We start from the raw sequence: 113,044 nt of genomic DNA, 5'->3' as shown, positions 1-113,044 counted from the left end.
TCTGGCCGTTCTTCGGTTATGAAGGCGAGAGCGCCTCGAAGGGCGGCTATATTAATCGCGGCTTCAACGATCTGGCTTGGCTCTAGGCGGCGGCATCAGGGAGGGCGCATTCATGACTAAATTCGATCTCAATGATGATTCTGTTGTCGTGATCATCGGTTCCGGCGCGGGTGGGGGAACGCTCGGCACGGAGCTCGCCTTGAAAGGTATCAAGGTTGTGATGCTCGAGGCTGGACCCCGTTTCGAAATCGAGGATTTCATCAACGACGAATGGGAGAGCTTCACGCAATTGTCCTGGAGCGATATGCGTACGACGTCAGGCTCCTGGCGCGTTCATAAGGACTTCCCGAATCTGCCGGCCTGGATCGTCAAAGCGGTTGGTGGCACCTCCATCCATTGGGCGGGGGCCTCGCTGCGGTTCCAGGACCATGAATTCAAGACCCGCACGCATTACGGAGAGGTCCAGGGCGCAAACCTCCTCGATTGGCCGATTACACTCAAGGATCTCGAGCCCTATTATGACAAGGCCGAGTCCAAAATGGGTGTCACACGGACCAATGGGATCCCCGGCCTACCAGGCAATAATAATTACAAGATCCTGGAAGCCGGTGCGAAGGCCCTCGGCTATAAGGAGGTTCATACGGGACGCATGGCGATCAATTCGCAGCCGCGTGACGGCCGTGGCAGTTGCCAGCAGATCGGTTTCTGTTTCCAAGGCTGTAAATCCGGCGCGAAATGGTCGACGCTTTACGCCGAAATCCCGAAAGGCGAGGAAACCGGCAAGCTTGAGGTTCGGCCGGAAAGCCACGTTCTGCGCATCGAACACGATGCCAATGGCAAAGTCACCGGTGTCGTTTACGCCGATAGTCAGGGCAATCGGCAAAGACAGAAGGCGCGTATCGTCTGCATTGCCGGCAATTCGATCGAAAGTCCGCGTATTCTGCTCAATTCGGCCTCAAATCTGTTCCCGGATGGTCTCGCCAATTCCTCGGGTCAGGTCGGACGCAATTACATGCGGCATACGACCGGTGCTGTCTTCGGAATTTTCGATCGGCCGATCCATATGTATCGTGGCACGACCATGGCCGGTATCGTCCGCGATGAAAGTGGTCACAAACCGGAACGCGGTTTCGTCGGTGGCTATGAACTGGAGACGATTTCGGTCGGCCTGCCCTTCATGGCGGCCTTCCTCAACCCTGGTTCCTGGGGCAGGAGTATCACGTCGGCGCTCGATTCCTATCAGAATATGGCAGGTCTCTGGATCGTCGGTGAGGATATGCCGCAGGAGACGAATCGCGTCACTTTGGACAATGCGGCCAAGGACAAATATGGTCTGCCGGTCGCTAATGTTCATTATGATGATCACGCCAATGACATTGCCATGCGCAATCATGCCTATGAGCGCTCGACTGCGCTTTATGAGGCCGTAGGCGCCAGGCGCGTCTTCCCGCAGACACCTTATCCATCGACGCATAATCTCGGCACCAATCGCATGTCCGAAAAGCCTCGTGATGGCGTCGTGAACAAATATGGCCAGACCCATGACATCAAGAATCTCTTTGTGTCGGATGGGTCACAATTCACGACGGGGGCCGGCGAAAATCCGACGCTGACCATTGTCGCGCTTGCTATCCGGCAAGCTGACTACATTGCTGCGGAAATGGGCAAGCGTACAATCTGACCAATTCCGTTCGAAGGAGAAGATGATGTTCTCCTTCGAATCCTCGCTGAGGGTGAGCACTTCGAGACGGCATCGCCGATACATTTTCAAGTGATGCAATTCACTTTGCGTCAAGCAAATCCGTGTTTGCTCTAAAGGGCCGTAGCGAGCATCCTGTAACGGCCTTCATGGTCAAAGGCTGCATCGAAACATGGAAGTGAAGCCGGTTCACGCTCGCCGATCATTGTAGGATTTCTCCTCGATGATCGGCGAGTTGAAAATGATATTGATCTCTCGTTTTAATGCAGCGCGCTGATCATTGGTTTTGTAGACTTGGCGTGCCAGGTGAATGAAATTCGCCCCAAAATTCCCTTCCGCCTCATGTTGACGTAAAGCGTCCTCGGCCTCCCACAATATGAGATTGGCGGCCTTGAGTTTTGTTTCCAGAGGGGCGAGACTCACCGTGTCGAAACCATTCTCCATTCGCAATTGCCGCAACAGGGCAAGCTCATGTTCGACATGAGCGCGTTTATCGGTATCGCCGATCCGGCTTGCCTTGATTTCCAGAATGGTGATCTTGTCGATCAGCTCTCCAATGCCACTGGGAATGGCGAGGGGATGTCGCAATGAGGATGAGCTTGGGCCAAGGCTATCATGGCCCGTGGCAGGCGTCGGCTCCTGACGGAGCTTTTCCGCGACGGCGCGCGTCATGGCGTCGAAAACCTCTCGCCACTCGCCATTTTGCTTTTGCCGGAAAAGACGCATGGTTGGATACCAGGGGCAGTCTTCACGCTCCATCAGCCAGCGCCAATCCGGAATCTGTTTCAAGGCAAGAAAAACCGGTCGGGCGAGAGCGCCCGCGAGATGCGCGATTGATGTATCCGAGGTGATGATGAGATCGAGATTGTCCATCACGGCCGCGCAATCGAGAAAGGCATCATCGCCAGCATCGAAATCCGGGCCGAGTGTCTCGATAAAATCCGGGATGCGAGATCCCTCTGCTTCAGTGAGAGAAGATTCGCGCATCAGGCTGAACAGCCGCACATTCGGCAGGGCCGCGAGGGGAGCGAAATGATCCGGTGACATGCCGCGCCGCAGATTGATATGCGGGTTGCCCTTCCAGCAGATGCCGATGCGGAATGATGGCCCTCCGATCCTTTCCGCCCATTGGGTGATACGATCGACTTCAGCTTTGAGATAGGGCACGGCTGCAGGGATCGTCTCCAAACGTGTCCCGAACGCACGGGGAAGACCCATGAGAGGGATTTGATAGGTGAAGTCTTCTTCGGGATCGACGGAAGCGATCAGTCGAATGGGTCCTTGGAGGGAAGAGAGCAGCCGATGCATGGATCGGCGGGCAAGGAAAGTTACCTCGGCCCCCGCATCGACGAGGCACGGCAGATAACGGGCAAATTGAATGAGGTCCCCCAGGCCTTGTTCATCGAAGACGATGAGTTTCTGGCCCTGCAACGGCGCGCCTTCCCAATATGGCAGCTTCGATTCGAAAATCTTTCGGGGGGCGTTCGATCTGTCCCAGCGACTCTCGTAATCGGCAAACCCTTGCTCAAAACGTCCGTAAAGCAAGAGGAGGCCGGCGCGGTTGTTGCGGGCATCGGCAAAATCCGGCTTGAGGTCTAGTGCCTGATCGAAACAAGCCAGCGCTTCGTTGAAACGGCCCTGTTCCTTCAAGGCGACGCCCAGGCCCGACAGAGCTTCGGGATAGGGGTTTTTTAAAGCAAGAGCTTTTTCATAAGCGGCAATCGCTTCGGGCAGACGGCCGAGCTCCTGCAAGACATTGCCGCGGTTGAGCGCGACTTCGGGTGAGGCTGGATTGAGCGCGGCGGCTTTGTCGAGCGCCTCCAGGGCTTCATGGAACCGCGATAATTTATGAAGGATCGCGCCGGAAATCCCTAAGGCGCGCGCATGATTGGGATCATGTTTCAAGGCTTCGGTGCAGGAATGCAGGGCTTCTTCGAAGCGGTTCAACTCCAACAAAACATTGGCGCGATTGGTCAAAGCCGGTAGGAAATGAGGCCGGACTTTCAGGGCTTCGCGATAGGAGAGAAGGGCATCGGGCAGGCGTTTGAGCTCGTGCAGGATATTGCCGCGATTGCACCAGGCCTCGCAATAGGAAGGCTCGAGACCAAGCGCGGCGTCATAGGCCGCGAGCGCTTCGTGTGGTTTGCCGAGGCCCTGAAGCGCTATGCCTTTATTATAAAAAGCTTGCGGATAATGGGCACGGTAGAGAAGCGCTTGATCGTAACATGCGATCGCTTCTTCGAAACGAGAGAGTTTCTGCAGGACATTGCCGCGATTGAGTTCCGTCTCGGGGTCAGGCGGGCCGATGCGGGCAGCCTTTTCATAAGCGGCGAGCGCGTCCTCGAGGCGCCCAAGCTTTTGCAGGACGGATCCCATATTGAAGAGATTGACGCTGTCATCATTGCGCTGGCGGGCAATCTCTTCGAAACATTCGAGGGCTTCGGCGAACCGGCCGAATCGCTCGAGCAGGGCGCCGCGATTGGTCAGAGCCTCGCAATAATCGGGGCGCAGGCACAAGGCCTGTTCATAAGCGTCAAGCGCTTCCTTCATCTGGCCGAGGCTTTGTCTGACGACACCGATGCTGAAGAGGATTTCGACATCCGTGGGACGCAGCATCCAGGCGGCCTCGAAAACCTCGAGGGCCTCCTGGGGTCGGCCGAGCCTTTGCAGAATGATCGCCTTGGCGCCGAGGGCCTCCGGATAAGCGGGTTTCAGATTGAGCGCCCGGTCGAACCAGCTCAGCGCATCGCGCGGATCGTCGGCATTGAAACAGATCAAGCCGAAGACGTAGCAGCCGATCTCGCTGCGGGCGGCCAAAGGGCTGAAAGGCGCGATATAAGCGATGGCGCGTTCCGGTGCTCCTTCCTTCAGCAGGCGGAAGGCCTCGGCGACCACGGCCTGCAACTGGGATTTCTCGCGAATCTCCTCGCGATTCTGGGGCGGGGTGTGATTAAAGTCTTGGGACAGGCTGCCATTCATCAGTTTGTGCTCGACACCGCGCAAGCGGCCCATGGAAGGGATTGGCCGATGGATGGTTGAGCGGGCGAGCCGGCTCATTGCATGGACATCGGTTCCTGCATGGCTGATTGAAGCGGAGAAAACTTTCGCGGGCCTGACCTTTCGATCAACGCGAAAATGGGCCGTTCTGGCAAAAAGATGAGGCCTCAATAAAGACTTGCGCCAGGCTTGTGTGGGGTGCGGGCACGGCTCACCGCATTGGCTTGTGGAAGGCATTTATCCGTGCTAGGGGGCTCGCCGCAGGAGACAAATCATGGCTGATGGTAACGGAACGCAAGAAACGCAAGATCAGGCACCCGCGATCAATGCGATGGTGCAATATACGAAGGATTTTTCCTTCGAGAACCCGAACGCGCCGCGTTCCTTAGGGCCACAGGAAAAGGCCCCGAATATCGCGATTCAGGTTCATGTCAACGCGCAACAATTGGCCGAGTCCGATTTCGAGGTGAATATCGTCCTGGAAGGCTCGGCGGGCGAGGGCGCCAATACTCTGTTCAAGTTCGAGCTCGATTATGCGGGCATGTTCCGCTTGCTCAATATCTCGCCGAATGACATGCATCCGGTCGTGATGATCGAATGTCCGCGCCTGTTGTTTCCCTTTGCCCGGCAGATCATTGCCGATGCAGTTCGCAGCGGCGGATTCCCGCCCCTCTATATTGATCCGATCGATTTCGCCGCGCTCTACCGCAAGCGGCTTGATGAAGTGGCCGCCAGCGCACCACAGCTGAAATCCTGAAAAAGCAGTAAAAGTTTAGACCCAAAAGTGGAGGACACTTTTGGGTCTGATGTTTAGGCGCTGCGCCGCCCCCATCCCAACAGACTCCAAACCGTCTGTTTTTCCATCTTCTCGACTTTAGCCACCGCTTTCTCGCGCTGATCCGTCAGAAGATGGGTGACTTGTGTATCCTTCTTCCGGCGTTCTTCTTCCGAGCAATCCAGGCGACGGCGCAAATCCGCGATCGTCTCATCGGCGGTGCGGCGCTCGCGCAGACGCTCCTCCTGCTCTTTATCGCGCTCGCGGCGGCTTTCCTCGAGTTCACGCCGGACCGCATCGAAGCGCCACCGTTGCGCCTCGGAAACAGTATCGGCTGAGGTGGCCTTGCCGTCGGCGCTGTCTCCATCCTCCTCATCATCCATCGAAAGCATCTCTTCCGTGTTGGATGTCTGAGCGGTCAGCGGCACGGGCGCAAAAACCCGGAACAATTCTGCTGGCTCGATGACGAGCCGGCCGTTGATATCCTTTTGGGCTGAAAATTTTCCGTCCTTCACCGCTCGGGTGATGGTCGATTTATCGACACCAGTCAGTCTGGCGGCCTCGGCCGCGCTGATGGCGGTGCTGGTGCGCGTCATTGCAGTCCCTCCTTGGCAAGGTGAAAAGAGCCGATGTGCATCAAGCCAAGGAAATGGTTAATAATTCATTATCCTCGTTGCCGAAACAGTGCTGCAACAGGCAGCACCGGTGGAAAACTCCTTCCTGCATTCTGTCTTCAGGACTCGGAATTTTCAGGCTGAGGCAGGTAGGAGACCCAGATGGCTTTGTCGCCCAATTTGGCAATGAAGGCTCGATGGGCGTCTCGCTCCTGTGAGGAAAGAGCGCTTTCGAGCGGAACGGGGCGTTGCCGGAATGGGGTCTGATGTGTATTGTCCTGCCGGAGCGCGGTAGCGGTTTCAAAGGTGAGAGCGGCTTGGCGCCCCCCCAGCAATTCGGCATAGACGTCGGCCAGGATTTCCGAATCGAGCAAAGCGCCATGTTTGGTGCGGCGCGTATTGTCGATGCCATAGCGATTGCAAAGCGCATCGAGACTGTTCGATGCGCCTGGATGACGGCGCCGGGCGAGCGCCAATGTATCGACCACACGCTCGGAATCGATCGGTTCCAGACCAAGCAGGCCGAGTTCCGCGTTGAGAAAGCGCATGTCGAAGGCGGCATTATGCGCGACGAGCTTGGCATCGCCGATGAAGGCGAGGAATTCGGAGGCAATATCGGCGAAGACCGGCTTTCCAGCTAGAAATTCCGCGGTAATGCCATGCACCCTGACGGCATCTTCAGGAATATCGCGCTGGGGATCGATATAGACGTGAAAAATTTGTCCAGTTGGAATCGTGTGGAGTATTTCGATACAGCCGATTTCGATGATCCTGTGGCCCTCGGCCGGATCGAGCCCGGTGGTTTCCGTATCCAGAACGATTTCCCGCATTCCCCCTCGCGCCTTTAATTCTGTCGCATCGCATTGCGCTGGTGCGGCGTGATGGCTCGTTTGCCACCGAGTGCTACGGCGGCACGCAAAATATCGGCGACCTGCCGTTCCGCCGCGGCAAATCCCCGGCTGGTATCGATGAGGAAATGCGAGCGCAGACGCTTTGCAGCATCGGGCATCTGTTTGGCCAGAATAACCGCCAGCCGTTCTTCGGTCATGCCCTCACGGGCCGCGACCCGCGCCTTTTGCACAGCTTCCGGTGCGGTCACAAGGACCACTGCATCGACGTCCGCATCAGCGCCGATCTCCATCAGCAGCGGAATGTCGAGGACGACGATCCGCCGTGCCTCGGCACGTGCATGGGCAAGGAAAGTCTCCCTCGCGCGGGCGACGAGAGGATGGATGATCGCCTCGAGCCGCTGCATGGCGGCGGGGTCTTTGAAGACACGCGCGCCGAGCAAGGCTCGGTCTATTCCCTGCGCGTTGGAGACGCCGGGAAAGGCGGCTTCCACGAGGGGAACAGCATCGCCGCGGTAAAGCGCGTGAACCGTAGCGTCGGCGTCATGGACCGGGATGCCAGCCTTGCGAAACATAGCCGCCGTGGCGGACTTGCCCATGCCGATGGAGCCGGTGAGGCCGAGGACAACCATCTAATCCTCATGCAGCGGCAAGGCGACATTGAAGGTCGAGCCTTCGCCCAGCCGCGAATCGATCCCGAGCCGGCCTTGGTGGCGGGCTAGAATATGTTTGACGATGGCGAGGCCGAGGCCCGTGCCCCCCTTGTCACGGCTTTGACGATTATCGACGCGATAGAAACGTTCCGTCAGGCGGGGCAAATGTTCACTGGCGATTCCGGGGCCGAAGTCGCGCACGCTCATGATGGCATTGCGACTGCGTTTCGCCAGGGTAATGACGATCTCCGGCTTATGATTGTGTGATACCGGGAGCCCATATTTGATGGCGTTTTCAACGAGATTCTCGACGACCCGCAGGAGTTCGTCGTAATCGCCGCGCACGATCAGCGAATCGGGTGAATCGAGGTTTAACATGACGTGGTTGTCGTGGGCCATCGGCGTCAAAGTCTCGACGACATGGCGCAGCACCAATGCGAGATCGACGGGAGCTTGCGGACGCACATGCAGGTTCTGCTCGATCCGCGACAAAGACAAGAGATCGTCGATCAGCCGCGCCATGCGCCGCGCCTGGTCTCGCATGATGCCCAGAAAGCGGATCCGCGCGTTTTCGTCGTCCTTGGCTGGTCCTTGCAGCGTCTCGATGAAACCGAGCAGTGAGGAAAGCGGTGTGCGCAGCTCATGGCTGGCATTGGCGATGAAATCAGCGCGCATGCGCTCGACCCGGCGCGCCTCGGTGAGATCGTGGAGGCTGATGATCATGGAGCCCTCAAGGCTAACGACCGTGATGGGGGCCACATAGACATCGAAGAGCCGTTCCACCGGCATGCGCTCCACCCAAGTCGCGCGCTGTGGCTTCTTGAGGACGCGAACGCGTTTGACCGTATCGAGGACATCGGGGGTCCGCAGGACACGCGCAAGGAGATCGCCCGCCCGCAAAGCCGGAAAGAGAGCGATGGCCGCTTGATTGACGGCAATGATCCGATCCACCGCGCTAATGGCAATGGTGGCCTCGGGCAAAGCCTCGATGAGGCTCTCAATAAGCGTTCGATCATCCGAACGCAGATCATCCTGTGGTGTGTTCAGCATCCCCCGCTCGCCGCTGCCTCCTTGGCGTCATGAACTTCTTTTATCTTACGGTAAAGTCTTGTCGCGATCGAGGTTTGTCCTAAAGAAGTCTATCGCGACGGGAGTCGAGCGATGCTTTATTTTATGAGTTCGCATCGCCAAGGGCCATCAACGCCTTGAGACAGATTGATCTCTAGTATCAATTTGAAAGCGGATTTTCTTATAGCATAAATTTAATATGTTCATAAAGATTTATAGCGGTGCTTATGCGTCTGAATAAACGAATGATGCTATCATTCAGGCTTAAGCTGCGGCCCACTTTAAAAATATCTCGGTTCATAAAAAGAAAGGGATAGGGCGATCGATCCCGCGTGTGGTCCGCAGCATAGCTGCTCTATAACCTTGATCGGCACCGACCGTTCCATCTCTTTTGAGAAACATTATAAACTTGTTTCTGTAAAGGCTCTCTCCATCTTTGCGACAGGGCTGGTGGAGAAAGCTCATCCAAGAAAAGTGCCCGAAAGCGATTCGATGAATTCTGGAAAACAAAGCGGCGAGAGCGAGAGGCGCAAGCGGAAGAAAGCGCAGCGGATCGCCGAGGCGCGCCCACTGCCGGCCAAAATCAGCATTGCGATCGATGTCGACGAATTGCCGGCAAAAATCCGCTCCGCCGCTCTTGGTTCAGGGCATTTTCCCTATGCTGAAAAACTCGATCCGGATCTTTACCAAGATCAACTCGAATGCCTGCAGATCGAACTGGTTAAGATGCTCGACTGGGTGAAGCGCAAGGGAGAGCGGGTCATCATTTTGTTCGAAGGCCGCGATGGGGCCGGCAAGGGCGGCACGATCCAGCGGTTGACCGAACATTTGAATCCCCGCTCGGTGCGGATTGTGGCGCTCGCGGCCCCGACCCCACGTGAGGCAGGAGAATGGTACTTTCAGCGCTATATCGAGCATCTGCCCACGAAAGGGGAAATCGTCGTTCTCGACCGCTCTTGGTATAATCGCGCCGGCGTCGAGTGTGTGTTCGGCTTTTGCACGCCTGAGCAGACACGGGGCTTTCTGGCCGAAGCGCCGAATTTCGAGGCCATGCTGGCGCGTGACGGTATCCGGATCATCAAATTATTTCTGGCCGTTGGGCGTGAAATGCAGATCATGCGGTTGCACGCGCGTTGGCTCGATCCGTTGAACCGCTGGAAATTATCCGCGCTTGATTTCAAGGCGGTCGATCATTTCGACGATTACAGCGCGGCTTTTGCCGCCATGTTCAAGGCGACCGATCATGCCGCGGCGCCCTGGACCATAGTGCTTGCCAATGACAAGAAGCGACTGCGGCTCGAGACCATCCGGCATGTGCTGGAAATGATCCCCTACGATAATAAGAATATCGAGGAGATCGGAGAAACCGATCGCAAGATCGTGCTGTCGGCGGCGACCTATCTCGATATGGGCGTTTTGTAGAAGGCGCGCCCTTATACCAACGGTCATAATAGATGACCGTTGGCCCGCTCTTGAATTTTCGCTCTCGCTTTGAAAAAGCGAAAATTCAAGAAAGGAACCAAAGGTCGTTCTTCACGACCTTTGGTATTATGATCTGTCACGTTTACGATTGATGACGGGATCGGGATCGAGCTTGGCGTCCTGGCTGGTGCTCATGGCCTCGCGGAGGCTTTTCCAGCGGCGGAAACTTTCATGCGCTCCGAGGAAAGCCAGGGCCAGGACGAAGGGCACGAGATAATAAATGATCCGGAACAGGAGGAGGGAAGCGAGCAGGGCCTCCTGGGATGTTGCCGGAATGGCGTTGAGAAGGGTGGCCTCGAATACACCAATGCCGCCCGGCGCGTTGCTGGCGATGCCAAGGATGCATGCAAAGACATAAGTGCCTGCGAAGGTGAAGAAATCCACGATGCGATGATCAGGCAGCAGGGAATAGAGCACGCCCGAGGCCGCGCAGAGATCGCAAACGCCGAGGATGACCTGCGCCACGGTCAGGCGGAAGCCTGGCAGTTCCAGGCGGAAGCCCTGTAGCCGCACCTGCCGCCGTCGCAAGCTGACCCAGACCAGATAGGTGATGAATGTGGCGAGGATGGCGAGGCCGATCAGCAAGTTGAGCTGACCACTCAGATGATTGATCTGGCCAATCTCGGTGCTGCGGAAGAACAGGGCGAGACCGATGACCAGGACCATGCCGAGCCAGAAGGTGATACCGGCAATGACGGTCAGGCTCGCCACGCGGCCGGGGCCAAGCCCCGCCTGTGAATAGATCCAATACCGTACGGTGCCGGCGGTGATCAGGGGAAAACCGAGCGTGAAGGAAATCGCATAACTGGTGAAGGAGGCCAGCGCGGTCGTCTTATAGGGAACATGCAGGTTCAATTGCCGCAAGGCGAGAGCGTCATAACCGGTCAGGGCCAGATAAGAGAGGCTGGTCAGAAAAGCGGCCGCGGTGATCTGTTCGGCGCTTTTGGCGGCGATCGCCGCGCGCAAATCGCTGAGACTGACGCCCGTCAGGGTGTGAACCAGGACATAGACCGAGAAACCGGCGAGCAGGACACTGAAGGCAATGGCGAGCCAATGACCGAATTTTTGCAAGGAGGTACGGGTTTCCGGCAAAGTGGCCTCGTCGACGGCGTGGTCCTGATGCAAGTCCAGCCCGCGGCTCTTGCGTGCGGCTCCAGCCTCGATCGCTTCCTCCGGGTTTGATTTCACGGATGGGTCGGAAAGCGGATTTTGTACCGGCAAGGGGCGCTGGGTCTTGTGTGTTCTCATCGTGGCCGAGCGCCGGTGCGCATGAGCATCACGCCTTGATCTCTGATCCAAGTTCATCCCTTGCCGATAGCCACGTCATGGAAAGCTGTCCCGCTCCTTATGGGGTGCTGATACGACCGTAGCAAGACAAGGACGTGTAAAGGTTGGGGCAAAGGTGCATTTTAGCAACAGCCTTTCAAAAGCATCGGGCCTTCAAAATTAGGCCATGTTCGATGTTTGAGGTCTTTGAAAGGCGCGGAATCTGGCCCGCAACCCTTCCCAGGACCACCCGTTCCGGTTATGAAAGGAGACTCGCGAGGGGGATCACGCCTTCAAAAATGGCACCGTGCTGGACGACATCCCGGCCCGGCGCCAGGAAAAGCGCCTCCTCGGCGGGACATATCCTGCTGCCAAATCCAAAAGCAGCACAACAAAAACGATAGAAAGGATCAACGATGTCGATCACGCCGGAGCGCAAGACTGCGCTCGTGAAGGAATATGCTCTTAAGGATGGGGATACGGGTTCGCCCGAGGTCCAGGTTGCGATCCTGACGGAACGCATCGCCAATTTGACGGAGCATTTCAAGACCCACGTCAAGGACAACCATTCCCGTCGCGGTCTCTTGAAACTCGTGTCCCAGCGGCGCCAGCTTCTGGATTATGTGAAGGGGCGCGACGAGCCTCGTTATAAAGCGCTTATCGAACGGCTCGGCATCCGCCGGTAAGGCAACAAACCGTCCATCGCCAAGCTCGAAGCATATCATCCGAAAGTTTGCAGCTTTTGGGACAGGATGCTTTAAAATAACGAGATGGAGAGCAATTTCTGTTTTTGCGGACAGAAATTGCTCCGGCCTTGTTCAGGGGCCGGCTGTTTACCCGTTTTCTTGGGGCAAGCTGGACGTCGGCAGAGTGACGGCGCTTTTCTGAGAAAGCTCTTCCCACGAGAAATCTCTTCCGATGACAAGGATGAAAGAGATTTCGCCCATCGGGGCCAATTTCACGGAACGGTCCGCCGGTTTGACCGGCTAAAAAGAAAGTTCCAGGGTCGGTCCGCGCAGCGTCGCGCAAGCGGATCGTGGCTCGGAATCAAGTCTGATGCTCTCTATCTTTATGAATGCATCGGAATTTCCAAAAATGGATTAAATTAGGGTCCGATGCTTTAGACAACAAACTGGGGAGCATAGGGCTGCCCGGTTCCATAAGGGCCAAGATCACCCAGCCGGGGCAGGATCGCCAGGCGCTGCCGCACGAGTTTTTGCTCGTGGCAGCTTCTCGCCGTCTTGCTCGTGGCTTTCGTCTTGGTCGATTTCATTCAATCCATCTTTTGTACAAGACAAGTCACTTAAGAAAGACGCATGCATATGTTCGAGATTCATCGCGAGGAAATCGAGTGGGCCGGGCGCAAGCTCGTGCTGGAGACAGGCAAGATCGCCCGCCAGGCGGACGGTGCCATTTTCGCGACTTATGGGGAAACCACGGTGCTGGCCACCGTCGTCTCCGCCAAATCGGTCAAGCCGGGAGTCGATTTCTTTCCGCTGACCGTGAATTATCAGGAAAAAGCTTTCGCCGCGGGCCGGATTCCCGGCGGTTATTTCAAGCGCGAAGGCCGCCCCTCGGAGCGGGAGACATTGGTTTCCCGCCTGATCGACCGGCCGATCCGTCCCCTCTTTCCCGAGGGATATCGGAACGAGACGCAGGTGATCGTGACCGTGCTCGCCCATGATCTCGAGAACGATCCCGATATTCTTTCCATGGTCGCGAGCTCGGCGGCCTTGACGCTCTCGGGCGTTCCCTTCATGGGTCCGGTGGGCGCTGCCCGTGTCGCCTATGTGAACGGTCAATATAAGATCAATCCAACCCTTGATGAGGTAAAGGATACGGCGCTCGATCTCGTTGTCGCCGGCACCAGCGATGCCGTGCTGATGGTCGAATCGGAGGCCAAGGAATTATCCGAGGACGTCATGCTCGGTGCCGTCATGGCGGGCCATAGCTCCTTCCAGCCGGTCATCGATGCGATCATTCGGCTCGCCGAGAAGGCAGCCAAGGAGCCGCGCGATCTGATCCTGCCCGATAAGACCGAGGTCGAGGTGGCAGTGCTTGCGATTGCCGAGAATGATCTCCGCGAAGCCTATAAAATCACCTCCAAGCAGGATCGCTATGCGGCGGTCGATGCGGTGAAGGCAAAGGTCTTCGGGGATCTGCTGCCGGCCGAGGGCGAGGCGAAATTTCCCAAGGATCTCGTCGCCGAGGTGTTCCACGATCTTCAGGCCAAGGTCGTGCGCTGGAACATTCTCGATAATGGTATTCGCATCGACGGGCGTGATGTGAAAACCGTGCGTCCGATCCTGGCGGAGGTTGGCATTCTGCCGCGTGCTCACGGCTCGGCTTTGTTCACACGCGGTGAGACCCAGGCGCTTGTCGTCGCGACGCTCGGGACCGGCGAGGACGAGCAATTGATCGACAATCTGGAGGGCACCTATCGGGAGCGCTTCCTGCTGCATTATAATTTCCCGCCCTATTCGGTCGGTGAGGCGGGCCGTATGGGCTCGCCTGGACGCCGCGAGATCGGCCATGGCAAGCTCGCCTGGCGCGCAATCCATCCGATGCTGCCGACGCCGGCAGAATTCCCTTATACGATCCGCGTCGTTTCGGAGATTACCGAATCCAATGGTTCGTCCTCCATGGCCACGGTCTGCGGCTCCTCTTTGGCTTTGATGGATGCCGGCGTGCCCTTGAAGCGCCCGACGGCAGGCATTGCCATGGGTCTGATCCTTGAAGGCGAGCGTTATGCGGTCCTGTCCGATATTCTCGGCGACGAGGATCATCTGGGCGACATGGATTTCAAGGTCGCCGGCACCGAGGAGGGCATTACCTCGTTGCAGATGGACATCAAGATCACGGGCATCAACGAAGAGATCATGCGGGTGGCGCTGGGCCAGGCCAAGGAAGGCCGCCTGCATATTCTCGGCGAAATGGCCAAGGCTATCACGGGGGCGAGAGCAGAACTCGGCGAATTCGCGCCCCGCATCGAGACCCTGCGCATTCCGACCGAAAAGATCCGGGAAGTCATCGGTACGGGCGGCAAGGTTATCCGTGAGATCTGCGAGAAAACCGGTGCCAAGATCAATATCGAGGATGACGGTACGGTGAAGGTCGCCTCCTCCGACGGTAATTCGATCAAGGCGGCGATCAATTGGATCAAGTCGATCGCCACCGATCCGGAAGTTGGCCATATTTACGACGGCACGGTGGTCAAGGTCGTCGATTTCGGCGCCTTCGTGAATTTCTTCGGCTCGAAGGACGGCCTCGTGCATATTTCGCAGCTCGCGAAGGGGCGCGTGGCGAAAACCTCCGATGTCGTCAAGGAAGGCGATAAGGTGAAGGTCAAGCTGCTCGGATTCGATGATCGCGGCAAGGTGCGCCTGTCCATGCGTCTCGTCGATCAGGAAACCGGCGAGGATCTCGAAGGCAAGGAGCCGCCGCAAGCCGAAGCTGGCGAATAAGCCTCATTCTTGCTTGTTATCCGGCCGCGTTCGACAAGGACGCGGCCTTTTTCATGTAAAGCCCTCATGCCCAATTCTCTCGCTCCCGAAAATCGCGTCACCCTCGAGACCCTGTTTGTGACAGCGACCGATCCGGCCAAGGCTTTTGCCGATTTCCATGACCTTTTTGCCCCGCTGGCCGATGCCGAGCGTCTTGCTTGGCGGGACGCGCTGGTGACCCTTCTCGAACAGAGGCTCGAGGGTCACGAGGACAATTTGGCGGAATGGTTGCCGGTGATTTTGGCGGAAGGCCCGGTGCTCGGCCGCGCGGCGGATGGTCTTCGTCTCCTTGATGGTGCGCAAGAGCCGGGGAGTGAAGTCTTGGAAGACCGGCTTTGTCAGCTTCTCGCACGCCATTTGTCAGCGAAAACCCCCGCTGAGCGGGGGTTTTTGTTCGAAACAGCGTCGGAGCCGTTGAGAGATGTATCTCTTGCGGCTGCTCTCTTCCGTCTGCTCGCCAGCGCGCCGACGGAGGAGGCCGTCTCGGATCGGCGCGATGATTACTTTGGACCGCGAACAGAAGACTTGCGGGCAAAACTTTTCGCCCGCGTGCAGAATCTGGCTAAGACCGGGGAAATCTGGTCGCAGGCCTCACCCGCAGCGCTTTTATGGTTCTGGTGGGCCTGCGGGCAGGAGCAGAAGGTCTATGAGTTCACGCAACAGGCCATGCGCGACAAAAAAAGCGCGGCCCGCCTGTTTCCGGTTCCGGTGGACAGGCTGCTGATCGAAGGCGCGGCGCATGAAGTCGTGCTCGCCCGCCGCTGGTCAAAAATCCTCGATCTGCATGGGTTGGAAAGGCCGGCCCTGGAACTGGCGCTGCAAGGCGAAACGCGTGAGATCAGAAAGAGCGCCCGGCGTTTTCTGGATGCTTTCGCCAATGGCAAGAGCGATCTTTATCGGTGAGGGATATGATATTGATCCATGGGGTCGCGCGGCAACAGCTTGCGCAAAGCTCCAGGCCTAAAGCCGATGACAATTGGGCTCAACTTGCCTTTTTCTCTGCGCGCTGCTGGCGCAGGCGTTGGAATATGCCCGGCATCATATAATCAGCCCGCTCGCGGATCAGGCGGGTCGCTTCGCTGACATCCTGCGCCGTGGCGGTTCCGTCCGACAGGCGTCGAATCCTTGTCCCGATTTCCTGATCGAGTGTTTCGACGGCTGATTTTGGCCATTCCTTAGCGTTGGATTGCGTCATGATTTGCGCGTCCTATTGTTTTGTAAAGATCTGCCGTCTTGACGATCAAGGCAAGGGCGTTGGCCAGAATTCTTAAGGGTTCGACGGGATCCCGGGCAGTTTCCTCTCCACGATTATGAAGCCGGAACGTGCCTGGAATATCGCTTGTCGCAACAAGGATTCCAAGACTGAAGCACGAAGGCCAGTGAAAGCTGCGGTCAAAAGGATCGGCCGATAGAGCCCTTGTAGGGCGCCCACAAAGGCGCGAATCTCTCCCGGCGTAGGAATATCCACGCCGACCTTGAGTTTGCCGGCGTGCCGGTCCTCGTGCTTCTTTTGCTTGCCGGGCTTTCGCCTTGCCCGAAGGTCCTTGACGACATTGCGCGCCACAAGGCCGCGCTCTTGGGCATCGCCAACCATAGTGCTCAACGATATCAGCACGCGGCGAACCATTGCTGGCGATCGCTTCTTGCCTTCATCCTTGCCAGGCGCTGGATCGCCGCGGCGAAGCTTGTCCTCGAATTCTCGGATCATCGGCGCCGTGAGCTGCGAAAGCTTCATTCGGCCGAGGAATGGTTTGATATGCAGCCGAACATGCTGCTCATAGGCATCGATCGTCGCGGCCTCGAGGTGATTCGCATCGCAGGTCTCAAGCCATAAGTCGGCAGCTTCCGAGACAGTTTTGCTCACACTATCAGGTGTGTGGGTGCCTTCTCGAACCTCTACATTGGCCTTGGAATGAAAGGCGTCCGCGTCCTTCTTGCGATCGAAGGTCTTGAGGTGCCGCTTGCCGGTCTGATCGACATAATCGGCAACCCAAGCCTCTTTCTTTTCGCCCTTCGCTGTCGTCCAGCTTCTTTTGCGCACCGACATGATTATGCCCTCAATGCGACAATCCAATCGTGTCGCATTATAGTCCGCTTGCCTTCCCCTTGGCGCTACGTTCCGCCTCCTGCCAAGCCATAATCCGATCGACGATGGCAGAGCACGCCGCTTCGGCCGCGTCGCAGGCATCCTCCCGGCTGGAATAGATCCCCGCCCAGGCAAGTCCACTGATTTCCCTCAGCAAGGTCTCATGATCGCCGCAGGTCTCCTTGATCTTAGCCATGGTTGCTCGCTCCCTTGCGATCCAGGTCTTCCTCGAGTTCATCCGCGATCGGTTTGAGGTGGGTGAAAATGGCGTCGAAGACCGACTCCAAGACACGCGTCGTTTCAGTGGTTTCGACTTGTCTCACGGCAAGCTCTCCGGCTCTTGCGAGTCCGATAGCCATGAAAATCCGATGGTCCAGATCACTGATCTTGAGCGAATAATTAGCCATGGGCTTGGCCTTTCCCGGTCCGGCAGGCCGAAATCTTCTCCTCCGCCTCCTTCAAAGTGTCGGAGATGACATTTAGAACCGCAGCCAAAGCATTTTTCTCTCTCCCTTCATCCAGCCAATCCACTGCCATAAAGGTCACTTCGACGAGGTCCTTTGCCTTGCAGATCTTGTCATGAATGGCGAGCAATTCAGACATTGTTCTTCCCTTCGACGTAGGGCGCGAGGAACACGCCGAATTTGAGCAGTTTGCGAGCGAGCCAGAAGCAGCAGCACGCGAGCCATGAGCGGCAGAGGGAGACGAGAAGGCCAGGCAGTTCCCGATCGGTCACAAGCTTCTTCACGGACCAGCCGACGATCAGGCAGGCGTAGAAGACGCATCCGCCAAGATAGAAGAGCGTCAGGCCGATGGCCTCGAGGCATTCGCTATCCTCGTCGGGGCGAGGTTCAACGCGTGGTGGCAGGCTTGTCGGCATGATCAGGCCTCCCGATAGAGGGAGCTGCCATGGGCGACGGTTTCGAGCGGCTCGAACAAGCCGACGATTCGCCCGAAACATTTCTCCGGCCAGCACTCGAATTTGAGCGGTCCATCCGCCATGACCGTTCGGCCCGGCGCCGGCATGGCAAAGCGAAACCAAACCCCAACGTCTGGTATGGACGAAGGAAATTTATAGGGCTGCACGATACGCAAGCCGCGCCGAAAGCAGAGCATGTAGAGCTCGCCATAGGCGACGTCCTTGTCGGTCGTATCGACCACGGCGAACTCACCAATGCGAAGATGTGGCTCGAAATCATCCTGACGAACCAGCACGGCCTTGTGGCCGGCCGGCAGATCGGTGAAGAGCGGCAGGGCGCGCAGGAGAGGCAGGGAGGCCGTGTTCATGACCGTGCCTCCGCTTCCTCAGCTTCGAAATAGGCGAGCGCGGCGAGGAGCAGCGGGTAGCCCAACTCGGAGGTATCCTCCATCTCCTTCTTGGCTAACCGGAGCGCCGCCATCGCGCCTTCGCGAGTTCTTGCTGGCGTCTTCCAGGCAAACAGGCGGTCTTGATGGCGCCCGAAGGTGTCGTCGATAAGTTGATCTTCGTTTTCGAAGTTGAGCGCCCCGATCGGGATAGCGTTAAAAGCGGCCGCACCTGCCTCATAAGCGCGGATGGTCTCAAGCAGGGGATCGTGAACTGGCTCGGCATGGGCCTTGACGACGCTGGCAGCGGCATAGGCCAGACTTGCACCGGCCGTGGCCTGGATCATCTTCTCGAGGAAGTCTCGGCGGGAATTTGGCAAGCCGGCAGCGGCTGCCGTGACGGGTGCGTTCGGCATTGGGCACAACTCCTTTCGGAAAACGACAGGAATTTAGTATTTCGAAAAACATAAGTCAAATTGGTTTTCGCTACTAATTGCGTTTTTCGAAAGTTTCGTTAGGGTGCTCGCATGACACCTGCACAATGCCGGGCCGCTCGTGGCCTTCTCAATTTGAACCAAGACAAACTCGCTGAACTGGCATCCGTCAGCTCAGTGACCGTTCGGAATTTTGAGAATGAGAAATCGAGCCCGCAGAGAGCCACGCTCGAGGTAATGCGTCGCGCCCTAGAAGCCGCCGGCGTCGAGTTCATCGCAGAGAATGGCGGGGGCGCGGGAGTGAGGTTGAGAAAGCAGAATATCGAAAATAAAACTCCGTCGATGAGGCAGATTATCGATATCGTGGAGTTGCCGGAAATCCGTATTATTTCCACTTGGCCTTCGTCGCAGAATACATGCGAGAAACTTGTTGAAGGCCTGTGGATTCCAGGCAGATACGACAAAAATATTCGTATCGATCAACCAACTCATCTCAAGGGCGGTCAACCTCATGCTCATGTGCTAGGTCGAAAAGGCCAAGAACTTGTTATCGTTAATGCTGATGGTACCGCAAGTCACGGGACTAAGGGCAGACTCCATGCCAAAGACGCCGACGCACTCAGGCAGCGTAACTTCCAAATTCCAGAAGACAACATAATTGAGTTCTGGAGCTTCAAGGAGAATGGTCGGACGGTTCTATGTGAAGACATCAAATTCGTAGATACGCATGACCAAAGCAAAAGTTGAGCTTCTCTTTCGCCTTGCATTGTATTGACGACAATGATGACAACAAATCGGCCGGCGTGATCTTCGTCGAGGAAAATGGGGAAGGCCATGGCGTGCGGTTGAGGAAGGGAAGGGCTTAATCCGATATGCGATGTCCAGTTTGCAATGAAGCACTCTTAAAAGAACCAGAAAGAGGAATGTTTTTCCCTAATACAAGTTACGATTGTGCTTGGTGCGGGCAATTCGTATTGGGCGTTGAATTATCAAATGGATTTGGGTCTTATTATTCTGATCCGCAACGTCGTTCCGTCTTATGCCATCGTCTTCGTTGTATGTATCAGCATGAAAAAAAATTGTCTATTTAAGATATAAAGATCTCGGACTATGGCAATTGGATGAACCGCTACCGTCACCCATAGAGCAAGCAGACAGATTAATCAGGTGGATCGGTGATCATCAAACTACGCCTGCGCGGTCTACAGAACTATCTGTTCCGGAAATCTCCGCATGGATCGGGGCGATACTTGTAGCAGTACGCTCACCTCCAGACACCGGTCTCAGATGGTTGCTTAATCAAGATGCGGTGAAGCTATTCATAGAGTTCATAGGACCGCTAAATTTCAAGCCAGCAGCACGTCTTACTATGGCGGGCTGGGAACGGTACGAAGCTATCAAGCATGCACAGATCACAAGCCATACAGCATTCATGGCAATGAAATTCGGTGATGAGGAACTCAATTCCGTAGTTGATGCATGCTTTAAACCGGCCGTGGCGCGTTCTGGGTTTGAATTGAAACTTTTGACCGATAGTCAGCCTGCTGGTCTTATAGATGACCAGCTTCGTGTTGCTTTACGAACATCACGTTTCGTAATTGCGACCTCACACATGCGAATAATGGTGCCTATTGGGAGGCTGGGTTTGCTGAAGGACTCGGGCGACCTGTAATTTACACCTGTCGGAAAAAGGAATGGGATGAGATTGATGAAGAAGGCCGTCGCAAGATACATTTCGATACAAGCCATCTCGTGACAATTGTTTGGGATATCAACAATTTAGATAATATAGCCAACAGATTGACTGCGACAATCCGAGCAACGCTGCCGAGCGAAGCAAAGATGGTGGATGAATTCGAATAGGGAGGGCACTCATAACATATGAAAGCCCGCTAAAACTGGCGTCGAGTTCATCGGTAGAATAGCGACGGCCCTGCGCGCGGCTGAATCAAGCTGATAAAAGCAGAATGCCGATAAGCCTGTGAGGCTGGCTTCAGTGCGGCATTTTACATTACGCCGCACTGATCGAAAAATAGAAATTGTTCACATAGACTAAGAATTATCGTCCTTTTCATCCCAATCTGGATTATCTGCGCTGCGCCAGCCTTCATCCCACTGGTAATGGCTGTTTGATGAAGCTGAATAGGGGTTGACTGACTGTGGCTTATCATTCCATCGAGCCTCCCTGCCTTCATCAAAATATTCGAGTTCTGTCTTTTTGGTCATGTTTGTCTCGGCCCTCATGCTGTTCATAATAATAATATAGCGAGCGCGATCGAGATATGCGCATTTTTTTCGAGCAACAAAGGGCTCAAAGATTAAGGAAACTGAAGGGATGGACAATAATCCCGTTCTACTTTGTCACGGCGGATTTTTTGCGATCGATAAGCAATCATGGGCCAAAGTATGCGCCTTGGGGATAAACCCTGCCGTTTCCTATCTCGTGATGGCACGTGGCACTTTGCGAGATCAGCGCACCACGTCATGGTCCACGCATGCGATCGAAGAGCGAACCAACATCGCACGCCACCGCGCAAAGGCTGCAATTCAGGCTCTGATCGATGCAAGTCTTGTCCGGCAGGATAAGGGCGGATCGAAACCGCGCTACTTCCTTACAGGCGATGAAGACAATCCAGATTGGATCTGGCTTCCAAATTCTCTCATTGATGGAGCATCAGGCGAGACTCCTCCGATAGAGCTGGTCCGGCAGACACAGAATCCAGCGGCGATCAGGCTGTTCATTGAGCTCTACCATGCACAGTCCCTGCAATTGGATTGCGGCATCCATTGGCGGAAACTGCGGAAAGAATATACACGCACCAAGGTCGCGGAATATGGTCCGCTTGTTATCTGGGGATTCAAGCCCGGAACTTTAAGCGTGTGGCCAGAGCCACTTGCCAAGCCTCATTTGAAGGGCAAGGTAGAAACCGTCGAGGTGAACGGGGAGAAGGTCAACCGCGATCCTGGCTGGCAGGTGTTCTGGGATGCTCTCAAGGTCCTTGAGCAAATTGGGCTTGTACGGTTCGTTGGTCATCTGATCGATGCGGACACCAACGAAGGCGAGATCATCCATCCCTATGCAATGCAAAACGGGGAGCCTGGCGAAAACGGAATAACCGGCGCTGCCCATCGAGCAGCCTATGCGATGCTCGCCGAATGGCAGCAAAAGCAAATTGACGGTTCGGGAACTTGGCTCATTCCTGTCCAGAGGCACCTGGCCAATGTGCAGCTTGTTGGGCTGGTGAGACTGACCTATCGGGCCCGAACCAAAGCCACAGCCTCTTGGTATGATCCAGCCAAATGGGAATCTTGGACCAAGGAATATGCGCGACTTGAGGCTGATGTCCAGGCGGGCAAATCGATCTCTGCTCCATCGTTAAAAACAGGCAGTTACGGCTAGTTTGCAACATCAATGATAGATCAAAGGGTAATCAAAGGGAATTCAAAGGGGCTTCAACGATGCTTATTAGCCAGTACTAACCCCGCTTCAGTCGCCAGCGCGGCTTGCCCGATCTAGCGATCGGACCGCCTGCAATCTCGGAGAAAGAAAAACGATGGATTGGAGAAGGCAGATAAGAAGCTTCTCGCCGAGGGTAGCATTGGAGGCCTATCACCGGCCTGCTTTCCAGCCAGCCTATAAGCAGTGGCCGACTGACGGCGAGAAAATCCACGCCGCAGGCTATTCCGTAGAACGACACGGCGACTGCGACGTGATCCGTCCTCAATGGCCGGGGAATCGGCTGAGGATTGGCCGCCCGCGCGCTTTGCCCGTCGTCGGGAAATATGACGGGTGAGCGATATTCGATGCATAGCGCCCAAGCGGACGATGCGAATGCGGCATACCTATTAATCCATGGGACAATTTTTGCTTGGTACAATGCGCAATCCCATATAAGGGAGGCGACGTTTGACCAGCTTGACGAAAACCTCGTCTCATATGAAACGAGTGGAGGACTTTGGAAAGGATAAGGTCATGGCTCACGCGCATGAACTGATGACAAGATTGTCTAGCCTTTCAGCTTCGGTAATGGACGGGTTTGCTCAACTTGGTTCATTAGGCCAGAAGAGGACTGTTTTGCCGAAACGAGCGCCGACCGCGGCGAGCGCCCTTCGAGGAGATTGGGTCAAGCTTGGGCGTGATCTTCACCGCGCAGAGACGCGCGTAAGGAAGATGAAGCGTGTCAAATGATTTAAGCGAAAATAGCTCTCAAAACTCTATCGAGAAAATTCAACCTCCCAATCAAGTTGCCGAGCGCGAAGAATATATTTTCGCTAGCGGTTGGTCTGGCCCTTTGCCGCCACCTCAATCGCTAGAAGCTTTTGAACAGATCCTTCCTGGAAGCGCTAGCTTGATCTTTGGCGAATTTGTTAAAGAGGCTGAGCATAGACGCAAGCAAGAAGATCGTGAATCAAGATTCAGGGTCCGTGAAGGACACATCGGACAGGTTTTGGCTGGTCTGTTCTCAATAGCTGCTTTTGGCGTGACATGCTATGCGCTTTATCTCGGAGCGTTTAAAACTGCTGTTGTCATTGGAACAACTACCGTAATCAGTGGAATAGCTGCCTTTTTAAATAAAGAGCAAAAAGAAAAACAAGCTAACGAAAAATCTACATAGAAGAATTTAAATTCTACTTGTATTAAGCCCGCCTCACGCGGGCATTTGTTTCTCCGCTAGGAGAAACATTCTGGTTTCTGGGCTTTATCCCCCCGTTTAACCCCCAGGTTTGATCTCGGGTTAACCCTCCTCTCCATCAGCGGGCAAATTTCCGAACTGGTTCCCCATCAGTTCGGAACCGACGTGCGTTTGTTTGCTCGTTAGAGCAATCGTGGGATTTTGCTTATCCGTTTGCTCTGCCAAATCCGTAGCAATTGCTTTTGCGGTCTGAGGGGCAAAATCTATTTATCGAGATGATTTGTATATACAAGATTGACATTGATCTAAATAACTTGTATATACGAATTCATGGAAATTCTCTGGGACGAGCCGAAGCGCCAAAACACTCTCAAGACGAGAGGAATGGACTTCGCGAACGTGACGGAGGAATTCTTCGAAGCCGCCCTGATCGTCCAGGCCAAGAACAATCGCTTCATGGCGATTGGAATAATCGACGACGAGCCAATTTCAGTTGTCTTCCTGCCGCTCGGCACCGAGGCCATTTCGATCATCAGCATGCGTCATGCTAGCCGCAAGGAAAGGAACGCCTATGCCCAAGCATTCTAGGATTCGGCGCCTTGGTGATGCCGAGGAAGCAAAGATTCAGGACCAAATTGCCTCCGATCCTGATGATTTTGAACCAACAGATGAGGAATTGGCTAATGCCCGTCCCTTTGCTGAGGTATTCCCGCATCTTGCGGAAACAATCCGCCGACGTGGCCCTCTAAAGAAAAAAGAAGCGGTCTCAATACGGATCGATATTGATGTCCTGCAAAAGCTCCGCGCGACCGGAAGCGGCTGGCAATCGCGCGTGAATGATGTTCTTAGAGAGTTTGTCGAGGGAAAACAGAGGTAAAAGGGCCCTTGTGCGTCCTTTGTTTGGCGAAACGATCTTCCCCGCTTCATTTCCGGGAGAAGGAGCAACAAAGGTGAAGAAAGAGCATATCACTCTCCCGGCTGATCCTGCCGACATCGAAGATTTCGATGTGAGCCCCGAGGCGATGGATCGCGGCCAACGCGCCAGGATGATCCGCAAGACAAGGACAGCTCTAGGCCTATCGCAAGCTGAATTTGCCAGCCGCTTCCGTGTTCCCGTCGGCACGTTGCGCGATTGGGAACAAGCCAGAGCTACAGCGCCAGATTTCGCTATCGCCTATATTCGGGTTATAGGAATGCACCCGGATCTGGTCGCCAAGGTGATGGCTTGATGACCGCCGTCTTCAGAGCCTCTTCGGCCCATTGATTGAGGCTCTTGCCAGACAGTTGAGCCGTTTCCTTCATCGCCACACGACTTTTCCGCCTCAAAACACCGGAACCGCCACCGCATTGAGGTGATCAGCCACAAACCCTAAGGCAGCGTTGCGCTTGCGATAGAACGTCCCGAACGCCCATCCTTTTCGTTTGCAGAGATCCCGAACAGTTTTGCCGCTGACCACCGCGAAGGCCCAATGGACGGTGACAACGGCGAGGCCGGGATCGTGATCGCGGAGCAGGGTCATCCAGCCCAGCGCGATTTCCATTTGCTTGATTTCCGTGGCCGTTGCCGGCCCTCGTCGGTTCCGAGGTGGATCCGCAAAGTCGGTCTGGTCGATCCCTTCATTGACCACCTCGCGGAAGTGATTGCCTGGCGGGCGCGGCCCGCGCACTGGCGGTAGGCGCCGTTCGATCCGGATCGCGTCTACTATGCGGGTGCCGACATGCTCAGGCGTCCAGCGTTCAGGGATACGCTCGTCCTGACCTGTACCTTCAAGGAAATTGATGGCGGAATCGTCGATATCCTTCACGCGAGCACCCCCAAGATCATCAAAAACATTTTCGAACAAGCCTGATCAAGATCGAGGCGATGGCGGGATGGCTGCTCTTTGGTGGCTTGCGAGGAAGCTTTAATATCCATCGGCAAGATATTGCTATCGATGGATATTCTGAGAGCGCAGCTTTCAAATTGGCTCTGGCTGAGCGATCTGGCTGCTGCGCACGCGAGAAAGCTGCTCAGCGGCGTGTAAGTGGGCTGACGATGGCGGCGATCTCACTCCACGGCACCGCGCCGGCCTGGCTCGGGGCAAGCCCATAGGTGCCGCTGGAATGACCGCCCACCTTTGGAACACCGGCAATGGCGACCTTCACACCGTCAAGCGAGAGGTCGGTCTTCAGCGCGAAATGCCGCGCAGTCGCCTCACGCCCTTCAGCTTCTTTCATGCTGAAAATGGCGTTGATGCGCTCGCGCTCGGCAGCGGCCCCGATGGGCACTCCCTCTGCCTTCCCAGGCTCATGACCAAGTCTTTTCCCCTCTGCCAATCCGGCCGCATGACCTTCGGCGCGGGCTTCATCCAGGTCCGCTTGGGTGATAGGGGTCGACGCATACATTTCGCTCAGTCTGCTGTAACTCATCAATCATTCTCCTTGCGAGCCGGCTGAAGTAAAGCTGCCACGCTGTGTGCGCCCAAAAGAAGGAATCTGCACATTCGCGGCTTGCGTGCCGATGCTCGCAAGGCCGGCCTTCACTTGCGAGACCTTGTTCAAGACGGCATCGAGCGCGCTCGTATCCACCTGTAGCGCCAGGGGTTGGTTGATCGCTTTGGCTAAAGCATCTCCAGCAGCGGTTGATTTTTGTGCGACGACATCAATCTGTTCCATATCTACATGGGGAGCGGCCTCAACCGGGGCTGGAGGCGTTGGCTTCTGCGCGGGCGGCGTCCATCCCGGCATGTTCTTCAGCAGTGACATGAGATCGCCCCAAGCCCCGCGATCGCGGATTTGCTTCGGATCGTAGCCTGCTGGATATTGCGGATGTGGGAGCTGATTGAGCAACAAATCGATGCCATATTTGCCGCCCTCATAGAGAAGGTAGCTGGTCAGGCCCTTGCTCATAGTGCCGATGCCGGCTTTCGCCGCGTTCGCCAAACCGTCCCCAGAGACAAAGCTGACAAGGCCAGCAAGGCCACTCAAGGCCCCGGCGCCGGCAACCCCAAGCGATCCTTTCTGCAAGACATCGTCCGGCAGATTCGCGATCTTTTTAAGCGTATCGCTCGCGAGATCGGCGGAGAACTTGAGGAGCCCTTGGTTGACTTCCCCTATGCGGAGTTTCAGGGCTTCCATCGCCGCTTCAAGGCTGAGGAATGATCCTGATACGCCCTCATTCCGCTTGTTGCCGATGTCCTCGGCAAAGCCTTCATGAACATTGCTCACATCGTGAATGATGGTCTCCGTGCGCTCCGCGTTTTCCGATAGCGCCGTGACCTTGCCGCCGTGCTGGCTCGTGAAAAGAGCATTTGCCTGCGCCAAGGTCGGATGCGCTTCGAGAATGGCTCGTAGCAATCCTTCCACATCCACGGACTCGATAGCCATTTTGTAGAAATCGCCAGTGAGCTTTCCGATTTTGTTTGCATCCTGGGCGCTGAGCTTGCCTTTCTTGTTCTTCGCGAAACTGTCGGCCATGATCTCAGTTGTTTGCGCGATGAAATCATCGCGGTTGCCGACAATGGCGTCATTGGCGAAGAGCGCCCCTAAACGGCTTTTTTGAGAAGCGTTGAGCGAGACACCGAAACGCCGTTTCTGCATCGAGTCGAGAGCTTCAGGCGACATGCCACCCGGCATTTTCGTGAAGTCGTTGTGATTGATACCCATAGCGGAAAGCGCATCGAGGCCTTTGGCCGTTGGCGCAACCAGCTTCGTCGCGATCGCGCGCGTGGCAACACCGGCTTCATCACCGTGATAGCCGGCGCGGGAAAGAGCCGCCAGGATGCCGAACATCGTCTCATTTCTGAAACCGCCTGTGTGGCCGGATGCGAAACCAAATTTCGCACCCATCTGGATGTCTTCGGCGCCTTCACTGCCGTATCGATCTGGCGGCGCATGACCTTTCTTGCCGTCTCGGCATCTTCCACATGCTGGTTCGTGGAAAAGATAATCGTTTCGAGAACCTTTGAAGCATCCTCCATGCTCGAATTCATCGCTCTGGCGAAGTTCGTGATCTCTTCCGTAAACGGCTCCACGAATTGCTTTTTGACACCACGCCCAGCAAGCGTCTCCTGGCCCTTCAAAATATCCGTTGGATTCATGCCGACCTTTGGGCCAAGTGTAAGGGCTTGCCGCAAGCGGCTTGCCCTTTCTGCCGCTGTCAGATCTGCCATCGCGCCCTGATATCGAAGCGTGTTATCAGCTGCACGGTATTTCTCGATAATGTCCGCAGCTGTGGCCTTGATTTTGTAGCTCGCCCCCATGGCAACGAGTGGGCCGGTGAGATTGGTCGGGTCGTTGGCGATCTTCGAAGCCTGGGCGGCGGCGGCCTTATGGAAGGCGATCTGTTCACGCTTCACGGCCCGCAAGGCGCCGATCTGTTGTGTTTCCCACCGGCGAACATCCGCTGCTTGAACCTTCGTCCAGTCCGAGGCTTTGGCCGCGAGGCCAGCCGACTGGGCATAATCCTTCCACGCATTCGCGACCTGCTCAATATCGCGTTTGGAGGGAGCAAGCTTCGAGAGCGCCTGTTGCAGGCGAGGGTGGCCCCGGTGCTGTCCATGGCAGTGGCGACTTCTTTTGCCTTCCTCGCAGCGTCTTGCAAGGCCTGGGCGACCGTGCGGGCAGGCTTTGAGACGTTGTCGATCAACGCGACCGATAAGATCGATGTCAGATTAGCCATCTGCAAGCCTTTGTGCTTCGCTCACTTCCGCAAGCAATTCATCCCAATACAAGCCCATGAGCTCTGCCATGGACCATCCGATTATGCGTTTGACGTAGGCTCGATAGTGGCGCCATTGCCCGGGTCCGAACCGCTCTCGCTGAGACCCTGGAACCTTCGGGGCAAAAAATCCCGTGCCGCTGCCTCCAAGGTAACAAGGTCATCATCGTCGAGCGCATCAAGGACTTCTTCCGGGATCAAATCGCCCGCTTCATCCCGGTAGATCGGAAGCCGCACGTCTCGGGTCTTGAGACTTTCGATGAATTCTTCCACGTCTTTGACGGTCAACCGGGCAATGGAGATTTCCCGATATTCCCGCCCATTGTATTCGAGCGGATATTCAAGCCTGATCGTCTTGACGCGAGTTTTGCCACCGATGAAGCGCGGTGCAGACGCGATAGTCTCATTCTCTTCAGCCATCTTAGTTTTTCCTGGGTGATACTGTTGACGGAAACGGCGCGGTGCGCTCTATCACCGCGCCGCTGGTCTTCAGCGGACCGTAGAAATCACGGCCGATGAATGGCGGGTGTTATGTGCCACCGCCCGCTGGGCATTCGACCTGTGAGCGATCAAACAGGCCAAATTCGTTGCAAAGCTGGCCAAGTCAAAACGAGCGCATGGTGCTCGCGAACCTTGGCTTGCCTTTGAGAAACTCCGCTTCCTTCCGGCTGTTTTCTTCCTGGCGCTTGGCGATCTCCGCATTCCGTTCCGCCCTATAGGCTGCTTCTTCGGCGCGCTCCTGCCGGTCTCTTTCCGCTTTGCGCGCGGCTTCTTCGTCGATCAGAGCCTTCGCTGCCGTGGTGTCGGGTTTGGCATCAGGATCGGTTTCAAGAGCCTGGCGCCAGCTGCGGACCAACGCATGGGCCTCGATGAATTCCGGTCGGCGCCAATCGATCGCAAGGCCGCGGTCCGCCAAGAAGCCTCTATGGCCACCAGAGTCACTTGCCGCCATCAGAAGGGCGGCCTCGCGTAGAAGTCCCTCATAGCTCGCCTTCAAGCTCTCGAAGCGATCCGCGACAAAGTCAGCGACAATCGCTTCGATCTCGCCCGTGCGGGCCTTGCGCGCTTCGACCAGCGCGGCATCGGCGAGAGCGACGTCAGCCTGGATGACGGCGATGGCGTCGGCCAGCTGCGCGGCTTGGGCTTCGAGTTCGCCCGTCTTGTTTTTCTCCCGCTTGATCGCCGGATCACCTTCAGAAGAGAAGGCGGCCGCGAGGCGTTTGGCCGCTTCAAGATCATCGGCGCGTGCGGCCTCGATTTCCTCGCCGAGGAGGGCATGCCTCTTCTGCGCGCGCTGTAACGCCTCGCGGCCCGAGGCCAGGGCTTTCTCGCAGGCGAAAACCTTCTCCTGCGCGACCTTCAAATCCTCTCGATCAGGTTGCTTTCCAAACATCTCAACGCCTCTTGCGGGAAGGGATCACAAAATGGGAACAGGCCGCGGCGGATTCCTGGTTGACGATCGCGGCGATATCGTCCCAGGGCGTGGCCTTGCCGAATTGCGGCGCTGTGCGGCTCGATGCCTGTAGAAATCCGGGATCAAAGCGGGAAGCGGCCGCACCTCGATTGACGATCGCGGCGATGTCATCCCAGGACACTGCACCGGCTTGCTGCATATTCGTTCCTTTCGGTATCGCTGGATGCGGCATCACCCGGCCCAACGGGTTGCCCTTCAGTCTGCGGAAAATTGTGTGCAAGCCAGCCACGGATGATCTGCTCAATGAGCCAGCTTCTGGACACGTAGCGTTTTTGCGCGACCTCGCCGAGTTGTGCGAGAAGAGTCTCTTCAGCCCGGACTGAAACAGTTCGTTTCGACATCAAAAGCACTCGATCAAATTACACTCAGATATAGCCTGAGTGCGGCGTGATAATCAATATATTTCAATCAGATGTATCGTTAACATATACGAACATAATTGAACGTACTTGAACGTATTTGAACAACATGGATACAAATAGGTATCGTCGGGCGAAATTTTTTCCGACAATCGATGTCGCCTTGGAAGCGAATGCGTGGGAACAGCCGGAAGGGTGCGGCCTGAGGTCGATGTTTGCCGATATGCCCGCGTGTCAGGCCTGGCGATCAATCAGGTTATATTCGGCAAGGATGCGGACGAAATGTTCGAAGCCAACTCGCTCGAATGCCCGCAGGTGCGGCTGGATCATGCGTAGATCAGCCCCAGTTGCGTCGGCAATCGCCGCAGCCGCATCGTTCACAGCGAGCGCGAACGCCGAGCGCATGGCCGCGACAGCTTCATGCGCGGCCTTCTGGACTTCACTCGTCGGGGTCAGGCCACCAAGGCGCGAACCAATCTCAATTTCGCGCAACTGGCGCTGCGCTCGAATGTTCAGCGCCGCCTCGTCCGCCCGCCCACGAGCCTGATCATACTGTTTTTTGTCTTCGACCCTGATGTTCTCTTTCCGATGCTTCACCAGAAGTTCGAAGTCGATGACGGTCCCGGCCTTCATCTTTTTCGGGTTGAGCGCATCGGCATACTTCGTCACGTATCTCGAAAGTGAGGACCGAACGACCGCATCGCCTGCAGCCGTCAAAAGCTCCGCCGCCTTCGAAATCGTGACAAGGCCATGTTTCCCCATGACTATCCCGTGTATGGGTTTGAAAATTGAACAACTAGAAAAAGACCGGGGCTACCGTCTCCGTGCCACTGCCGCCTTTTTGTACGGTCCCTAAAGGGGGCGCTACCGCCTCAGAGTGCCCTGCCAAGCCACAGAGAAGGCTGCTGGCAGGCGATCTACGAGGAAGGCACGGCCGCACTTACGCTGCCTCAATTCGAAAAGCTGAGTGCGGCAGGCGCCGGCATATCGAGCGGGAAACGTAAGGTTGGAGCCACAAGCCCCTTGCCGACGAAGGCGGGGAGGCCGCCGCTTCCACCAAAGGCGGCTTCCACCGCCTGGGGGGTTATAGGGGGTGGAAGCACAAATGGTGGAAGGCTGCTGGTATGCGTGGTTTCGCACGGTGGAAGTTAGTGGAAGATTTTGGTGGAAGCTGTGTTCTTCATGCTTGATCATCCCCGAAATTCTCGACAGCAATCAGCTTCGAGCGTCTCCTTGACGGTGATCCATCCTCAAAACTTCTGATCTTGCCCGCTTTAAGAAGGCGGTCCATTGCTTGCCGGAAGGCATCCTTTGTTATGCCTCGTGCGTCGGCGTGACGGGCGAATTCATGTGGCGCATAGGAAGTGCCTTTCTTCATCGTCACGTTTCGGCCTTCGCTGGAGAACTGATCAAGTAATTCGAGAAAGCGAATATCCACTTCAGCCGCTGAAGCTGAGGCCTTCCACTCACCACCGGCGAGCACGAAGCGGCCATGGCTGTATCGAAGCGATATCGTTTCTCCTGTTGGGCCATAGTTCGACTTCATGACGGTGAGCGTCTTCAGGGTCGGATCGGGTAATGCACCTTCCTCGACCTTGACCGGTGCGAGGTAGAGACGTGAACGAACGCTATTGCTCCAGGCTGTCGAGCCGCCGGCGCCAGTACCGCTTGCGATGCCTGACAGGCTCGGATGGGCCAAGACGACGACGGCCATGTTGTGCTTGATGGCCAAGCCGTTCAGGAAACCAAGGAATTGCCGCACTTGGCTTCTGACATTCTCATCGCCGCCATAGACATCAGCGAGCGTGTCAATGCAGATCATGACCGGTCTGAGCTCATCAACCAAATGCTGGATCTTCGTGAATAGAAGTGACGGTTTCAGAATGCCTTTGTTGTCGGCAGCGGACAGGATGGCGTCCTCGCCGGCGAGATCCAAGATCTTGAGAGCGTCGAGGTCGTCGAGGTCGAGATCAGTCCGGCCGGCGATCACCGCTTCAAGGCGCCGGTGGATTTCTTCGATGTCGTCTTCGCAGGAAAGCATGAGCGCGGGGCCTTGCTCGACAAGGCGACCGATCCAGTCGTTGCCGGTGACGACGGAAACGGCGAGTTGCAGGGCGAGCAGCGATTTGCCGTCACCGCCGTTGCCATAAAGCAAGGTTGTGCGCGCCATCGGGATCATATCGGGCACAAGCCACCGCCGCTCGGGCGCCTGTATGCTCGCAAGCTCGGCCGCGCTGAAGATCTTCAGTTTTTGGCCTTGATCCGCAACTGTTGGGTTAGGCTCGAACCTTTCAAGCTTAACAAATCGCTCCGCACCTGGCGGCGCGGCGAGTGGTGGAAGATGACTCGTCATGCCACCTCCCGAATTGCATCGTTTATGTCGCCTGGGCAGAGTGGCTTCGCAACGATTGCCTCGCGCCCCAAGCAGCGTGAGCGCCTCGATTCCTGGTAGGACGGGAAAGATTCCGATGCCACCGACTGATCCAAGCGCCCAAACCGGCCGCAAGCCCATTTGCCGTGCCGCAAGGCACGTCTCGATGCCTTCGCCGATCGTCAGACCAAAAGTGATATCCACGTCGCGATCAATCTTGATGGCCGCGCCGGCAGCGGCGCCAAGCATGCGCCGGCCGATCTTTCTTCCATCCGGCGCCAGGGCCGTGCGGTGCAGTCCTTTCGGTTCGTTCGTTTCAATATCGCGGAATAGGGCGAGCATTGCCAGCACGCGAAGAAGTCGACCCGTCGCTTCATCCTTCCAGGGACAGGCTGGGTGAAAGCGCAGCACGCGGCCGGCGACGTCCTCGGGCAGATCGAGGGCACGTGATCGCAAATAGGTCTCGACGATCGTGCCACGCGGCTCAATGCCATGACGCCACAGATCAAAGCCGCGTTCGACCTTTCGAGCGGCGTCAGGATCAGGAGGCGTTACCGGTTGCGTGCGCGGCGCTGGCTGGCGATCGACGGATGGCCGATCCATTCCCAGCCTGTCGCGCACATAATCCTTGCAATCGCGCCAGTCATCACCGGCAAACGAGCCGACGAGAATGCCATCCGGTGCCGCGGGCGAGAACCGCACCCACATCGAGCGATCGCGGCGGGAATGGCCGGGGCCCGGCGCAAGCACCTGGCCGTTGGAAATCTCACCGCCCAAGGCGCGCGCAATTGCGGGAAGAGACAGCATTGGCTCCTCCCTCAAAATGAAACATCGTCATCAAACGGGCGAGGATCGCCATAGCGCACCGGCTGCGAATTCTTGCGATCCGGCGGCTTTGGCTCACGCTTTTTCTTTGGTTGATTGAGCACCAGGACATGATCGGCGACGACGCTCAAGGAGATCCTTGGCCCGTTCGTGCTGTCATAGAGCTCGGCACGGAATTGACCCTGCACAGCGATGGCATCGCCCTCACTGAGGCGAAGGAATTCCTCGATGACATGATCCGAGAAGGCCGTGACCTGCCAGAAACGCGCCTCGGTGCCCTCACGCTCACGCAAAGTTGTGGAGACATAGGAACGGCCGGCCTTCGATGTCTTCCGCTCCGGCGCGCGGAACAGGGTGCCACTGACAAGAACGACGGCACTCATTGCGCGCCTCCAAGATCCAGCAAGTGGATGCCGAAATCTCTTTCGATCGTCCGAACATAGGCGAGCGCCGCCGCATGCAGTTCTGCCTGATATGGCCCTGGATGGTCTTCCAGAACGGGAAGGGTGTATTCGTTCTTCTCCGCGTTCATGGGATCGTTCCGGGCCACATATTCTGAACACGCGAAGAGGTAATGTTCCGTGAGCATTTCCGGTGTGTCAGCGGCCAGCTCTTTCGCACATGTGATCAGGTCCTCCCGAATTTCGGTAGGGTCTTCCGGATCATCCTGCATCATGGCGCGGATCGAGCTGGCGAGCGCAATTACGAATTGCTCGCGGCGCATCTTCTCGATGGCAACATCAATGATCTTCATGCGGCGCCACCTCGCGCTTTTTGGGCGATGATCTCGCGCGCCGCGGATTTGGAGAGGTAAATTATCTTCCCGATTTTGAAGGTGCCCGGAAGATTGCCGTGCGCGGCCAGGTGGTAGGCTTTCCGAACGGGCATTCCATAGAAGGCCGCAATCGCGGGCATGCCCTGAAGAAGATCGTCGGCGATGGGCGTTTGATCGGCGGCTGGAGGCTTATCGCTTTCTATTTTCGCGCGCGATGATTGACGCTCATCCCCGCGAGCATCCATATTCTGGTTCGTCATCTGTGGAAGTGCCTTTTCACGGTTGATTTTCACCGTCCTGCCAGACGGTGATGTCCCAAGCGGCAGCGAGGCTTGACTTGCCCGGTCTCCTCGCTGTCGCCGTACTGAGCTTCTTTCCGATTTTGGCAATGCTCAGCTTCAAGGCCTTTTTCGATCAAGTACCGAATCGCCATATTCCGGCTCGGCATTTTTGCTTCGCTCCCCATTGGTCGATCTCTTCAAGCTCAACCGTGTTGAGAAGCACAACGACGCGCATATCGCGCCGGTCTCGATTTCGGGAGTAATCCTCTATTGCCATCAAAATTTCACCATCAGTTTCAATCTGACGTGACAATTTAGTGCCAATTGACATTATAATGTCAATTGGTTTTGAAATCTCTATTCACATGCGATTTGAAGGCTTGAAGATGGCCGAAAAAGAAAAGACCGAGCGCAGGGTCTATGTTCTCCCGGCGGAGCTTGTTGAAAGAATTAGGAAATACCAAGCGGAGAATAATATTTCTTCCGAGGTAGAAGCGGTACGCCGTTTATTGGACACGGCCCTTTATATGCGCGATACCGTTACAACAATTATGGATAAAGTAATTGACAGGCTTATGTCAGATAGAGATCTTCGTATAATAGCGAGAGATGTTCTATCAATGCACCCATTAGTTAGTAATATATCTTTAGATGATGGTCAGCTTATTTTCAGGCTACAAAACGGTGAATCCGGAATGGTTGATCATTCTTATAATACTTATATTGGCGATTGTAACGATAATTACTCGAGATATCCGCCAAAGCGTCTTATGAATCAGAATAGATCTGGGGTGGTCATTGATGATATTCCATTCTGATAGCCGATAAGACGTCTTGCTCGATCGAAATGAAAGCCGTGGTATTGGTATGACGGTGCTGCGATCTTGATCGAAGCGCTTCCACAAACGCAAAGTGTCCCTCAATGGCAGCGTTTTTGTTTGGAAGGTGAATCGATAGGTAAAGCGACGTGGGTCAGCACACTTGCCTATATGGTTTAATCTATGTCGCAAACCGTGTCGCGCGGAGACGCCGGGCCAAAATAAAACATGTTTGAAATCAACGGTAAGAAGTCGCGACATATGCGACATGAAAAAGCCCTCCGACGAGGGCTGGAAATAGAGAAAAGCTAATGTATTTCAATGGCCTCCCGGAAGGGATTCGAACCCCTGACCTACGGTTTAGGAAACCGTTGCTCTATCCTGCTGAGCTACCGGGAGATAAGCTGCGCCGTAAAGCTTTGTCCAAGGTTCCTTAGCATATTTCCTTGAATGGACCAATGGCGTGGCGGCGATTTACTGGCTGAACTTCGATCTTGGCCGGACCTTTGGCTTGGTCGGCTTGATATTTCTTTCTCTCCTTCAGCCAGCCCGCGCCGCGATGCCAGCCTCCTGCCCGGCGCAGGGGGAAAAGACTGGCACGGTCACGGAGATCGACGAGCAACTGGACATTGCCTTGGCGGATGGCACGCGGCTCGGCCTTGTCGGCATCGAGCCGCCACGCCCGACCGCTCTCGATGGAGCCCTCGATTCGAAAATCCGGGATCAGCTGCGCGCCTGGCTTTTGGACCATGAGGTGACTTATGTGCCTGCGGGCAATGGGCCTGACCGCTGGGGGCGAGTGCCGGCCTTCGTTTTTGCGCCGGCGGGCGAGGGGATGATTTCGGTTAATGAGGCGCTGCTCGATGCCGGTTTCGCTCGTTATTTGCCCGGTGAGGCGGCCCATATCTGTCATGCCCGCCTGTTGGCCGCGGAGGCGGGTGCGCGCGAGGCGACGCTTGGTATTTGGCGAGATCCGTATTATGCGATAATTGATACAGGGAAACCTGCAATTTTTGAGGGAAAGGATGGGGCTCTCGCTCTCGTCGAGGGAAAAGTGACGCGAATCGCGCCGACGCGGTTTCGGACACGATTATATCTCGGTTCGAATGGGCCGCATGTTTTTACGATCACGGTGATACAGCGCGATATCAAGATGTTTGAGGCCGCGGGAATGCATGTGAGCCGATTGTTGGGCCAGACCCTGCGGGTCAGGGGGCTTCTTGATCTATCATTCGGTCCGGAGATCGAGGTGAGTCGTCCCGATGCGCTCGAAATTATAGGCGAGGCGGCAAAAGCTCCTTCGGGCTTGGGGCGCTGACGCTTGCGGGGCTTGCTGTTTTCTCCCTTTGGCAAGTCCAGTTGTGTCCCCTCGCGCGGGTTGTGCTGCCTTGAGCTTGACCGGTTGGCCTCGCGGCCTCGCAGTTTTGCGGTCTTGTTTTTCGTCTGCAGCCTTTGTGGCTGCGCGCCGATCGTGCCGCCGGCAGCACCCCCTGCTGCGACCGGTGTACCCGTCGCAGCGCCGCGCACCATTGCACCGGAATCGCCGGTTTCGGCCGAGCACAAGCGGATGGTCGCCATGTTCGATGGCGAATATCACCATGCCGCGGCGGAACATTATCTCAATGAAGTGCTGGTGAAATTGGCGCGGGCTGGCGCGGCCTCCGATCCGAATCTGCCCTACCGCGTCACTTTGTTGAATTCACCGACCGTCAACGCCTTCGCCTTGCCGCCGAATGATCTCTATGTGACGCGCGGCCTCCTGGCGCTCGCCAATGATACCTCGGAAGTCGCGGCGGTCATGGCGCATGAGATCAGCCACATCACCGCGCGCCATGCCATGCAGCGCGCGGAGGAGGAACGCCGCGCCGCCGTGATCAGCAAGGCGGCCGCCATCATTCAGAACAAGCAGCGCGGCCAGGAAGTCGAAGCCGTGGCGAAGCGTACTCTGGCGCGCTTCTCGCGACAGCAGGAGCTCGACGCCGATCAAAGCGGCATCCGGATCATCGCCAAGGCGGGTTATGATCCTTATGGCGCGTCGCGTTTTCTGAGCGCGCTTGGTCGCTCGACGGAGTTGCGCAATGCCTTGATCGGCCAGGGCGGCGGCGACAGGCTGGACATTCTGGCAACGCATCCCTCGACGCCGGAACGTGTTGAACAGGCGATCGCGGCGGCCCGCCAGATCGGTGCGCCGGGCATTGGCTCGACAGGGCGTAACAGCTATCTCTCCGCGATCAACGGCGTGATGTTTGGCGATGATCCCGCCAATGGCGCGATCCGTGGCCTGAAATTCATTCATCCCCGGTTGGGATTCGGCTTTGTCGCGCCAGAAGGATTCATGCTGGAAAATTCGGCTCAGGCCGTGCTCGGCATTGCTGCTGGCGGCAATGAGGCCTTGCGGCTCGACAGCGTCAAGCTGCCCCAGACGACCGCGCTCGAAACCTATGCCAATTCCGGCTGGATCGACGGCCTCATTGCGTCCTCTCTCACGCCTGTCACGGTGGATGGCGCGCCCGCTTTGCTCGCCCACGCGGAAGCCGGTGAATGGCATTTCCGCATTGCCGTCATTCGTTTCGACACGCAGCAGGTCTATCGTCTGATCTTCGCGACACGGGTCATGACCGATGATGCCGAGCGCCGCTTCCAAGCCTCGATCGATTCGTTTCACCGAATCTCGCCGGAGGAAGCGCGTGGCGTCCACCCCTTGCATATTGAGATCGTCACCGCCGAGGCTGGCGATACGCCGGAAACCATGGCGAAGAAAATGGTCGTGCCCAATCGCCCGCTGGATTATTTCCTGTTGATCAATGGCCGCGAGCCGGACTCTGTTTTGCGACCTGACGAGCGTTACAAGATCGTCGTCGAATGAAAAAAGCGGGAGCTATGCCCCCGCTTTTTCCTGGATAGAGATTTGATTGAAATCTAGAGATCCCGGAAAAATCCCCTGGCTTAGTTTTCCTTCTGCGGCGCGGCTTCCGGATGGCGCGGCGGTCCCATCAGAGCCGGCTGGAACAGAATGGCGGCGAGAAGCGTGCAGACCAGGGACAAGGCGAGCAGTTTGCCCATGCTCGACGTGCCCGGATGGTTCGAGAGCCAAAGGCTGCCGAAGGCCACGGCCGTGGTCATCGCGCTGAAAAACACCGCCCGGGTCAGGCTCGATTGCAGCAGATGGGTTGTTCCCGCCCGCCAGGCCATCACGAAATAGATCTTGAAGGCGACGCCGAGACCCAGCAGCAGCGGCAGGGCGATAATATTGGCGAAGTTCAAGGGCAGGCCGAGCAGCACCGTCAGTTCCAGTGTCACGACACCGGCGAGCAACAGCGGCACCAGGGTCATCAGCACATCAGAGACGCGCCGCAAGACGATCCAGAGCAGCACGGCGATCGACAGGAAGGCGCAGGTACCGGCCTGAAGGAAGGCTTGCACGACGGTCTTGCCGGATTCCTGCAAGGCGATCGGCTCACCAGTGGCATCGGGTGCGATCTGTTGCACGGCTTGGCTGAAGCGGACGAGATTTTGATTATCGTTCGGATCGCCCTTGGGCGCGACCTCGATGAGGGCGGAGCCGTTGGCGGCGACCCAGAGGCGGGTGAGATCGGTCGGAATCGTCGCGACAGTGGTTTTCTTCGCGCTCAGCGATTGCCGCAACAGATCCAGCATCGTGTCGAGGCCCGGCAACAAGGCTTTGCGCGCGGCCTCGCGCACCTCGGCCGGCGCATCGGCGAGGGCATTGAGCAATTTGGCGAGGCGGCGGGCATCGTCGGCGCCTTTACCCTGCGTATCGCCCGCGGTCGCGGTAAAGGCCGAGGCGGCCTTCCGCAAGCCGGCTATGTCCTCCGCGTCGGTCGGCTTGTCCAGCCTCCGGCCGGGATCGAGCATCGGGCCGAGCTGCGTGGCGGCTTTCTCGATGAGTGGCAGTTTTTCCTCTTGGTCTGGCGGGACGAGGCTGTTCAGCGTGGTCACGCGCGCGACGACGGGCAGTTTTTCCAGGCGCTCCACGAGGGGGACGGTGGCATCGAGAGAGGGCGCGAGGATATTGATCGTATTGGTGTCAGTGTCAGGGTGACGCATCAGATCGAGCAGGGTCGCGACTGATTCGACTTTTGGATTGCGCAGATTGATTGGGTTGAAATCGAAACGCAGCTTGGCCAGGAGGGGCGTAGCCGCGAGCGCCAGGGCGAGCGTGCCGAAAACGACGAAATAGCGGTGCTTGGTCAGAAACTCATCGACCGGCGCCAGGAAGAGATAGCCGACGGGCTCCTTTTCCGGCGGCGGCTTGATCAAGGTCAAGAGCGCCGGCAGCACGGTGATGGAGGCAGCGAAGGCGATGAACATACCCGTGCCGGCGATAAGGCCGAGTTCGGAGACGCCGCGATAATCGGTCGGCAGGAAGGAATAGAAGCCGGCCGCCGTGGCGATGGCGGCAAGCGACAAGGGCCGTGAGACTCTGATCGCGGCCTTGGTCAAGGCTGTTGTGAAATCGGGATTCGCATAACGTTCGGCGCGATAACGGACGCTGAATTGAATGCCGAAATCGACGCCGATGCCGACGAAAAGCACGGCAAAGGCGACCGAAATGAGATTCAAGGCGCCGACCATCATGAGGCCGACGGCGGCTGTCACGAGAAGTCCGACCGTGACGCTGAGCGCCACCGCGATGACGATTTTGAAGGAATGGACCGCGCGCCAGATCAGGAACATGACGAGAAAGGCGGTGAGCGCGCTGTTTAAGGCGATGCCATCAGCGACGGTGGAAAATTCCTCGTCGGCGAGGGGCACCGGGCCGGTCAGGCGGACATTGACGCCCTTGTCCTCGGTGAGACCGAGTTCGCGGCTCGTCGCACGGATAAAATCGGAGGGGACTTCGCCAGGCTTCAGGGCCGAGTAATCGAGCACGGGCTGGGCGAGGATGAAGCGGCGCAATTCGCGCGGGTCCGGTGCTTCGCCGCTGACCAGACTGCGCCAGGAAAAAAAGACCGGCTTGCCTGCCAGAACCCCTTCAAGCGCGGGATTCAAAGCGGCCATGGGCCGATCGAAATCATCGAACGTGCCCGCTTCCGAACGCACGCCCTTGGTGATGAAGCCCATCGAATCGGCAATGCCACGCAGACTGGGATCAGCGCTCAGATTGGAGAGGAAGGGCTGCGCACGGAAAAGTCCCTGCAAAGTCTCCTTCAGGACAGGGGTCGGCAGGAAAAGGAGACCATTGCGATTGAAATAATCGCCTCCCTCGGGCCGCGCGACGAATTGGAACAGGTCCGGCTTTGCCTTCATGCGCGCCGTCAATTGCGCGGTGGCAGCTTCCGCGAGTTCCGGGGTCTTGCCGTCAACAACCACGACAATCTGATTGCTGCGTTCGGGAAAGGTCTTGTCGACTTTCAGGAGATTCTGGCGCCAGGGCAGTCTGGCGGAAATGAAATCCGCCGTATTGGTGTTGATCGCGAAATGCGTGACGGAGTAATGCGCGGCGCCCCAGCTGACCAGGGCGGCAATGATGACGACTGGCCAGGCGAGGCGGCTGCAGGCAAGGACGAGCCAGACGACGGCCTGGGTGATCGGACCCGGGGAAGGAGTGGTGGGCGCCGTTCCGTCTGGAGCTTGAGATGTGATCATCGGGACCTATCGCCAATCAGGGGCTGAGAGAGAAAAGCCTGGCCGCAAGCAGGGGCCAAGGCGGCGGGGACCTTCCGACGGGAAGGCAGGAAACCGCTTGGGCATGAGAGCATCTTTCGAGGGGTGGGAAACGATGCTTATGCCCTTACAAAGGCATCGAACTAATCCGATAAGAGACACTCCCCTTTCGGTTTGATGCTGCAAAGGCATCAAGACGCGTTCGATGGACCAGGCTGAATGAAGGATTTCCGTCATCATGTGTGAAACGCGATGGCCGATTTTCAAGAAACCAATGTGAAATCCTGGGCATCGATCCGAAAGTGGATGCCCCTCCAAGAGGAGTCCGGTACGAGCAGTCTGGTGCATTTTCAAAGATTGAGAGCATATCACTCGCTTCCGATTTTAAAGCGATAGGCTCTTCAAAAACCAAATAGAAAACCCGCTGAGGTCTTCGTTGTGCGAAGATCATCAGTGTGGCTCAATCCATCCGCAAGGCGGGCATGCTGTGTCACCTCTCGCGCGGCGGATCGCTTTTTCGCGCGGGGAGGCGGACGTCACTTCTGATTAGCCACCTCCAGGGGGCAAGACAAGCCATAAAGTTCAATTCTTCGAATCATGCCCTTTTTCAGCTTGACAGGAAGAGAACCGCGGATATCGCGCAAAAGGTCTCGTCCCTTTGCGGATAACCTTGGATAATCGCTTTTATTTTAACGTTGCCTTAATCCACGTGGCCGGCAGCGTTCCCAAGCGCAGCAATCTGCTTCCTTAGACCTGAAAATGCCCAATCAGATCGCCTATCCGAGATCACGCCACGCCATAATTTGATAGGCAATGTGATGAGCTTTTCGGTGCTTCATCCGCGATCTTGGACGCGGCGGCAATCGGAATCTGCTAAATCGGAGCGAGCGAGGGCAGTTTCGGACCGGCTCTACCGCGGCGCCCGCGATATTGGGCCCGCACTATTGGGAATGCCGCGCCGCTTTTTAGAATTCCGATCCGTGCCTATTGAACCTTTTCCCAAATCGAGGAGCAGCCCTTGGGAATTCCGCTTCTGCAGATGGCGCAGATCGGCGCTTATGTGGCGCGCCAGCAATTGATGGGGCGCAAACGCTATCCGCTCGTCCTCATGCTCGAGCCGCTGTTTCGTTGCAATCTCGCCTGCGCTGGCTGTGGCAAGATCGATTATCCGGATGAAATCCTCAACCAGCGCCTGTCGCTCGAGGACAGTCTCGCGGCCGTGGATGAATGCGGCGCGCCCGTCGTCGTCATCGCCGGTGGCGAGCCCTTGCTGCATCGTGATCTGCCGGCCATTGTCGAAGGCGCGATGGCCAAGGGCAAATATGTCACGGTCTGCACCAATGCATTGCTGCTCGAGAAGAATCTCGATCGGTACAAGCCGAACCGTTATTTCAACTGGTCGATCCATCTCGATGGCGATGCCGGCATGCATGACCATTCGGTCTGTCAGGATGGTGTCTACGAGCGTGCCGTCGCCGCCATGAAACTCGCGCAGAAGCGCGGTTTCCGGGTCACGATCAATTGCACTTTGTTCAATAATGCCGACCCTGACCGTGTCGCGGCCTTTTTCGACGAAATGAAAAAACAGGGTATCGAAGGCATTACCGTTTCGCCGGGCTATGCCTATGAGCGCGCGCCCGACCAGCAGCATTTCCTCAATCGCGAGAAAACCAAGCAATTGTTCCGCGCAATCTTCTCGCGTGGCAAGAATGGCAAGGCCTGGCCTTTCTTCCAATCCATGCTATTCCTGGACTTCCTGGCCGGTAATCGCACCTATCAATGCACGCCTTGGGGCAATCCGACGCGGACTGTCTTCGGCTGGCAGCGCCCCTGTTATCTTTTGGGCGAAGGCTATGCCCCCACGTTCAAGGCCTTGATGGAAGAAACCGATTGGGATGCCTATGGCACCGGCCGCTATGAGAAATGCGCCGATTGCATGGTCCATTGCGGTTTCGAAGCGAGCGCCGTGCGGGAAGCTTTTCAGCGTCCCTGGGAAATGCTGGGCATTCTCCTGAAGGGCTTCCGGACCTCCGGGCCGATGGTGCCGGATCTTCCGCTCGCCTCACAACGTCCCGCCACTTACGTTTTCAACCAGCAGGTCGAGGAAAAACTTTCCGAGCTGCATCATCACAAGGCGGCCCGCGATCATCTTTCGGCCGCGGAATAAGTGATCAGCTCACGGATGAAGCTCTATCCGTGAGCTTTTTCGCAAGGCTGCGAAAGCCGCGCGCGCATCAAAGGCGGTCCGCAGGAGCGCTCCGATCTGAGCTGGATTGCGCGCCAGCGAGGCGAGGACCGCGCCAAACGCCATGCTGCCGTCAGGCTTCATGCCGACTGTTGCGGCATGCGGCAGGGCGCGCTCGGCCGGATCGGCGATGACGCGTAAGGCGGCGAAGGGAATGCCGGCCTTGGCCGCTGCCTCGGCCGCAAGATGCGATTCCATATCCACCGCGACAGCGCCCGTGCCGCGATGCAGGGCGGCCTTGGCCTGTGGCGTCGCAACCGGGAGATCGACCCCGGCGAAATCAGCGATCAAGGCTCCCCCGAGAGCTTGAGCCAGCCGTCGCGACCAGGATGGATCCGTGTCAAAGATGCTGCCTGTTTCGCCGAAGATCCTCCGCCCGACGAAAACAGTGCCAGCGGAAAGACCCGGCGCCAGACCGCCAGCTATGCCGAAACTGATGATGCCGGAGGTCCCTCCGCGTGCAAGGGTCTGCGCGATGGTCTGTTCGAGCGCGGCGCGCAATCCTTCGCCGTCGCCGCCACCCCCAAGAACATGGGTGTCGGCTCCAGCCGCGAGCTTGGCCTCTGCCTTGAGACCGGTGACGGCGATGAGTGTCAAGAGCTACATTCCCGTCAGCACGGAGGCATGGTTGCCGTTGTGCAGATTGCGGTATCGCGCCATGGCCCAGAGCGGGAAAAATTTCGAATAACCGTGGTAGCGAAGATAGAAGACACGCGGGAAGCCGGTCGCCGTGAAGCGCTTTTCCGTCCAGAAACCGTCCTCTCCCTGTGTCCGTGTCAGATAAGCAATGCCGCGTGCCACGGCTGGATCATCCTTCTCGCCTGCGGCCATCAGGCCGAGCACGGCCCAGGCGGTCTGCGAGGATGTGCTCGGCGCTTGCTGATAGCCCGCATAATCGAGCGCATAGCTTTCGGCATCCTCGCCCCAGCCGCCATCCTCGTTCTGAATGGTCCGCAGCCAGGCAACGGCCCGGCGGACCTCGGGGGCATCATGCGCAATGCCAGCCGCATTGAGAGAGCAAAGCACCGACCAGGTGCCATAGATATAATTCAGGCCCCAGCGGCCGAACCAACTCCCATCCTTCTCCTGCTCGGCGAAAAGATAGGCAATGGCGCGGCGCAAGGTTTCGCTGTTTTCCGGCTTTTCGCCGAGCTGGGTCAGCATGGAAATGCAGCGTGCCGTCACATCGGCGGTCGGCGGATCGAGCAGAGCGCCATGATCGGCGAAGGGAATGGCGTTCAGATAATCGCGATCATTGTCGGCATCGAAGGCGCCAAAGCCGCCATTTTCGCTTTGGAGACCGACGATCCACTCCCGCGCGCGGGCGATCGAGGGGCGGAAATTGTCCTCGTCGATTTCGGGCCAGCGGTCGCGGGCGCGATCCATGGCCATGACCACAACAGCGGTATCATCGAGATCGGGATAATAGGCATTGCCATATTGAAAGGCCCAGCCGCCCGGTTTGACATCGGGTTTCTTCCAGGCCCAATCCCCGGCTATATCGGTGACTTGCAAAGGCTTCAGCCAAGCGAGCCCCTTCTTGAGGGAATCGAGAATCGGTTTGTCGCCGTCGCCTGCTTCCATCAAAGCGTGGCTGGCCAGAGCCGTGTCCCAGACCGGGGAGACGCAAGGCTGGACATAGGCCTCATGATCCTTGACCACGACCAATTTATCGATGGCCTTCAGGACCAGTTGAATGTGCGGATCACTTAAAGACCTGCCGATCGAGAGATACATCAAGGCCGAATAGGCCATGGCGGGGTAGATGGCGCCAAGCCCGTCCTCTCCGTTCAGCCTTTTGGTGACGAAAGCCACCGCCTTGTCGATCGCGCTCTGGCGCGAGCGGCGCGGAAAATATGGCTCGGCGATTTGCAGCACCTTGTCGATTCCGGCGAAGATCGCGGTCCAGGGGAAACGCTTGCCGGGGCTGCCCGGCCAATGACGGACCTGATCGGGAGGAATCACGAAGAGTTCGTCGATGCGGATCGTGCACGTATTGGCCGGTTTTGGCTTCAGGGCATGCACCACCATCATCGGCACCAGAACGGTGCGGCCCCAATAGGAGATTTTCGCGATGTGGAAGGGAAACCATTCCGGCAGATGCATGATCTCGATAGGCATGACGGGAATGCCATGCCAGGGGATCAGGCCGAACAGAGCGAGCAAGGAGCGCGTGAAAACATTGGCGGCAGCAGCACCGCCATGCGCCAGAATGGCGGTGCGGGCCCTTTGCATATGCGGCATGTCCGGCGTGTCGCCGATCGCCTTCAGGGCGAAATAGGCTTTGACACTGCTCGAAATATTGAAGGCGCCATCTTGAAACAAAGGCCAGCCGTCATGTTCGGCTGACTGGCGGGCACGCAGATAGTGGCCAATCTTGGCTTCGAGTTCGGCCGGCGCGGGCCGGCCGATGAAATGATAGAACAGAATATATTCGCAAGGGATCGAGACATCCGCTTCGAGCTCGAAGACGAAATGACCGTCGGCCCGTTGCTCCCCGAGAAGCGCTTTCCGGGCGCGGGTAATGGCCGTTTCGATGGTGGTCGCGTCAAGCGGATGAGTCTCGGTGAGGATGGCCTCTTCTGGCACTTTTCCGGTAATCCTCTTTCAGGGAATGATTCAGTTCGCGAGAAGCGCGCGCGCCGCGAAATTGCCGGAGCGTATTGCACCCTCGATCGTTGCGGGCAATCCGGTCGCGGTCCAGTCGCCGGCGAGCACCAGATTGGCAAATGCGGTGCGTGCCCCCGGGCGGCGCGCGTTTTCTTCGGGCGTCGCGGCGAAGGTCGCCCGCTTTTCCTTGAGAATTTGCCATGCGGGAAGCGGCGCCGCAATCTGTGTCACTTTTGCCACCTCGGCCCAGATTTTTGCGGCGAGGACCTCGCGCGGCTCGTCGAGCAGATGGTCGGCGCCGCTGATCGTCACCGCGAGCCGTTCGGGGAAGGCGAAGAGCCATTCGCTGACACTGTTGACGAGGCCGAGAATGGGCGGGAATCCTGCCGGCGGCGTGATCTTGAAATGGGCATTGACGATGGCGGTGAAGCGCTGTGGCGCTTGAAGTCCTGGCACGAGTTCCTGCGCCACGGGGGCGGGTACGGCAAGGACCAGGGTGTCCTGCGGCCGCAAGCTCATGCGCGCATCACCAAATTCGAGGCCCGCGACGCGGTCCCCCTCGAAACGGATCGTCCGTAGCCGATGGTCGAGGCAAATTTCGGCGCCCCGTTGTGAAAGCCAGGCGAGCGCGGGCTCGATGAAGGCGGCGGAAAGTGTCGGATGGGCGATCATGGGGCGGCAGGCCTGCCCACCCTTGGCGAGTGTCTCGCGGATGACAGAGGCGGCGAGCGCGGAGGAGCCTTCGGGCGGCTCGAGATTGAGGGCGGCGAGCAGGAATGGCCGCCAAAGTTTTTGATAGAGCGGTCCCTGGTCGGACAGAATCTCTCCGATTTTTCTATCCTCGCGCGTCAGGAGCAATTTGGCGAGGCCGAGATAATCGAGCGGTTTTGTGCCCGGCACGCGGCGATTCTTCGAAAAAACCCACCAGGGCAGGGGGCCGGCATTGGGCCGCACGCGCCAATGTTCGCCCGTCGCGAGGTCGAAAAATGGGAAATCGGCTTCCGTGGGCCCTTGAAGATTCGCCTCCGAGCCAATGGTGCGCAGGAAACGGCGCGCCTCGTGATTGCCTGAAAGCAGCAAATGATTGCCATTATCGATCACCATGCCAAGGGCTGTGTCGAAATAGGAGCGGCAACGGCCTCCCGCCTGTCTTGCGGCCTCGTAGAGGATGATTTCACGGCGCCCGTCGGCAAGCGCGATAGCGGCGGCAAGGCCGGCTAGACCCGCGCCGACGATATGAACGATGGGACGATCCACTAGAAGAATCCGTAACGCAAAAGGGCAAGCAAGATCTGGGATTTGGGGGTCTTGACGCGTTCACGCGGCGGTGCGAAGCCGCGCGCCTCGAGCCGTGTGAGGATGGCGCCATAGGCCTGCGCCATGATGCGGGGTGCCCGCACACTCTTGCGCGGACATCTGTCCATGATAGCGGCCCCGGCTGCGAAATGTTTTGCCGCCGCGTCGAGAATTGAGCGGCAAGCCTGTCCGAGCGCCGGGCTCGTCAGGACAGCCTCGATCTCGGGCTTGATTCCCGCCGCGATCAAGAGGTCACGCGGCAGATAGAGGCGCTGGCGCTCGGCGTCTTCGTCGATGTCGCGCAGAATATTGGTCAATTGGAAGGCACGCCCGAGATGATAGGCGAGGTTCTGGCCTTCCGTCTCTGGCACGCCGAAGACACGCACGGACAGCCTGCCGACTGCGCTCGCGACCCGGTCGCAATAGAGATCGAGCGTCGCAAAATCGGGGATCGCGACGCGATCGGTAAGGTCCATCTCCATGCCGTCGATTACAGCGACAAAATCCTCGCGGGCGAGACCGAAGGCGTGGATGGTCTCGGAGAGCGGAACGAGGGCTGCCCGGGGAATCGCGCCGCGATAAAGGGCATCGATATCCGCGCGCCAATCCAGCAGGGCTTGCGCACGCTCGGGCAGGGGGCCTTCCTCGTCGGCAATATCGTCCACCGCGCGGCAAAAGGCATAGATCTGGAACATGGCCTCGCGCTGTGGCGCGGGCAGAATGCGCATGGCGGCGTAAAAGGAGCTGCGCCGCGACTGTGTCGCGGCGTCAGTGGAGGCGGTCTCAGGAGAAACGATCACGGCCTCGGCTTTCGTCATGCTCACTTCTCCTTCGCCGGAACGGAGTTGAGCGCACCGACGCGCGGGCTCGAGGCGAAGCCTGTGAAGAGCCCTTTGAACAGGCCAAGGATCGCTTGCAGCAGAAAGTCGAATTTCGCCAGATGCACCTTTTCGCTCAAGGGATCAGCCTTCTGGAGAAGGGTGACGAGCTTGTCAGCCAGCTGCGCGATCATCGCGGTTTCGATCCGCAGGCGGATATCGCGTACTTGTGGTGGCAGCAGCCATCCCGTGGCGACGAGATCGGCCGTCTTGTCGATGAGGCCATCGAGGCACGCGCGCAAGGCTGTCGACGCCTCTGGTGCGGCCAGGGCCTCGACACCGATGCCCTGCGCCGTCAACGTGTCGAGGGGAATATAGACGCGGTTGATCTCGCGGTAATCCTTGGCGCAATCTTGGAGATGATTAATCACCTGCAAGGCGGCGCAAAGCGCATCCGAGGCCGGCCAAGTCGCCTCGCTCTCGCCATGCACAGCAAGCACGTAACGTCCCACCGGTGCAGCCGAATAGGCGCAATAATGCATGAGTTCAGCCCAATCGGCATAGCGGGTCTTGACCGCATCCATGCGGAAGGCGGTCAGGAGATCGAGCGCATGGCGCGGGGTGATTCCCGTCTCGGCGAGACTTGCGCGTAGCGGCAAAGCGGTGGCGGCGCTGTCGGTGTGACCGAGCAAGGTGGCTTCGAAGGCGTCGAGCCGCGCGATCTTTTCTTTCGGCGTTAGCGTCGGGCTGTCGGCTATATCATCCGCGGCGCGGGCAAAACGATAATAAGCGAGAATCGCCGGGCGATAGCGCGGGGCGATGAGGACGGAGGCGACAGGAAAATTCTCGCCGTGATGATCCTTGGAGGCAGCGACCTCGAGGGTGGCGGGCTGCGTCATGAAAACTTCTCCATTCCGGAAAGCCCGAGGTAGCCCTGGTCGCGAAACCAGGCGAAGGCCTCGATCAAGGCGTCCTGATAGGGGCGGGCATGATAGCCAAGTTCACGTTCCGCCTTCGCCGAACTGACGAACATATGATGTTTGGACATGCGCAAGCCGTCCAGGGTCAGGAAGGGCGTGCGTCCATTTAGGCGCGCCCTGGCCTCGGCGGCATAGGCGAAGGGATAGACCAGGGGACGCGGAATGCGAAATTTCGGCGTTTTATGGCCGCCGAGCCGGGCGATTTCCGCAAGCAGATTGGAAAAAGCGACATTCTGGCCGCCGAGAATATAATGGCCACCGATTTCGCCGCGCCGTAAGGCGGCGAGATGGCCGCTTGCGACATCGTCCACGTGAACCAGATTGAGGCCGGTGTCCACGAACCCTGGAATGTTGCCGCGTGCCGCCTCGACGATGATGCGCCCGGTCGGCGTCGGCTTGATGTCGCGGGGGCCAATCGGGGTGGAGGGATGCACGATGATCGCTGGCAGCCCCTCCTCACGGATCATCCGTGTGACCATTCGCTCGGCGGCGATCTTGCTGCGCTTATAGGCGCCGATCGCCTGCGCCTCGCACAGGGGCATTGTCTCGTCGGTCACCGAACCATTGGGCTGGAAAGCCAAGGTCGCCACGGAACTCGTATAGATGACGCGCTCAACCTTGGCCTTTTGCGCATTTTGCATGACAATGCGGGTGCCCTCGACATTGTTGAGGTGGATTTCCCGCGGATCGCGTGCCCAGAGCCGATAATCGGCGGCGACATGGAACAGGAACTGGACGCCGGCCATGGCGCGGGCCACGGCGTCCGGATCGCGCATGTCGCCCTCGACAATCTCGACATCGAGGCCCGAAAGATTGCCCCGCGGGCTGGTTCCGCGCGTCAGGACACGAACGCTAAATCCGGCTTCGATCAGGGCGCGACTCACCGCCGACCCGACGAAACCTGATCCCCCGGTGACCAGAACATCCTTGCCTTTCAAGCTGCTGCGTCCTTACGCTCTCGCTGGGTTTTCCAGAGTATTGCCTCTCCAAAGCGGAATCGGGAGAGTGCCCCTGGCTTTTTGAAAAACATTAAATTTATCCGAAACGGAATATTCACTTGGGTTAGAAGCGCGCGAGCAGGACGCGTTTGAGAAAAACCGCTTCGCGATGCAAAATTGTTGATCCTGCTTTATTTTTCTCATTCTGCTCCAGACGAACCTTGATGAGTTTGCGTCCATTTGAACCCTGGGCGGTCTTGAGTTTGCTTGCATACCGAGAGCCGAAATCCGACCTGGGATAAGCAAATTCAATCATGGCCTTAACTATGCGAGCCCCCTAGGATCGAGAATCACAGATTCTCGATCCGTCACTTTTTAAACTTATCCACTTGTCCTCATCGAACCACGACGAGTCGCGCTTCAATGAGGGTGGATACTAGGGGCCTCGCCATTCGCGGGGAATACCGGTGAACAAATCCCGGTTTTCCGAAATCGGGTTGATCGAAACGAGCAGCACATATCCGCCGGCGGCATGCGACCTCCCTTGAGGGCGCGCGGATAAGCCCAAGATATTCCTAAATGCCGGAATATACTGATCACGCGAGCGCGGCAAGTCATGCGGCAAATTGGCCTTTCATCGGCCCATTCATCGACACTGTGATCGGGTGTCGCGGTTAAATTTTCCCTCAAATTTTCGCATCGGCATTGCATTGCGGGGCTTGAGATGGTTCTAAACTAGCCCGGAACATTGAGGCGGAACGCTCCGTCCTTCTGGCCGTCGGGAAGCGGATCAAGGTCCGTGACCGTGATGCGCCTTTTCCTGCCGCAGTCCTCGCAAGAGGCCAAGCCACCGAAAGCATCATGGACCAGTTGAAAACGGTACCGGAGGCGCAAGCACAAGGGACAGAGGTCGAGGCTAAGGGGAAAAAGCCTTCGCCGAAAGCGCTGCTGCCGCTCGTTCCTTATATGTTGCGCTACAAGGGGCGCCTTTTGGGCGCTTTCGTTGCTTTGACCATGGCCTCGGCGGCGACGCTCGCCGTGCCCTTTGCCGTCCGGCAGATGATCGATCTCGGCTTTTCGGCCGAGAGCAGCGGCGCGGTCAATTGGTCTTTCCTGGCGCTCATCGGTATCGTCGCCGTGTTGGCGCTCGCCTCCGGCTTTCGGTTTTATTGCGTCACGACGCTTGGCGAGCGGGTCGTCGCCGACTTGCGCGATACCGTGTTCAAACATTTGAGCCGGCTCGATGCGTCTTTTTATGACACGGCGCAGGTCGGTGAATTGCTCTCCCGCCTGACCGCGGACACGGTGCAGATGAAATCGGCCTTCGGGTCTTCGGCCTCGGTGGCCTTGCGCAATCTGTTCCTGTTTGTCGGCGCCATCGGGCTGATGATTTATTCGTCGCCCAAGCTTTCGGCCTATGTGCTGGTGGCTTTGCCGATCATCGTTTTGCCGCTCGCGGCCTCTGGCCGCTCCGTGCGCAAGCGCTCGCGCCAGGCGCAAGATCGCCTTGCTGAAGTCAGTGCCTATGCCGCCGAAAACCTCGGAGCGGTGCGCACGATGCAGGCCTTTGTGGCGGAAGGCATGGTCACCCGCCGGTTCGCCAGCGCGGTGGAAGGCGCCTATGAGGCGGCGCGCGGTGCCGCGCAGGCCCGGGCTGCCTTGACGATCGTGATCATCTTCCTCGTCTTTTCAAGCGTCGTCGCGGTGCTGTGGTTTGGCGCTCATGACGTGCTGACAGGGCGCATGTCCGCTGGTCTGCTCTCGCAATTTTTGCTCTATGCCGTGCTCGGCGCCAGCGCGCTTGGCGAGTTGAGCCAGGTCTGGAGCGAGATTTCGGCGGCGGCGGGCGCCGCTGGCCGAATCAGCGAGATTCTCGCGGTCAAGCCTAGAATCGTGGCGCCAGAGCCCTGTCTCACTTTGCCGACACCTGGACGCGGGGACATTCGTTTCGAGGCCGTGACCTTCTCCTATCCGAGCCGCCCCGAGGATACCGCTCTTAGCAGCCTGAGCCTGCATGTGGCGCCGGGCGAGACGGTTGCCATCGTCGGGCCGAGCGGCGCGGGCAAATCGACCCTGTTCCAATTGCTGCAACGTTTCTACGATCCGGCTTCCGGCCGCATCCTGCTCGATGGTGTCGATATCAAACAGGTCGATCCGGCCGATCTTCGCCATCACATCAAGAGCGTGCCGCAGGACCCGGTGGTGTTCGGCATTTCGATCACGGACAATATCCGTTATGGCGCGAGCGAGGCCTCCGACGAGGACGTGCGCCGCGCGGCGGAACAGGCGGCGGCGGATGAATTCATTCGCGCTTTACCGGATGGTTATGACACCAAGGTCGGCGAGCGCGGCGTCACTTTGTCAGGCGGCCAGCGGCAGCGCCTCGCGATCGCCCGCGCCATCCTCCAGCAGGCGCCGGTCCTCTTGCTTGACGAGGCGACCTCGGCGCTCGATGCCGAAAACGAGCAACTTGTGCAGAAGGCGCTGGAAAATCTGATGGCGGAGCGCACCACGCTCGTCATCGCGCATCGGCTGGCGACAGTCCTGAACGCGGATCGCATTCTCGTTATTGAGAATGGCTGTGTCGTTGAGGAAGGCACGCATACAAGCCTGATCGCCAAGGATGGGCTTTATGCCCGCCTTGCCCGCCTGCAATTCGAGACCGGAAACGAACTCATTAAGACGCAGCCGCAGCCGCCGGCGACTGAGGCGGCGGAATAAGGATCAGTCGGTTGTTTGTGGTCAGATGTGGTAATCAGATGTGGTAACAGGTATTGTCAGGGTTCGTAATCGTGCGAGCCGGCTTAAAAAAATGTCAGCGAGGTTCTCGCTGACATTTTTTTTGCACAAGGCTGGAGGCCACATAAGTTAGATTCGGCGAACGGTCCTACAGCGCAAGACTAATAGCACGGTCCGTAGGGATAGTATCCGCAAGGCGGTCTAGCCACAGCCGCTCCAGCCGCCGCCGCACCGGCACCTATTGCCAATCCACGGGCTACGGGCGCACCACGATAACCATAGCCGCGATAGCCGTAGCCACGATAGCCATAGCCGACGCTGCGGTGAACGTGGTACGCACCTCCAGCGCCCCGGTATCCAACACCGCCCCGGTATCCAACGGCGCCGCGGTGTCCAACGGCCGCACCTCGATACGCGAACGCCTCAGTTGAAAGAGCTGAAATACTCATAAGGCCCATGATAACGGCTGCGAGTGAATTGATCCGATGAGACATGATAGTGCCTTTCCTGAGATTGATCATAATTGCGCTCTGCTAGGAGGAGTTATGACCAATGGATGGACCAGCATTTCGATAATCATTTCAAAAGTCTGACGACGTCGTGTCTCGAATAGATAATAAAAGAGAAGCGCGTTTCCTGGCAGCACCGACCACGTGCCCCATGACTTATGAGTCTCATTGATCTCGATTTGTCGTGATCAATGAGGTCCGGCGGAAAGTGGCCGCCCGCCGTCGCGGGGCCAAGTGGAGGCCAAGTCTCGATGAGTTTCACTCAAGACCTGGTCTTAAAGTCAAGTTCAGCCTCCTCCGATTTTCGCTCGGTGCCCGCCTTCCAATAATGCATTCGAACGCTTTGCATCATCGAACGTGAGATCGATGAAGAAGTTACGGTCGGCTGGCAAAAATATTTGGTAACCGACAGAGGACGAACAAAAGCCATGACAGTGGCTACATAGATTGCCTCCGCAAGCAGTCCGCGCCGTGGGCAATGAAATGACGCTTTTTCAAGTCTCTCGTTCAAGCCTCGCGCGTCTTTCTCAGGAGATCATGCTCTCCCACGGGAATAGTTCAGGCGAAGCGAAATCGTCGCGTGTTTCCTTTGGCCGTGCCTACGCTCTCTCCCGATCGGCAGAGCTGAAGAATTTTTGGGAACCCTCTGTTTCCTCTTCGCATTTGAGACAGGCAACCAGCGTGAGCGCTGGTTGGGGGAAACCAAGTGTTCGCTTGTTCTTTCCGGTCGGCGGCTGGAAAGGGGCAGCGAGCCTGCGTCAAATCCGGAAGGTTCATCATGGCTGATATTACTTTTGCCAGCCCCCTGCTTCCTAAGAACAAAACTGTCTATGGTATCGCGGGTGATACGCATACATTGCTCGCTGTCGCCAGGGACCATCGTATCCCTGTGCCCTTCAATTGCGAGGATGGCGATTGCGGCTCCTGTCTCATCAAGGTCACGGTCCTTGATGGCAAACAGCCCATGGGCAGCACTTTGTCCGAGAAAGAAAAATTCACGCTCGCGGCGCATGGCAAGCTGAGCAAGGAGGCCAAGGAACTCGCGGAAATCGCGGATATTCCGCCGCAATACCGTCTGGCCTGTCAGTATATCGTGCGTGACGAGCCGATCCTGGTGGAATTTTCCGGGGAGCCTGGTGTCGAAATCGATCCCGCCCGCCACAAACACGAGCGGGCCGCGCTCAATGATATCGAGACGACCGGCGCGGAAGACAGGGAATATGCCGAATCCGTGAAGGCTTGACGCATACTCATCCTTTCCCATCGGTCACAGATGACCGGTGGGAGGGTGTCGCATGTTCACCTTAGAGCATCGGACTTTCAAATTGAATCATCTCCGATGCTCTATCTTCCTGAAAACGCATCAGATTGGTCCCAAAAGTGGGAGCCACTTTTGGGTCTGATGCTCTAGCTTTTGAAAAAAGCGACCCTTATCGGGACATGATGCGGGGTGCATCATGTCCCATTTCTCTTCACCATTCCGCCGGATCAGCTTCAATATCGAAGGGCGCGAGTTTGTTCCATTGGGCGTCATCGGTCTGTTTGGCCTTATGCCATTCCTGGCAGAGGGCTTCGAAAACCGGCTCGTCATAATGGAACACGGTTTTGCTGGGCACCTGAATTGGCTGGTGAATGCCGAGCAGAATTTCTTCCAGGAGCGCCGGATCGGCGACCAAGGCTTGTTGGTCCTCGATGGAGAGGAAAATCCGCTTCTGGGGCTTGCCGCCCAGGGCCTTCACGATCACCAATGTCTCAAGCATGCCACCCCCTTTGGTTTGAAACTTGCTTCGATCCGATGAAGCGGACCGATCGGCGCGTTGGTGTTTGAGCAGATCATGCCGACGCGCGAAGACCCACGCGCTATCACCGATAGCGTCGCCGGCGCAAAAATATCCGTACGTAGTCTGCTTGAAAAGTCTTAATCCTTCGTGCCCGCAAAACGCAGGGTCCATATCTTGCGTCCTGAGGTCGCATTCACGCCATCGGCTATTTTGACGAATCCTTCCCGCTCATAGAAGCGTAGGGCGCGCCCATTGTCCTGATTCACATCGAGTTGGAGGGGACCTGCGCAGCTTCGCTTAGCCTCCGCCAGCAAAGCCTTGGCGATGCCCTTGCCCTTGGCCTCGGGTGCAACCGCCAATTGCTCCAATGTGTTTCGTTGGGGGTCGATCGTCGCGACACCGAGGAGATGATGCGCATCGTCCTCGGCAAGGAGAATGAGACCGCCGCCTCCCGCCATTGTATCGAAATGCTTTAAGAGCCACGCCTGACGGGCGCAGAAATCAATCTCGGGGAATGTCTCGCGCCATGTCTCGACCCATAGCGTGGTAAGGCCTGCATAATCCTGCTCCTGGGCAAGACGAAGATGAAAGGGGGGCATGGACATTGACGGATTTGCGGAGCTTTGGGGAGGGGCGGGAAAAGAGGCGAGAGGCATTGCCTAAGGGGGAATCGGCATAAACCACGATTCTACTCAAAAATCCTTTATAAGCCATCCACTCATGGCTCATTTCGAATGCGATCAACCGGTCCCATGTCCGAACACTGCGATGCCACCGGGCTTGCGATACCCCTCGTGCGGCGGCTGATTCTGTCTGATTTCCGCTCCTATCCGGCGCTCGATCTGTCGCTTGGCGCCAAAATGATCGTCGTCACGGGTGAGAATGGCGCAGGTAAGACCAATCTGATCGAAGCCTTGTCTCTCTTCACGCCTGGGCGCGGCCTGCGGCGGGTTGAACTTGCGTCCTGCGCCCGCGCGGAAGGGCCAGGCGGATTTGCGGTTTCGATCGAGATCGAGACGGGAGCGGAGAGGGTTCAACTCGGCACGGGTCTGGTGCCGCGGAGCGAGGGCGGATTTGCGCGTCAGTACCGGATCGAGCGCGCGCCCGTTGGCTCGGCGCGGAGTTTTGCCGATCATCTGCGGATCGTCTGGCTGACTCCGGCGCAGGATGGGCTCTTCGCGGCGTCCCCCGGCGAGCGGCGGCGTTTCCTTGACCGGCTGGTGCTCTGTGTCGATGCCGAGCATGGCGCCCGCGTCACGGTTTTGGAGCGCGCCTTGCGCAATCGCAATCGTCAGCTCGAGGATCATTATGCCGATTCGCGCTGGCTCGATGCGACGGAAAAGGAAATCGCCGAAATCGCCGTGGCGGTCGCGGCGGCACGCGTGGAAACCGTCGCTCGCCTGCGGCGGCTGATCGACGAGAGCCGCGATACGATCACGCCCTTTCCCTGGGCGGATCTCGAAATCCGGGGCGATCTCGAACGGCTCGTCGGTGAGCGTCCGGCGCTGGAGGCGGAAGAGCTTTATCGGGGCATTCTGCGCGATAACCGGCGGCGCGACGCGGCGGCCGGCCGGGCCTTGGTCGGGCCGCAAAACAGCGACCTTCTGGTGCGTCATGGGCCGAAACAGGCGGATGCGGCGCGCTCCTCGACGGGTGAACAAAAGGCCTTGCTGGTTGGTCTGGTGCTGGCCCATGCCCGTCTCGTTGCCCGCGCCACGCAAACGGCTCCAATGATCCTGCTCGACGAGATCGCTGCCCATTTCGACGCTTCCCGCCGGGTCGCGCTTTATGAGGAATTGGCGGCGCTTCCCGGACAAATCTGGATGACCGGCGCGGAAGCTTCCGCGTTTTCCGGCCTCGCCGATCATGCTGATCTGCTCCAGGTGAGGCCCGGTCTCGTGGGCCGGCTCGCGCATCAAAGCGACAGGATCCTCCCGGCATCCGATTCAACGAGCGATGTTTGACGCGAGGCTCTTTCGGGATCGATTCGAGAGTCGAGGCGTTTTGTTCAAACTCAATTCAGCCTGATGGACTAGAATCGCGGTTGATGATCCTTTTGTCAGGGGATCGCGTTTGCGCGCGGCGAGAGAGTCTGCAACAGCCTAAAGCGCAATGATGACGGCCCTTTCAGAATCATCTGACCCTGAAGGGACCTTGAAACGATGGACTGAATGCAATGCGAATCATGACGGAACACCGATCGAATCCTTGGCACCGCTTGTGGGCTCTCCGCGGAGCTTTCGTTCTGGCCGGAGCCCTCGGTGTGTCGACCGTGTCTGCGGGTGCCGCACTGGCCAGTCCGGCACAGGGGCCGGCCTTGGGCGATTTCGCTTCCATGGATGGTCTCTCAAGGGATGGCCTCTCAAGGGACGGCCTCTCAGGTGTTCCCGTGGAGAAGGTCCAATATTTCTGGGGTGGCCGGAATTATTGCTGGTACCTCGACGGCTGGCAGGGACCTGGCTGGTATTGGTGCGGATATAATTGGCGTCAGGGGCGTGGCTGGGGCGGAGGCCATGGCTGGCGAGGCTGGGGCGTGCCGGGCGGTGGTGAGGGTAACTATTGGGGACGCGGCGATGGCTGGCGGCGCGGCGATGGTTGGCGTGAGGACGGCCGGCAAAGGGGCTGGGACAATCGCGGCGGCGGTGAGAATTGGGATGGCGGCCGTCGTGGCAACCAGGGCGGACAAGGTGGGCAAGGCGGCGGTTACTACGGTGGCGGTCAAGGTGGTGGTGGTCAAGGGGGCGGCCAAAACCAGGGCGGCGGACGTCAAGGTGGCGGTGGTCAAGGGGGAGGTGGTCAAGGGGGAGGTGGGCAGCGCGGTGGCGGTCAGGGGAACTGGCAAGGCGGCGGTGGCGGCCAAGGCGGTGGTGGCCAAGGGGGATATAGCGGCGGCCAAGGTGGTGGCGGCGGTCAAGGCGGCGGTGGTCAGGGGGGTGGTTATTACTAGAACGTGATGCTTTCGCAGCCCTTCATTCAATGAAGCTTTAACTGTTTGAGCACCAAATCTCTCCGAGAGAAGTGATGATGCGCTATAGCATCGCTCGTGCATTTGGACAGCGGGTGATGCTATAAGCCTTTGATAATTGAGTAAAATTTATCCTCAAAGCGATATCGCTTTGAGGTTTGATGCTGGAGTGCATCGCTCGCTAGCGAGGTGGCAGGAGACAGCTCTATGTCCTTATCAGAGCCTCAAATTTATCCTGCACTGTCCTGAACTGGGTTCGTGACCTTGGTTTGATGCCATGGCCTCTGCCGTGCTCCGGCGAGCGCGGCCCGCTGGTTCGAGGAATCCGATTGGCACGGTTCCTTGAACCGATCTCGAGAGCGGTTCTCGAGGGAGCCTCTCTCTCTTCAATCGATGCCTGTCCCGGATCGGTCACCGGATGATGGTGGGCGTTCATGGCCGCATCGATCTCGACGTCGAACAGGAGGAGAAATGACAATAAGAACAATGTTGATTTCCACGGCTGCGGCCGTGGTCCTGGCGATGGGCAGTTCAGCCGCCATGGCGGTTCCGAGCGTGGATCCTGGTGTGGCCGGCATAACGGCCACGTCCTTGCCGGTGCAGAAGTCCCAATATTTCTGGGGTGGCCGGCGTTATTGCTGGTATGGCGCCGGTTGGAGCGGACCCGGCTGGTATTGGTGTGGCTACCCTTGGCGGCGCGGTTATGGCTGGGGTGGTGGCTATGGTTGGCGGGGCTGGGGGGTGCCGGGTGGCTATTACGGCGGCTGGCGCGGCGGTGGCTGGCATGGCGGCGGTTGGCATGGCGGAGGTGGCGGCTGGCGTGGCGGCGGCGGTGGTTGGCACGGAGGAGGTGGTGGCTGGCACGGCGGCGGCGGTGGCGGTTGGCACGGCGGGGGTGGCGGGCATGGCGGCGGTGGCTTCATGCGCTGATCCCGAACTCAAACATCTCGAAAGACCGAAGGAGGGAGGCCAAGCCTCCCTCTTTTTTGATCTGTGGCGTCAGATCCAATGGCCTATGGTTGGGGTTTGATGGAGGTTGGCAAACCCTGTTCCCTTGAGCTTGAGAGAGCTTCAATGGATAGGGTCATGCTGGGCCGCGATAGGGCGGGCATTCTTCGTCTTCAGGATACGCGCAGGAGGGACAATGGGACTGAGAACGATGGCGATGTCTGCGATCATGGCCGTGGGCCTCGTAGCCGGCAATGTCATGGCGACAGACACGAGGGCTTTTGCGGCGCCTGTCTTTGACGGCGGCGTGGGGAATCTCGCGGCGGATGCGCTTCCAATCCAGCAGTCCCAATTTTTCTGGGGTGGACGGCAATTTTGTTGGTATCCCACAGGCTGGCAGGGACCAGGCTGGTATTGGTGCGGCTTCAATTGGCGGCGCGGCAGGGGCTGGGGCGGTCGTGCCGGATGGCACGGCTGGGCTGTTCCGGGCCGGCATCATCATCATCGTGGCGGCTGGCATGGAGGCGGGCACCATGGAGGCGGCTGGCACGGAGGTGGACGACCGGGGGGCGGACAACAAGGCGGTGGACGGCCCAGCGGTGGTGGCAGGCCCAATGACGGTGGAGGCGGCGGCGGTCGCGGGCGCTGATCCAGAGCATCGGACGTTCAATGCGGAGGATTTATCTCACGGCTGAACCCCAGCCGTGAGCGCATCGACCATGCCGCCGATGAGATTTGCTGCAAGAAGGCTTTCCGTCGTCGGAGGCCGAAACAAGGGCTGCAAATAGTCCTGTGTCGTAGCGACCATGGCTTCGAGCGCGAACAAGGCTTCTCGCGCCGCCGCCGGGCTCACGGGCGTAAAACGCAAGGATGCACCCGGGCGCAATTGCGCCAGGGTGCCGAAATCGGCGCGGATGACATGGCCGATTTTCGGATAACCGCCGGTCGGTTGATGATCAGCCATCAGAATCAAGGGGTGTTGATCGCCGGCGATCTGGATCGCGCCTTCGGCAATCCCATCCGAAATAATGTTGAACCCTCGCGCATGGGCGATTCTCGGGCCTTCGAGGCGATAAGCCATCCGATCCATGACGGGCGAGAGGGTAAAGACCCCGCTATAAAAACATTCGATGGCTTCGGGGGTAAAATAATCTTCTTGAGGACCGGGAACGACGCGCAACAAAGCCGGACGTGGCGCGAGCCAGGGGGCCTCGAGGCTCTGATCCGGCACGGCAAGGACTTTGGCCTCGGTCGGCAATAGATCACCCTTGCGCATCATGCGCCCTTCGAGACCGCCAAGGCCTGAGCGGGTATGGGTCGCGCGGCTGCCCATCACGGGCGGCGTCGCAAAACCTCCTGCGACTGCGAGATAGGTCCAAGATCCCCAGCAAGATCCCGGAGCGCCGGCGCCAGGCCGCGCCGTCAAAGTCTCGCCCGGCTGCAAGGTCAGGCATGCGGCCTTGGGCAGGGCGTGGCCGTTGCGCCGCCATTCAAAGGCGCCACCACAAAAGGCGATGGCCTGGGGCCTCTCCTCGCAGGAAAGATCAAGGCCGCCGATGGCAATTTCCAGGGCGGCTGCATCGAGGGTGTTGCCGAGCGCCAGATTTGCGGTGCGGAAGGCCACCCAATCCATGGGGCCGGCGGGCGTGACGCCATGGCGCTGGTGGAAAAATCGTCCGCCATCCTGGATCGTCGCGCCGGGTCCGGCATGGAGGATACGCAGGCTCATCGAGGGGCAATCAAGGGATCGCCAGAAAGAGCGCGTGCCTCGAGGCTGGCGAAAGCGGCCGCATTGATGCGCTCGAAACGGATTTCATCGCCCACTTCGGTCAGAAAAGGCTGAGGCCGGCCGAGATCGAACACACGCACGGGTGTGCGCCCCAACACATACCAACCTGTGGGCATGGCCATGCTGGTAATGAGCGCCTGCCCGCCGGCAATGGTCAGTGAACCCGCTGGAGCCGGTGGTCGCGGTGTCGGCCGGCGCGAGACGCCGAGTGCTTCGGGCAGGCCGCCGAGAAAAGTAAAGCCTGGAGCGAAACCATACATATAGACGCGATAGGTCGCGCTCGCATGCAGATCGATGATTGTTTCCGGGGGAAGATCGAGCAAGCTGGCCACTTCCGCGAGATCTTCGGCAAAGGGAAGATCATAGCAGACCGGAAAAAGCCAATGTTTGGGCGGTGCAGGCTCTGGCCGCTCGTTGCGGCGCTCGGTCAGGGCCACGGTCAGATCTTCGCTTGTCAGGCGATGGGGGTCGAAATGGATCAAGAGCGAGCGATAAGTCGGTACCGTTTCGAGAATGCCGGGGATTGGCCGCAGGCTCAAGGACTGATCAAGACCAAGCACCTGGTCATGCAGACGGGGGTCGATCCTATCCCCGAATTCGACGCAAAGAGCGCTTTCTCCGACCGGAAGATAGCGTGGGGCGTTTTGCGTGTTCATGCGCAAAACGATTTCAGGCTGATGCCGGCTTCTTCCAGCGCCCGGCGCACCGCGCGCGCTGCCGCCACCGCGCCTGGCGTGTCGCCATGCACGCAAATGGAATCGATGCCGACGGGAATATGTTTGCCTGAAATGGAGATGACAGCCCCTTCCTCGACCATGACGCGTATGCGCGCCGCAATAATATCGGGTTCGTGAAGCACGGCGCCCGGCAGGCTGCGCGAGAGCAATTGCCCATCCTCGGCATAGGCGCGATCGGCAAAGATTTCCCGGGCGATCGGCAGGTTTTGGGCAAGGCCTGCCTGTTCCAACTCGGTTCCGGAGATGACAAGAAAGATGAGATCGGGATCGATGGATTTGATCGCGCGGGCGATCGCGTCGGCGAGACCACGATCGGCGCAAGCGAGATTGCTCAGGGCGCCATGCGGTTTGACATGGGTGATCTTATGGCCGGACAAGGCTGCAAGCCCCATGGCCGCACCGACCTGATAAGCGATGAGATGCTCGACCTCGGCTGTGGTGCAGGGCAGGGGGCGGCGTCCGAAATGGGAGAGATCGGCAAAGCCCGGATGCGCACCAATGGCGACATTTTTCTGGCGCGCGAGGTGGAAGGTTTCGGCCATGATGCGCGGATCGCCCGCGTGAAAGCCACAAGCGACATTGGCGCTGGTGACGATATCGAGCATGGCGGCATCATCGCCCATCTGATAGGGGCCGAAACCCTCGCCGCAATCGCAATTGAGATCCACGCTTTTCCGTTCGGTTTTCGGCATGGTCCGGCCTTTTGACTGTGCTGCTACCAGCCTCTGCGTTCGTGAGCCTTCTCCATCCCGCCATATTTGCGTTTCCAGTCGGCGGGGTTGAGTTGCTCGCGGGGCGGGCGCCAGAATTCCTCGCCGCGATAGCCTTGGGCATAGAGAAGCGCGGTGAGATCGGCATGGTTGATACAGGCGTGCGCCGCGGCAGCGACCGCGGGCTTGGCGTGATAGGCAAGGCCAAGGCCCGCCGCACGGATCATGTCGAGATCATTGGCACCATCGCCGACGGCAATCGTGTCGATCTCTGAAAGTTGCAGTTTTTCGCGCTGGGCGACGAGGGTTGCGAGCTTGGCATCCTTGCCCAGGATCGGTTCCTGGACTTCTCCCGCAAGCCGACCATCTGGTCCGAGCAGCAGCACATTGGCGAAATTTTCGTGAAAGCCAATCTGTGTGCCGATGACCGAGGTGAAAGCGGTGAAACCGCCGGAGACGAGCACCGTATGCACACCATGCTGGCGCAGGGTCTGCACCAAGGTGCGGGCACCGGGCGACATGGTGATCTTTCTGCTGATAACGCGCAGGATCGTGTCGGGATGCAGGCCCTTCAGAAGTGCGACACGTTCACGCAAGGCAGGCTCAAAAGAGATTTCGCCGCGCATGGCGCGTTCGGTGATCTCAGCCACGTGTTTCTTCTTGCCGACCTGATCAGCCAATTCATCGATACATTCCTGACGGATCATGGTCGAATCCATGTCCGCGAGGAAGAGTTTCTTGCGGCGTCCCGCGACTGGCTGGACGATGACGTCGATGGGGGCGGGGCTGAGCGCGGCGCGGATTTCGTCGGCGATCTCGCGCAAGTTGCGATCACCTGCTTCGAAGAGAATATCGGCGGCAATACGCGTATCGAGCCAGTTCGGAGCCCCAGAGCCCGGCAATAAAGCCGCCGCGCGCTGCACCTCGCCTTCGCCGAGCTGCGGAAATGCGGGATCGCAAACGAGGGTGGCCACATGCGTCATCGAGATCGTCTCAACAGGGAACGGAATGAGTTCTGGTCTTGCCAGAAACCATTCCAAAAGTCGTTCCAAAAATGCGAAAGTCCAAGAGCCTGAGCGCGAGAGCCTTGCGGGGCTAAAACGCCAATGGATCGGTTTATCAATAAAAAAGGCGTTCCCACGAAGTGAAGATTCGTGGGAACGCCCTTGAGGGAATGCCTTGGAGCCGGGTCTTCCGAAACGGAAGAAAGAGAATTATGCGGCTTCCTCGATATCGCCATCCTCGTCCGCATCGTCGAGATCGATTTCCTCGACCTTGCTGCCGCCGCGACGAGGACCTTTCAGCAATTGCGCCTCGATGAGCTTCAAGGATTCCGTTTCGGTCAGTTTCTGGACGGCGGCGAGTTCGCGTGCGACACGGTCGAGCGCAGCCTCGTAGAGCTGGCGTTCCGAATAGGATTGCTCGGGCTGGGCGTCGGAGCGGTAGAGATCGCGCACCACTTCGGCAACGGCGATGAGATCGCCGGAGTTGATCTTCGCCTCATATTCCTGTGCCCGGCGCGACCACATGGTCCGTTTGATCCGCGCCCGGCCGGTGAGGGTTTCGAGCGCCTTGTCGATCACATCCGCCTCGGCGAGCTTGCGCATGCGCACGCTGACGGCCTTGGGCGTCGGAACCTTCAGAATCATCTTGTCCTTGACAAAACTGATCACGAAAAGCTCGAGCTTGAAGCCCGCGACTTCCTGCTCCTCAATGGCGATGATCTGACCGACGCCATGAGCGGGATAGACGATGAATTCGAGCGGCTTGAAACCATGGCGCTGGGCATTGCCGGCTGCCTTGCCCGTGGGCTTCGCCGCTGGCGATTTCTCATTGGCACCGGCTGCGGCGGTGGTCTTTACCGGTGGCGTGGATTTCGCGGCGGCAGGCTTGACGGCGGGCTTCGTCGTTTTCACGGTTTTGCCGGCAAGGGAAGGATTTTGAACCGGTTGATTGAGGGACGTGTCGGTCATTGCGGTCTCGACGGGCGCGTCGGCGGCCGCCTCAGTTGTTTTCTTGTCTGTTTTATTGGTCACCGGGGGTCCGATCATTTGTCTTGGGGGCTGATATTTCAAAGGCTGGGAGAAAATGGCGCCATTCTCGGCTGTGGAAAGGGTGGTCTCTCCGTCATCGGGGATGGACATAACGGAATTGTCGTCAGATGAAGCAACGGAAGCATGAAGATCCGGGGAACCGGACGCGTTTTTGTCGATAGCAGAGGCGACGGAAAGCGACACGACCTCGGCGGCAGGGGGATGCGCGGTCTGGCCCTTGGCTGTTTGCGTCTCGGTCGCTATTCCAGTCTTATTGACGGAGGCCATGGCGGCGAACCCCTGTTAGAGTGTCGTTCCATTGAACAGGATTAGGCATTGGCCCTAAACTGATGTTCTTAAAAGATATTCCTGCTATCGGCGGGTGAGGCCGCGATCAAAGGCTCGAAGTGTTCTCGAAAACACGCCGCAGAATGCCGTTTCGGTTGGCGCATTATGCGGGGCTGACCCTATTCATTCATTGTGATGGCAATGATCGGGTGAAGCATCGTCGTCTCGTAAACCATCCATTCACTGAAGCACCGGCCAAGACCGAAAAAACGGAGTCGAAAGGATGGTTGGTTCCCATGCGTTTGCGCGAAAGCGGCCATGGAGCGAACATTCCTACGAGGCTTCATCGAATATTATTGAGCATTTCGGACGTGAGCATCGGCGGATTGGGGAGTCTGAAATGCCCTTATCTCTTTGTTTTTACATAAATCTCTGAAAAAGGCGCAACTTTCCCAGAATATAGTCTCGAGCCTTTACGAACATGCTGACTGACCTAAAAACGATCGTCCCTAGGGATTTGATACCGAAGACGTATCTGGACGATGGCATCATACCCGGTCTTCCGGGCCGGTCGAAAATTGCGCGAGCACCTGACCCAAAAGCGAGCGTCACTTTTGGGTCAGGTGCTCTAGCCGAAACCTTCAGGACCGTGATGCGAATGTGTCACGAAAAATACCAAAAATTGTTTCACGCAGAGGTACAATAGCACAATTTCATAAAAAATCAAAAAACATGCACATTGCCTGTGGAGTTCTTGTCCACAGGGCCGCGGTTGAGGAGAAAATTTGCCTTAAAACTAGGCAATAGCGCCGATTTCCTTCTCCCGTAAAAGGATGAATCGGTCCTCGGAAGGCGCCATTTCCAGAGCCTGATCGCTCTTGTCTCTTTCTGCGCCCTCCCGGGTCCGCTTCATGTCCTGGCTGGTGGTTCAATCGCCCTGGCCGGGGGTTTCCGTAAAAAAGGCGTCGAATTTTCCGGGCCTGCCATCGAATTGCTTGGCTTCTGGCGGAGCTTCGCGCTTGACCGTCACATTCGGCCAATATTGGGCCATTTTGCGGTTCAGGGCTTGCCATTTTTCAAGGCCTGACACGGTATCGGGCTTGATGGCCTCGGCCGGGCATTCCGGCTCGCAGACGCCACAATCAATACATTCATCGGGATTGATGACGAGCATGGTCTCGCCCTCGTAGAAACAATCGACGGGGCAGACCTCGACACAGTCCATGTATTTGCATTTGATGCAATTTTCCAGGACGACATAGCTCATGGTTTTCTCCTTGCGGGTCTCATTAAACTGGGGCGCCATACTGCTTCAAAACGAGACCGCAATACTCGTGTGCGTGATAGGAACATTCGTGACATCGAACTGCATAGAGGAGCAAGGCTGGTCCTATGGCATCGCTCGTCGAATCGGGCGCATGAGCGGTTCCAAAAGTCCTTATAGGGGCATCAAATTTTATCCTGAAAGGGGTCCGCTTTCTGGTGTGATGCCGGTGGCTTGGCCAATCCTCGTTTCGTCTTGGACCGGCTTGCCAAAGGGATCCTTGAGCTTTTGAAATTAAAGCCTTTTCATAAGCTTAAGGCATGGCACCCGATTTTGTATAAAACCGCCTTGCTCTATCGTTTTTGCTCTTCGGTGGCAAGCTTTGTGGACATGAAGGGTCGGACCGCAAATTTCAAGGTTCCAAGTTTCAGGGTTCCAAGGGAATTTTGGTCACCGCCGCATCATCCTCGGTCAATTCCTCGAAGAGCAATTTGGCTTCGGGATAGCCGCCTCGCCGTAAGCCGGGAGCGACGACGCGCAAGACCCGCACTTTCGTTTCAAGCGCGATGGTCAGGATATCGCCGGCGCCGATCGGCTTGGCGGGTGTCGTGACCTTCTGGCTGTTCAGGCGGACATGGCCATCGGTAACAAGACGAGCGGCGAGGGTGCGGGTTTTGACCACCCGGGCAAACCATAGCCATTTGTCCAGCCTCTGGCGTTCTGTCATGACGTCCCCCCACGGCTTTCTCTATAATGGTTTGAGGCTGGGGGTAAAACCAGGATCACCAGCGCAGCACGCGCCGCCCAAGGAAAAAGCCTGCCAGAACGACAAGGCCTGAGGCCAAACTATACCAGGTGGCGACGAAGAGCGGGCTATCATCCGTGCAATGGGCGGCATAGAAGGTCGCGCCCATGCCAGCCGCGGCTAGGCCCGCGACCATGCCTGCAAGTCCTGGCGAGGCGGGGGCGCCCCATCGCATGACGAGCATGAGACAGGCCAGCGGCCCTACCGAGAGCAGCGGAATCATGGCGAGGCAGAAACGCGCATTGGTGCCGATGAGGCGCGTGCCCCAATCCGCCGAGGGGATCACAAAGAGTTCGGCGGCACATGCGATGACCAGCAAAAATGGTGCGATCAGCAGCGCCCATCCGTGTGGGGAGGCCTCCGGCCGCGCCAGGGGAAGTACCAGCGCCAGAGCCGGTACGGCGAGGCTGGAAGTGACCAGGAATTTGAACAGGAAACGGATATGGTGAGCGGCCTCCGCGAGGTCATGCCGAAAACCGATGCCGGCGAAGAAGATGATGGCGGCGACCACGGCGCCACCGACAATCGCGAGCATCAAGGCGATGCCTGGCCGCAAGAGCCGGATCTCTTCATCCGCGACAAGGCCTTGGATCAGATCGTCGGTATTCACGCGGGTTCACTCCGAAACAGGACAGCAAGCATTTTCAAGGCCCGGTGCAAAGCGACACGCACGGCACCCTCGCTCATGCTCAAGCGCTCTGCCGTTTCCCTGACCGAACAGCCTTGCATCGAAATAGACTGGACGATATCGCGTTGCCGTTCATTCAACCGGTCCAGCATACGCCCGACATCATGGCTGTCGAGACTGTCGCCATGCGTCTCGACCGGCAGAAATTCGGCGATATCCTCGATCGGAACATCAGTGCGATATCCCCGGCGTCGAAGACTATCGACGACTTTATGCCGGGTAATCGCCGCAAGCCAGGGACCGATTGGCCGCTCGACATCCCAAGTATGCCTTTTGAGATGCACGGCGAGAAGGATCTCCTGCACGATATCCTCGGCCTCGTTGGCGCCAAAACCCTGCTGGCCCAATCCCAAACGATTGAGACGGTTACGCGCCGTGGCGCGCAGATAAGGCGTAATGGCCGTCAACACGCGGCGGTAGGCGACGCCATCCCCAGCCAAAGCGAGGCGCATCCACTCCGCCCATTCCTCCTCGCGTTCCAAACTCGTCACGCCTTCAGCTTCCTTCGCTGCCTTCCGGCTCTTCGTTACACGTCTTTTCGACTTTTATGAACGGACCGGGAAACATTTTTTCTTGGGCTCCCTGTAATATCGGCGCCGAGGTTTCCGAAGAAGCTTGCGTGAACCCCTTTCGTTTCACGCTTTGAAGGAGACCATCATGGACCACCGCACGATGACACTCGCCGGCTCGCTGGCCACTGCTCTTGCCCTGTTGACAATCCCTGCCGCACACGCAGCGGACAAGGAGAAATGTTACGGCATCGCTCTTAAGGGTCAGAATGATTGCTCTTCTGGTGCGCATGCATGCGCTGGCCAATCGAGTGTTGATTACGACAAGGCCTCGTTCAAGGAAGTGCCGAAGGGAACCTGCCAGTCGATCAAGGGCTCGTTGAAGCCCGGGAAAGCGTAAACGACTACTGTTCCTTCTCCCCACAATATTCAACTCCAAGAACAGGCAGCCCCAACGGGCTCATGGAGGTTTGCATGACAAAGATCAGCGTATTCACGACCAAGGCCGTCACTTTTGCCGCATCTTTGGCCACGGCGCTCGCTATTTTGAGTTCCCCCACACTCGCGGCTGATGAAGCCAAGGAGAAATGCTGGGGGATCGCGCTCAAGGGCCATAATGATTGCGCGGCGGGGGCTGGCACAACCTGCGCGGGCACGTCCAAGGTCGATTATCAGGGCAATTCCTGGAAGCTGGTGCCGAAGGGAACATGCATGACAATCAGCACGCCCTTCGGGCCCGGCTCCCTTGATCCCGTCAAAAGGCCAGTCTGATACCGAGGTCGCTGGAAAAGTCATTCCTGATAAATGTTGGGATGAGCGAAAGACCTGATAGCGGCAGAGATTGTTGCAATTTCTGCCGCCATCCAACGCATACGGAGGTGTATCCCATGCAAAAGTGTCAATTGCCGCCTCGCTCCGGTATCGGTTTCAAACCCGAACATTTCGCGGCGATCGTAGAAGCCCCGCAACCGATCGGCTTCTTCGAGGTTCATGCCGAAAATTACATGGGTGCCGGTGGTCCACCCCATGCGCAATTGCGCCGCCTGCGGGAAAATTACTCCTTGTCCGTGCATGGCGTCGGCCTGTCAATCGGTGGGTGTGAGATCCTGGACACGGAGCATCTTTCGCGCGTGCAAACCCTCTGCGACCGCTATCAACCGGAAAGCTTTTCCGAACATCTCGCCTGGGTGAGCCATAATGATGTTTTCTTCAATGATCTTCTACCGCTGCCCTATACGCGGGAGACCTTGAATCATGTCATCGCGCATGTCGATCAGGTGCAATCCACGCTCAAACGCCAGATCCTGATCGAAAATCCCTCAAGCTATCTTCTGTTTGCGGAAAGCACGATTCCCGAGCCGCAATTTCTGGACGAACTCGCCCGCCGCACCGGCTGCGGCCTGTTGCTGGATATCACCAATGTTTTTATCGCGGCGACCAATCATCATAGCAATCCACGCGCCTATCTGGCGGATTTTCCGCTCGCTCATGTGCGCGAGATTCATTTGAGCGGTCATATCGTCGAAGAGACAGCGTCCGACACAAATGGTCGAGACGACAGCAAAGTTTCCTTACTGGTCGATGCCCATGCGCGCTCCGTCGCCGATCCGGTTTTCGATCTTTATGCCGAGACCATCGCCCGGACCGGTCCCGTGCCGAGTCTCATCGAATGGGACAATGACGTTCCGGCTTGGTCGATTTTGCGTCGTGAAGCGGAACGCGTGGATACTTTTCTCTCGAAGGCAATCAGGCAACAGGCCGCGTAGGAGTCATCCGTATGTCCTCTCGCACACAATCTCTTTTCGCTGCTGCTTTGCTGAGTGAGAATGGTTCTGCTCCCGAAGGCCTCGTCGTGGAGGCGGGGCTGAGCGCCGCACGGCGTTTCGCGGTCCATCGCAATAATGTCGTGGAGGGCCTCGCGCGGGCGCTCGCCAGCCGTTTTCCGATCACGGAGAAGATCGTGGGCGAGGATTTTCTGACCGCGATGGCCCGGCTTTTCGTGGTCGAACAGCCACCAGTTTCACCCGTTCTTCTCGATTATGGTGATGGTTTTCCCGATTTCGTCGAGCATTTTCCCCCAGCGGAGGAGCTTCCCTATCTGCCCGATGTCATGCGGCTCGAGATCGCGCGTTCCAAGGCGTATCATGCAGCCGATGTTGAACCGCTCTCCTCGCACGATCTCGCCACCTATGATCTTGGCAGATTTGGGCATGACACGGCCCGGCTCCATCCTTCCGTTTCGATCGTTTCGTCCGATCATCCGATCGTCACTTTGTTCGCGATGAATGCAGGTGAACGAAGCGTGGAACCGATCGAGAATTGGCAGGAAGAAGATGCTTTAGTGGTCAGGCCCTATCTCACGGTTCATGTGCATCGTTTACCCGCTGGCGGCGCCACTTTTCTACACGCTCTGGCTTCTGGCGCGACCTTCGCCAAGGCCGCGGACCTCGCATCCACGGAAACATCCCGCTTTGCTCTGACAGAGAATCTCATCGGTCTCATCGGCTCTGGGGCTCTTGCCGCAATCAATCATGAAAACCAATGAGGAGGAAGCCATGACCGAGACGAGCATGACAATGATGGGTGACACAGGTTCTCACCGCGTGAGCAGGATCGTCACGAAGATGATCGCTTTATGCGAACGCATACCCTATTCGCTGTTGGCCTTGGCAGCGCGCATTTTTCCCGCCGCCGTCTTCTGGCAATCGGGCGAGACCAAGGTCGAGGGTTGGCATGTGACGGACACGGCCATCACCTTGTTCCGCGAGGAATATAACCTGCCATTGATTGATCCGGTGATCGCCGCGCATCTTTCGGCCTTCGCGGAACATGTCTTTCCGGTTCTCCTAGTGTTCGGGCTTGCCAGCCGTTTCGCCGCCCTGGCGCTTCTCGGAATGACCTTGGTCATCGAGATTTTCGTCTATCCCTATGCCTGGCCGACCCATGGAACATGGGCTGCCTGTTTCCTTTTGATCATTGCGCGCGGGCCGGGCATGATCGCGTTCGATCATCTGATCCAGATCTATGTGAGGCCGCGTTGCCAAGCCAGCCAATAATGGGAACCCAACTGAAGGTTTCGGGGAGCGCGTCAGCGTCTTTTCGAATTCATGCGCCTCGTCCAGCTCAGGCCACTTTGCCGGAAAACGAACTTGCATCCGTCACGATGGGAGCCGGTGAGAAGGCGCCAAGAATTTGCCGCCGCACGGCCGTTTGCCGTGCAGCGGTGGTGATTTTGGCGCCATGGAGATCGGTGACATAGAAGACGTCGACGACCCTCTCTCCGAATGTCACGATATGGGCTGAACCGATATTGAGGTTGGCCTTGGACAGAATACGCGTGAGATCGTAGAGCAGGCCAGTGCGGTCGAGGCCGGACACTTCAATGACGGTGAAGCGGCTCGACAGGCTATTGTCGATCGACACTTCAGGATGGACCTTGAATGTCGCGCCGCGCCCCTTTGACGGGCTCGCCTCGCTCTTTGCCACCATAATATCGCGCATGCTGATCTGGCCGGAGAGCGCGCGTTCGATGGAAAGCGCGATGCGGCTCGCGCGGCGCAATTCGTCCTCGTCGAAATCGAAGGCGCGTGAAATGGTGATCGTATCAAGCGCCATGCTATCGGTGGTTGTAAACACTTGCGCATCGACGATATTGGCGGCGGAAGCAGCGCAAGCCCCGGCGATGGTCGACAACAGATTGGGATGATCCGGCGCGATCACGGTCAGTTCGGTGACGCCACGCTGCGCATCGGTCAATGTATGCGTCAATGGTCCGACCATTTCGATTTCGGACATATTGAGAAGCCGGGCGTGGAGAATCTGATGTGGCAGATCGACTTTCAGCCAATAGGCATTGGGAAGCCGCACGGCATAGGCTGCGAAATCGGCCTCGGACCAGCCAGACAAAGCGCGACGCAATTCCGCCTTGGCCTTTTCGATGCGGCCCTTGCGCTTCATTGCGGAATGTCCGCCGGTAAGCACAACCTCGGTTTCCCAATAGAGGGTGCGGAGCAACTCACCTTTCCAATTGTTCCACACGCCCGGGCCGACTGCGCGAATATCGCAAATAGTCAAGAGAAACAGCATCTTGAGGCGTTCGAGGGTCTGCACGCAGCGCGCGAAAGTCTCAATGGTGCGGCGATCGCTGAGATCGCGCCTTTGCGCCGTATCCGACATGACGAGATGATTTTCGATCAGCCAGGCGACTGTTTCCGTTTCGGCCTCGCTCAGGCCAAGACGGGGACAGAGCTTGCGCGCGACCTCGATGCCGGCGAGTGAATGATCTTCCTCACGACCCTTGCCGATATCATGCAGAAATAAAGCAAGATAAAGCGCCCGGCGATTGCCGACCGAGGCCATGACATGGCTGGCGAAAGGATGATCATCGAGGCGGCGATGGTTTTCAATATCGGCGAGATGGCCGACGGCGCGCAACAAATGCTCATCAACTGTATAATGATGATACATGTTGAACTGCATCAGGGCGAGGATACGTCCGAAGGGTTCGATGAAGCGCCCGAGCACACCAGCCTCGTTCATCAGCCGCAAAACGATTTCCGGTGTATTGCGCGAGGTCAGGATCTCCAGGAACAGCCGATTGGCCTCACGATTCTGGCGGACCTTGGAGTCGATCCGCTTCAGTGATTGCGTGACGAGCCTTTTGGCGTCGGGATGAATGGCAAGGCCATTGCGGTCGGCGAGCCAGAAGAGGCGAATGAGGTTGATCGGATCGCGCTCGAACACATCGGGCGAGGATACGGTGACACGATTGGTCTCAATCGCGAAACTGCCCATGATCGCCGCCTGTTCGCGCGGCAGATGGGGGCCGGCGAAACGGTCGAGCATGGCCGAGGGTTTGGCTTGTCGTTCCTCCAGCGCGGCGCAGACAATCGCGGTCAGATCACCGACATCCTTGGCAATCAGGAAATAATGCCGCATGAAACGCTCGACCTGGGCGAGGCCGCCGCGCGTCGAATAGCCGAGCCGGTCGGCGATCATCGGTTGCACGTCGAAGCTCAGCCGTTCTTCCGCATGGCCGGTCAGGAAATGCAGATGGCAACGAACGCGCCAGAGGAATTCCTCGCAGCGATAGAACAGACGATATTCACTACGAGAGAAGAGGCCGGCACCGACCAGTTCGGCGGGCGTGCGCACGCGATAGACATATTTGGCGATCCAGAACAAAGTATTGAGATCGCGCAGGCCGCCCTTGCCTTCCTTGACATTGGGCTCGACGAGGAAACGCGAGCGGCCCGCGCGGGAAATGCGGGCCTCACGCTCTTCGAGCTTGGCGGAGACGAATTCCGGGGCCGTGCCGCTCACGATTTCGTCATCGAAACGGCGCCGCATGGTTTCGAAAAGCTTTTTATTGCCGAGCAGAAAGCGCGCCTCGAGCAATGCCGTGCGCACGGTCATATCCTCGCGCGCCTGTTCGAGGCATTCCGATAGCAGGCGGGTCGAATAGCCGACCTTCTGGCGTAAGTCCCACAGAAGATAAAGGATGGCCTGGACGACGCGCTCGTTCCATTCCCTTTCCGCCGGATTACTGTCTGGCAGCAGGAACAGAATATCTATGTCCGAGCCGGGGGCGAGGGTTGCGCGTCCATAACCGCCGACGGCGGCAATAGCGAGCCGCGCGGCGCGCGCGTGCGGCGGCTTATGGACATAGGTCGTGACATAAGCGTGGATGGCATGGAACAGCTCATCCTCGATATGGGCGATCTGGCTGGCGCAGGCGAGACCGCTGCCTTTGGCCTCGAGGTTTTGCCGGGCGAGCGCGCGGCCATCAGCCAGGGCCTGCCGCAGGAGTGCGACGACCTCATTGCGCTTCTCATCAGAAGATGTGCAGCCGGCATGCAAGGCGGCAATTTCTTCCCGCAGGCGTGAGCGGTTGAAGAGTGCCCGGATTTTTGGGGCAGAGCGGCCGCGCTTCTGTTTGGCGGGCGGCGCTCCCTTTTCCTGGTCCATCTCCAAAATACCGCTCATCTTTTCTGCTTTGCCTCAATCGCATCCCAGATGGTGACGGCGAGATCGGGGCCGCCGACCTTTTTGATGGCGCGTATGCCCGTCGGTGACGTGACATTGATCTCGGTCAGATTGCCGTCGATGACATCGATGCCGACGAACAGAAGCCCCAGGCGTTTCAACTCGGGGCCGATGGTCTCGCAAATCTCGCGCTCGCGCGGCGTGAGATCGGTCGCTGCCGCCGCGCCACCACGCACCATGTTGGAGCGTATGTCATTCTCGGCCGGCACGCGGTTGACGCCGGCCGCCGCAACGCCATCGACGAGAATGATACGTTTATCGCCTTCGCTGACCTTGGGCAGGAAGCGTTGCACCACCCAGGGCTCGCGGAATGTATCCGCGAAGAGATCAAACAAAGAGCCGAAATTCGGGTCCTTTTCAGCGACCTTGAAGACCGAAGCGCCGCCATGGCCGAAGAGCGGTTTCATCACAATCTCGCCATGTGTCGCGCGGAAAGCCTCGATTTCCGCCTTGTCGCGCGTGATGAGCGTCGGCGGCATCAGATGCGGGAAACGCATGACGAAGAGTTTTTCGGGCGCATTGCGCACGCTCGCCGGATCATTGACCACGAGAACCTTCGGCTGCAAGGTTTCGAGCAGATGCGTCGAGGTAATATAGGCGAGGTCGAAGGGCGGGTCCTGGCGCAGAAGGATGACATCCATGGAACCGAGGTCGAGCGTGACCCACTCGCCGCAGGTGAAATGATCGCCTTCGATATCGCGCACCTTGATCGGTGCCGCCTTGGCGAGGAGGCTTGTGCCCCGCATCGAGAGTTTGTCTGGCGTGTAATAGAAGAGCTTGTGCCCGCGCCGTTCCGCCTCAAGCATTAAAGCGAAGGTTGAATCGCCGGCGATCTTGATCTTCTCGATCGGGTCCATCTGCACGGCGACATTCAAAACCATATCAACTATCCATTTTTAGAGCGGCGATAAAAGCTTCCTGCGGAATCTCGACCTTGCCGAACTGCCGCATTTTCTTCTTGCCGGCCTTCTGCTTTTCCAACAGCTTGCGCTTACGGGTCGCATCACCGCCATAACATTTGGCGGTCACGTCCTTGCGCAAGGCGCGCACCGTCTCGCGGGCGATAATCTTGCCGCCGATGGCCGCCTGGATCGGAATCTGGAACATATGCGGCGGAATCAATTCTTTCAATTTCTCGACCATGGCACGGCCGCGCATATCGGCGCGATCGCGATGCACGAGCATGGACAGCGCATCGACGGGCTCGGCATTGACGAGGATCTGCATCTTGACGAGATCGCCGGCGCGATAATCGGTAATCGCATAGTCGAAACTCGCATAGCCCTTCGAGATGGATTTCAGCCGATCGTAAAAATCGAAGACCACTTCGTTCAAAGGCAGGTCATAGGTCGCCATGGCGCGCTTGCCGACATAGGAGAGATCGGCCTGCAAGCCGCGCCGTTCCTGGCAGAGCTTTAAAACGGCTCCGAGATAATCATCGGGCGTGAGAATCGTGGCCCTGATCCAAGGCTCCTCGATCGCCTCGATCCGGGTCGGATCAGGCATATCGGCGGGATTGTGCAATTCGATCGTCTCGCCGTCGCGCATGACGATGCGATAGACCACCGAGGGCGCGGTGGCGATGAGATCGAGATTGAACTCGCGTTCCAGGCGTTCCTGGATGATTTCGAGATGCAGGAGTCCTAGAAAGCCACAGCGGAAACCGAAACCGAGCGCGGCGGAGCTTTCCATTTCATAGGAAAAGCTCGCGTCGTTGAGCCGCAGCTTGCCCATGGCGGCGCGCAGATCGTCGAAATCGGCGGCATCGACGGGGAACAATCCGCAGAAAACCACAGGCTGCGCGGGTTTAAAGCCGGGCAGGGCCTCGGAACAGGGACGGCGCTCATCGGTGATCGTATCGCCGACGCGCGTGTCGGCCACCTGTTTGATCTGCGCGGTGATGAAACCAACCTCGCCGGGACCCAATTCGGGGAGATCCTGCATTTTGGGGCGAAAAACCCCGATCCGGTCCACTTCATAATGGGCGCCAGAGCCGAGCATTTGGATCTTCTGGTTCTTTTTCAAAGTGCCGTCGATGATGCGCACCAGCACGACGACGCCGAGATAGGCGTCATACCAAGAATCGACGAGCAGAGCCTTGAGCGGAGCCTCTTTGTCGCCCTTGGGCGGCGGCAAGCGGGTGACGATGGCTTCCAGAACTTCATCAATGCCAAGCCCGGTCTTGGCCGAAATCAGCACGGCATTGGAGGCATCAAGGCCAATCACATCTTCGATCTGCTGCTTGATGCGGTCGGGTTCGGCGGCTGGCAGGTCGATCTTGTTCAGGACCGGCACGATCTCATGGCCGGCATCGAGCGCATGATAGACATTGGCCAAGGTCTGGGCTTCGACGCCTTGGCTCGCATCGACGACGAGCAGCGAGCCCTCGCAGGCAGCGAGCGAGCGCGAAACCTCATAGGCAAAGTCGACGTGGCCGGGCGTGTCCATCAGATTGAGCACATAAAGCTCGCCGTCCTTGGCTCTATATTCGAGGCGGACGGTCTGGGCCTTGATGGTAATGCCGCGTTCGCGCTCGATATCCATGGAATCGAGCACTTGCTCCACCATTTCGCGCTCGGCCAACGTCCCCGTCGCCTGGATCAGGCGGTCGGCAAGGGTCGATTTGCCATGGTCGATATGGGCGACGATGGAGAAATTGCGGATGTGATCGATCGGCGTGCTCATGGCATCGAGATAGCAGCCGAAGGGGCGGAAGGAAAGGAGGGGTCTCAATTAGGTCAGCTTGAAATTCCGCGAAGGGCTTAGCGCGAATTTCCCATCCGGCTTGCCGCTGCCACTCCCAGATATAGTCTCGCGGGGTAGGGCGGATTGATCTATGGCACCGCTTGGACGACCGGTGTGGCTCATATTGCAGGCGGGCGGCGAAGATAATGCCGCGCGTTACCGTCCCCGAGGATGGGCGGAGCGATAGGCTTCAAGCAGGCGCTCGGAATCCACGGCCGTATAAAGCTGGGTGGTTGAAAGCGAGGCATGGCCGAGCAATTCCTGGATTGTCCGCAGATCGCCGCCGCGCCCGAGAAGATGCGTGGCGAAGGAATGGCGCAAAGCATGGGGGGTGGCGCTTTTGGGCAGACCAAGCGCGCCACGCATTTGCTCTACAGCAAGTTGGATGATGCGCGGCGAGAGAGGACCGCCCTTGGCGCCAACAAAGAGCGGCCCTTGCGGCGGCAGCGGATAGGGGCAGAGCGCGAGATAGGATTCGATTCCGCGCCGCACTGGCTCGATGATAGGCACCATGCGCGTCTTGCGACCCTTGCCGGTCACGGTCAGGGCATCCGTCTCTCCGATCGGCGCCTCGCGCCGCGTGAGCGAGAGGGCCTCGGAAATACGCAGACCCGCGCCATAGAGAAGGCCGAGCACGGCGGCATCGCGGGCGAGAACCCAGGCCGGACGCTCAGTATCGGTGCGGTTTGCCACATCGACGACCTCACAGGCCGCTGTGGGGTTCAGGGGCTTGGGCAAGTGCCGCGCGAGTTTCGGCGTGCGCACCGCGCTGAAGACCAGGGCCTTCCCTTTGCCCTCGCGCTCCAGAAAGCGGGCGAAGGAGCGCAGCCCCGCGAGTTGCCGCGAGAGCGAGCGGCTGCCGACGTCCTGGTTACGCCGCGCCGTCATGAAGGCGCGCAGATCAGCGGGCGTGAGCTCGGCAAAAGTTTCAAGACTCGGCGCGCCGCCGAAATGTTCGGCCAGAAAGGCGAGGAATTGCCGCAGATCGCGGGCATAGGCTTCGGCTGTCAGGGCGGAGACGCGCCGCTCCCCCGAAAGATGCAGGAGCCAGGCCTCTGCGAGGCCGGCGAGGTCCGCCTCGGCCGGAGCGAAGACGAGCGCGCGTTCTGAGGAGGAAGAAGCAACCATGCTCCGAGCCTGCCCTCGAAGTCTTAACTTTTCCACTTATATTTATGCGGTCATTTCAATCCGGCAGGGGAGGCAGCAGGGGCGGCGTATAATCGGGGCCATTTTCCTTGGCCTCGGCGGCAATGGCCTTGATCTCCGCCACCGCCTCATCGAAGAAAGCGCTCATCCGCGCGCGAATCTCGGCCTCGTTTTCCGGCCGGCCGGCGGCGGCGAAATCCTTGACGAGCATGGCGACGATGTCCTCCTCGCCATCCTCATCGAGATCGCAGGCGATGACCTCGACCACATAATCCTCGATCTCTTCGTCCTGCTTGCCAAGCAGTTCCGCAGCCCAGGCGCCGAGCCATTTATTGCGGCGGACATTGGCCTTGAACTTCAATTCCTCGTCGTGCTTGAGCTTGGCTTCGAATTCCGCGTCGAAATCTGTCATGAAAAACCTATATCCGGCCTGCTACCTTATACCGAAGGCCGTGCAGAACGGCCTTCGGTTCCTTCTTGAATTTTCGCTTTTTCAAAGCGATGGCGAAAATTCAAGAGCGGTCCAACGGTCATTGATCATGACGTTGGTATTACATTTGTTTCAGTTTAGCCCAGTTTTATGATCGGTGCGAACGGAGAACAGCCCGACAGCAATGAGGAGACGCTTGGCATGCCGGGTACCGACCGATTCGCGGAATTTTGCCGCAAAATCTCCGATCCCATGCGAAGCAAGCCTCGTGCAAGAAAGCGATGCTTAAGATCGAGCTCCATTTCTTCCTGTATTCTCGAACCATTCTCTGCTAGGGGAAGAAAAACAGACGGATATGCGTGAAACTGGAAATCGTCTGAAACCAGGAAGGAGAGCTCGTTTCGCAGCCTGAGAATCGGCTGCCAGGCCCCCTGCCGGCACGGATGAAGGTTTCTGGTTTTCACGCCCGGGTTGTTTCCCGCAGTGGAAAAAGCTAGGACCGTCGCAGCGTGGCGACAGAAAGCAAAGCCTTTGCCGCCCCCTGAACCGCCCAGCCGTCGCATCGTACGCGGGCATGTTCCGCCGGGGGCACAGGACCTCAACGGAGCCACGGTCACCCATGGATCATCTCAAGCCACGGTTAATCCCAATGAATCGCCGCCGGCGCATTTATGAAGGCAAGGCCAAGGTCCTTTATGAAGGACCCGAACCCGGCACGCTCATCCAGCATTTCAAGGACGACGCCACCGCGTTCAATGCCAAGAAGCATGAGGTGATCGACGGAAAAGGGGTTTTGAACAACCGGATCTCTGAGTTCATCTTCCAGAACCTCAATGATATCGGTGTCCCCACCCATTTCATCCGCCGCCTCAACATGCGCGAGCAATTGATCCGCGAAGTCGAGATCGTGCCGCTCGAGGTCGTCGTGCGCAATGTCGCCGCCGGCTCTCTCTCGACTCGTCTCGGCATCGAGGAAGGCACGCAACTGCCGCGCTCGATCATCGAGTTCTACTACAAGAACGACGAGCTCAACGACCCGATGGTGTCGGAGGAGCATGTCACGGCTTTCGGCTGGGCGAGCCCGCAGGAAATCGACGACATCATGGCCCTTGCCATCCGCGTCAACGACTTCCTTTCCGGCCTCTTCCTTGGCGTCGGCATCCGCCTCGTCGATTTCAAGATGGAATGCGGACGCTTGTGGGAAGGCGATATGATGCGCATCGTTGTCGCCGATGAGATTTCTCCCGACTCCTGCCGGCTTTGGGACATCAAATCCAACGACAAGCTGGACAAGGACCGTTTCCGTCGTGATCTCGGCGGTCTCGTCGAGGCTTATACGGAAGTTGCGCGCCGGCTCGGCATTTTGCCGGAAAGCGAACAGCCCCGCGCGAGCGGCCCGAAGCTCGTTCAGTAAACTCGAACGGTTCCGTCAGTGGTGCCATTCCTATAGCGGAGAGCCAAAAGCTCTCCGCGCTGTTCTGTCTGGAATCCATTCCAATGAAAGCCCGCGTCACCGTCACTTTGCGCAAAGGCATTCTCGATCCGCAGGGTAAAGCCATCGAAGGCGCCCTGAAAACCCAAGGGTTGACTGGGATCGAAAGCGTCCGCCAAGGGAAGGTTTTCGATATCGAATTGTCTGAGACCCTTGTCGGTACGGCGGAAACTCTTTTGGAAGAGGCCTGCCGCAAGCTTCTCGCCAATCAGGTCGTCGAGGATTTCCGCATCGAAATCCTGACGGAATATTGAGCATCAGACCCAAAAGGGGACACCACTTTTGGGACCAATCCGATGCGTTTTCAAAGAAACAGAGCCTTGCTCTTGAACGCGTCCGTTGAATGCCGGCGCTGAGATTGTCCCGAGAATTTCGATGAACGCCGCTGTTATCCTGTTTCCCGGTTCGAACCGCGAAAATGACGTCTGCCGCGCGCTTGAACAGGCGAGTGGCAAGGCGCCCGCGCGCGTCTGGCACGCAGAAGATTACTTGCCTTTAGGCACGGATCTCGTCGTTTTGCCAGGTGGTTTCTCCTATGGCGATTATCTGCGCTGCGGTGCGATTGCCGCCCAGGCTCCGATCATGAAGGCAGTCGCCGCTCATGCGGCACGCGGTGGATTGGTGCTCGGCATTTGCAATGGCTTCCAAATTCTCGTCGAAAGCGGCCTTTTGCCCGGTATTTTGATGCGCAATGCAAATTTGCGTTTCTTGTGCCGCATGCAGCATCTCAAAATCGAGAGGACCGATACGGCCTTCACTTCCCATTATCGGCCGGGACAGGTCATCAAGGTCGCGATCGCCCATGGCGAGGGCAATTACGTCGCCGACGAGGACACTCTTGCCCGCCTCGAGGGCGACGGCCGCGTTGCTTTCCGCTATTGCGATGCGCAGGGCACTTTGGGCGGAGCCGCCAATCCGAACGGCTCGCTGCATGACATTGCCGGAATTTATTCGGAAAATTTCAATGTGCTGGGCCTGATGCCGCATCCTGAAAATCTGATCGAGCCGATCATCGGCGGCACGGATGGGCTGCCCCTTTTTCTCAGCCTCGCGCAATTCAAGAAAGCCGCCTGACGTGAGCGCAGATCCCCCCATCACGCCCGAACTCGTCGCCGCCCATGGCCTAAAGCCCGACGAATATCAGCGCATTCTCACCCTTATCGGCCGGGAGCCGAGTTTCACCGAACTCGGCATTTTCTCGGCCATGTGGAACGAGCATTGTTCCTATAAATCCTCGCGCATTCATCTCCGCAAATTGCCGACCAAGGCGCCCTGGGTCATCCAGGGGCCGGGGGAGAATGCCGGCGTCATCGACATTGGCGATGGCGAGGCCTGCATCTTCAAGATGGAGAGCCATAATCATCCCTCTTACATCGAGCCGCACCAGGGCGCGGCGACGGGCGTCGGAGGCATTTTGCGCGATGTCTTCACCATGGGCGCGCGTCCGGTCGCCAGTCTCGACCTGTTGCGCTTTGGTGCGCCGGAGCATCCGCTGATGCGTCACCTCATTGCAGGTGTTGCGAGCGGCATTGGCTCCTATGGCAATAGTTTCGGCGTGCCGACTGTTGGCGGCTCGACCAAGTTCGACCGACGCTACAATGGCAATATTCTCGTCAATGCCATGGCCGTCGGCATCGCCCGGCAGGACGAGATTTTCTATGCCAAGGCGACGGGTGTCGGCAATCCGATCGTCTATCTCGGCTCCAAGACCGGGCGCGACGGCATTCACGGCGCGACCATGGCCTCGGCGGCCTTTGAGGCCGATGCGCAGGAAAAGCGTCCGACCGTCCAGGTTGGCGATCCTTTCGCCGAGAAATTGCTGTTGGAGGCCTGTCTCGAACTGATGAAGACGGGGGCCGTCATCGCCATTCAGGATATGGGGGCTGCGGGCCTGACCTCCTCGGCGGTGGAAATGGGCGCCAAGGGTAATCTTGGCATCGAACTCGATCTTGATGCCGTGCCTTGTCGCGAGCCCGGCATGAGCGCCTATGAAATGCTGCTGTCCGAAAGCCAGGAGCGTATGCTCATGGTGCTCGCGCCCGAAAAAGCCGCTGAGGCCGAGGCGGTCTTCCGCAAATGGGGGCTCGATTTCGCGATCATCGGCAAGACCACGGACGATTTGCGCTTCGTCATCAAACATGAGGGTGAGATCAAGGCTGATCTGCCGATCAAGGAATTGGGTGACGAGGCGCCCGTCTATGATCGGCCTTCGGTGCTGACGCCGCGCCCCGCCACGATCGCGGCGGACACCATTGTCCCGCCCATTTCCCATGGCGAGGCTTTGCTGCGCCTTATTGGCAGCCCGGACCTTGCCTCAAAACTGTGGATTACCGAACAATATGATTCGCTGATCCTCGGCAATACCATTCAGGGACCGGGGGGCGATGCCGCTTTGATCCGCCTCGGCGACGGGCCGAAAGGTTTGGCGCTGACCGCCGATGTGACACAGCGCTATTGCGAGGCTGACCCTTATGAAGGCGGCAAGCAGGCCGTCACCATGGCCTGGCGCAATCTGACCGCTGTCGGCGCCCTGCCGCTCGCCGTCACCGATAATCTGAATTTCGGCAATCCCGAAAATCCGAAAATCATGGGCCAGTTCATCGGCTGTCTCGAAGGCATTGGCGAGGCCTGCCGTGCCCTCGATTTCCCGATCGTTTCCGGCAATGTCTCGCTCTATAATGCGAGTGAAGGCCAGGATATTCCGCCGACCCCCGCGATCGGCGGCGTTGGTCTCCTGGAGGATGCGAGCCGAGGCGCAACCCTCTCCATCAAGCGGCCGGGCGATGCGATTCTTTTGCTTGGCGAGACACAGGGCTGGCTCGGTGCCTCACTCTATCTGCGCGATATTTGCGGCCGCGAGGACGGCGCGCCACCCGTGGTCGATCTGGCGCTCGAAAAACGCATTGGCAATTTCTTGCGCGGCCTGATCGCCAATCGAGCCTTGACGGCGGTCCATACGCTGACGGATGGAGGCTTGGCCGTGGGCCTTGCGAAAATGGCTTTGGCTGGCGGCATCGGTGCGCGGATCGATATTCCGGGACATTGTCCCGCTCATGCCTATCTCTTCGGCGAGGATCAGGCCCGTTATCTTGTGACCGCCGCCCCGGAAAAGGCGGAAGCGATCAGGATCGAGGCGGAACAGCTCGGCATTGCCTGCCAATTGATCGGTCGGACGGGCGGCCCCACATTGGAACTCGGCCAAGAGGCCAGTGTGGCAATCGAGGATCTGCGCCGGGCTTTCGAGGAATGGCTGCCAAACCATATGACAGGCATTGTGATCGAGTAGGAAGAGTCTGTTTCCTGTTTCTAGCGCGGTTCTTGCTTAAGCGGTAGATTTGAACGATTGGACTGTCCGGCTCGTATCGAGAATCACAGATTCTCGATACGTCACTTTTAAAACTTATCCACTTGTCCTCATTGAAGCGCGGCGAGTCGCGCTCCAATGAGGTGGATACTAGAGTGCTTCGGGATCCCTGAAAAAGTCTTGGCGATGAACAACCGGACGGTTCGCGCCAAAATATGACTGAAAACTGCGAGGTTCTTCACCATGCCCATGGAACAATCTGAAATCGAACGTCTCATCAAGGCCGGCATCCCGGACGCCAAGGTCCAGATCACTGATCTCGTTGGTGACAAGGATCATTATTCGGCGATCGTGATTTCCTCGGAATTCACCGGCAAGACCAAGCTGCAGCAGCATCAGATCGTCTATAAGGCGCTCGGTGGCAATATGGGCGGCGTCCTGCATGCCTTGCAGCTTACGACCTACGCGCCCAAATAGGCGGGCGGTCCAGCTCCATTCTTCCTTTTCCGGGGCGGCGCCACTCATTGACCAGGCGCCGGAACCGGTCCTAGATTTGCTTCGCCTCGACTTCACGCGTGCTGACGGAAGTCTTGACCCCACGCTCCAGAAAGGACTGCCATGTCTGCCATCAACGACCTCATCCAATCCATCGTCGACAAGAACGATGTCGTGCTTTTCATGAAGGGCACCCCGAACTTCCCGCAATGCGGCTTCTCCGGCCAGCTCGTTCAGATCCTCGGCTATCTCGACGTCAACTACGAGCACGTGAACTGCCTCGAAAATGACGAGATCCGTCAGGGCATCAAGGACTTCTCCAACTGGCCGACGATTCCCCAGCTGTATGTCAAGGGTGAGTTCATCGGCGGTTGCGACATTGTCCGCGAAATGTTCCAGTCGGGCGAACTGGCCACGCACTTCTCCGGTAAGGGCATCGACGTCAAGCAGCCGACCAAGGCGTAAGCCTTCGGGACGCCATTTCTGCCTGATGTGCTTTCGAGGCAGAGGTCTGATCATCATCAGGCCCCTGCCTTTGTTTTTTGCTGTTTTGTAAACGCTTGTTCTAGCGTCGGTTCCAGCCAGAAAATGCGTGCCAATCCGGGCCATACGGGTTAAGTCTTCGCCCCAATGATCCCTCTCCTTCACGCATCTCGATGATTCATGGCTAATTCTCCCAATTCCCTGACCGAGAACGTCACCCTTCACACCTTTGGCGATCCTATCGTCGATGCTTGTTTTCTCGGCCGCACCGCTGCTTTTGCCTTGAACGAGGGGCAAGTGCTGCTTCTCGATGGAGGTCAGGAGAAACGGATCGATGTGCATAAGGACGGCATCATCCTGGTCGCTGCGCGGGCTGGTACGGCCTTGCTCACGGGCGGTGATGATGGCCGCCTCATGCGCACCTTCCCCGATGGGCGCACCGAGGAAATCGCTGCGCAGAAGGGCAAATGGATCGATGCCGTGGCCGGGCGCGAGGATGGCGCCATGGCTTGGTCCACTGGCAAACAGGTTTACTGCCGTGATGCGAAGGGCGAGGTCAAAACCTGCGAGGCGCCCTCGACCGTGCGCGGCCTTGCTTTCGCGGCCAAGGGCTATCGCCTTGGCATGACTCATTATAATGGCGTGAGCCTCTGGTTTCCCAATACGGCGGCCGCACCCGAGCGCTTCGAATGGAAGGGCTCCCATCTTGATATGACTTTGTCACCCGATGGACGCTTCGTGATTTCAACCATGCAGGAAAATGCCTTGCATGGCTGGCGCATCAGCGACAAGGCCAATATGCGGATGTCGGGCTATCCATCCAAAACCCGCTCCCTCTCCTGGTCCCATGACGGCAATTGGCTGGCGACATCGGGCGCTGAATCCTGTGTCATCTGGCCGTTCAAGGACAAGGATGGGCCGATGGGCAAGCAACCGCAGGAATGCGGCGTGCGCAATGCCAAAGTCTCTCGCGTGGCCTTCCATCCCAAAATGCCGATTATCGCGATCGGTTACGAGGATGGCTGGGTCCTGCTTTGCCGGCTGTCCGATGCCGCTGAAATCCTTGTCCATGGGGCCCGCCAGGGCGCCGAGGGGGCGATTACCGCGCTCGCCTGGGATCAGAACGGGCAAAACCTCCTGTTCGGTGCGGCCGACGGCAAGGCTGGCCTCCTCGCCATGCCGGCTTGAGTTCTGTCATTCCTCATTCTCGATCCGCGCCATATCCGCGTCCGAAAGGCCGAAATGATGGCCGATCTCATGCACGAGAACATGGGTGACGAGTGCGCCGAGCGTGTCTTCATGTTCGGCCCAATAATCGAGCAGGGGCCGGCGATAGAGAAAGATCAAATTCGGCATCTGCCCCGTCAGGGAACGCGGTCCGCCTTGTGCCAACCCTTGGCCGGTGAATAGGCCGAGCAGATCGAACTCGGTTTCGCAGCCCATCGCGTCAAGTGTCTCGTCATCGGGGAAATCCTCGATCCTGATGATGATATCCTGACACAGGTCGCGAAATTCCGCCGGCAAGGCGGCAAGGGCGGTTTCCGCCAGACTTTCGATATCCTTGAGACTCGGTGCGCCCAATTGGCTCCAATCGATCGCAGTTTCAGACACTCTCTTTCCTTTCAAAAAGGCGTCACCCGGGCCCCTCGCGCGGCAGCAGAGCCAGCAATGTCGCGAGTTGGCTTTCATCGAGTTTGTCGATCTGCCGCGCCAGGCGATTGGCGAATTCGGTCGCACGCGGGCTGAGGCCCGCCGTGTCAATGGCGACGCGCGGATTGGAAAGTTGGGCGAGGTGCACCAGTTCTTCCGCTTCGTCCCAGATGATATTGAAGAAGAGGATGGTGCGCTGCACGAAGAAATAGGTCGGCTGGCCGCGCTTGCCATGTTCGAGCGCCGAGAGATAGGCTGGCGAAACCCCGAGCGCCGCCGCCATGGTTTTGAGGCTGACCCCCTTGGCGGCGCGCAATTGGCGCAATTTTTCGCCGAAAGGTGTCATTTCGCCCCTTTCTTTCTGCTGGTGGTCATGATCGGGACACGGTCCACGCGGCGCAAGCGGACATAAAGCGCGCCGCCACCGCCATGCAGCCGGCCCGCCTCCTCGAAACCGATGACGATGGGGCGCAATTCGACGCCGCCGAGCCAGAGCGGAACATTGCGCCGCAAGACGCCGGGCTCCCGTGCGCTGTCAGAGAAACCGAAACGGCCCGCCTCCTTGCCCTCGCCTTTGTTGCCGTCACCCTTGCCGGTGACGACGAGAACGAGACGGATACCCTCCCGCTGTGCCTTGACGAGAAAATTCTGCAAAGCGACGAAGGCTTGTTGCTGGAACATGCCGTGCAGATCGATGGAGCGTTCAGGGGTCAGGCGACCGCGTGCGAGTTTTTGGCGCATTTTCGGATCGAGTGGCGCCAGGGCAGGGGGCGCCGGCGCACGCGGCGGCAACACCGGCGTGGCGGCCTGAGGCAGCACGGGCTTGATCGCTTCGGCTTCAAGATTTTGCTGCTTGATCGTCAGTGCCGGCAGGCTGGCCCCTTCGCGCGGCACCACGGTTCGCGCCACTTGATGCCAGAGTTCGATTTCGGCCTCGCTCAGTATGCGCGTCCGCCGTCTCGGCGGATCGTGTTTCATGGCAAAACCTCTTCATCGCGCGGCAGAAGAACGATGAAGGTGCCGTGGTGGCGAATATCGCCGGCTCTTGCACCGGCCGCTTCGCCAGACCCCATGAAGAGATCGGCCCGCGCCGGACCGACAATGGCCGAGCCCGTATCCTGCGCAATCATCAGACGTTGAAACGGTGTCGGCTCTGGAGTTTCCCAGGGGAGGCGGGCGTCGATCCAGACGGGTGTCCCATAGGGCCAGAGCGAGCGGTCTATCGCGAGCGAGAGCAAGGGCGTTAGAGGCAGCCCGGCGCCGCCGATCGGTCCCTCGCTGGAAAGAGCCTTTTCCAGATGGAAGAAAATATAGGACGGATTGGCATGCAGAAGCGCCAGCCCCGCCTCGCCGGATTTTTGCCCATGCGCCCTGATCCAGCCTTTCAGCGCGGCAAGCGACATGGATTGAGGCGAAATTTCACCGCGCTCGATCAGCATTCTGCCGATCGAGCGATAGGGATGGCCGTTGCGGCCGGCATAGACGAGCCGTGCTTCTCCCTCGGGCAGAAGCAGGCGCGCCGAGCCTTGCACGTGAATGAGAAAAGCCTCGGCCTCGTCGCGGACATAAGCAAGGGGAGCAGCATGGCCGCAAAGCGCGCCCGCCGCGATCGCGGCCCGATCCGGATAAGGCACCAATCGGCCATCAGCGCACCGGCGCATCGCCGTGAGGCCGGAAGGATGATCGAAAGGGAGACTAACGAGATCATGGGGCCGGCCGAAAATCGGTGTGGCCAAAAACGGCGTCGGTGTCAGGGAAGCTTCGACGACCGGCTCATAATAGCCCGTGAAGAAGGCCTGGCCGGTGCCATTGGCGTCATGCGGCTCGATCACGAAGGGGCGGAAATTTTGCGCGAAAAAGGCGCGGGCTGTTTGCACATCGCGCTGTATCGGTGCTTCCTCCGCGACTCGCCGGCAGAGGGCTAGCAAGGCGGGCGATGGTCGGCGCCCGATTCTGAGCGGCGGCCGGTCTTCAGCCAAGGCCTTGCAACTCGCGGCAAAAACCTCGAAAGCCGCGCCAAAGTCCTCGCGCTCGATGCCTGGCAAATCCGCGAAAGGGATTTCCCGTGCGCTAAAAGGCGTCTTGTGGGCCGTCTGGGCCAGGTTCGGCGAAGCGGCCATCATGGTGCGATGATCTGGAACATTTTAGAGAGCGGCAAGCGGCTTCACACGGGCATGAAACCAGGAGGTCCGTTCTGTGTAAACCGATCGGAATGAATTCAAAAGCAGAACCGACCTTGATCGGAACGCTCATTCCCTGGTTTCCGTTGCCTCGCTTGCCATTGTGCCCGTTTTGGTCGCCGCCAGTTTCCAGTTCGGATCCTGCGAGCCGATCATGCGTTCGAAGGTCCAAAGATCGTCGACATCCACGACATGATCGGGTGAGCCTTCCACCACGGCGCCTTGTGCGTCGCGTGTCACCTTGATCATCTTCGCCTTGTAGCGCAGGGTGATTTCGGCGATCTGATGAAAAAGGGCAGCCTCCTCGATCTTGGCCGCGTCCAGGGAGACGAAGGTCAATTCGACCTTATGGCCTTGGCTTTCGCGCTCCGTGATCGCCGCCTCGAAGCCGGCATAGACGTCGCGCACGAGCAGATTGGCGAGCGCGCTGCGCTGGCCCTCGGCAAAGGCGTTCACGATCATTTCGTAAGCGTGACGCGCGCCTTCGAGGAAGGGACCAGGGGCAAAGGCCGGATCAGCCTTGGCAATGGCTTCGAGCCCCGCGGCGGCTGGTGAGTTCGGCTCGACGAAAGCGCTCCAATTCCGGCCGGCCTCGGCGGGAGCTCCCGACGCTCCCGCTGGAGAGGGGCGATTGGGAAAAGTCGGTTGACCCGGTGCGCCATTCTTGTTGGCTTGCGATGGATCTTGCGATTTCGGTGAAAAAAGGGATGGCCATTGCCCGGGCACGGAATTGTCGCGCGGCTCTTCATTGCCCTGACGGGTGCCGAGCACGGAACGCAGCTTCCAGATCAGGAAAGCGGCGAGAAGCGCAAATATGACGATCGACATATCGAAGGGTGGCTCATGCGTCATCGGCTCGCCTGAAATCTTGGTCGAAACCCGTTGCCGCCTGGAAAAATCTCTCGAAGGGATTGGCAAGGGGGACTGGTAAGGGGAATTGGTCAGGGGCCGGCCGGAAGGGCCACCCACTGCCATTCGAAAGAGTAAAAGATATAGACCGTTTTACGCCCGCGCGGGAATAGGAGCCTTGGTTGCAACGCCAAGCGATTTCCGAACAACCGGGATCTCCAAGCGACATATTGCGCGAAGGCCCTTGGCTCATCATATTTGGACGACGACGCCGAATATCCAGCCCGCTGGATGCCCTATCCTTGGTCGCACACAATGCGTTTTAACCCTTTGTTTCTGTTTCTTCTGGTCTGGCTCGGCACGGAGATCGCGGTATTTGCTATCGTCGTCCATGTCGCTGGCTTGAGTGGCGCTATTCTGTTCGGGCTCTTGACCAGTCTTGTTGGACTGGTGGTGTTGCGCCGTGTCGGTCTCGCCGCGACCCTGGGGCTACGGGACAAGTGGAGCGCGCGGGAGAATTTCTCGCGCGAGGCTCTGTTCGATGGGTCGCTGGCTGCGCTCGGATCGCTTTTGCTGATCCTGCCGGGCTTTGTCTCCGACCTCGTCGGCCTTGCCTTGATCGCCCCGACGATCCGTTCCTTTGTGATGGATCGCCTGCAAACCGGTAAATTCGGGACATCACGCGGTCCGCGCCATAATCCGCAGACGATTGAATTGTCGCCGGATGAATGGACCCGCAAGGAATAGGCGCCTCGAAAGAACAGGTGCTGGAGAGAACAGTAATCGCCCGGTGAGATCCCGGTCCGTACCGCCGTGCTGACTCCGTGCCATTGCCCAGCTGCACGGAATTTGCGTAAAAGAACAGCCTCGCGCGAGCGGGCCCTTTTACAGCCATATTACGGATTTCCCGACTTCATGGACCAGAAAGAGATCAGCCTGCGGGGCGCGGGCGCTATTCTGACCATCGATCTTGCCGCCATCGTCGCCAATTGGCAGACGCTCCAGGCGGTATCCGGCACGGAATGCGGAGCGGTCGTCAAGGCTGATGCCTATGGTCTCGGCCTTCATCCCGTAGTCAAGGCCCTCTACGAGGCCGGCTGCAGGACTTTTTTCGTTGCCCATGCCTTTGAGGGCGCCGAGGTGCGGGCGCTTGCTCCGGAGGCCATTATCTATGTCCTGAATGGTGTCAGGCCGGCGCAGGAATATACATTCGCCGCGCATAATTTGCGTCCCGTTCTCAATTCCGTGCCGGAAGTTGAGGACTGGGGACAATATTGCGCGACGTCGCATAAAAGAGCGCCTGATGGTTCCCTTTTGAAGGCGGGATTGCGGATCGATACGGGTGTCAACCAGCTCGGTCTGAAGCTCTATGATCTTGAGCGCGTCGATCATCTTTCGCCCCTGTTCGACGTCACCTTGCTCTTGAGCCAGCTCGTGACCGCCGACGACAGTATCGCGGACCGCCAGATCGAGGCGTTCGACAAGATCCGTGCGCGCTATCCGGGTGTGCCCGCATCGCTCGCCAATTCGGCGGCGATCTTTCTCGACAATAATCCACCGCTCTATGATCTCGTGCGGCCGGGCTATGCGCTTTATGGCGGTAACCCGGTGCCGGGCCGCCCCAATCCCATGCGACCTGTCGTTCGGCTCGATGCGCATATCATCCAGGTCCGGGTGCTGGAGCCCGGCCATAGCGTCGGCGTAGAGCGCCTATGGAAGGCGCGGGGGCCGCGCCGTGTCATCATGGTGGCAGCGGGACTTGCGGACGGCATTCCCTCCGGGCTCACCGATAATGAAAAACATGTCGGTGGCAAGGCTCTGATCCAGGGCACGCTCTGCCCTTATGTGAGCGACATTGCCATGGATTACAGCGTGATCGACGTCTCCGATGCGACTTATCTCGAACGTGGTGAAATGGTCGAATTACTGGGCAAGACGGTCACGATCGACGATTTCGCGGCCATGGCGAATGTCAGCGGCTATGAAATCCTGAGCAATCTCGGCCGTCGCTGTCACCGCCGCTATCAGCCCTTGTAACTTTGCTTTTGTAACCTTGCCTTCGCAAACGCTCAATCGATCCGATAAAGAGCAGCGTGTTCGCCTGGTCACGGCTATTTTACTTGGAGAAAATGCTGTCTTTTCAGGGCTAAGAAAGAGAATAAAATTCTTTATACTGTTTTGCGCTGCACAATTTCCTTATATTTGCCTTGCTTTGCAACTCCCACGCAGAGGCAGATATGTCCATGTCAACTCCCACGTTCGGCTTCATAAAGCGGAGCCACGTCGTACTGGCGGCTTCGCTTTTCATCGCTTCCCTCTCTCCCGTTCTTGCCCAGGATAAGCCGTTGCGGGCCTATACTGCGCTGGTTCCGGATCAGGGCGCCACCGCTTACTCCTTCGGTTGCGATGCCTCGCATCGTTATCATTGCTCGGGTACGCGCGGACGCCTCGGAGATGGCGCAACTCCCGCCTTCCCCGAAGGTCCGGGCAATGTTTCCAACTGATCGGATCGGCGAAAATTCCGGGATCGGGGTCCCAATCCGATCCGGGAATTTTCGAAATCCGTGACATTCAAGGGGCGCGGCCTGCGGGTCGGCCCCTTCTTTTTCTTAAGAAAAGCGTGGTCCCCTTTTCGCCTCGGCGAGCGCGCGCGAAAACCGGCCGGCGAAGGCCGCTTTTTCATCGGGTCCGAGAAAACCCGCAATTTCCAGCCGGCGACCGTGCGAGACAAGCGCCAGCCGCTGCGTGCCGAATTCCTCATGCTCCTCGCGGTCGAGCCGGACCCAGGCCGGATTGAAACGCCATTCGGACCGTTGTCCCTTGACGGAGACTTTGGCGATCAGCAATTCGAATGGCGTGAGGCAGACGTCCTCATAGGCGCGCGCGGCCTTGAAATTCGCTCGAAAGGCCAGAAAGAACAAAAGAATATCGAGCCCCATGAAGCCGGCGACCGGCCAGGCGCCGAAAAAGATGAAGGGGAGACTCGAAATGAAACTGGCGCCGGAAAACACCATCAAAAGCAGATGGAAATGGCGCCTGGTCAGCGAGCGATGCGGAAACAGCCGGGCCGAAAACAGCTTCGGCTCCGATGGGTCGATCGTGGCGCAAATCTCGGACTCATTCGTTTGATTATTGGCTCGATGATCCTCAAGGGACATTGACGACCCCCTTCTCTGCACCCTTTTTCGCACATATGATCCCAACAATCATGATAAATGACCGTTGGAACACTCTCAAATTTCCGCTATGCCTTTGAAAAAGCGAAAATTTGAGAAGGAACCAAGGGCAGCTCTTCGCAATTTGCAACTCTTGGTATAACGGGCATGGCAAGGAAAAAGCAGTTCCAGTCTTCAGAGGCTTCAGTCGATATGAAGGAGCCTCAGACGCCTGTCTCCGTGCCGCCGGAGGCCGCGCTGACTCCGATCGGCGCCGCGAAGATCCGTGAAACCAAAATTCGCGCTTCGGCTAAAACCCGTAAGGCGAAGGCGAAATTGCCGGACCTCGCGGAAGTGGCCGAAATTTTCCGGCGCTTTGCCGCCGCGGACCCTCATCCGGAGGGCGAACTTTATTCCGTCAATGATTTCACCTTTCTCATCGCCGTCGTGCTTTCCGCGCAGGCGACGGATGCCGGTGTCAATAAAGCGACGAAAGCGCTTTTCGCCATAGCCGACAGCCCCGAAAAAATGCTGGCTCTCGGTGAGGATAAACTGCGCGATATGATCAAGACGATCGGTCTCTACCAAGCCAAAGCCAAGAATATCATGGCTTTATGCGCAAACTTGATCGAGAATTACGGCGGCCAAGTGCCGCATGACCGCGAAGCCCTGCAAAGTCTTGCGGGCGTTGGCCGTAAAACTGCTAATGTGGTGTTGAATATTGCCTTCGGTGAGCCCACCATCGCGGTGGATACGCATATTTTTCGCGTCTCGAACCGGATTCCGCTTGCGATCGGCAAAACCCCGCTTGCCGTCGAACAGGGACTCGAGAAGATCGTCCCGCCCGAATATAAACTCCATGCCCACGTCTGGCTGATCTTGCATGGACGCCATGTCTGCAAGGCTCGGCGGCCGGAATGCGAACGCTGCATTATCTCCGATCTATGCCATTCGCCGGAAAAGCGGGTTTGATGGTCGCCGCACGAAGGTTGACCCAGCAGAGGTGATCAAAGCGGGCCTTGATGCCTTGCAGCCATTGCGGGGCCCCATCGTCATGGATTGGCTCGACTGCCGTAAGACTTATCGACCTCATGGTGGATAGTATACGAAGAATATTGTCCGCGATGCGCAAACTGTAACTGCTTACGATCGTCAATGTGCATTTCGTGACGCGCAGTGTTAATGAGGGCGGTGGCGAACTGCACACGAGCCACTTGATGCTCCCTTCATCAAAGCCGATTTTCCATTGATCTTCATTGCCATGTCCGAACTGACCGATGGTCAAATGACATCGGTCATCGTTTGATATCATTGGCATCGGTCAGGCCTATGACCGGTGATTCTCTGCGTCTCATGCTGAACGCGTCAAATCTCCTGAATCCTGCCGGGACATTTCCGGAAACACGCTCTGGCAAGAAGCGAAAGAGCTTGCCCGGGACCGGCGTGCCGTCTCGGAAAGGAGAGCGGTAGCACAGACATAGTTATCATTATCATTTTCTTTTTCATTGTTCTCTGCCTGCCTGCCAATGCGACAGCATTCGGCATTCTCCATCCTGTCAAGCGCTACCGGCCAAGTTCGATTGTTGCCCGCCGAAAACTGTGTCCTCCGCAGGCCATTGCATAGCGCTGATTTCCCAATCCCGGCTTTGGGCCGGAAAATCCTCATTACCCATGCTCGCTTGATCGTGCCGGCTTTGCGGCAACGGACGCGGACCTCGGGCTGATCCAAACCATCAAAGTTGGCACCTTGGGCAGGTGGGCAACATTTATCCGGCTGTCATCTTATCTACTTAAGCTCAAGCTATTCGAGAGGCGATTCACGCTCACTGTCTGTGGGTGAGCCTCCATCAAGAGTATTCCGGGTAAACAAATCCATGAGGATCGTTGCTGCTTCTGTGGTGCGAGCAATTGCGCCATCGCCTCTATCAAACGGATCGGGGCCGCCCAGCGCCAGCGCGACGCGTTCGGGCTGACGGCTCGCATACGCTCCCGGACTTCACCTTTTCCCCACCCTTTCCCGTGCGCGGACCTTCCGTGCGCGCAGCGTGAGCTGCGCCCCTCATCTATCCTCTTGTCTTAAAAAAAGGTCGACCCTTCTAATGAACTCTCGCCGCGAATTCCTGAAAGGCTCCGCCACCGGCGGCATTGCCGCCGCCACGCTGGCAGCCTTTCCACCCAGCATCCGCCGTGCGCTGGCCATTCCCGCCTTCTCGGAGACCGGCAGCATCAAAGATGTCAAGCACGTGGTGCTGCTGATGATGGAAAATCGCTCCTTTGACGGCTATTTCGGCACTTTCAAGGGCGTGCGCGGTTACGGTGACCGTTTCGCGATTCCAACGCCTAACGGCAAGAACATATTCTACCAAACCTATACCAAGACAACGCCGCCCAGCACCTTCACGCCCTATCACCTCGATGAGACCAAGGGCAATGCGCAGCGAGCCGGTGGCACGCCCCACACCTGGTCTGATGCGCAAGCGGCGTGGGATCACGGCCGCATGTACAAATGGCCGGATGCCAAGAATCAGCTCTCGATGGGCTATTATGACACTGCGGAAGTACCGTTCCAACGCGCTCTGGCCGAGGCCTTCACGCTGTGCGATCACTATCATTGCGGGATGCATACAGGCACCATCGCGAACCGGCTGTTCTACTGGAGTGGTACCAACGGCCCGAACGGTATCAGCCCAATTGATGGCAGCAGTGTCGCAGTGGCGACTCTGAACAACCAGTTCAACGGCGGGAATGACATTGGCCCGTCCTCCGAGGGCTGGACCTGGACCACCTATGCCGACCGGCTGGAGAAGGCTGGTGTGAGCTGGAAGGTTTATCAGAGCCTGATCGACAATTTCGGCTGCAACGAAATGATGAGCTTCCGCCACTGGCGTGCCGCCATCGAGCAGATGCCTCCGGAGCGCCGGCCGGTCTTTGTCCCCTCGACGGACATCACGCAGCCGGTCAACCTCGCGGGTCCATTCTACGACCCGGCTATCGACGACAAGCTCAGCCCGCTGGCCAAGGGCTTCGGCAACACCATGCCGTATGGCTTTCTGGAAACGCTCCGTGATGATATCGCGAATGACACTCTGCCTGCGGTGTCGTGGATCATTCCGCCGTCCGCCTACAGCGAGCACCCCGGACCGTCGAGCCCTGCGAAGGGTGGATGGTACATGCAGGAGGTCCTGGACGCGCTGACGGCCAACCCGGACGTCTGGAGCAAGACCGTCCTTCTCATCAACTTCGACGAGAATGACGGCTTCTTCGACCACCTGCCGTCACCGGCGGTGCCATCGATCAATCCTGATGGAAGCGCGGCTGGCAAGACCACGCTGAGCGACAGCGATCTGGCTGTCGAGTACCATAACTATAAGCCCGCGACCACGAACCAGCCCGCGAGCGACGGCCGGCCCTACGGCCCCGGCCCGCGCGTGCCGATGTGGGTGGTCTCACCTTGGAGCCGCGGTGGCTGGGTCAATTCGCAGGTGTTCGATCACACCTCGACGCTTTTGTTCCTGGAAAAGCGCTTCGGTGTGGTTGAAGAGCAGATCAGCAAATATCGCCGCGCCATCTGCGGTGACCTCACCAGCGCTTTCAACTTCGCCTTCCCCAATACCGAGCGTCTACCAACATTGGCTGGGCGCAAGACCAAGAGCGAGGCCGATACGCTGACCGCCAACCAGCAGGCGCTCCCGAAGATCACGCCGCCGACTGACGCCATTGTGCCGGCGCAGGCCACTGGCGTGCGACCCTCGCGCGCCTTGCCCTACGAACTACAGGCCACAGCGTATGTCGAGGCCGGCAAGGGCACGGTCAAGCTGGTGTTCGCGAATTCCGGCTATGCCGGCGCCGTGTTTCACGTCTATGACAACCTGCACCTTGACCAGATACCGCGGCGCTATGCGGTCGAGCCGGGTAAGGTGCTGGAGGATGAATGGACAGTGCCTGACGCAAACAATGGCCTGTACGACCTGTGGGTGCTCGGCCCCAATGGCTTCCACCGCCATTTCAAGGGCTTCCTCCAGCGGGTGCGGATGAGTAATGCATCGAACCCCGAGATCGGCGTGAGCTATGATGCTCAGGGCGGTGGTCTGATCCTGCAATTGCGCAATGATGGCACGGGCGCCGTGCGCTTCACGGTGAAGTCCAACAAGATCTACAGGCCGCTGATTGCCTTTTCCGAGCCCAAGGCGGGTCCGTTCCCCAGCCGTGGCACTTCGTGGGACCTCACGGTTCCTGCCCACCGGCCAGTCGCATTGTACTGGAAATTGGAGACCACGGGCGGCTGGTATGATTTCGCGGTCACCAGTGATTTCGATAGCACGTTCCAACGCCGCCTGGCCGGCCGCGTCGAGACCGGCCGCCACTCGGTGAGCGATCCTGCCATGGGTCTGACCGACAGCTTCTGAAGACGGGCAAGCAACCTGCCTCGTATCGAGTATCGCAGATTCTCGATACGCACTTTTTAAACTTATCCACTTGTCCTCATTGAACCGCGACGAGTTACGCTTCAACGAGTGTGGATACTCGCGATTGAGACAAGGCGTCCTCGGACGCCTTGTCATTTCATACCGATCATACTGACGCGCTTAGCCAAGCCTCTTATCGACATTCCGAACTCGATGATCCCGCATCGGTTTACACGCATGTGCGCACAGATTGAGAAACCGGCCGAATTCGGGCGGGCATATTCAGTTGAAAAGGTAGAGGGTGGGGTCTGGATCGTTCCCCGCAATGCGCGGCCTGAATTGGCGGTGCGCCATACACGCGCTTGAAGTGGCGGCGAAACCGCGGGTGCGAGCTGCGCGATGTCCGGTTGCCAGCGTTCCGGTGGCCCTATTGGGCGACTCTATTGCGTGCGAAACCGTGGTGCGTGCGAAACCGTGGCACCGGCTTGAGGAAGCTGTATTTCCCGATACGGTCCAGCCGGCTGCCCATCTTTGCGGCATTGAGGGCATGGCGGGGATCAATTCGCGCTGGTCGGCGTGATATATGTCTCAAGGCTCCAAAACGGAATCCCAGTAGAGATAATCCATCCAGCTTTCATGCAGATAATTGGGCGGGAATTGGCGGCCGTTCTGGTGCAGATCGCCGACGGTCGGCTGATAGGGGGGGCTCGCCGGCCACATATGGGCCTCGTCGGGAAGTTTATCGCCCTTGCGCAGATTGCAGCAGGAACAGGCGGCGACGACATTTTCCCAGGTCGTGGTGCCGCCTTTGGAGCGCGGCAGAACATGATCGAAAGTCAGATCCTCGCGTGAACCGCAATATTGGCAGGTAAAGCGATCGCGGAGGAAAACATTGAATCGCGTAAAGGCGGGATGACGCGAAGGTTTGACATAGGTTTTGAGGGAAACAACGGAAGGCAGCCGCATCTCGAAGCTCGGACTTCGGACTGTCTTATCGTAATGGGAAACGATATTCACCCGATCGAGGAAGACCGCTTTAATGGCATCCTGCCACGACCAGAGCGACAGGGGATAATAGCTGAGGGGCCGAAAATCGGCATTGAGCACGAGGGCTGGGCAAGCCTCGGGCGAGACGAGAGGTTGGAAGTGAACCGTCAAATCGGCACCTCGCTTGAAGCACGGCAGGGCCGGAGGCTCCAAATTTGGGTTCGAACCGTGTTGACACGGTCCCTGGACACCCGAGGCAAAACGGTCCGCCTTACCAGCTAAGACGATCCGTCAAGCAAGGGTGGCATGCCTTGACCCCGCAGAGGAGGCCTCGATTTCGATTCAAGAGTCGCGCCAGAATCTGGTTCGGCTCAACATGGTCTCATGTCTTAAACAGCGTTCCGTGACTTTATAATGACCGCCGAGGGCGGCGTCTACGTTTTATGCGAATGGCGGTCTTCTGAAGCGCGCCCGCGCCCCGGCCTCAGCGTGTGGCGATTGGGGTGCCGCTGCGATAATCGTAGAAACCGCGCTGCACCTTGCGGCCGAGCCAGCCGGCTTCGACATATTTCACAAGCAAGGGGCAGGGGCGGTATTTCGAATCGGCCAGACCCTCATGCAAGACCTGCATGACGGATAGCACGATGTCGAGACCGATGAAATCGGCCAGTTGCAGGGGACCCATCGGGTGGTTGGCGCCGAGCCGCATCGCAGTATCGATGGCTTCGACGGAGCCGACCCCTTCATAAAGCGTATAAATGGCCTCATTGATCATCGGCAACAGAATACGATTGACGATGAAGGCCGGGAAATCCTCGGAAACCGTCACCGTCTTGCCGAGTTGGGTGATGAAGGTCTTGGCCGTTTCGAAAGTCGAGTTTTCGGTGGCGATACCGCGGATCAATTCGACGAGCTGCATGCGCGGCACGGGATTCATGAAGTGAATGCCCATGAAATGCTCGGGCCGGTCGGTGACCGAGGCCAATCGCGTGATCGAAATGGAGGATGTGTTGCTGGCGAGAATCGTCTCGGGTTTCAAAACCGCGCAGATCTCACTGAAGATCTTGCGTTTGACCTCCTCGTTTTCGGTGGCCGCCTCGATCACCAGATCGCTGTCTCCGAGGCCGGCGTAATCGGGTGACAGGCTGATGTGTGGAAGCGCGCCGTCGCGGGCGGTCTCGGTGATCTGCTGGCGCCTGATCTGCTTGTCCATATTGGCTGTGATCGTGGGAAGCGCTGCATTGAGGCGGTCGCTGGAAATATCATTGAGAACGACCTTTATTCCCGCGAGCGCGCAGACCTGAGCGATGCCGCATCCCATCTGTCCCGCCCCGACAATTCCGATTTTTTTGATTTCTGTCATTTTATTCGCCCTGCGGCATCACATCGGTCCTAAAGAAACCTGTTTAGCGATCTTTGTGATGCGGTCCAAATGCTATGATTAAGTCCGGATGCCCGGGTTCAAATGTGAGGGGATGTGTCTTCGAAACGAGAAGGCCCCGGCGCCTGCTCCACACAATTGCCCTCGCGGCTCCTGGCGAGCCTGCGCGACAGAGGAGTATCGCGTGTTTGAATGTGTGCGGACGTTGCCAGGTGACCTGTGCCTGCCTGTCTTTCTCTCAGCAGGATTTCCGCTCCGGCGGAAATCGCTCGAGCTGAAACCTTTCGACAGGATGCCGGATTGGTCGCAAACCTTGACGTCATGCATCGCCTCGTTCCGACCATCGTGTTCACGGGTTCCGCGCGTTGCAAAAGGCCGTGTATTTTGAAGCTTCTGGTCGGACTGCCTATTTCCAGGCTGATGATACAAACGTCAAGAGCTTATAGGCAAAGACAACCAAGCTAAAGTGAAATTGTGGAAATTTATTCCAGATAGCTGCCAAAGAAGAATGCGGCGAAGCTCGTGATGCAACCAAAGACGTTAAAATTACATTTAGATCCGCGCGGACCGGTTACGGGCGCGAGGGAAGGAGATGTCCTCCAAAAGGGACGTCCATTTTTAATGTGATGCCGTTGGAAGAATGTCCTGGGCTTTTACTTGGGACTTGCTTGCTTGCCCTTGGTCATTGCACCGGCATGAAGTCTCTCTTTCTGCCGCTGAATGCCACATGAATTCGAACTGTGGAGGAGAGAATTAAAAGGCGCATGAAAAACTTGTGAGACCCCTCCTCAAAGGGCCTCGACCATCCCATATTTTTACAAGGTATTGATCGTAAAAGCTTGTGCTTGGCTTTGATTTTACCTGAAAATTTTTTTTCTTCTGAAACCAGTCAAAAAGCTAAGCGTTAGTTGGTTCATCAATAAATAAAAGTTTTGTGAGGAAGCATGACAAAAACCCTGGAATCTCCAAAAAAATCGACATCGACGCGTGGCTTTGCGTCCATGGATGCCGAAAAGCAGCGGGCGATCGCGCGCAAGGGCGGTGAAAGCGTGCCGCATGAAAAGCGCAGCTTCTCGCAAAATCCTGCGCTCGCGGCCGAGGCAGGCCGCAAAGGCGGCCAAAGCGTTAACCCCAACAAGCGCAGTTTCTCGCAGAACCACCAGCTCGCCTCGGAAGCCGGCCGTAAGGGTGGTCATGCTTCCCATAGCGGCACGCGCAAAGTGGCCGTTGCAGAAGGCTAAAAACGACACCTGTCGTCCGGTGGAGCCGGACGGAAAAATTTAAAAAGGGTGGCGATGTGAAATCGCCGCCCTTTTTTACGTCCGTTGTATAAAAGTCGCTTATGCAGCGAGGCCGCCGCTGATCATTGGGGCAGCCGTTAATGGCGAATATCTTGAGCGGACCGGCGATGACCATGCGCGGACTGGCCGCCCTTGCGGCCGGCTTCCGAGGCGAGCTGGTGGTTCTGCGAGAAACTGCGTTTTTCATTGGGCACGCTGCGTCCGCCCTTGCGCGCGATTTCCCTTTGTTTTTCCGCATCCATGGAGGCAAATCCGCGATTGGATGTCGATGTTTTTATATCTTGCGACATATCGCTCTCCCTTGTGATGCCGATGCTCGTCAAACGCGACCATCGGGAGTATCCCGAATTTCCCCACCGCTTGGCGAAGGGCAAAATTCGAGAGAGGAACCAGAAGACGCGCCACGTGGCTTCTGGAATATTTGGGAGCTTAACCGATGAGGACTGGGAGGGTTCCCATCCATCCCTTTCGACTTGTCAGGCCATGCGAAGGAAAGGGGGAGGGAATGGATCCGCTGGAGGAACTCTGGAGCGCGGCTTTGGCGGTGTTCGACAGGGCTTATGCGCCTTATTCCCGCTTTAAAGTGGCGGCGGCCGTGCGCAGCGTTTCAGGCGCCGTATTTGTCGGGGTGAATGTCGAAAATGCCGCTTATCCGGTCGGAACCTGCGCGGAAGCCGGCGCTATCGCGGCCATGATCACGGCTGGAGAGCGGAGCATCGACGCCATTTTCATTCTTGGAGATGGCGCAGGTCATACGACGCCTTGCGGCGCCTGTCGGCAACGCCTTCATGAGTTCTCGGCGCCGGAGACTTTGGTGCATGTCGGAGGGCCAGAGGGGCATCGCGCTACATATACAATGGCCGAATTGTTACCACACGGATTTGCGCTCGATCGTCCTCGCGATGCTGACGAACAGGACTGAAAATACAAAAGCCCCGGCAATGAGCCAGGGCCATGAAGAGAGACCGGGTGAAACGGCTAGAGCATCAACCGGCACTCTTGAGCCGGCGTCAGGGGCTCGCGGGATTACGCTGCCCGCAGATTTCCCGCCGAGGATTTGCCGGTCCTTTTATCAGGAACGACATCGTAATTGATCTTCTGGCCTTCAGCCAGATGACGCAGGCCGGATTGTTCGACGGCGCTGATATGAACGAACACATCCTTGCCACCCTCGTCAGGCTGGATAAATCCATACCCTTTCTCGGCATTGAACCATTTCACCGTTCCTGTAGACATAGGAAAATTCCTCGTAGAAATAATGTCTTCGACGCCGCCTCGACTGGCGGGACACTGCATTGCAATGCGGCTTGGAAGGCAATCTCCCGCGCCGCTACACATGCCCCACTGCCTCCGACCTTCCCTTCACCCTGAAGCAAGGCCAGCATCGCCCGCGGCTTTCAGATCTGCTAAATGAATACGCAGGTCATGAGCGATTTCTTTAAAATATGATCGTATGACAAGCAAAACAAGACCGCAATGAATAAATTCAGTTCACTTATTGCTGCTCATTTTGGCACGGCTAAGCTTGCGTATGACAGGCGCTGATCCGGCCGGGCCAGGCAATCCCGTTTCTCGACTTCACCGTTTTCAATGTTTATGATGCCGCCCCATAAAATTACCCGCGGGATATGAGCCGATCAAAGGCCGCTGCGGGCAAATCAAGAGGGGAGGGTCCATGCCAATGGGGTCCGGGGATGGGAGAATGCCGGTTGCCGCCACGGCGCATGCGGAACGGATCTTCACCGCCTCATTCGGTGGGGCGGAAACGGGCGATGGACCCGTCGGCTCTTTGATCATTGCGTCCTGGCGCCGCTGCCTCGATCGCCATAAGCTCGATCCCGAACGTCAGGCCGAGACGCGCGTCCTGTCTCGCGGCGAATTGCGCGAGGCGCGGGAACCGCTCGACGCCCTTTTATCCCTCTCCACGCCGCTTCTCGATGATCTTTATCGGCAGGTCGCCGATCTAGGCTATGTCGTCATGCTCACCGATGGCAATGGCATAACCTTGAACGCGCGGGCGGGAAATGACGAGCGCGCCTTTCGGAAATGGGGGCTTTGGACCGGCTCCGTCTGGAGCGAGGGGCTTGAAGGCACCAATGGCGTCGGCCTGTGCCTGACCGAGCAACGGCCGGTCACGGTGCATCGTGGCGAGCATTTCCGCTCCCGCCACGCGGGCCTGACCTGCACCGTTGCGCCGCTCTTTAATGCCGATGGGACGATCATCGGCTGTCTTGATATATCGGCCTTCAACCAGGAGATCGACAGCCGCATCGTCGGTTTCGCGCAACGCGCGACGACGCTTGCCGCCGGTTGGATCGAGGCTGTCTGTTTCCGGCACGCCTATCGATCCTGCTGGATCGTCTCGCTTGGGGAGTCGATCGAGGGCAAGGCGCTGCTCGCCTTCGACGAGGACCGGCGGCTCAAGGGCGCGAGCCGGCTCGCCCGCCAGCAGCTCGGGCTCGATGAGGCCTTGATCGATCAAGGGATCGGGATTGTCAGGGATGATGGAGGGCCATCCGCCGGGACCGGCAAGGCGCCATTGCTTCGTGACGGCGCGGCGACTTTTCTGTCCCTGAGTTCTGCCCTGTCATTCTCGCCTCCCCTTGAAACGCGGAGAAAGCGTCCCACCACGCCGGCTCTTGCACCCAAGGAGCCTTCACTCCTTGATACTTTGGCCGGCGATGATCGGCGTTTGCAGGCCTTTGTCCAGCGTATCCGCGCCACTGCGGGTTTGAAACCGAAACTCCTCATCACGGGTGAAACTGGCACGGGGAAAGAAGTTTTCGCGCGTGCGATTCATGGGGACAGGGTCCAAAAGAACGAGACGATCAGGAGCCCCATCGAGCGCCCCTTCATCCGCGTCGATTGCCGGGCGCTGTTAAATTCTCAAGATTATCCTGCTCAAAACTCTTTCGCGCAAAACGCTCTCGCCGATCCGATCGAACGAGCGGCAGGTGGCACGCTCTTTCTCGATGAGATCGGTGATTTGCCGCTGTCGTTGCAAGCTTTCCTCGTGCATGCGCTGGATAATCATGCAGGCTTGCGTGGGGAGGGGGCTTCGACAATCGCACTCATCTGCGCGACGCAACAGGATCTCGAAGCCCTGGTCACCGCGCGAACCTTTCGCGCGGATCTTTATTACCGGCTCAAAGGGCTCCCGATCGATCTCCCGCCCTTGCGGTCGCGCGAGGACAAGAGCCTGGTCATTGATCGGCTTGTGCGAGAGATTGCGCTGGGCCGCGATCTCTCGGCTACGGCGCGAAGCGCGATCGAGGCTTGTGAATGGCCAGGCAATCTTCGCCAATTGCGGCAGGTTCTTGAACTGGCTTTTGCGAGTTCCCCGGCGCCATGCCTTGAAAGTCATGATTTCGATTTGCCGTCCCGCACGGAACGGTTGGCGCCTGTCGGGACTTTGCAACAAGCAGAAAAAGACGTCATTGCAAGGCAACTCGCCGAGGATGGTTTCGATATCGCCAAAGCTGCCAGCCATCTTGGCATGAGCCGGGCGACGCTTTACCGCCGGATCAAGCATTTCGGGTTGGGCACGGGCCGCTGATTCGTTCTCAGGCCTATCCATCGATTGAGGCGATGCCCCAGTATCGAGATCATAGATTCTCGATACGCCACTTTTTAAACTGTATCCACTTGCCCTCATTGAACCGCGACGAGTCGCGCTTCAATGAGGGTGGATACTAGATCAGAACGCTGGACGTTCACCGTGAGCCGTGCCCGGTGCTCCAGGTTCAATATTTTCAATCTTCTATAAGGGAGAATGCGTCATTCAACTGTCACACGGCTGACGCACGAATCGTTCAAGGGGGATCATTATTCACCAAGGTCCCAGGGTGCACCGATGAAATCCGATATCATCGAACGGCTTGGAGAGAGTGAAATCCTCCTGCCATCGCTTATCCAGGATGGTCTGCACGCGAACGATCAGGTCAAGCTTCGTCTTGCCGTTCTGCAAGCAGCCGCCCGGCGTGCCCAAAACCCTACAGTGCCTCCCTTCGACCTCCAGGATGAATGCCGCGCTGCCGGCATTGATCCCTTGCCGATGGAAACGCTGGTTCAGAACGCGCGGCTTGTGGATCCCGGCAGGATCAGTGCGCCCGGCCTCGACACGCTCGCCGCCGCGATCTGGCAGGATGTCACGACCATGGCCAATTCCGTCAAGGCCGGAGACCAGACCGCCGGTGAGGCCGGGCTTGCTCGTCTTGCAGCCTTGCAGGCGGCCTTGAAAGACAAGCCGGAAAACCAGGGCCCCGCCGACACTATGGCCGTGACGCGGATCGCCCAATTGGGTGCTCTTTCCGCACACCATGAGGATAGTCTGCATCGCCTTGTCATGGATCTCCATAAGGCCTTGAACCAGCTTGCGGCGGCCCATGCGGAAGAGATTTGCGCCGGCGCTCATGTCTATGGTCTGACGCCAGAGGATCGCCCCCTGGTCGAGGCCTTCATGCGCGGGTTGGAGTCGACCCGGAAACTGAAATTCAACCATCCGGGCCTCGCCACCACGGCCATGCGCAGCACCGGCAAATTGGTCATCCAGAACGATATCGGAGAGACCGAAGCGCATGTGGTGGTCATTACCATAGATCCGGCTGCTGTCACCATCACGTATACGGATGTGCATCTCGATCGCGCGCGATTCTTTGCCAACTTGTTCGACGCTTTCGCCGTGCAATGGAGCGGCCTTGAACGCAAGGACGCTCAAGGCATCGGCGACGAGGAACCTTTCTATCTCACGACCGGCCGTTTTGCGGCGGTAGATCAGGCGCATCGCTCCGCTTTCCTGGCGGCGCTTGGCTCCAGCCTGGTGTTTCTGATCGATTGGAACAAGGCCCGCAAGCTCCTGCGGACCTGGATGTCCAAGGCCGATGCCGGACACATTCTCGAATGGGCGGCTCGTAACCGTTTCGGCCATCGCGCCTTTCTCGAATTGGGCGGTGGCGATCTTATCGCCTCGGCGGTGCGCAATACGACGCCCACACGGATTGGCTTCGGTGAGCGTCTCGATCATGCGCTCGGCCGTGAGGCGGCGGTGGATTTCCTCAAAAACGCGCTGCGCGTCGCGAGCGAAACCTTGCTCGCCGGCAGTTCAGTCCGGCTGGCGCGCGATCGCATCGAAGCCGATCTGATGCGGCGGCTGCAAAGCGTCGACAGTTCTTTGTTGTCGATCGTTGTGCGCCAGGCGGGCCTTGCGCGTGATATTGCTGACGCTATCGCCCATTTGATCGCGGCGCGGAGCAAGGGGCAGGCGATCGATGCTGACCGGGCGGCCGCGAATGCGCGGCATATCGAAGAGAAAGCCGACCGCATGGCGGTCGCGGCGCGGGTTGAAATCGCCCGGCTCAATGCCGACCGCGCGATTGAAAGCCTCGTCAACCGCGTGGAAGAGACGATCGACGAATTCGAACAAGCGGCCTTCATCGCCTCGCTGATTCCGGAAGATTTGCCGGCCGATCTGTTGAAACCGCTTGGCGATCTGAGTGCGGCGGCGGTGGGGAGCACGCAGGCCATGGCCATCGGCGCCGTCGCGGCCATGGATGTTCCGCAAGGCCAGCGTGTCGATACGGAGGACGCGCTTGAGGCCTGTGTTCAACTGGCCGATTACGAACATCGGGCGGATGAAGCCGAACGCACGCTCACGCGCCTGGTGTTGCGCGGCAGTTTCGATCTGCGGACCTCTCTCTCCGTCATGGAATTAGCGCGCGCCCTTGAACGCGCGACCGATCGGCTGGCTGGCGCGGGTGGCCTGCTGCGTGACCACGTGCTGGCCGATCTCTCGAAATAATTTTTTCAAACTCCATCATCGGAACTTCTTCATGCAGATCGTGCGTATCGCGACCGGAACGAACGAGGCACATTCCGCAGATCTCATCGGAGCGAAGGCTGCCAATCTGGAGCGCATGGCTGCGCTCGGCCTTCCCGTTCCGCCGGCCTTCGTCCTGCCGATCACGCTTTGTTCCGCGATCCTGCGCAGTGAGCCCGAGGCGGAAAAGGCCTTGGTCAAGGGTCTCGAAGAAGGGATCGCTTATCTCGAAGAGGCCACCGGCAGACGGTTTGGTGATCACCGCCATCCGCTGCTCATTTCCGTGCGTTCGGGAGCGGCGCGGTCCATGCCCGGCATGTTGGAAACCGTGCTCGATGTTGGCTGCACGCCTTCTGTTGTGTTGGGCCTCGTGCGTCAGACCGGTCATCCGCGTTTTGCCTGGGATTGTCGCTGCCGGTTTCTCGACAGCTATGCCGATGTCGTCCTTGGCCTTGATCAGGCGCTTTTGCGCAAACGACGCGATCAGATCATGGCCGAAGAAGGGGTCCTTGATGCGGGTGATCTCGACAGTGAGGCGCTGGAACGGCTTGCCGGGGCCTATCTGCAGGTGATCGAGAGCAACGGCGGATTCATACCGGAAGAGCCGATGCGCCAGGTCGAGGCGGCCGCGCGCATGGTCTTTGGCTCGTGGGAAAGTGACAAAGCCAAAACCTATCGCAAACTGGAACATCTCGAGGCGCTTGGCGGCACGGCTGTTACGGTCCAGGCCATGGTGTTCGGCAATGTTGGGCTGACATCGGGGGCCGGTGTCGCCTTTTCGCGTGATCCATCGACGGGCGCGGCGACGCCGGTAATCGATGTCCTGTTTGAATCGCAAGGCGAGGATGTCGTCTCTGGCCGCCGCACGCCGGAACCGGAAGCGGCTTTGGCGCGTACCGTGCCCGCCGCCGCCAAGGAATTGGTGGCGACGCTCGCACGGCTTGAACAGGCCTTCGGTGATGTGCAGGATGTCGAATTCACGATTGAAAACGGCAAATTGTGGTTTCTGCAAACCCGCAGTGCGAAACGCACACCGGCGGCGGCTTTGCGTTTCGCCGTGGCCTTCGTCAAGGAGGGGCTCATTACGCCCAAGGAGGCGTTGCAGCGGCTGGAAAATATCGATTTCACGCGGGATATCGAACATCTCGCCAATCAAAGACTGAGCGCGGTTGGCGAGCCTGTGGGGCATGGAACCGGCGCTTCCACGGGCGTCGCGATCGGTCGCGCGGCTTTCGATTCCACGAGCGCTCAACGCTTGGCAAAAGCGGGAGATCCCGTCATTCTCCTGCGGCCGGAAATCAGCACCGCTGACGTCGCGGGTTTTGCCGCCTCGGCGGGAATTGTGACCGCAGTTGGCGGCCGCACCGCCCATGCGGCACTCGTAGCGCGGCAATTAGGCAAACCCTGTCTGGTCGGCTGCGCCGGCCTTAATGTCGATGTTGCCGGACATACAGCCCGTTTGCACGACCTGCCGATCAAAGAAGGCGATTGGCTCTCCATCGATGGCGGGGCGGGGACGATTTTCTCGGGACGCGGCAAGCTTCTCATCGATCGTCCGGAAGCGGAGCTGTCGGAGATTGCGCGCTGGAAAGAAAGCGTGCCAGCGTAAGCGCTTACAGTTCGCCCACGCATCTAATTGAATGTCCGATCGTGCAGAGCCTCAACCAAAAGGGGAGGGTACTTTTGGTTGAGCTGGCTTAAAAAGTGCCTGTAAGGTATTGCGGGCGAGACTAATACGTATTACGCATATATTAATATTACTGGAAAAGCGAGAGCTTAGCATTACTCGCCGTGATAAAAATATACTCCGCTTTTATTAAGTATTCCATGGCCGTGTAGGAGTATTTTACCATATTATAACTTCATAGAGTTATAATATTACATAATTATTTTCTATGCTATTGCGTGCATGTGGAATAAATGGGAAATTCCGATAAAAATATTAAAATATAATCTAATATGGCAATAATTTATACAGGAAGGGAGAAGAGAAGCCAATGAAACGCTTGGTTTTTAATGCTTATTCAGAGCTTCTGAATGGTCTCTCTCATCTGCACTCTTCGATCGATGTGTGCAGTCCCGATGCAAGAGAGGCGCTCAAAGAAAGAATAGCTCATCGTGAAATGCTCTTGGCCATGACTGTTTCGGTTTTGGAGAGACCTGAATCCAAAATAGTGGACGCTCCTGAAGTCTCGGATATTCAGGTTGAACCCTGCCCGATGCTTCCGATCTTTGAAGAAACAAAGGGTTGGTCTAAAAAGGGATGTCCGCTTTTGACTCAAACATCCTAGACTACTTTCTGCTTCCATTGCTTCAGAGAACAGTCTTTATCTTATTGTTCTAACGGATAATCCTTTTAAACGTGCGGAACGGGGAGGGCTGCACCGGCCTCTCACGGTTCCGGCATGGCGGACAGCAATTGCCGATAGAGGGCCTGCGTGGCAAAGCCGTCCGCTTTGCCCGGATCTACACGCAGTTGATAGGCATGGATCGCATCGCGCGAGGCTTGGCCGAAACGGCCGTCGAGCGTGCCTTGATAGAATCCAAGTTTTTGCAAACGTTGTTGGATTGCCGCCTTTTCCTTCCGGCTGAGTTCCGGCCCAGTCTCAGGCCACGAGCCTCGTAAACCGCCTTCCCCTTTGATTTCCTGCGCCAACCATGCAAGCGAAAGCGCATAGGCATCAGAATTATTATAGAGCTTCAGAACCCAATAATTATCCGAGAGAAGAAATGCGGGGCCTTGGCGGCCGGCTGGCAGGAACAGCGTCGCCTCGCCTTTGACGGGGAGGGTGCCGTTTGATGCCGCATCCACGCCGAGCTTGGTCCAGGTGGAAAAATCTCGATGCAGGGAGGAGAGATCGGCATTTTGTGGCAGGCGCACTTCAAGCCCCCAGGGCAGGCCTGGTTTCCAGCCGGAGCGCGCCAGGAATGAGGCGATCGAGGCGAGGCTATCGGCCGCCTTGTGCCAGAGATCGGGAAAAGGTTTTCCATCGAAACCGATGCCATAGGTGAGATAGGCGGAGGGCAGGAATTGCGGATCGCCCATGGCACCCGCCCAAGATCCACGCATGTCATTGCGTTTCACCTGTCCGCTGTCGAGGATGACAAGCGCGGCGAGCAATTCCTGACGATAGAGAGGGCGCTCGGGCAGGGCGAAGGCGAGACTGGCCAGCGAACGGATAATGTCATTGTCGCCCCGCAGACGCCCGTAATCGCTTTCCATGCCCCAGGCGGCGACGATGATCTCTGCCGGGACGCCATATCTTTGTTCCAGAGCGGTCAGTTCTGGATTGAACTGTTTGCGTAACACTTGGCCGCGATCGCGCCGAGGGGGGCTCGCTGCCTGAGCGAAATAGAGGCGTAAGGGCCGGTCGAATTCCGGCTGCGCCATAGCCGCCCGCGCGGGGGCGGGATCATAGGTGAGGCCGTCGAAAGCCGAGTCGAAAGTCTGGCGTTTGATCCCGGCCTTCTGGGCTTCCGGCCAAAGCCCCGCGAGAAAAGAGGCGAATGAGGACCGGCTCGCTAACGGGGTAGAAGAGACCCCCTCCGCGTGAAGGGAGAGGGAGCAAAGGCTGGCGATAAGGCCCCCAACAAAACCCATCAGGAAGCCGTTGGCATGCCGCCGGCTTACGAGTTGGGGTGGGGGGCCTGCCGTCGGCATGGTCAGGCCGAACGAGGGGCAGGCGGCTCGCCTGTTTGCGCGAGTACCTTTTGTGTCTTCGGCTTTGCACTGCTGACGCGTTCGACCATTTTCTGGAAAACCACATACAGCATGGGGATGAGAAAGACGCCGATAGTGCTGGCCGCCAGCATGCCGGCAAAGACGGGCGTGCCAACCGCGCGGCGGCTCAATTGCGCGGCACCGGTCGCCCGAATCAGCGGAATGAGGCCGAGCAGGAAGGCGAGCGATGTCATCATGACGGCCCGGAACCGCATTTCCGCGCCAAGGGCCGCTGCTTCGATGATCGTGGCTCCGTGCTCGCGTTGTTCCTTTGCAAATTCCACGATCAGAATACCATTTTTCGCGGCGAGCGCGATCAGCACCACGAGGCCGATCTGAGCATAAAGGTCGAGCGATACGCCAGCCACGATAATGCCGAGAAAGGCACCGAACACCGCGACGGAGACAGAGAGCAGGACCGGCACTGGAATGACCCAGCTCTCATAGAGACCAACGAGAAAGAGATAGGCAAACAGCAAGGCGAAGGCGAGGATGAAGCCCGTCTGGCCGGAGACCTGTGATTCCTGATAGGCCGTGCCGGTCCATTCGAAGGAAAAGCCGGGGGGCAGCGTCTGATCGGCCAGCGTGCCCATGGCCTCCAAGGCCGAGCCCGAGGAAACGCCTGCCGCGGGCGATCCGTTAATGAGAATGGCGCGGTAATTATTATAGCGCGTGATGATCTGTGGCCCTTGGACCATGCGCACCGTGGCGAGCGAGGCCATGGGCACCATCGTATTCCTATTGTTGCGGATATAGATCTGCCAGATTGAGGAAATATCGCGCCGGTCGGCGGCCTCGCCCTGGATATTGACCTGCCAGGTTCGGCCATAAAGATTGAAGTCGTTGATGTAATAGCCCCCTAACGTCGTGTTCAGGGCATTGAACAGATCGGCAATATTGATGCCGAGCGCCTGCGCCTTGTCGCGATCGATTTCGAGGAAGATCGATGGATTGGTCGCGGTAAAGGTCGAAAAGACGCGCGTGAGCTCGGGCCTTTGATTGGCGCCGATGATCAGGCTCTGCATGACGCTCGAGAGCTGGGCGGGTTCCTGGCCTTCAAGCCCTTCGAGCATGAATTCGAAGCCGCCGCTGGTCGAAAGGCCGATGATCGGCGGCAGGTTGAAGGCGATGACGCGGGCCGTCCGGATTTCGGTGGCGGCGCGCATGAACACCTGGGCGATCAAGGCCTGCGCCGAGTCCATGGCGGCCTTGCGATCCTCGAAAGGCTTCAGATTGGCGACCATGAACCCATTATTGGCTTCGTTGGCGCCATCGATGAGGGAAAAGCCGGTAATGGCGAAAGTCGCCTTGACCTGCGGCATGCCGAGCAGAATTTTCTCGACCCGCTTGATGACCTCGCTGGTGCGTGCCACCGAGGCGCCATCGGGCAATTGGATCGCGATGAAGAAGGCGCCCTGATCTTCCTCGGGCAGGAAGCCGGTCGGCGTCTTGAAGGACAGGCCATAAATGCCCGCGCCGAAGACGAGGACAAGCAATACGGCGAGGAAGGAAAAGCGCAGGAGCCTGACGACGACGCGGGCATAGCCGTCGCGGACCTTGTCGATGCCCTGCAGCACGAGATGCATGAGGCCGCGCCGCGGCCGGCCCCGTTTCAAAACGATGGCGCAAAGCGCGGGCGAAAGGGTCAAGGCATTGAGCGCCGAGATCAGCATGGCGGCGCTGATCGTCACCGCGAATTGACGGAATAAGACGCCCGACGTGCCAGGAATGAAGGCAATCGGAACGAAGACCGAGAGCAGGACCAAGGTGATGGCGATGATCGGCGCGGTGATCTGCGCCATGGCTTTTTTGGTGGCCTCGGCCGGTGTCAGATCCGGCTCCTCCTCCATCACGCGCTCGACATTCTCGACAACCACGATCGCATCGTCGACGACTATGCCGATGGCCAGAACCAAAGCGAGCAGCGAGACCGTATTGGCTGAAAAGCCGAGTGCGAGGAGGATGGCGAATGTTCCGATGAGGCTGACCGGAATGGCGATCGTTGGAATGACCGTCGCGCGGACACTGCCGAGAAACAGAAAGACGACGAGGACGACGAGGACGAAAGCTTCGATCAAGGTGTGCAAGACCTCGCGTACCGTATCCGACACGAAGGTCGTCGCATCATAGACGACGGTGGATTTCAACCCCTCGGGAAAGCGTTTGCCGACCCGTTCCAGGACCTTGCCCACGGCGGCCGCGGTTTGCACGGCATTGGCACCGGGAGACAGATAAATGCCGATGCCGACCGCCGGCTTGCCGGAATAGCGGCCCTCGGCATCCTCGCTCTGGGCGCCCATTTCCACCCGCGCGACATCGCGCACGCGCAGCACCGATCCATCGGGATTGGCGCGGATCACGATTGCACCGAATTCCTCCGGTGTCTGCAGCCTCCCCAGTGTCTGCAGATTGAACTGGAATTGCTGATCGTCGGCAATGGGTCTCGCGCCGATACGTCCGATCGGCGCCTGGACATTCTGATTACTGATCGCGGCGATCACATCGGAAGGGGCCAGATTGAGGCTGACAAGCCGGCTCGTATCGAACCAGATCCGCATCGAATATTTGAGATTGCCGAAGAGGCTCGCCTGGCCGACGCCGGGTGTGCGCGAAATTTCATCGAGCACGTTGATCGTCGCGTAATTGGTGATGAACAGCGGGTCCTGCGCGCCATTGTCGCTGTAGAGCATCATGAATTGCAAAACCGCCGACGAGCGTTTCTGCACCGTCAGGCCCTGCTGGCGCACCTCCGGCGGCAGGAGCGGCGTGGCCGTCTGCACGCGATTATTGACATTGACCGTATCGATGTCGGGATTGCTCGACAGATCGAAGGTCGCGGTCAGCGTATAACTGCCATCGTCGCCGCTCGCTGATTTCATATAGAGCATTTTGTCGACGCCGACGATCTGTGCCTCGAGCGGCTGCGCGACGGAGGCTTCGACGACGCCGGCCGAGGCACCCGGATAACGCGCCGTGACCTGCACTTGCGGCGGCACGATATCGGGGAATTGTGATACCGGAATCCGGGTCATCGAAATCGCGCCGGCGATGGTGATCACAATGGCGATGACGATGGCAAGGCGTGGCCTATCGATGAAGATCGAGGAAAACATGGCGCTTCATTTCATGAAGAGGAAAACGATCGCATCGCCGGCGTGAACCGGCGCGCCGCGTTCAGGGTTTTTCAGGCGCGGCGCGAGAGGGGGCGGATTCGCTGGGCGCTTTGGTTCCTGGTGCTTTGGTGACTGGTGTCGCGGTTCCAGATGTACCTGTCCCGGGTGCGGCTGTTTCAGGACCGAGCGAGGGGCCAGGGGTCATCGGGCTCGCCGAGACAGGCTGGCCCGGACGGACGTTTTGCAAGCCCTCGGCGATCACGAGTTCGCCTTCCTGGAGGCCGGTAATGACCGAAGCGACGGTGGGCGTTGATTGTCCCAGCTTGATATTGCGGCGCTGTGCCTTGCCCTCTTTATCGACGATATAGACGAAATCGCTTTCTTGATCGGTGAGCACAGCGGCGCGGGGAATGGCCAGGACGACGATCGGCTGCGCGCCTTCGAGGACGACATTGACGAATTCGCCATCCGTCAATTCGCGCAGCGAATTCGGTGTGGCGCTGTTGACGGGAATGAGGGGATTGGCAATCGTCGCGCGCAAAAGGATCGTATCGGTTGCGGACTGCACGCTATTGTCGATGAAATCCACATGCGCGGTCTGTCCATACATGCGGCCATCAGGCAGCCGCAGACGGACGACGAGCTGGCCTGTATGCTCCGGATCTTTCTCTGATTGCGTGCGATAGCGATCACGCAGATCGAGAATAGTGCGTACCGAAACAGGGAAGACGACATACATCGGGTCTTGCCCGACGATTGTGACGAGCGTGCCGCTCGAGGGGCTGACGACATTGCCGATGCGTACGGCCGTGCGGCCGATCTTGCCGTCAATCGGGGAGGTAATGGTCGTATAATCGAGATTGATCCGTGCGTTTTTCGTGTCGGCCTCCGCGCCTTGCACCTGCGCTTCCAGGGCGCGGGAATTGGCGGTCGCCGTATCGACATTCGCCTGCGTGCCGGCAGGCGTTCGTAACAGGGCCTCGGCGCGCGCCAGGGCGATCTTGGCATTGGTGAGCTGGGCGCGAAACTGGTCGGCGACCGCTTGGCGTGCGGCGAGTGTCGCCTCGAAGGGACCCCGTTCGAGCCGATAGAGGACATCG

At 58.1% G+C, this 113,044-nt stretch carries 112 protein-coding genes and 1 tRNA gene (2 of these 113 running past the window's edge); 47 read left to right on the top strand and 66 right to left on the bottom strand.

Going from position 1 to position 113,044, the window contains the following annotated elements:
* Both BIND_RS16230 and BIND_RS16225 read left to right on the top strand, forming a co-directional pair.
* Positions 1-86, top strand: partial view of a hypothetical protein gene (locus BIND_RS16230; RefSeq protein ID WP_012386111.1) — the end only. It extends 466 nt beyond the left edge of the window; 86 of the gene's 552 nt are visible here — the last part of the coding sequence; its start codon lies off the left edge, out of view; the stop codon is at positions 84-86.
* Between the two features lie 26 nt (positions 87-112).
* Complete coding sequence (locus BIND_RS16225) at positions 113-1,681, top strand: GMC family oxidoreductase (protein WP_012386110.1); 1,569 nt, start codon at positions 113-115, stop codon at positions 1,679-1,681.
* Positions 1,682-1,888: 207 nt separating this feature from the next.
* Here BIND_RS16225 and BIND_RS16220 read toward each other — a convergent pair whose 3' ends face one another.
* A complete protein-coding gene (locus BIND_RS16220) occupies positions 1,889-4,756 on the bottom strand; it encodes a DUF6165 family protein (protein ID WP_012386109.1) in 2,868 nt (955 codons plus the stop codon).
* Between the two features lie 214 nt (positions 4,757-4,970).
* On the opposite strand from BIND_RS16220, the gene secB reads away from it, so the two are divergent.
* Entirely contained in the window at positions 4,971-5,453 is a 483-nt protein-coding gene (secB, locus tag BIND_RS16215; protein ID WP_012386108.1) for a protein-export chaperone SecB, read from the top strand.
* Between the two features lie 53 nt (positions 5,454-5,506).
* Here the strand turns inward: secB and BIND_RS16210 are convergent, their stop codons facing one another.
* The 4 genes from BIND_RS16210 to BIND_RS16195 all read right to left on the bottom strand — a co-directional run bounded on the left by BIND_RS16210 (position 5,507) and on the right by BIND_RS16195 (position 8,636).
* Positions 5,507-6,067, bottom strand: coding sequence for a helix-turn-helix domain-containing protein (locus BIND_RS16210; protein ID WP_012386107.1), 561 nt, complete (start codon positions 6,065-6,067; stop codon positions 5,507-5,509).
* 137 nt (positions 6,068-6,204) lie between these two features.
* Entirely contained in the window at positions 6,205-6,915 is a 711-nt protein-coding gene (dnaQ, locus tag BIND_RS16205; protein WP_012386106.1) for a DNA polymerase III subunit epsilon, read from the bottom strand.
* A gap of 14 nt (positions 6,916-6,929) precedes the next feature.
* Positions 6,930-7,565 (bottom strand): dephospho-CoA kinase, encoded by a 636-nt coding sequence (gene coaE / locus BIND_RS16200; protein ID WP_012386105.1) that lies wholly within the window; start codon positions 7,563-7,565, stop codon positions 6,930-6,932.
* A complete protein-coding gene (locus tag BIND_RS16195; RefSeq protein WP_012386104.1) occupies positions 7,566-8,636 on the bottom strand; it encodes an ATP-binding protein in 1,071 nt (356 codons plus the stop codon).
* 510 nt (positions 8,637-9,146) lie between these two features.
* Here BIND_RS16195 and ppk2 point away from each other — a divergent pair.
* Positions 9,147-10,076 carry a polyphosphate kinase 2 gene (gene ppk2 / locus BIND_RS16190; RefSeq protein ID WP_012386103.1) on the top strand — a complete coding sequence of 310 codons (930 nt, stop codon included), beginning with the start codon at positions 9,147-9,149 and terminating at the stop codon, positions 10,074-10,076.
* Between the two features lie 126 nt (positions 10,077-10,202).
* On the opposite strand, the gene BIND_RS16185 is transcribed toward ppk2, so the two are convergent.
* A complete protein-coding gene (locus BIND_RS16185) occupies positions 10,203-11,384 on the bottom strand; it encodes a lysylphosphatidylglycerol synthase domain-containing protein (RefSeq protein ID WP_012386102.1) in 1,182 nt (393 codons plus the stop codon).
* Positions 11,385-11,818: 434 nt separating this feature from the next.
* On the opposite strand from BIND_RS16185, the gene rpsO reads away from it, so the two are divergent.
* Positions 11,819-12,088 (top strand): 30S ribosomal protein S15, encoded by a 270-nt coding sequence (gene rpsO, locus BIND_RS16180; protein WP_012386101.1) that lies wholly within the window; start codon positions 11,819-11,821, stop codon positions 12,086-12,088.
* Between the two features lie 434 nt (positions 12,089-12,522).
* On the opposite strand, the gene BIND_RS21680 is transcribed toward rpsO, so the two are convergent.
* Complete coding sequence (locus BIND_RS21680) at positions 12,523-12,675, bottom strand: hypothetical protein (RefSeq protein WP_158304398.1); 153 nt, start codon at positions 12,673-12,675, stop codon at positions 12,523-12,525.
* A 49-nt stretch (positions 12,676-12,724) separates the two neighbouring features.
* On the opposite strand from BIND_RS21680, the gene pnp reads away from it, so the two are divergent.
* A complete protein-coding gene (pnp, locus tag BIND_RS16175) occupies positions 12,725-14,866 on the top strand; it encodes a polyribonucleotide nucleotidyltransferase (protein WP_041778179.1) in 2,142 nt (713 codons plus the stop codon).
* Between the two features lie 66 nt (positions 14,867-14,932).
* On the top strand, positions 14,933-15,808 hold the full coding sequence (locus tag BIND_RS16170; RefSeq protein WP_012386099.1) for a hypothetical protein: 876 nt from the start codon (positions 14,933-14,935) through the stop codon (positions 15,806-15,808).
* Between the two features lie 79 nt (positions 15,809-15,887).
* Here BIND_RS16170 and BIND_RS16165 read toward each other — a convergent pair whose 3' ends face one another.
* The 8 genes from BIND_RS16165 to BIND_RS16130 all read right to left on the bottom strand — a co-directional run bounded on the left by BIND_RS16165 (position 15,888) and on the right by BIND_RS16130 (position 18,712).
* The gene (locus BIND_RS16165) at positions 15,888-16,100 is read right to left on the bottom strand and encodes a hypothetical protein (protein WP_012386098.1); all 213 of its coding nucleotides are present in this window, start codon (positions 16,098-16,100) and stop codon (positions 15,888-15,890) included.
* Between the two features lie 72 nt (positions 16,101-16,172).
* Positions 16,173-16,952, bottom strand: coding sequence for a tyrosine-type recombinase/integrase (locus tag BIND_RS16160; RefSeq protein WP_012386097.1), 780 nt, complete (start codon positions 16,950-16,952; stop codon positions 16,173-16,175).
* A 37-nt stretch (positions 16,953-16,989) separates the two neighbouring features.
* Entirely contained in the window at positions 16,990-17,187 is a 198-nt protein-coding gene (locus BIND_RS16155; protein WP_012386096.1) for a hypothetical protein, read from the bottom strand.
* Positions 17,180-17,398 carry a hypothetical protein gene (locus tag BIND_RS16150; protein ID WP_012386095.1) on the bottom strand — a complete coding sequence of 73 codons (219 nt, stop codon included), beginning with the start codon at positions 17,396-17,398 and terminating at the stop codon, positions 17,180-17,182. Before BIND_RS16150 ends, BIND_RS16155 begins: the two co-directional genes overlap by 8 nt.
* Positions 17,391-17,594 (bottom strand): hypothetical protein, encoded by a 204-nt coding sequence (locus BIND_RS16145; RefSeq protein ID WP_012386094.1) that lies wholly within the window; start codon positions 17,592-17,594, stop codon positions 17,391-17,393. The genes BIND_RS16150 and BIND_RS16145 overlap by 8 nt, the downstream gene beginning before the upstream one ends.
* Positions 17,587-17,871: a hypothetical protein gene (locus BIND_RS16140; RefSeq protein WP_012386093.1), complete on the bottom strand. Its 285-nt coding sequence runs from the start codon at positions 17,869-17,871 to the stop codon at positions 17,587-17,589. The genes BIND_RS16145 and BIND_RS16140 overlap by 8 nt, the downstream gene beginning before the upstream one ends.
* 2 nt (positions 17,872-17,873) lie before the next feature.
* Positions 17,874-18,278 (bottom strand): hypothetical protein, encoded by a 405-nt coding sequence (locus BIND_RS16135; protein WP_012386092.1) that lies wholly within the window; start codon positions 18,276-18,278, stop codon positions 17,874-17,876.
* Positions 18,275-18,712 carry a hypothetical protein gene (locus BIND_RS16130; RefSeq protein WP_012386091.1) on the bottom strand — a complete coding sequence of 146 codons (438 nt, stop codon included), beginning with the start codon at positions 18,710-18,712 and terminating at the stop codon, positions 18,275-18,277. The genes BIND_RS16135 and BIND_RS16130 overlap by 4 nt, the downstream gene beginning before the upstream one ends.
* Before the next feature lie 111 nt (positions 18,713-18,823).
* Here BIND_RS16130 and BIND_RS22045 point away from each other — a divergent pair, with 111 nt between their 5' ends.
* A complete protein-coding gene (locus BIND_RS22045) occupies positions 18,824-19,477 on the top strand; it encodes a helix-turn-helix domain-containing protein (protein WP_012386090.1) in 654 nt (217 codons plus the stop codon).
* Between the two features lie 370 nt (positions 19,478-19,847).
* Entirely contained in the window at positions 19,848-20,402 is a 555-nt protein-coding gene (locus tag BIND_RS16120; RefSeq protein WP_012386089.1) for a hypothetical protein, read from the top strand.
* A 380-nt stretch (positions 20,403-20,782) separates the two neighbouring features.
* Here the strand turns inward: BIND_RS16120 and BIND_RS21675 are convergent, their stop codons facing one another.
* Positions 20,783-20,956 carry a ribosome modulation factor gene (locus tag BIND_RS21675; RefSeq protein ID WP_158304397.1) on the bottom strand — a complete coding sequence of 58 codons (174 nt, stop codon included), beginning with the start codon at positions 20,954-20,956 and terminating at the stop codon, positions 20,783-20,785.
* Between the two features lie 109 nt (positions 20,957-21,065).
* On the opposite strand from BIND_RS21675, the gene BIND_RS20270 reads away from it, so the two are divergent.
* The 5 genes from BIND_RS20270 to BIND_RS22040 all read left to right on the top strand — a co-directional run bounded on the left by BIND_RS20270 (position 21,066) and on the right by BIND_RS22040 (position 24,593).
* Positions 21,066-22,130, top strand: a complete 1,065-nt coding sequence (locus tag BIND_RS20270; RefSeq protein ID WP_012386088.1) for a hypothetical protein — start codon at positions 21,066-21,068, stop codon at positions 22,128-22,130.
* 778 nt (positions 22,131-22,908) lie between these two features.
* On the top strand, positions 22,909-23,346 hold the full coding sequence (locus BIND_RS16095; RefSeq protein ID WP_012386085.1) for a DUF2335 domain-containing protein: 438 nt from the start codon (positions 22,909-22,911) through the stop codon (positions 23,344-23,346).
* A gap of 348 nt (positions 23,347-23,694) precedes the next feature.
* Positions 23,695-23,952, top strand: coding sequence for a BrnT family toxin (locus BIND_RS16090; RefSeq protein ID WP_012386084.1), 258 nt, complete (start codon positions 23,695-23,697; stop codon positions 23,950-23,952).
* Positions 23,936-24,241: a BrnA antitoxin family protein gene (locus tag BIND_RS16085; RefSeq protein ID WP_012386083.1), complete on the top strand. Its 306-nt coding sequence runs from the start codon at positions 23,936-23,938 to the stop codon at positions 24,239-24,241. Before BIND_RS16090 ends, BIND_RS16085 begins: the two co-directional genes overlap by 17 nt.
* Positions 24,201-24,593, top strand: coding sequence for a helix-turn-helix domain-containing protein (locus BIND_RS22040; protein WP_244395906.1), 393 nt, complete (start codon positions 24,201-24,203; stop codon positions 24,591-24,593). Before BIND_RS16085 ends, BIND_RS22040 begins: the two co-directional genes overlap by 41 nt.
* A 93-nt stretch (positions 24,594-24,686) precedes the next feature.
* Here the strand turns inward: BIND_RS22040 and BIND_RS16075 are convergent, their stop codons facing one another.
* From BIND_RS16075 to BIND_RS16015, 12 genes are all read right to left on the bottom strand, one after another.
* Entirely contained in the window at positions 24,687-25,169 is a 483-nt protein-coding gene (locus tag BIND_RS16075) for a hypothetical protein (protein WP_012386081.1), read from the bottom strand.
* 205 nt (positions 25,170-25,374) lie between these two features.
* On the bottom strand, positions 25,375-25,773 hold the full coding sequence (locus BIND_RS21810) for a hypothetical protein (RefSeq protein ID WP_012386080.1): 399 nt from the start codon (positions 25,771-25,773) through the stop codon (positions 25,375-25,377).
* Between the two features lie 3 nt (positions 25,774-25,776).
* Positions 25,777-27,192: a phage tail tape measure protein gene (locus BIND_RS16065; protein WP_081433793.1), complete on the bottom strand. Its 1,416-nt coding sequence runs from the start codon at positions 27,190-27,192 to the stop codon at positions 25,777-25,779.
* A gap of 913 nt (positions 27,193-28,105) precedes the next feature.
* Complete coding sequence (locus BIND_RS16050) at positions 28,106-28,483, bottom strand: phage tail assembly protein (RefSeq protein WP_012386079.1); 378 nt, start codon at positions 28,481-28,483, stop codon at positions 28,106-28,108.
* 184 nt (positions 28,484-28,667) lie between these two features.
* On the bottom strand, positions 28,668-29,456 hold the full coding sequence (locus BIND_RS16045) for a hypothetical protein (RefSeq protein ID WP_012386078.1): 789 nt from the start codon (positions 29,454-29,456) through the stop codon (positions 28,668-28,670).
* A gap of 1 nt (position 29,457) precedes the next feature.
* On the bottom strand, positions 29,458-29,676 hold the full coding sequence (locus BIND_RS16040; protein WP_041778171.1) for a hypothetical protein: 219 nt from the start codon (positions 29,674-29,676) through the stop codon (positions 29,458-29,460).
* Complete coding sequence (locus BIND_RS22380; protein ID WP_081433790.1) at positions 29,645-29,878, bottom strand: ribbon-helix-helix domain-containing protein; 234 nt, start codon at positions 29,876-29,878, stop codon at positions 29,645-29,647. The genes BIND_RS16040 and BIND_RS22380 overlap by 32 nt, the downstream gene beginning before the upstream one ends.
* 252 nt (positions 29,879-30,130) lie before the next feature.
* Entirely contained in the window at positions 30,131-30,658 is a 528-nt protein-coding gene (locus BIND_RS16035; protein WP_012386076.1) for a hypothetical protein, read from the bottom strand.
* Positions 30,659-31,076: 418 nt separating this feature from the next.
* Positions 31,077-33,074, bottom strand: coding sequence for an AAA family ATPase (locus BIND_RS20265; RefSeq protein ID WP_012386075.1), 1,998 nt, complete (start codon positions 33,072-33,074; stop codon positions 31,077-31,079).
* Positions 33,075-33,085: 11 nt separating this feature from the next.
* Positions 33,086-33,475: a single-stranded DNA-binding protein gene (locus BIND_RS16025; RefSeq protein ID WP_012386074.1), complete on the bottom strand. Its 390-nt coding sequence runs from the start codon at positions 33,473-33,475 to the stop codon at positions 33,086-33,088.
* Positions 33,472-33,846 (bottom strand): hypothetical protein, encoded by a 375-nt coding sequence (locus BIND_RS16020; protein ID WP_012386073.1) that lies wholly within the window; start codon positions 33,844-33,846, stop codon positions 33,472-33,474. Before BIND_RS16020 ends, BIND_RS16025 begins: the two co-directional genes overlap by 4 nt.
* Positions 33,843-34,160 carry a hypothetical protein gene (locus tag BIND_RS16015; RefSeq protein WP_041778170.1) on the bottom strand — a complete coding sequence of 106 codons (318 nt, stop codon included), beginning with the start codon at positions 34,158-34,160 and terminating at the stop codon, positions 33,843-33,845. The genes BIND_RS16020 and BIND_RS16015 overlap by 4 nt, the downstream gene beginning before the upstream one ends.
* Before the next feature lie 323 nt (positions 34,161-34,483).
* Between BIND_RS16015 and BIND_RS16010 the strand changes: the two genes are divergently transcribed.
* Positions 34,484-34,966 (top strand): hypothetical protein, encoded by a 483-nt coding sequence (locus tag BIND_RS16010; RefSeq protein ID WP_202944760.1) that lies wholly within the window; start codon positions 34,484-34,486, stop codon positions 34,964-34,966.
* A gap of 322 nt (positions 34,967-35,288) precedes the next feature.
* Here BIND_RS16010 and BIND_RS16005 read toward each other — a convergent pair.
* Positions 35,289-35,365, bottom strand: a tRNA-Arg gene (locus BIND_RS16005).
* A gap of 64 nt (positions 35,366-35,429) precedes the next feature.
* On the opposite strand from BIND_RS16005, the gene BIND_RS16000 reads away from it, so the two are divergent.
* The gene (locus tag BIND_RS16000; RefSeq protein ID WP_012386070.1) at positions 35,430-36,284 is read left to right on the top strand and encodes a thermonuclease family protein; all 855 of its coding nucleotides are present in this window, start codon (positions 35,430-35,432) and stop codon (positions 36,282-36,284) included.
* Positions 36,285-36,368: 84 nt separating this feature from the next.
* Entirely contained in the window at positions 36,369-37,832 is a 1,464-nt protein-coding gene (locus BIND_RS15995) for a M48 family metalloprotease (protein WP_244395905.1), read from the top strand.
* 80 nt (positions 37,833-37,912) lie between these two features.
* On the opposite strand, the gene hpnN is transcribed toward BIND_RS15995, so the two are convergent.
* On the bottom strand, positions 37,913-40,576 hold the full coding sequence (gene hpnN, locus BIND_RS15990) for a hopanoid transporter HpnN (RefSeq protein ID WP_012386068.1): 2,664 nt from the start codon (positions 40,574-40,576) through the stop codon (positions 37,913-37,915).
* Between the two features lie 1,036 nt (positions 40,577-41,612).
* Between hpnN and hpnH the strand changes: the two genes are divergently transcribed.
* Positions 41,613-42,761 carry an adenosyl-hopene transferase HpnH gene (gene hpnH / locus BIND_RS15985; protein WP_012386067.1) on the top strand — a complete coding sequence of 383 codons (1,149 nt, stop codon included), beginning with the start codon at positions 41,613-41,615 and terminating at the stop codon, positions 42,759-42,761.
* Positions 42,762-42,770: 9 nt separating this feature from the next.
* Here the strand turns inward: hpnH and BIND_RS15980 are convergent, their stop codons facing one another.
* From BIND_RS15980 to BIND_RS15950, 7 genes are all read right to left on the bottom strand, one after another.
* Positions 42,771-43,436 carry a phosphorylase family protein gene (locus tag BIND_RS15980; protein ID WP_012386066.1) on the bottom strand — a complete coding sequence of 222 codons (666 nt, stop codon included), beginning with the start codon at positions 43,434-43,436 and terminating at the stop codon, positions 42,771-42,773.
* Between the two features lie 3 nt (positions 43,437-43,439).
* On the bottom strand, positions 43,440-45,428 hold the full coding sequence (gene shc, locus BIND_RS15975; RefSeq protein WP_012386065.1) for a squalene--hopene cyclase: 1,989 nt from the start codon (positions 45,426-45,428) through the stop codon (positions 43,440-43,442).
* Positions 45,429-45,458: 30 nt separating this feature from the next.
* On the bottom strand, positions 45,459-46,706 hold the full coding sequence (gene hpnE, locus BIND_RS15970) for a hydroxysqualene dehydroxylase HpnE (protein ID WP_012386064.1): 1,248 nt from the start codon (positions 46,704-46,706) through the stop codon (positions 45,459-45,461).
* Positions 46,706-47,563: a presqualene diphosphate synthase HpnD gene (hpnD, locus tag BIND_RS15965; protein ID WP_012386063.1), complete on the bottom strand. Its 858-nt coding sequence runs from the start codon at positions 47,561-47,563 to the stop codon at positions 46,706-46,708. The genes hpnE and hpnD overlap by 1 nt, the downstream gene beginning before the upstream one ends.
* A gap of 2 nt (positions 47,564-47,565) precedes the next feature.
* Positions 47,566-48,462 (bottom strand): squalene synthase HpnC, encoded by an 897-nt coding sequence (gene hpnC / locus BIND_RS15960; protein ID WP_012386062.1) that lies wholly within the window; start codon positions 48,460-48,462, stop codon positions 47,566-47,568.
* Positions 48,459-49,481 carry a hopanoid-associated sugar epimerase gene (hpnA, locus tag BIND_RS15955; protein WP_012386061.1) on the bottom strand — a complete coding sequence of 341 codons (1,023 nt, stop codon included), beginning with the start codon at positions 49,479-49,481 and terminating at the stop codon, positions 48,459-48,461. Before hpnA ends, hpnC begins: the two co-directional genes overlap by 4 nt.
* A 124-nt stretch (positions 49,482-49,605) precedes the next feature.
* The gene (locus BIND_RS15950; protein ID WP_041778169.1) at positions 49,606-49,797 is read right to left on the bottom strand and encodes a hypothetical protein; all 192 of its coding nucleotides are present in this window, start codon (positions 49,795-49,797) and stop codon (positions 49,606-49,608) included.
* A gap of 545 nt (positions 49,798-50,342) precedes the next feature.
* Between BIND_RS15950 and BIND_RS15945 the strand changes: the two genes are divergently transcribed.
* Entirely contained in the window at positions 50,343-52,202 is a 1,860-nt protein-coding gene (locus BIND_RS15945) for an ABC transporter transmembrane domain-containing protein (RefSeq protein WP_012386060.1), read from the top strand.
* Between the two features lie 1,305 nt (positions 52,203-53,507).
* Entirely contained in the window at positions 53,508-53,972 is a 465-nt protein-coding gene (locus BIND_RS15935) for a 2Fe-2S iron-sulfur cluster-binding protein (RefSeq protein ID WP_012386058.1), read from the top strand.
* A gap of 229 nt (positions 53,973-54,201) precedes the next feature.
* On the opposite strand, the gene BIND_RS15930 is transcribed toward BIND_RS15935, so the two are convergent.
* Positions 54,202-54,489, bottom strand: a complete 288-nt coding sequence (locus BIND_RS15930; RefSeq protein WP_041778167.1) for a hypothetical protein — start codon at positions 54,487-54,489, stop codon at positions 54,202-54,204.
* Between the two features lie 158 nt (positions 54,490-54,647).
* Positions 54,648-55,115 carry a GNAT family N-acetyltransferase gene (locus BIND_RS15925; RefSeq protein ID WP_012386056.1) on the bottom strand — a complete coding sequence of 156 codons (468 nt, stop codon included), beginning with the start codon at positions 55,113-55,115 and terminating at the stop codon, positions 54,648-54,650.
* Positions 55,116-55,262: 147 nt separating this feature from the next.
* Here BIND_RS15925 and recF point away from each other — a divergent pair, with 147 nt between their 5' ends.
* The 4 genes from recF to BIND_RS15905 all read left to right on the top strand — a co-directional run bounded on the left by recF (position 55,263) and on the right by BIND_RS15905 (position 59,118).
* A complete protein-coding gene (gene recF, locus BIND_RS15920) occupies positions 55,263-56,474 on the top strand; it encodes a DNA replication/repair protein RecF (RefSeq protein ID WP_012386055.1) in 1,212 nt (403 codons plus the stop codon).
* 299 nt (positions 56,475-56,773) lie between these two features.
* Positions 56,774-57,457: a hypothetical protein gene (locus BIND_RS22215; protein WP_162020897.1), complete on the top strand. Its 684-nt coding sequence runs from the start codon at positions 56,774-56,776 to the stop codon at positions 57,455-57,457.
* A gap of 489 nt (positions 57,458-57,946) precedes the next feature.
* Complete coding sequence (locus tag BIND_RS21670) at positions 57,947-58,405, top strand: hypothetical protein (RefSeq protein ID WP_012386053.1); 459 nt, start codon at positions 57,947-57,949, stop codon at positions 58,403-58,405.
* Between the two features lie 344 nt (positions 58,406-58,749).
* Positions 58,750-59,118 carry a hypothetical protein gene (locus BIND_RS15905; protein WP_012386052.1) on the top strand — a complete coding sequence of 123 codons (369 nt, stop codon included), beginning with the start codon at positions 58,750-58,752 and terminating at the stop codon, positions 59,116-59,118.
* On the opposite strand, the gene BIND_RS15900 is transcribed toward BIND_RS15905, so the two are convergent.
* The 9 genes from BIND_RS15900 to BIND_RS15860 form a co-directional block, all read right to left on the bottom strand.
* Positions 59,109-60,152 carry a 5-oxoprolinase subunit C family protein gene (locus BIND_RS15900; protein ID WP_012386051.1) on the bottom strand — a complete coding sequence of 348 codons (1,044 nt, stop codon included), beginning with the start codon at positions 60,150-60,152 and terminating at the stop codon, positions 59,109-59,111. The two genes, BIND_RS15905 and BIND_RS15900, sit on opposite strands and share 10 nt — an antisense overlap.
* On the bottom strand, positions 60,149-60,868 hold the full coding sequence (locus BIND_RS15895; protein WP_012386050.1) for a 5-oxoprolinase subunit B family protein: 720 nt from the start codon (positions 60,866-60,868) through the stop codon (positions 60,149-60,151). Before BIND_RS15895 ends, BIND_RS15900 begins: the two co-directional genes overlap by 4 nt.
* Positions 60,865-61,641: a LamB/YcsF family protein gene (locus tag BIND_RS15890; protein WP_012386049.1), complete on the bottom strand. Its 777-nt coding sequence runs from the start codon at positions 61,639-61,641 to the stop codon at positions 60,865-60,867. Before BIND_RS15890 ends, BIND_RS15895 begins: the two co-directional genes overlap by 4 nt.
* 23 nt (positions 61,642-61,664) lie before the next feature.
* A complete protein-coding gene (gene serB, locus BIND_RS15885) occupies positions 61,665-62,642 on the bottom strand; it encodes a phosphoserine phosphatase SerB (protein ID WP_012386048.1) in 978 nt (325 codons plus the stop codon).
* 231 nt (positions 62,643-62,873) lie between these two features.
* On the bottom strand, positions 62,874-63,980 hold the full coding sequence (locus BIND_RS20830) for a CarD family transcriptional regulator (RefSeq protein WP_012386047.1): 1,107 nt from the start codon (positions 63,978-63,980) through the stop codon (positions 62,874-62,876).
* Between the two features lie 928 nt (positions 63,981-64,908).
* Complete coding sequence (gene fdxA, locus BIND_RS15875; protein WP_012386045.1) at positions 64,909-65,247, bottom strand: ferredoxin FdxA; 339 nt, start codon at positions 65,245-65,247, stop codon at positions 64,909-64,911.
* A gap of 424 nt (positions 65,248-65,671) precedes the next feature.
* The gene (locus BIND_RS15870) at positions 65,672-65,971 is read right to left on the bottom strand and encodes an RNA-binding S4 domain-containing protein (protein WP_012386044.1); all 300 of its coding nucleotides are present in this window, start codon (positions 65,969-65,971) and stop codon (positions 65,672-65,674) included.
* A 55-nt stretch (positions 65,972-66,026) separates the two neighbouring features.
* Positions 66,027-66,659: an NrsF family protein gene (locus BIND_RS15865; RefSeq protein ID WP_012386043.1), complete on the bottom strand. Its 633-nt coding sequence runs from the start codon at positions 66,657-66,659 to the stop codon at positions 66,027-66,029.
* Entirely contained in the window at positions 66,656-67,228 is a 573-nt protein-coding gene (locus BIND_RS15860; protein ID WP_012386042.1) for a sigma-70 family RNA polymerase sigma factor, read from the bottom strand. The genes BIND_RS15865 and BIND_RS15860 overlap by 4 nt, the downstream gene beginning before the upstream one ends.
* A gap of 166 nt (positions 67,229-67,394) precedes the next feature.
* Between BIND_RS15860 and BIND_RS15855 the strand changes: the two genes are divergently transcribed.
* The 5 genes from BIND_RS15855 (at position 67,395) to BIND_RS15835 (ending at position 70,302) form a co-directional block, all read left to right on the top strand.
* Positions 67,395-67,646 (top strand): BufA1 family periplasmic bufferin-type metallophore, encoded by a 252-nt coding sequence (locus BIND_RS15855; protein ID WP_012386041.1) that lies wholly within the window; start codon positions 67,395-67,397, stop codon positions 67,644-67,646.
* A 74-nt stretch (positions 67,647-67,720) separates the two neighbouring features.
* A complete protein-coding gene (locus tag BIND_RS15850) occupies positions 67,721-68,017 on the top strand; it encodes a BufA1 family periplasmic bufferin-type metallophore (protein WP_012386040.1) in 297 nt (98 codons plus the stop codon).
* Between the two features lie 116 nt (positions 68,018-68,133).
* A complete protein-coding gene (gene bufB, locus BIND_RS15845; RefSeq protein ID WP_012386039.1) occupies positions 68,134-69,012 on the top strand; it encodes an MNIO family bufferin maturase in 879 nt (292 codons plus the stop codon).
* Positions 69,013-69,023: 11 nt separating this feature from the next.
* Entirely contained in the window at positions 69,024-69,791 is a 768-nt protein-coding gene (locus tag BIND_RS15840; RefSeq protein ID WP_012386038.1) for an HvfC/BufC N-terminal domain-containing protein, read from the top strand.
* 10 nt (positions 69,792-69,801) lie between these two features.
* The gene (locus BIND_RS15835) at positions 69,802-70,302 is read left to right on the top strand and encodes a DoxX family protein (protein ID WP_012386037.1); all 501 of its coding nucleotides are present in this window, start codon (positions 69,802-69,804) and stop codon (positions 70,300-70,302) included.
* A gap of 67 nt (positions 70,303-70,369) precedes the next feature.
* Here the strand turns inward: BIND_RS15835 and BIND_RS15830 are convergent, their stop codons facing one another.
* The 5 genes from BIND_RS15830 to BIND_RS15810 all read right to left on the bottom strand — a co-directional run bounded on the left by BIND_RS15830 (position 70,370) and on the right by BIND_RS15810 (position 77,594).
* A complete protein-coding gene (locus BIND_RS15830; protein ID WP_012386036.1) occupies positions 70,370-73,231 on the bottom strand; it encodes a [protein-PII] uridylyltransferase in 2,862 nt (953 codons plus the stop codon).
* Positions 73,228-74,172, bottom strand: a complete 945-nt coding sequence (gene gshB, locus BIND_RS15825) for a glutathione synthase (protein WP_012386035.1) — start codon at positions 74,170-74,172, stop codon at positions 73,228-73,230. The genes BIND_RS15830 and gshB overlap by 4 nt, the downstream gene beginning before the upstream one ends.
* A gap of 1 nt (position 74,173) precedes the next feature.
* Positions 74,174-75,976, bottom strand: a complete 1,803-nt coding sequence (gene lepA, locus BIND_RS15820) for a translation elongation factor 4 (RefSeq protein WP_041778932.1) — start codon at positions 75,974-75,976, stop codon at positions 74,174-74,176.
* A 216-nt stretch (positions 75,977-76,192) separates the two neighbouring features.
* On the bottom strand, positions 76,193-77,164 hold the full coding sequence (locus BIND_RS15815; protein ID WP_012386033.1) for a tyrosine recombinase XerC: 972 nt from the start codon (positions 77,162-77,164) through the stop codon (positions 76,193-76,195).
* A gap of 55 nt (positions 77,165-77,219) precedes the next feature.
* Positions 77,220-77,594: a DUF1476 domain-containing protein gene (locus BIND_RS15810; protein ID WP_012386032.1), complete on the bottom strand. Its 375-nt coding sequence runs from the start codon at positions 77,592-77,594 to the stop codon at positions 77,220-77,222.
* A 637-nt stretch (positions 77,595-78,231) separates the two neighbouring features.
* On the opposite strand from BIND_RS15810, the gene purC reads away from it, so the two are divergent.
* The 7 genes from purC (at position 78,232) to BIND_RS15775 (ending at position 84,574) form a co-directional block, all read left to right on the top strand.
* Entirely contained in the window at positions 78,232-79,026 is a 795-nt protein-coding gene (purC, locus tag BIND_RS15805) for a phosphoribosylaminoimidazolesuccinocarboxamide synthase (RefSeq protein WP_012386031.1), read from the top strand.
* An 83-nt stretch (positions 79,027-79,109) separates the two neighbouring features.
* Positions 79,110-79,358 carry a phosphoribosylformylglycinamidine synthase subunit PurS gene (gene purS / locus BIND_RS15800; protein WP_012386030.1) on the top strand — a complete coding sequence of 83 codons (249 nt, stop codon included), beginning with the start codon at positions 79,110-79,112 and terminating at the stop codon, positions 79,356-79,358.
* Positions 79,359-79,479: 121 nt separating this feature from the next.
* Positions 79,480-80,178: a phosphoribosylformylglycinamidine synthase subunit PurQ gene (gene purQ / locus BIND_RS15795; RefSeq protein ID WP_012386029.1), complete on the top strand. Its 699-nt coding sequence runs from the start codon at positions 79,480-79,482 to the stop codon at positions 80,176-80,178.
* Positions 80,129-82,390: a phosphoribosylformylglycinamidine synthase subunit PurL gene (gene purL, locus BIND_RS15790; RefSeq protein WP_425277055.1), complete on the top strand. Its 2,262-nt coding sequence runs from the start codon at positions 80,129-80,131 to the stop codon at positions 82,388-82,390. Before purQ ends, purL begins: the two co-directional genes overlap by 50 nt.
* Before the next feature lie 261 nt (positions 82,391-82,651).
* Positions 82,652-82,885: a BolA/IbaG family iron-sulfur metabolism protein gene (locus tag BIND_RS15785; protein WP_012386027.1), complete on the top strand. Its 234-nt coding sequence runs from the start codon at positions 82,652-82,654 to the stop codon at positions 82,883-82,885.
* Positions 82,886-83,026: 141 nt separating this feature from the next.
* Positions 83,027-83,368 carry a Grx4 family monothiol glutaredoxin gene (gene grxD, locus BIND_RS15780; protein WP_012386026.1) on the top strand — a complete coding sequence of 114 codons (342 nt, stop codon included), beginning with the start codon at positions 83,027-83,029 and terminating at the stop codon, positions 83,366-83,368.
* 198 nt (positions 83,369-83,566) lie between these two features.
* A complete protein-coding gene (locus BIND_RS15775; RefSeq protein WP_012386025.1) occupies positions 83,567-84,574 on the top strand; it encodes a WD40 repeat domain-containing protein in 1,008 nt (335 codons plus the stop codon).
* A gap of 6 nt (positions 84,575-84,580) precedes the next feature.
* On the opposite strand, the gene BIND_RS15770 is transcribed toward BIND_RS15775, so the two are convergent.
* From BIND_RS15770 to BIND_RS15750, 5 genes are all read right to left on the bottom strand, one after another.
* Complete coding sequence (locus BIND_RS15770; RefSeq protein ID WP_012386024.1) at positions 84,581-84,997, bottom strand: metallopeptidase family protein; 417 nt, start codon at positions 84,995-84,997, stop codon at positions 84,581-84,583.
* Between the two features lie 22 nt (positions 84,998-85,019).
* Positions 85,020-85,382, bottom strand: coding sequence for a helix-turn-helix domain-containing protein (locus tag BIND_RS15765; protein WP_012386023.1), 363 nt, complete (start codon positions 85,380-85,382; stop codon positions 85,020-85,022).
* Positions 85,379-86,014: a Smr/MutS family protein gene (locus tag BIND_RS15760; protein WP_012386022.1), complete on the bottom strand. Its 636-nt coding sequence runs from the start codon at positions 86,012-86,014 to the stop codon at positions 85,379-85,381. The genes BIND_RS15765 and BIND_RS15760 overlap by 4 nt, the downstream gene beginning before the upstream one ends.
* Positions 86,011-87,159, bottom strand: a complete 1,149-nt coding sequence (gene mltA / locus BIND_RS15755; protein ID WP_012386021.1) for a murein transglycosylase A — start codon at positions 87,157-87,159, stop codon at positions 86,011-86,013. Before mltA ends, BIND_RS15760 begins: the two co-directional genes overlap by 4 nt.
* A 126-nt stretch (positions 87,160-87,285) precedes the next feature.
* Positions 87,286-88,068 (bottom strand): Tim44/TimA family putative adaptor protein, encoded by a 783-nt coding sequence (locus tag BIND_RS15750; protein ID WP_012386020.1) that lies wholly within the window; start codon positions 88,066-88,068, stop codon positions 87,286-87,288.
* A 255-nt stretch (positions 88,069-88,323) separates the two neighbouring features.
* On the opposite strand from BIND_RS15750, the gene BIND_RS15745 reads away from it, so the two are divergent.
* The 3 genes from BIND_RS15745 to BIND_RS15735 all read left to right on the top strand — a co-directional run bounded on the left by BIND_RS15745 (position 88,324) and on the right by BIND_RS15735 (position 90,569).
* The gene (locus BIND_RS15745) at positions 88,324-88,812 is read left to right on the top strand and encodes an FxsA family protein (protein ID WP_050764052.1); all 489 of its coding nucleotides are present in this window, start codon (positions 88,324-88,326) and stop codon (positions 88,810-88,812) included.
* A gap of 168 nt (positions 88,813-88,980) precedes the next feature.
* Positions 88,981-90,102 carry an alanine racemase gene (gene alr, locus BIND_RS15740; protein ID WP_012386018.1) on the top strand — a complete coding sequence of 374 codons (1,122 nt, stop codon included), beginning with the start codon at positions 88,981-88,983 and terminating at the stop codon, positions 90,100-90,102.
* A 206-nt stretch (positions 90,103-90,308) separates the two neighbouring features.
* Positions 90,309-90,569: a hypothetical protein gene (locus tag BIND_RS15735; protein WP_148210670.1), complete on the top strand. Its 261-nt coding sequence runs from the start codon at positions 90,309-90,311 to the stop codon at positions 90,567-90,569.
* Positions 90,570-90,674: 105 nt separating this feature from the next.
* On the opposite strand, the gene BIND_RS15730 is transcribed toward BIND_RS15735, so the two are convergent.
* Entirely contained in the window at positions 90,675-91,223 is a 549-nt protein-coding gene (locus tag BIND_RS15730) for a DUF2244 domain-containing protein (RefSeq protein ID WP_012386016.1), read from the bottom strand.
* Positions 91,224-91,433: 210 nt separating this feature from the next.
* Between BIND_RS15730 and nth the strand changes: the two genes are divergently transcribed.
* Together nth and BIND_RS15720 are read left to right on the top strand one after the other, a co-directional pair.
* Positions 91,434-92,192, top strand: a complete 759-nt coding sequence (gene nth, locus BIND_RS15725; RefSeq protein ID WP_012386015.1) for an endonuclease III — start codon at positions 91,434-91,436, stop codon at positions 92,190-92,192.
* Between the two features lie 1,127 nt (positions 92,193-93,319).
* Complete coding sequence (locus BIND_RS15720; protein WP_012386013.1) at positions 93,320-95,626, top strand: phosphocholine-specific phospholipase C; 2,307 nt, start codon at positions 93,320-93,322, stop codon at positions 95,624-95,626.
* Positions 95,627-96,214: 588 nt separating this feature from the next.
* Here the strand turns inward: BIND_RS15720 and BIND_RS15715 are convergent.
* Positions 96,215-96,784, bottom strand: a complete 570-nt coding sequence (locus BIND_RS15715; protein ID WP_012386012.1) for an HNH endonuclease — start codon at positions 96,782-96,784, stop codon at positions 96,215-96,217.
* Positions 96,785-97,097: 313 nt separating this feature from the next.
* Positions 97,098-97,976 carry a 3-hydroxybutyryl-CoA dehydrogenase gene (locus tag BIND_RS15710; RefSeq protein WP_012386011.1) on the bottom strand — a complete coding sequence of 293 codons (879 nt, stop codon included), beginning with the start codon at positions 97,974-97,976 and terminating at the stop codon, positions 97,098-97,100.
* Positions 97,977-98,938: 962 nt separating this feature from the next.
* On the opposite strand from BIND_RS15710, the gene BIND_RS15705 reads away from it, so the two are divergent.
* Positions 98,939-99,235, top strand: a complete 297-nt coding sequence (locus BIND_RS15705; RefSeq protein ID WP_012386010.1) for a con-10 family general stress protein — start codon at positions 98,939-98,941, stop codon at positions 99,233-99,235.
* 137 nt (positions 99,236-99,372) lie between these two features.
* On the opposite strand, the gene BIND_RS15700 is transcribed toward BIND_RS15705, so the two are convergent.
* A complete protein-coding gene (locus BIND_RS15700) occupies positions 99,373-99,585 on the bottom strand; it encodes a con-10 family general stress protein (RefSeq protein WP_012386009.1) in 213 nt (70 codons plus the stop codon).
* A 215-nt stretch (positions 99,586-99,800) separates the two neighbouring features.
* Here BIND_RS15700 and cdd point away from each other — a divergent pair, with 215 nt between their 5' ends.
* Positions 99,801-100,217: a cytidine deaminase gene (gene cdd / locus BIND_RS15695; RefSeq protein WP_012386008.1), complete on the top strand. Its 417-nt coding sequence runs from the start codon at positions 99,801-99,803 to the stop codon at positions 100,215-100,217.
* A gap of 104 nt (positions 100,218-100,321) precedes the next feature.
* Here cdd and BIND_RS15690 read toward each other — a convergent pair whose 3' ends face one another.
* Entirely contained in the window at positions 100,322-100,531 is a 210-nt protein-coding gene (locus BIND_RS15690) for a cold-shock protein (RefSeq protein ID WP_012386007.1), read from the bottom strand.
* Positions 100,532-100,970: 439 nt separating this feature from the next.
* On the opposite strand from BIND_RS15690, the gene BIND_RS15685 reads away from it, so the two are divergent.
* From BIND_RS15685 to BIND_RS21435, 4 genes are all read left to right on the top strand, one after another.
* Positions 100,971-102,851, top strand: a complete 1,881-nt coding sequence (locus BIND_RS15685) for a sigma-54-dependent Fis family transcriptional regulator (protein WP_081433788.1) — start codon at positions 100,971-100,973, stop codon at positions 102,849-102,851.
* Between the two features lie 297 nt (positions 102,852-103,148).
* On the top strand, positions 103,149-105,092 hold the full coding sequence (locus tag BIND_RS15680) for a hypothetical protein (protein WP_012386005.1): 1,944 nt from the start codon (positions 103,149-103,151) through the stop codon (positions 105,090-105,092).
* A 31-nt stretch (positions 105,093-105,123) separates the two neighbouring features.
* The gene (locus BIND_RS15675; RefSeq protein WP_012386004.1) at positions 105,124-106,719 is read left to right on the top strand and encodes a PEP/pyruvate-binding domain-containing protein; all 1,596 of its coding nucleotides are present in this window, start codon (positions 105,124-105,126) and stop codon (positions 106,717-106,719) included.
* Positions 106,720-107,107: 388 nt separating this feature from the next.
* Positions 107,108-107,401 (top strand): hypothetical protein, encoded by a 294-nt coding sequence (locus BIND_RS21435; RefSeq protein WP_012386003.1) that lies wholly within the window; start codon positions 107,108-107,110, stop codon positions 107,399-107,401.
* Positions 107,402-107,502: 101 nt separating this feature from the next.
* Here the strand turns inward: BIND_RS21435 and BIND_RS15670 are convergent, their stop codons facing one another.
* The 3 genes from BIND_RS15670 to BIND_RS15660 all read right to left on the bottom strand — a co-directional run.
* Entirely contained in the window at positions 107,503-108,771 is a 1,269-nt protein-coding gene (locus BIND_RS15670; RefSeq protein WP_012386002.1) for a lytic murein transglycosylase, read from the bottom strand.
* A gap of 2 nt (positions 108,772-108,773) precedes the next feature.
* Positions 108,774-111,944 carry an efflux RND transporter permease subunit gene (locus BIND_RS15665; protein WP_012386001.1) on the bottom strand — a complete coding sequence of 1,057 codons (3,171 nt, stop codon included), beginning with the start codon at positions 111,942-111,944 and terminating at the stop codon, positions 108,774-108,776.
* A 61-nt stretch (positions 111,945-112,005) separates the two neighbouring features.
* A protein-coding gene (locus tag BIND_RS15660) for an efflux RND transporter periplasmic adaptor subunit (protein ID WP_012386000.1) crosses the window boundary here: on the bottom strand, positions 112,006-113,044 show its 3' portion. Its footprint extends 242 nt past the window's final position; only the last 1,039 of its 1,281 coding nucleotides appear in the window; its start codon lies off the right edge, out of view — the gene reads right to left on this strand; the stop codon is at positions 112,006-112,008.

This window comes from Beijerinckia indica subsp. indica ATCC 9039 (assembly GCF_000019845.1).
In the GTDB taxonomy this organism is placed as follows: Bacteria; Pseudomonadota; Alphaproteobacteria; order Rhizobiales; family Beijerinckiaceae; genus Beijerinckia; species Beijerinckia indica.
This window is presented reverse-complemented; position numbering and strand designations above follow the sequence as displayed.

Excerpts from the sequence above, each read along its gene's own strand:
- BIND_RS16185 (WP_012386102.1), bottom strand. The coding sequence starts at position 11,384 with ATGAGAACACACAAGACCCAGCGCCCCTTGCCGGTACAAAATCCGCTT.
- BIND_RS15705 (WP_012386010.1), top strand. The coding sequence starts at position 98,939 with ATGACAAAAACCCTGGAATCTCCAAAAAAATCGACATCGACGCGTGGC.
- BIND_RS21435 (WP_012386003.1), top strand. The coding sequence starts at position 107,108 with ATGAAACGCTTGGTTTTTAATGCTTATTCAGAGCTTCTGAATGGTCTC.
- BIND_RS16140 (WP_012386093.1), bottom strand. The coding sequence starts at position 17,871 with ATGCCGACAAGCCTGCCACCACGCGTTGAACCTCGCCCCGACGAGGAT.
- BIND_RS16135 (WP_012386092.1), bottom strand. The coding sequence starts at position 18,278 with ATGAACACGGCCTCCCTGCCTCTCCTGCGCGCCCTGCCGCTCTTCACC.
- lepA (WP_041778932.1), bottom strand. The coding sequence starts at position 75,976 with ATGAGCACGCCGATCGATCACATCCGCAATTTCTCCATCGTCGCCCAT.
- BIND_RS15870 (WP_012386044.1), bottom strand. The coding sequence starts at position 65,971 with ATGACAGAACGCCAGAGGCTGGACAAATGGCTATGGTTTGCCCGGGTG.
- BIND_RS16150 (WP_012386095.1), bottom strand. The coding sequence starts at position 17,398 with ATGGCTAATTATTCGCTCAAGATCAGTGATCTGGACCATCGGATTTTC.
- BIND_RS15835 (WP_012386037.1), top strand. The coding sequence starts at position 69,802 with ATGACCGAGACGAGCATGACAATGATGGGTGACACAGGTTCTCACCGC.
- BIND_RS20830 (WP_012386047.1), bottom strand. The coding sequence starts at position 63,980 with ATGGCCTCCGTCAATAAGACTGGAATAGCGACCGAGACGCAAACAGCC.
- BIND_RS16160 (WP_012386097.1), bottom strand. The coding sequence starts at position 16,952 with ATGTCGGTGCGCAAAAGAAGCTGGACGACAGCGAAGGGCGAAAAGAAA.
- BIND_RS15950 (WP_041778169.1), bottom strand. The coding sequence starts at position 49,797 with ATGATTGAATTTGCTTATCCCAGGTCGGATTTCGGCTCTCGGTATGCA.
- BIND_RS16065 (WP_081433793.1), bottom strand. The coding sequence starts at position 27,192 with ATGGGTGCGAAATTTGGTTTCGCATCCGGCCACACAGGCGGTTTCAGA.
- BIND_RS16130 (WP_012386091.1), bottom strand. The coding sequence starts at position 18,712 with ATGCCGAACGCACCCGTCACGGCAGCCGCTGCCGGCTTGCCAAATTCC.
- BIND_RS15730 (WP_012386016.1), bottom strand. The coding sequence starts at position 91,223 with ATGTCCCTTGAGGATCATCGAGCCAATAATCAAACGAATGAGTCCGAG.
- BIND_RS20265 (WP_012386075.1), bottom strand. The coding sequence starts at position 33,074 with ATGCTGTCTCTTCCCGCAATTGCGCGCGCCTTGGGCGGTGAGATTTCC.
- serB (WP_012386048.1), bottom strand. The coding sequence starts at position 62,642 with ATGACGCATGTGGCCACCCTCGTTTGCGATCCCGCATTTCCGCAGCTC.
- BIND_RS16145 (WP_012386094.1), bottom strand. The coding sequence starts at position 17,594 with ATGTCTGAATTGCTCGCCATTCATGACAAGATCTGCAAGGCAAAGGAC.
- BIND_RS15855 (WP_012386041.1), top strand. The coding sequence starts at position 67,395 with ATGGACCACCGCACGATGACACTCGCCGGCTCGCTGGCCACTGCTCTT.
- BIND_RS16040 (WP_041778171.1), bottom strand. The coding sequence starts at position 29,676 with ATGCAGCAAGCCGGTGCAGTGTCCTGGGATGACATCGCCGCGATCGTC.
- BIND_RS15890 (WP_012386049.1), bottom strand. The coding sequence starts at position 61,641 with ATGCCGAAAACCGAACGGAAAAGCGTGGATCTCAATTGCGATTGCGGC.
- BIND_RS16045 (WP_012386078.1), bottom strand. The coding sequence starts at position 29,456 with ATGTTTGGAAAGCAACCTGATCGAGAGGATTTGAAGGTCGCGCAGGAG.
- rpsO (WP_012386101.1), top strand. The coding sequence starts at position 11,819 with ATGTCGATCACGCCGGAGCGCAAGACTGCGCTCGTGAAGGAATATGCT.
- cdd (WP_012386008.1), top strand. The coding sequence starts at position 99,801 with ATGGATCCGCTGGAGGAACTCTGGAGCGCGGCTTTGGCGGTGTTCGAC.
- recF (WP_012386055.1), top strand. The coding sequence starts at position 55,263 with ATGTCCGAACACTGCGATGCCACCGGGCTTGCGATACCCCTCGTGCGG.
- BIND_RS16210 (WP_012386107.1), bottom strand. The coding sequence starts at position 6,067 with ATGACGCGCACCAGCACCGCCATCAGCGCGGCCGAGGCCGCCAGACTG.
- BIND_RS15815 (WP_012386033.1), bottom strand. The coding sequence starts at position 77,164 with ATGGTTGCTTCTTCCTCCTCAGAACGCGCGCTCGTCTTCGCTCCGGCC.
- secB (WP_012386108.1), top strand. The coding sequence starts at position 4,971 with ATGGCTGATGGTAACGGAACGCAAGAAACGCAAGATCAGGCACCCGCG.
- BIND_RS15810 (WP_012386032.1), bottom strand. The coding sequence starts at position 77,594 with ATGACAGATTTCGACGCGGAATTCGAAGCCAAGCTCAAGCACGACGAG.
- BIND_RS21675 (WP_158304397.1), bottom strand. The coding sequence starts at position 20,956 with ATGACCAAAAAGACAGAACTCGAATATTTTGATGAAGGCAGGGAGGCT.
- BIND_RS21670 (WP_012386053.1), top strand. The coding sequence starts at position 57,947 with ATGACAATAAGAACAATGTTGATTTCCACGGCTGCGGCCGTGGTCCTG.
- BIND_RS16165 (WP_012386098.1), bottom strand. The coding sequence starts at position 16,100 with ATGACGCAATCCAACGCTAAGGAATGGCCAAAATCAGCCGTCGAAACA.
- ppk2 (WP_012386103.1), top strand. The coding sequence starts at position 9,147 with ATGAATTCTGGAAAACAAAGCGGCGAGAGCGAGAGGCGCAAGCGGAAG.
- mltA (WP_012386021.1), bottom strand. The coding sequence starts at position 87,159 with ATGATGGCCGCTTCGCCGAACCTGGCCCAGACGGCCCACAAGACGCCT.
- BIND_RS15760 (WP_012386022.1), bottom strand. The coding sequence starts at position 86,014 with ATGAAACACGATCCGCCGAGACGGCGGACGCGCATACTGAGCGAGGCC.
- BIND_RS16050 (WP_012386079.1), bottom strand. The coding sequence starts at position 28,483 with ATGGCTGAAGAGAATGAGACTATCGCGTCTGCACCGCGCTTCATCGGT.
- BIND_RS16220 (WP_012386109.1), bottom strand. The coding sequence starts at position 4,756 with ATGAGCCGGCTCGCCCGCTCAACCATCCATCGGCCAATCCCTTCCATG.
- grxD (WP_012386026.1), top strand. The coding sequence starts at position 83,027 with ATGTCTGCCATCAACGACCTCATCCAATCCATCGTCGACAAGAACGAT.
- hpnD (WP_012386063.1), bottom strand. The coding sequence starts at position 47,563 with ATGACGAAAGCCGAGGCCGTGATCGTTTCTCCTGAGACCGCCTCCACT.
- purC (WP_012386031.1), top strand. The coding sequence starts at position 78,232 with ATGGATCATCTCAAGCCACGGTTAATCCCAATGAATCGCCGCCGGCGC.
- alr (WP_012386018.1), top strand. The coding sequence starts at position 88,981 with ATGGACCAGAAAGAGATCAGCCTGCGGGGCGCGGGCGCTATTCTGACC.
- BIND_RS22380 (WP_081433790.1), bottom strand. The coding sequence starts at position 29,878 with ATGTCGAAACGAACTGTTTCAGTCCGGGCTGAAGAGACTCTTCTCGCA.
- BIND_RS16035 (WP_012386076.1), bottom strand. The coding sequence starts at position 30,658 with ATGGGGAAACATGGCCTTGTCACGATTTCGAAGGCGGCGGAGCTTTTG.
- BIND_RS16085 (WP_012386083.1), top strand. The coding sequence starts at position 23,936 with ATGCCCAAGCATTCTAGGATTCGGCGCCTTGGTGATGCCGAGGAAGCA.
- BIND_RS15700 (WP_012386009.1), bottom strand. The coding sequence starts at position 99,585 with ATGTCGCAAGATATAAAAACATCGACATCCAATCGCGGATTTGCCTCC.
- BIND_RS20270 (WP_012386088.1), top strand. The coding sequence starts at position 21,066 with ATGGACAATAATCCCGTTCTACTTTGTCACGGCGGATTTTTTGCGATC.
- BIND_RS16155 (WP_012386096.1), bottom strand. The coding sequence starts at position 17,187 with ATGGCTAAGATCAAGGAGACCTGCGGCGATCATGAGACCTTGCTGAGG.
- BIND_RS15905 (WP_012386052.1), top strand. The coding sequence starts at position 58,750 with ATGCGCTTCCAATCCAGCAGTCCCAATTTTTCTGGGGTGGACGGCAAT.
- BIND_RS15850 (WP_012386040.1), top strand. The coding sequence starts at position 67,721 with ATGACAAAGATCAGCGTATTCACGACCAAGGCCGTCACTTTTGCCGCA.
- purQ (WP_012386029.1), top strand. The coding sequence starts at position 79,480 with ATGAACGCCGCTGTTATCCTGTTTCCCGGTTCGAACCGCGAAAATGAC.
- dnaQ (WP_012386106.1), bottom strand. The coding sequence starts at position 6,915 with ATGCGGGAAATCGTTCTGGATACGGAAACCACCGGGCTCGATCCGGCC.
- hpnN (WP_012386068.1), bottom strand. The coding sequence starts at position 40,576 with ATGATCACATCTCAAGCTCCAGACGGAACGGCGCCCACCACTCCTTCC.
- BIND_RS15665 (WP_012386001.1), bottom strand. The coding sequence starts at position 111,944 with ATGTTTTCCTCGATCTTCATCGATAGGCCACGCCTTGCCATCGTCATC.
- purS (WP_012386030.1), top strand. The coding sequence starts at position 79,110 with ATGAAAGCCCGCGTCACCGTCACTTTGCGCAAAGGCATTCTCGATCCG.
- BIND_RS15930 (WP_041778167.1), bottom strand. The coding sequence starts at position 54,489 with ATGCTTGAGACATTGGTGATCGTGAAGGCCCTGGGCGGCAAGCCCCAG.
- fdxA (WP_012386045.1), bottom strand. The coding sequence starts at position 65,247 with ATGAGCTATGTCGTCCTGGAAAATTGCATCAAATGCAAATACATGGAC.
- BIND_RS16195 (WP_012386104.1), bottom strand. The coding sequence starts at position 8,636 with ATGCTGAACACACCACAGGATGATCTGCGTTCGGATGATCGAACGCTT.
- BIND_RS15685 (WP_081433788.1), top strand. The coding sequence starts at position 100,971 with ATGCCAATGGGGTCCGGGGATGGGAGAATGCCGGTTGCCGCCACGGCG.
- BIND_RS15935 (WP_012386058.1), top strand. The coding sequence starts at position 53,508 with ATGGCTGATATTACTTTTGCCAGCCCCCTGCTTCCTAAGAACAAAACT.
- BIND_RS15775 (WP_012386025.1), top strand. The coding sequence starts at position 83,567 with ATGGCTAATTCTCCCAATTCCCTGACCGAGAACGTCACCCTTCACACC.
- BIND_RS15945 (WP_012386060.1), top strand. The coding sequence starts at position 50,343 with ATGGACCAGTTGAAAACGGTACCGGAGGCGCAAGCACAAGGGACAGAG.
- BIND_RS16020 (WP_012386073.1), bottom strand. The coding sequence starts at position 33,846 with ATGAAGATCATTGATGTTGCCATCGAGAAGATGCGCCGCGAGCAATTC.
- BIND_RS15830 (WP_012386036.1), bottom strand. The coding sequence starts at position 73,231 with ATGAGCGGTATTTTGGAGATGGACCAGGAAAAGGGAGCGCCGCCCGCC.
- pnp (WP_041778179.1), top strand. The coding sequence starts at position 12,725 with ATGTTCGAGATTCATCGCGAGGAAATCGAGTGGGCCGGGCGCAAGCTC.
- BIND_RS15750 (WP_012386020.1), bottom strand. The coding sequence starts at position 88,068 with ATGACGCATGAGCCACCCTTCGATATGTCGATCGTCATATTTGCGCTT.
- BIND_RS16225 (WP_012386110.1), top strand. The coding sequence starts at position 113 with ATGACTAAATTCGATCTCAATGATGATTCTGTTGTCGTGATCATCGGT.
- BIND_RS16170 (WP_012386099.1), top strand. The coding sequence starts at position 14,933 with ATGCCCAATTCTCTCGCTCCCGAAAATCGCGTCACCCTCGAGACCCTG.
- purL (WP_425277055.1), top strand. The coding sequence starts at position 80,129 with ATGGGCTGCCCCTTTTTCTCAGCCTCGCGCAATTCAAGAAAGCCGCCT.
- BIND_RS21680 (WP_158304398.1), bottom strand. The coding sequence starts at position 12,675 with ATGAAATCGACCAAGACGAAAGCCACGAGCAAGACGGCGAGAAGCTGC.
- bufB (WP_012386039.1), top strand. The coding sequence starts at position 68,134 with ATGCAAAAGTGTCAATTGCCGCCTCGCTCCGGTATCGGTTTCAAACCC.
- gshB (WP_012386035.1), bottom strand. The coding sequence starts at position 74,172 with ATGGTTTTGAATGTCGCCGTGCAGATGGACCCGATCGAGAAGATCAAG.
- BIND_RS16090 (WP_012386084.1), top strand. The coding sequence starts at position 23,695 with ATGGAAATTCTCTGGGACGAGCCGAAGCGCCAAAACACTCTCAAGACG.
- BIND_RS15735 (WP_148210670.1), top strand. The coding sequence starts at position 90,309 with ATGTCAACTCCCACGTTCGGCTTCATAAAGCGGAGCCACGTCGTACTG.
- BIND_RS15690 (WP_012386007.1), bottom strand. The coding sequence starts at position 100,531 with ATGTCTACAGGAACGGTGAAATGGTTCAATGCCGAGAAAGGGTATGGA.
- BIND_RS15785 (WP_012386027.1), top strand. The coding sequence starts at position 82,652 with ATGCCCATGGAACAATCTGAAATCGAACGTCTCATCAAGGCCGGCATC.
- BIND_RS22045 (WP_012386090.1), top strand. The coding sequence starts at position 18,824 with ATGACACCTGCACAATGCCGGGCCGCTCGTGGCCTTCTCAATTTGAAC.
- BIND_RS22040 (WP_244395906.1), top strand. The coding sequence starts at position 24,201 with ATGATGTTCTTAGAGAGTTTGTCGAGGGAAAACAGAGGTAAAAGGGCC.
- BIND_RS15900 (WP_012386051.1), bottom strand. The coding sequence starts at position 60,152 with ATGAGCCTGCGTATCCTCCATGCCGGACCCGGCGCGACGATCCAGGAT.
- BIND_RS15925 (WP_012386056.1), bottom strand. The coding sequence starts at position 55,115 with ATGTCCATGCCCCCCTTTCATCTTCGTCTTGCCCAGGAGCAGGATTAT.
- hpnC (WP_012386062.1), bottom strand. The coding sequence starts at position 48,462 with ATGACGCAGCCCGCCACCCTCGAGGTCGCTGCCTCCAAGGATCATCAC.
- BIND_RS15765 (WP_012386023.1), bottom strand. The coding sequence starts at position 85,382 with ATGACACCTTTCGGCGAAAAATTGCGCCAATTGCGCGCCGCCAAGGGG.
- BIND_RS16025 (WP_012386074.1), bottom strand. The coding sequence starts at position 33,475 with ATGAGTGCCGTCGTTCTTGTCAGTGGCACCCTGTTCCGCGCGCCGGAG.
- BIND_RS15840 (WP_012386038.1), top strand. The coding sequence starts at position 69,024 with ATGTCCTCTCGCACACAATCTCTTTTCGCTGCTGCTTTGCTGAGTGAG.
- nth (WP_012386015.1), top strand. The coding sequence starts at position 91,434 with ATGAAGGAGCCTCAGACGCCTGTCTCCGTGCCGCCGGAGGCCGCGCTG.
- BIND_RS15670 (WP_012386002.1), bottom strand. The coding sequence starts at position 108,771 with ATGCCGACGGCAGGCCCCCCACCCCAACTCGTAAGCCGGCGGCATGCC.
- BIND_RS15675 (WP_012386004.1), top strand. The coding sequence starts at position 105,124 with ATGCAGATCGTGCGTATCGCGACCGGAACGAACGAGGCACATTCCGCA.
- BIND_RS15720 (WP_012386013.1), top strand. The coding sequence starts at position 93,320 with ATGAACTCTCGCCGCGAATTCCTGAAAGGCTCCGCCACCGGCGGCATT.
- BIND_RS21810 (WP_012386080.1), bottom strand. The coding sequence starts at position 25,773 with ATGAGTTACAGCAGACTGAGCGAAATGTATGCGTCGACCCCTATCACC.
- BIND_RS15680 (WP_012386005.1), top strand. The coding sequence starts at position 103,149 with ATGAAATCCGATATCATCGAACGGCTTGGAGAGAGTGAAATCCTCCTG.
- BIND_RS16010 (WP_202944760.1), top strand. The coding sequence starts at position 34,484 with ATGTCAATTGGTTTTGAAATCTCTATTCACATGCGATTTGAAGGCTTG.
- coaE (WP_012386105.1), bottom strand. The coding sequence starts at position 7,565 with ATGGTTGTCCTCGGCCTCACCGGCTCCATCGGCATGGGCAAGTCCGCC.
- BIND_RS15895 (WP_012386050.1), bottom strand. The coding sequence starts at position 60,868 with ATGAACACGCAAAACGCCCCACGCTATCTTCCGGTCGGAGAAAGCGCT.
- BIND_RS15710 (WP_012386011.1), bottom strand. The coding sequence starts at position 97,976 with ATGACAGAAATCAAAAAAATCGGAATTGTCGGGGCGGGACAGATGGGA.